The following is an 87,216-nucleotide window of genomic DNA, read 5'->3' as shown; positions in this document are numbered from 1 at the left end:
GGATCTCTCTTCTCAAAAATAATAAAAGGGAATTAGATCTCTCCAGTGTCCAATTGGATGGAAGCCATACCCGAAGTAAAACAGGTGGAGAATCGGTAGGTTATCAGGGAAGAAAATCATCCAATACGACTAATTGTATTTTTCTATGTGACAATCAGGGACAAATGCTGTCAATGGGAAAGCCAATAAGTGGAGAGCATCATGATCTTTATAATATTGAAGAAACTTTAGAAGAGATTGTCGCTCTTCTAGATGCGTCTGATATAGAGGTTAAAGGATTATTTCTCAATGCAGACTCTGGTTTTGACAGTAAAAAACTTAGAGATATTCTCTATAAAAAAGAAATTATCGGAAATATCAAAGAAAATCCTCGTAACGGGGATACAAAAAATGAAAAGTACTTTGATAATGAGTTATATAAAAGAAGATTCAAGATAGAGAAAGCCAATGCTTGGTTGGATAGTTTCAAAGCGCTGTTAATAAGGTTTGAAAAATTGAATATCACTTGGATAAATCTACATTATTTAGCTTTCTCTATCTTATTTCTAAGAAAAATAAAAGTTTAAACAGGTTTTATTTTAAGTTACATTTCATAATGAATCAATAACAAAAATATTTCTTCATCGAAACTCTGAAAGGATTTATGCTAATTTTACATTAACTGCGTTCAATCCTCTCTCTCCTTTTTGAATATCGAAAATTACTTTATCGTTTTCACGGATTATTCCTGAGCCTAAACCAGAAGAGTGTACAAAAATATCTTTACTTCCGTCTTCCGGAGAGATAAATCCGAAGCCTTTTGCTTCGTTAAAAAATTTTACGGTGCCTTGTTGCATTGTAATTAGTATTAAAAATTGTATATTATTATCTGTAGACTTTACAGATTAATTTTTGAAAAAAGACTTACAGGCATTGTAAATCCTATAAGATTCTGAATATTTATCAAATCTGTACGTTCATCTGCCGTACAAAAAGAAACAGCTGATCCCGAACTTCCAATCCGTTCAATTCTTCTGAGGTAGGTTTCAGGAACATCGGGTAGCTCATAATTTACTACATGTAAAAGCTCATCAATATCAAAAGCTTTTGCGGCAATGTCTGTTGTGATCAGTGCTTTTATTTTATCATTTTTAAAATCCTCCAAAGCATTTTGTCTTGCAGCCTGTGATGTACTTCCATGAAAGGGTTCTGCAAAAATACCCACATTCTTTAGGCGTCTCACCAATTCATTGGCGGTATATTTTGAATGAAGAAAAACAAGTGATCGCTGTGTATTATTATTTTGAAGTAAATCTATCAAAAGTTCTGTTTTATCTCTCTTTTCCACAAAATATACAGACTGCTGAATACTTTTTGGAGTATACGTTTTTTTTCTGGTGATAATTTCAACAGGATTAGAGAGTATTTCTGACAGAAACCTTTGAAGCTTATCCGAGATTGTCTCATAAAATACCAATGTCTGTTTTTTTTGCGGTATGAGTTTGAGAATTTTTTTAAGATTATCAATTATCCCTGAATTGCACATAGCATCTGCATCGTCCAAAACAAGTATTTCTATCTTAGACAGGTCTATATTTCTTCTTTGGCTAACATCCAAAAGCCTTTCCGGGGTAGCAATAAGAAGATCCGTTCTGTTTCTGAGTGCCGCAAGCTGGCTTTCAGCTGAAAATTCTTCTGTGATCGTTAGTTTTAGTAACGGTAAATATTTGCTGTAAATATCAATACAATCTTCTATATTCTTCGCTGACTCTATGGAAGAAGTAAGTATCAAGGTACGGATTTTAGTATGTTCAGGGGTGTTTTTTTTCAGTAATTGCAAAATAGGAAATACAAATGCTTCTGTTTTACCTTCATTATTTCCCACAAAAGCTAAAATATCTCTACCCTCCAAAATTTTAGGAATTGCAACACACTGTATTTCACAAGGTTTAGAACAACCTGCTTCTGAAATAGCACGAATGAGCGGATTGATTAATTTTAAATTTTTGAAACTTATCATACAATTTACGAATAAGTCTGTATTTGTAGACAAATTCATTTACCAGAATAGAAAATGGCTGTTCAGGATATTTGACCTCACCTTCTCTAACATTGATGGATAGCAATCATATTATATCTATGGCTCAATGAAACTTTTACAGATATTCTTATTCTTAAAAAATTTTGATAATAAATGGCAGCTGAAAAGCAATACTGAAATAAAAAACAATGATTTAAACTATAACAGAACAGCGAAGGCAGAAACCTGTTTGGATGAATGCTTTTGCAAATGTATAATAAAAGAATTATAAAACACTCAATATAATTAGCTGATTATCAAAATTTTATTCGTAGCTTTCGCACATACTAATTGTTTGCATAAAGCGGATGATTTTAAATTCACTCCTATGCAGACTTCAGCCATCACTTCTCCACAGGCGCAATTGTTTCCGTCACATTCTTCAACACAGGTAAGAATTGCCTATTTTATTATGATTCATCACAAGCCGGATGTTTTTAAGGAAATGTTTCGGCAGATTTATACAAGAGATCAGTTTTATCTTATTCACATAGACCGTAAAGCGAAGGCTGAAATCACTGAAGAAATACAATTATTTCTGGTACAATTCCCGAATGTATATCTTCTGGAAAGTATGAATATTGTTTCCGGAGGTTTCAGTATGATTCAGGCAGAGCTTAATGCCATGGAATTTTTGCTCAATGTAAATCAGGATTGGGACTATTTCATCAATCTGAGCGGCGAAGATTTTCCTTTAAAATCACAAAACATCATCCGTAAATTTTTAACTCTAAACAATGGTAGAAATTATCTGTTTTATTATGACCAAAAATTCTACAGACCCGATACCTTGAAAAGAGTACAAAATCATTTTACCGAACTTACCCATAAAATTTCGTCATTGATCTACAAAAGATCATTTATGAAAGGTGTAATACCTTATATTGGAGGCAAATGGTTTATATTCACCAGAGAAACATGCTCTTTTATGACCAACAATAAGCGGGTGATGGATTTTGAAGATTATTATCTTCATACTTTTTTGCCGGCAGAATCTTTTTTTCAGACAGTACTTATGAATACTGCTTTCAAAGATATCATTGTAAATGATGATAAAAGAGCAGTCATTGAAAAAGTATTTTTCAACAAAAAACAATTCACAAAAGATTTCATAGATTCTCTGAGAACAGGGAATCAGCTTTTTATCAGAAAAATTAATATAGATGCAAACGAAAATATCATTAATTATATAAAAGACAGCTATCATGATCCGCTTCCGGAAATTGATGAGATTGAAAGGGAGCTAAGAAGAACTAACCAACAAAACAATTAACAATTTTAAGTTTTTACAACAAAATAAAAAGACAGTTTTTCTGTAAAAAAACTGCCTAAATATAATTGTTTAAAACTAATTAAATTTTGTACTGAATTTTTTAAGTCCAGGGATCCAGAACAACCTTCACACAACCATCTTCTTTTTTATCAAAAAGTTTATAACCTTTAGCGACATCATTCAATGATAATCGATGAGTTATGATGTCATCTAATTTCACTTCTCCGTTTTCCACATGCTTCATCAGTTTATCAATGATAGCATGAACAGGAGCCTGTCCTGCTCTCAGAATAATACCTTTATCAAAAATTTGTCCGAGTCTGAAATTATCATAATTGACGGCATAAACCCCTAAAACAGAAACTGTTCCGCCTCTTCTTACGGCACTCATACAGGCTTCGAGAACTTTCATCGAACCTTTTTCAAAATTGATAACGGCTTTTGCTCTGTCAAGAAAAGAACGTTCCGGCTCAAATCCCACTGCGTCAATACAAAGATCGGCACCTCTGCCTTTCGTTAAATCACGTATTTTTTGAACTGTAGAATCTGCATCTTCCCAAAGAATGGTTTCACATCCGGTGAGAGCTTTAATCTGGTCTAATCGGTATTGTAAAGTATCAATCACTATTACTTTTCCTGCATTGTGAAGAATGGCACTTTTAACCGCCATTGAACCAACCGGTCCTGCTCCGAAAATCGCAACCGATTCACCACCTTTCAAGTCACCCCACATGACGCCGGTATATCCCGTTGGAAAAATATCGGTAAGAAATAAAGCCTGTTCATCAGTAAGAAGATCAGGAACTTTTCTCGGTCCGAAATTCGCATAAGGAACTCTCACATATTGCGCCTGACCGCCATTGTAACCTCCGTAAAGATCTGTATATCCAAACATTCCGCCTCCTTTTTCCGTCATAATTCCTCCCTCGGGACCATAATTTTCCGGATTTGAATTTTCGCATCCACTTGGTAAATCGTTCTGACAAAAGTAACAACATCCACATGCAATTGGAAAAGGAACCACTACCCGATCACCTTGGTGTAAATGCGTAATATTTCTTCCCTTTTCTACCACTTCTCCCATAAATTCGTGTCCCATCACCATTGGTCTTGGTTGCGGAATTCCTCCGGAATACATATGCAGATCGCTTCCGCAAATGGCTGTAGAGGTTACTTTAAGGATAATATCGTTTTCGTCCTGAATAACAGGATCATCTACTGTATCGCAGGTAATTTTACCTGGTGCGTGAAAAACAGCTGCTTTCATAATTTAAATATTTTGTGATTTGGTGTGTTCTTATTTTATTCCGTTTCTTTCTTTCTCGAATTCCCAGGCTCTATGTGAAGCAACTGCACGGATGAATTTTTCATCACCGCCGTTATTTTCTTCCAGAATAACCGCATAATCTTTATGATCCTGTTTATAGATATCAGTTTGTTCATAGATCAGCTCAGTATTTTTGTCAAAGAACAACGCTTTGCAATGTCTGTATGCTTCGTTTATGAAATCAACCACACTGTTTTTGTAATCCGGCTGAAGCCAGTTTTGCGAAGAAGTTTCTCCCGGTGCCACATAAACGGCATCGAAGCAAACACTCATTGTACTTGAGATAGAATGTTGCGGCCCGATAAGAGATCCATCATCCGCTTTTACGGGAGCCATTTCCGGAGCGACAAACTGAATGACACCACCTTCTTTTTCTATTTTATCAAGAAAGTCGGTCACTCTTTTCCCATCACATCCGTCTGCTACCAAAACCGCAATAATTCTTGATTCTATGGAATCTTTAACCGTATTTTTCATGCTTAACGCATCAGATACAGCGATTTTAGGCTCACGCTCTTCACTCTGCAATATTGAAGGATCTGCATCAGCAGGAATACTTCCGTTCGGTTGTGTTAGAGGTTTTACTTCAACCCCTAATTTCTGTGCAACAATTTGCGCTAAATCTTTATTAATAAAATTCAGCTGACCCACCATTCTTTCTCTGATGGCGTGAATCGTCACTTTAGACAATTCGAATATCAAAGCTTTCTGAAGATGAGTTTTTTCCGGTTCTGACTGGCTGTTGTAGAATAATTTAGCCTGAGAATAATGATCAACAAATGATTGGCTTCTGGCTCTGATCTTTGTTCCGCTGATTTTTTCACCATAAGAGGTAAATCCACCCTCTTTCATCATTGCCTGAAACGGACAACCGCCACCAATGGAATTTGGCTCGTAGCTTACTTTTCCTTTTGCAATCTGCTGTCTCATGTGTCCGTCACGCTGGTTATTATGCACCGTCGGAACTGATCTGTTAATTGGAATCTCATGAAAGTTTGGTGAGCCCAATCTTGATAACTGAGTATCTGTATATGAAAATAATCTGCCTTGCAACAAAGGATCATTCGTAAAATCTATTCCCGGAACAATATGTCCTGGGTGAAATGCGATCTGTTCTGTTTCAGCGAAAAAATTATCTGGATTTCTGTTTAAAGTTAACGTACCGAAAATTTCTACCGGAACCAGTTCTTCTGGAATAATTTTCGTAGGATCTAAAAGGTCAAAATCAAAATCGTGCTCGTTTTCTTCAGGAACAATCTGTACGCCCAAATCCCATTCTGGAAAAGCTCCGTTTTCGATAGCTTCCCAAAGATCTCTTCTGTGAAAATCAGGATCTGCACCCGAAATTTTCTGAGCTTCCGGCCATGCTACGGAATGAACTCCTAATTTTGGCTTTAAATGAAATTTAACAAAGAATGCTTCGTTCTGCTCATTGATAAATCTAAAAGAATGCACTCCGAAACCTTCCATCATTCTGTAGCTTCTCGGGATGGCTCTGTCGCTCATTAACCACATGATCATGTGCATACTTTCGGGCATTAAAGAAATAAAATCCCAAAAAGTATCGTGCGCAGATGCAGCCTGCGGAATTTCGTTGTCAGGTTCAGGCTTTACTGCGTGCACAAGATCGGGAAATTTCATGGCATCCTGAATAAAAAATACAGGCATATTGTTCGCAACAAGATCATAATTGCCTTCTTCGGTATAAAATTTTATGGCAAAACCTCTTACGTCCCTTGCCAGATCGGTACTTCCTCTGCTTCCTGCAACAGTAGAAAACCGTACAAATACAGGTGTTTCTTTTCCCGCTTCAGACAAAAATTTTGCACGGGTGTATTTCTCCATGCTTTTGTGAAGTTTAAAAACACCATGTGCTCCTGAACCTCTTGCATGAACAATTCTCTCAGGAATTCTTTCGTGGTCAAAATGTGTAATCTTTTCTCTTAAAATAAAATCTTCTAAAAGTGTAGCTCCACGATCTCCGTCTTTCAGAGAATCCTGGTTGTTATTTATTTTAAGTCCCTGATTAGTGGTAAGCTTCTGATCGGAATTATCGGTTTTATAATAACTTAATTGATCCTGCTTTTCGTTTTGTGGTTTGTTCTTATCCATATTAATGATTTGTGGTTGTATTGTTGAAAAGTCATAAATAAAGGTATTGACTGATGCTGTATCAGTCAATATATGTGTATTTAATCTATAATTCTGTGCAGAACTTTGTCAATGAGACATTCTATCAGATAAACGAAATATGGAAAAGCACCCCGATTCAATTAATAATATGGGCATTAAACTAAGAAAAACCCGGGGTGCAGAATAATAAGAGTTAGAATTATAAATAATAATTTTTTTTAAACTATCTTCTCGTAGAAGTAGCAGCACTATCCCGCATCGTATTTGCAGAATCTGTTCTTCCCGGGGCAGGAGCATTCATTGCTGCTGTATCTGTTGGAGGTAATGCCATGGATGTATCAGCAGACATATCAGCAGTTGACATCGTGTCGTTGGTCGTATTTTCTTCAGTTTTTTGTTTTGAACAGCTGATCACTGTTGCACCCAGAAAAAGGGCAGTAAGCAAATAGGTTTTCATATAATAAAATTTTGTAATGTTTGGTTGATTCAAATTTAATCTAATATTTTCCCACATCTTATGACCTCAGTCATAGAAAGCATTTTTCCTTATTTTATACAGATACCACAAATATTTTTATAATCGGAAAATAATATTTTTTGGTCTTATTATTGAATGACAGCCATTACACCATTCACCTAAATATCCTGTTATGAAAAAACATATTGTCATCATAGGAGGAGGTTTTGCAGGTATCAATCTTGTTAAAAGTATTGCCCGCAATAAAAACTTCAGAATAACTCTTGTAGACAGAAATAATTATCATTTTTTTCCTCCTCTTATTTATCAGGTGGCCACTGCTTTTATTGAGCCTTCTCACATCAGCTATCCTTTCCGAAAGCTTTTTGCTAAATATGATAACGTTAACTATCATATGGGAAGTCTGAAAAATATTGATACGCAGACTCAAAAAATCGAAACGGATACCGGAGAAATTTCCTATGATTATTTAGTGGTTGCATTAGGTACAGAAACCAATTTTTTCGGCCTTGAAAATGTTGAAAAATGTGCCCTTCCGATGAAAACTATTCATGAAGCTTTATATCTAAAAAACCATCTTTTGATGAGTCTTGAAAAAGCAGCGAGAAATAAAAATTTACACCGTGCAGAACGTCTTCAAAATATTGTAATTGCAGGCGGTGGCCCGACAGGCGTAGAACTTGCAGGAATGATTGCTGAAATGGGAGCATATATTGCCGAAAAAGAATATCCGGAAATAGAGCTGAACCTTTCCCACCTTTATCTTGTTGATGCACTTCCTACACTGCTTTCACCGATGAGTGATGCTGCAAAAAAAACAGCGTATGAAAATTTAAAAAAATTAGGCGTCAATATTTTGCTGAATGTTTCGGTAAAAGATTATGCAGACGGAAACGTCATTCTTTCAGATGGTAAAAAAATAAAAACAGAAACCCTGATCTGGACTTCAGGAGTGATCGGCCGGAAAGCTCCCGGGATTCCTGAAACCGCTTTAGGAAAAGGCAGACGATTATTGGTAGATGAGTATAACCGTGTTGTGGGATTCAGTAACATTTATGCTTTGGGTGACATCTGCCTGCATTTAAGCGATAAAAATTTCCCGAAAGGTCATCCTCAGGTTGCTCAGGTTGCTATTCAGCAGGCAAAATTAGCCGCTAAAAACATTATAAGACAGGAAAATAATGAGACTCTTCAGCCATTTGTTTATAACGACAAGGGAAGCATGGCCATTATATCTAAATACAAAGCAGTGGTTGATCTTCCTAAATTTTCTTATACAGGATTTTTTGCGTGGTTAACATGGCTTTTCATCCACATTATTCCCTTAACGGGATTCAGAAATAAAATAAGGCTCGCTTTCGAATGGTTTAGGCTATTTATCACCAATAATCCTTCAATCAGGATGATTTTACAACCAAGAAAAAATACTTCTGAAGGCTAAGACAACAGCAAGTAGAGTATTGCATTATTAATTAAAATAACAATTATGAATATCAAAAACATTTCAAGAATAGCTTTAGGCGGAATGCTTATCGCAGCAGGAATATCACATTTAACGATTGCAAGAAAAGAATTTCAGGCGCAGGTTCCCGAATGGGTTCCGCTGAAAAAAGATGACACCGTGGTTTATTCTGGTATTGCAGAAATTCTTTTGGGAACTGCTGTTGCGGTTGCTCCGAAGAAACAAAGATCTCTCATTGGTGCTGTTGCCGCAGGATTTTTTGCAGCAGTATTTCCCGGAAATCTTGCACAATATCAAAACAGAAAAGACGGATTCGGTCTTGATACCGATGAAAGACGCTTTGCTAGATTGTTTATGCAGCCTCTTTTAATGGCATGGGCAATTACATCGACTAAGAAAGATAAAATTTAATTTAAAAATAAATCATTATGGTAAAAAAAATGCTCGCAGGTTTAGGGGGAGCTATTGCACTCAACCTTCTGCACGAAATTATCAGAAAAAACTTCAATAATGTACCACACATCAATGAACTTGGCGAAGAAGCTTTGCAAAAAGTCACAGAATCTACTCCGTTGGAAATTTCTGATCCGGACAAATTATATGCAGCAACTCTTGCGGGAGATATTGTAAGCAATGCTATTTACTACGGAACTACCGCTACCAATCACAATTTCACAAGCGGACTTGCCGCTGGAATCGGAGCGATTGTCTTGCCTCAAAAAATGGGCTTAAATGATCAGCCGGTTGCAGAAAACAATCAAAAGAAAATCATGACGGTAGGCTATTACCTCTTCGGGGCTCTGGTGACGAAATTTATTTACGATAAAATAAAATAGAAAAAACCCCTTGAAAAAAGGGGTTATCTAATTAAATCATAGAAAAAACTATATAGATGTTGTTCTATGTTATTCAAAGCTAATTATAATTTATAATCGAGATTATAAGTATAATCAAAGCAATCGTTTAAAAGCAGATTTTCCCGTTAGAAATCATGAGTTTTTTTTCCTGTTCAAGCTTTTTTACTGTTCTGATCACCGTTTCAACACGTAAACCCGTAAGACTTGCCAGCTGCTGTCTGGAAAACGGCACCACATATTTAAAAGGTTCCGTAATATTATTGTGGGATTTCAAAAATTCAAGCACCTTAAAAATTCGGTATGACGGGCTATTCACCGATAATGTACTTAGCATCTTATATCGATAAAACATTCTTTCTGCTGTATAACTCATAAGACTTTTCATGATGTCTGCTCTTGCATTAAGCATATTCATAAAATTGGTTTTGGCTACCTTTATAATTTCCGTATCCGTAATTGCCACTGCATTGACGCAATAAGGAATATCTCCCCATAAAAAAGTTTCGGCAAAGCAATGACCATCGGACGGCAGGCTGTAGATAAATTCGTTTCCGTCATCACGGTAAGTATTAAGCTTTACAATTCCCGACCGAATCTGGTAATAAAATTTCGGAATCGCATTTTCCATTAAAATTGTTTCTCCGGCTGCGTAGTTTTGTGTATCTGCACCATGTTCAATAAGTATCTCTTCGTCAATAATCATAGAAATTAATCAATATATAAGTATTCCAGCAAAATTTCAGGAAAGTGAATTATCTATGTCCACTTGAGCAATATTACCGCAGCAAAAGTAGAGAACGAAAGCTTTGGAGTTTATGACCTCTGACATAAACAGTAAATCTCACTCATATTCTTTAATAAATTCCCTATTTATAGTGATATACACTAATTGGCAACAACAAAGGCAATGGATAACCCGGGTTTATTCTTCGGTTCAGGAATTTTCTATTTATGCTTAAAAATTTTCACTATTATTAAACAAAAACCAGTCTTCAAGGCATGCTTCTTGTAATATTTGTTAAAAATATTATTATGGAAAATTCAAAAGCAATTGATGTGCTTAATGATCTTCTGCACATCACCAATGACAGAATAAAAGGTTTCGAAAGAGTGGAAGGAAAAGTCTGGGAAAGCTATTCAGACCTTAAAGGAGAATATGATAAAATGATTTCACAATCAAAAATCATGAAAAATGAAATTATTGATCTGATCACTCATAAAGGCGGAACCCCGGATGAAGATACGACTTCCGTTGCAGGAAATCTCCACCGTACGTGGATCGACATTAAAAATTCTTTACCTGTTACCAATAATGATCAGGAAACGCTGGAAAATGTAGTTTTTGGTGAAAAACATGCCATTCAGGCCTATGAGGAGGCACTAAAAAGTGAAAACTTATGCCCGGAAAGCTCAAAAGTAATTTCAGATCAGCTTAAAAAACTGCGTGTTTCTTATAACCAGTTCAGCAACATTGAGCGATACAGAAATAAAGAAAATTAATTTAAACAAAAGAATAATAAAATGGATTATAAAGAAGCTCTGAAACACAAAAATGAATCTCTTAAAAATGCAGATGAAACGGTACTTAAGCAATATCATCTAGTTATTGCACCCGCCAATACAGATGAAAGCAAAAAATTTATTGACGACTTTTTAGAAAACCCTGAAAAATTCGATGATGAAAGCTGTAAAAAATATTCTTCCGACGGTCTTTTTGAAGTAATAAGTTTCAAAAAAGATGAGGAAGAATAATTTTAAACCTGTTTAAATTAAAATCCAAATGCTTACAGATTCAGGATGAACGGTAAAAATTGCTTCACCGTTTTCATCACATTCTATTATTTCATTACGATGGCCAAGAAAATCTCTGAACTTTTGTTTTGCAAATCGGCTTCCCAAGCTGATTTTTTTTCTATCGACCTTACCATTTGACAAAATCACAAGACAGGAATTCTTCTCCGAATTTCCTTTTCTGAGCCAGGCAATACAGTTTTTATCATCAAAAAAATTGATTTGTTCTCCGTAGGCAAATTTTTGTCTCGCTTCCAATAATTTAGGAAGTGCTTCAACTTTAGGAATGATAATTTTCTGCTCTTTTCCATCTATAATGTCGGTATATTGAGCGCCGTACAGATCTGCATAAAAAATACACGGATAGGCTTTTTCGGACAATAAAATAATCGCATACGCCAAAGGCTTGAACCACTCTTCAATCGCAGATTCCAGCCCTTGTAAAGGTTGTGTATCATGATTTTCAACAAATGAAACTGAAAAAACAGGATTTTTTTCTAAAAATGTATTTTTTAGAATACTACGCAGATCATAGTCGCTTTTTTCTCTTGATGCATTGAAAAAATTATAATGGAGCGGTGCATCAAACAAAGAAATAAGATTCTTCATACGATCTGAAAAATTTGTAATCTTATCCGGATCATCCTTCCAGAATTCGCCCATTACATAGATGTCTTCATTAATTTCTGTTTTAATGTAATGAATAAATTCTTCCAGAAAATCGGATGAAATATGCTTCAGCGCATCCAGCCTTAAACCATCAGCCTTTGTCGTTTCAATATACCATCTGATCCAGTTTTTCATTTCCCGGACGACCTCCGGATTTCGATATTCAATATCGGCTCCCATCAGATAATCGTAATTTCCGAACTGATGGCTTACAGAATTGTTCCATCCAGTTCCATAGTCATTATGAATTTTAAATATTCCTTTTTGTTTTTTACCTTTTTTTTCAATAATATCAACTCCGCTAAAACACTGATGATCCCAAATGAAATCTGAATAGATTCCTTTCCTTCCCGGAAAAGTAAAGCGAGTCTGAACTTCAGTATGAAATGGTTCGCCGATTTTCTTAGTACGGTCTTCTTCATCAATCTGCTGAACAGATATCATTTCTTTTTCATCTGCACCCATTCTGTGATTGAGAACGATATCTGCATACACCGAAATCTGATGTTCATGAGCTTTTTTAATAGCATTCAGATACTCATTTTTTGTTCCGTAACGGGTTCTGATGGTTCCCTTCTGGTAAAATTCACCCAAATCATACGAATCATAGATATCGTAACCTCTTCCTTCCAGTCCGAGCGCACACTTATTGGCAGGCGGAAACCACACTGCAGAAATTCCAAGTTTACTTAAACTTTCTGCTTTCTCCACAAACTCATTCCAAAGATCACCTTCGTAATACCAGTGAAAAAACTGAATGATTACTCCATTTTCCTTCTTCATTCTTATGTTTTAGCCATTTACAATAATTCCTCCGTTCGGATGCAAAACCTGTCCTGTGATCTGAGCCGAAGCTTCAGTGGCAAGAAAAAGATAGCTTGGTGCGATTTCTTCCGTTGATGCATTTCTTTGTAAAGGAGGCTTGCTCTCATCTTCTTCTTCCTCGCCAAAAGTTTCTTTCGTAAGAGGTGTAGCTACAGGTCCTGGAGCCACGGCATTCACCCTTATTCCTTTCGGTTTCGACTGTAAAGCCAGAGATCTTGTAAAAGAAACAATCGCTCCTTTTGTAGCAGAATAATCTAATAGTTCTTCGTGACCCTGATAAGCCACTGCCGAAGTTGTATTGATCACACTGCTTCCTTGTCTTAAATGAGGGAAAACCGCTTTTGTAAGTAAAATCATCCCGATAATATTTGAATTAAAGGTGGTACGAATATCTTCTTCCTTCAATTTTGAAATATCATCCTGCGGAATCTGAGTTCCTGCATTATTGATCAGGATATCTATTCCTCCAAATTTTTCAACAGTTTCTTTCACCGCTTTTTCGCAGAAATCGTTTTCGTTGACATCACCTTTTATAGTAATACATTCAGTTCCGAGAGCGATGATCTCTTTTTTTGCTTTTTCAGCATCTTCATCATCACTGTAATAAATGATAGTTATATTAGCGCCTTCTTTGGCAAAAAGTAATGCTATTGCCTTCCCTATTCCACTGTCGGCTCCCGTAATAAGAGCGGTTTTGTTTTTCAACTGTAAATTGTTCATTATACTATTTTTTTAATTATTTGTCTTGAGATTGGTGTTTATGCAATTGGGTCTTGAAGCATCCTAAAATAAATTCGGAATAGTAAGCCTGTGCATTTTGAGGCTCAGTTCTGGAATGCAGGTCGAGCCGTTTGGTGTAAATCACCGAATTTTTATAGCTAAAACTAAACCATGCGAATATTTTGTAATCCGATTCTTTTACCGGAGTTGCGTAACCTGTGACTGCAATTCCCCAATCGGTGCCGAAAGATTCTGCAACATTGGTAGCCATTATCTCTGCAATGTGATCAGAAACACAATCACAGCTTTCTGCTTCTTGCTTATTTACTCTTAAGAACTTAACTTTTTCTTCCAGCGTATAGGCGGTAATTCCACCTTTATAAATTTTTGAAGCATCAATCATCTGTGAAAATGAGAACTGCAAAAAACCTGAAGTAACACTTTCGGCGACTGATACCGTTTCATCCATATCTAATAACAACTGACCGATATCGGCCAGCAGATTTTTTTCAATCTCCATAAATATTTTTTTAATAACTTAAAGAGAAAAGTATTTTCTCTTTATTCCGTTTCATGAATCCTATTGATTTTAGCAGGTGGTGCTATATAAAGTATAGCTTCTGAACGCTTATTTTTATGACGGATGACAGATTATTTTTGTTTTCATATTAAAATGTATTTGGTGTTGCATTTAGTGATAGCCGAATTTAATAATTAAAAATTCTGTGCACTATGTTTGTAATCATGTTTCCCGAAAATCATTTATGTACCACATTTTAACAATTTCCGGGTTGATGGTCTGAAAATTGTAATTTTTAAAACCACAAATCAATTAAACAAAATATTTTATGGAAACTAAAAATGCACCAGCTAAAAAAAGTACGACGAGAAAAGCTACAAAAACAGCAGCAAAATCAACTTCTAAAGCTCCAGCCAAAAAAGATGCCGCAAAAGATCTGAGTGATCTTTTTGAAGACTCATTAAAAGATATTTATTGGGCAGAAAAAGCTTTGGCAAAAGCATTACCGAAAATGCAGAAAAATGCTACTGACCCAAAACTAAAAAAAGCAATTGGTGATCATTTAGAAGAAACCAAAGATCATGTAAAAAGACTTGAAGCCTGCTTTAAAGCTTTAAAGAAAAAAGCACAGGCCAAAAAATGTGATGCGATGCAGGGACTTTTGGATGAAGGTAAAAGCATCATGGAAGAAACAAAACCAGGAGCAGTTCGTGACGCAGGAATTATTGCAGCCGCACAGAAAGTTGAGCATTACGAGATTGCTACTTATGGCACACTCGCTGCTTATGCTAAAATTTTAAAGGAAAAAGATTGTCTGAAACACCTGATCTCAACATTGGATGAAGAAAAAAACTGCAATAATCTTCTCACGAAAATTGCAGATACCAATCTCAATTCAAAAGCGATTAATGATTAATCATCAAAATAAGTAAAAAGATCCGGTTGGGTCTTTTTTTTAGCCCTTTACTTTTTTGTCTGCTTTCTTGTTAATTGTTATGACCAGGATCATAATATACGCAATGTCAATATTTTAAATATTTAAATCATTGCCGTTGGTCTTAAAATTGCAAATTATAAAGATAGAAATCATTCATCAAATTACTTCAATACAGATTACTATGCCTTTAGATGAAAATACAGAAATCCGTGGCGGACAGGGGCAGGTTTTGAACCCTGAAACCTATCGTGACTCGATCGGAACTATGGAGCAATCGGGAAAAAGAAAATGGGTTTTCCCTAAAAAGCCAAAAGGAAAATATACCAATTACCGAACGATTGTTGCCTATATTCTTTTGGCATTTTATCTGGCGGTTCCATTCATTAAAGTCAACGGCAACCCGTTTTTGCTGCTGAATGTCATTGACAGAGAATTTTTCATTGCAGGACAGCCTTTTTATCCTCAGGATTTCTTTTTATTAACTTTAGGTGCGATTGTAGGATTAGTTTGCATCATCATCTTTACTCTTGCGTTTGGAAGAATTTTTTGTGGCTGGATTTGTCCGCAAACTATTTTCCTTGAAAGCGTATTCAGAAAAATAGAATTTACGATCGAAGGTGACCGGAACAAACAGATGAAGCTCGACCGACAGGAATGGAACGCAGAAAAAATCTGGAAAAAATCATTAAAATGGTCAATCTTCTTTTTACTGTCATTAATTTTTACACATTTCATGATGATGGTGATTGTCGGCTATGAAGAAGTTTTCAGAACGGTTGCTGAAGGTCCTATTGCACATCCTACCAATTTTATTGTAATTATTCTTTTCACAGCTGCTTTTTATTTTGTTTTTGCGTGGTTCAGAGAGCAGGTGTGTACGTTAGTCTGTCCTTACGGAAGACTTCAGGGTGTTTTAATTGATAAAGAAACGATTAATGTATTTTACGATTATAAACGTGGCGAAAACCGGGCAAAATGGAGAAAAGGTGAAGACCGGAGAGCAGTAGGAAAAGGTGACTGTATCGACTGCTTCCAGTGTGTAGTAGTTTGCCCGACAGGAATTGACATCAGAGATGGTCAACAGCTTGAATGTGTAAACTGTACAGCCTGCATTGATGCCTGTGATGAAGTCATGGTAAAAGTAGGTCTTCCGAAAGGCTTGATACGATATGCATCCGAAAAAGAAATCGAAACTGAAAAACCCACCCGATTTACAGGAAGAATGAAAGCTTTCATGATCTTGCTGATTGCCTTACAGCTATTTTTAGGATTTTTGCTCTATAACCGTGGTGACCTTGAAGCTAAATTTATAAAACCCGCCGGAAGCACATTTTTTGTACGCGACGGGTTAATCACAAATACCTATAATTATACTTTTCTGAATAAGTCAAATGACAAGAAAATACTTACCATCAAAGTAATTGAGCCTGCTCATGGTGAAATTATCTACAGTGGATCAAGCAAGATCACGGTGGAAAAAGATAAGATTGCGAAGGGTACAATTAGCATTACTTTTCCTGAAAAAGAGATGAATTTGTCTAAACAGAACATTACCATCGGAGTGTATGATCTGAAAGGAAATCTTGTAGACTCTTATGACACATATTTTGAAGGGCCTTTTAAAATACAGTTCTAAGACTATTTCAAATGAGTTTATTTAAAATCTACCAATCCTTTTGTTAGACATTTCCATTGTATTTTAGAAAATCCGAGCATTCCGCCAACAGCAATCAATATATTTCTGATACAGTTCAAAAATCCTGATTTCAGATTAGGATATTCGTTTCTGCCATAAATTCCGGCTTTCAATATATTATTCTGTTTTGATACAATAAATGTGGAAGTTGCTGCACTGGAGTAAAAATGAGCAATTTTCCGAGAATGCTTTTTTTCCGGATCAGCCGAAGGTCTGCACTGAATCATCACACGGTCTGAAAAATCGGCATCTATCATTACGATCTGAACCCAGTCGAAAGATCTACCCTCACTTCCACCCGGACCGGGAATATCAATTCTGATATAATCTCCAATTTTAGGCAATCGCTCTACCATTTTTCCTTCAGAGTCACAAAGCTTAAAATCTGTTGTGCTTTCGCTGCAGTATTTTCTCCAGTTATTGATCGCAAAAAGACGCTGTTTCAGGATATTGTATTTCTGATTGGTTTCTTCAGTATTCTCAATCTCTTTGATGCTTTCCGTATCATGAAAACTTCCTTTAAAATGTAACGGAACTCCGGGAATATTTTTAGGTTTCATTCTGATTTACTTTAAATAATTAAGGCGTTTCATCATTGGGCATATCGACAGGTTTCGATTCTGGCGAACCTTTTTCTCTGAGCCAGATCGACAGAATGACCAACGAGAAAACTGCCAGAAATTCGCTCTGCCAGTTTTGTAAAGATTCAAACCAGAATCTTGACTCTGAAAGATAATCATACCATCGGGAGAGAGATTCACCTTTCATGAGCTTCTCTGTATTTTCGTCTTTAAAACTTCCGTAAAAATGCAGCAAAAAACTCATCAGGAATAATATTGCAAATGCTGCCGATAAAGAATGCTGGTAAATTTTAAGATAAATGCCACCTTTTTTTACAGGCCATGGTGCATCCGGATGAGGTTTCGGTTCTCTGTCAACATCTTCAGCTTCTGTCAAAGATTTTGATTCGCTGGAACCTTTCTGCCTTAATGAAACTGTGAGAAGTACATACAGCATCATCTGAAGAAATTCGCTTTCCCAGTTTTCGAAGGTAGCCTGTATGAAATGCCCGCTTGTAAAATATTCAGCAAAACTTAATGAAGGCTGCCCGAGTTCCGTCAGTTCTTTATTTTCGGTAGTAAAACCGGTGAAAAACTGACCGATCAGACATAATATCATTAATGCGAATAAAACAATTCCTAAACTGTTGTTATAAAAAAATCCTTTTTTAAATGTTTTCTTCTTCTCCATTTTCATTAAAACGTATTCTCTGTAAACCTTCAGTAGACGGTGCCGTAAGCAATCTCCCGGTTACCGCAAATCGTGAACCGTGACATGGGCAATCCCAGCTTTTTTCGGCACTGTTCCAATGTACATCGCAATAGGTATGCGGACAGGTACTTTTCAGAATGTGGGTTTTGCCTTCGGTTTCTTTGTAAATGGCATACGATTCACCCTCATATTTTACTACTTTTGCTTCACCATCATTTAGCTCAGAAAGGCTGTTTATTTTTTCTTTGAATAATTTATCTTTCACAAAATCGGCTGCAGAGCTTACATTTTCTTTAATAAAACTGGCAAACCCTGCCATTGGTTTAATTCTGCCCGGATCGAAAAGCTTTTCGTATTTGCTATTATTTCCCATAATTAAATCCGAAATTACTTTAGAACTAATGGTTCCGAAAATCATTCCGTTGCCACGGAAACCCGTCGCAGCGTAAATATTTCCTTTGCTTCCGGGAAGTTTTCCGATGTAGGGCATTCCGTCCACCGATTCATAATACTGACTCGACCAACTGTAAGCTGCTGCTCCAACATCAAAATATTCCCGGACATAATTTTCAAGGTTCGAAAAACAGGTTCCGGTATCTTGCTCATGACCGGTTTTGTGATCTTCACCCCCTGCAATCAGAAGTTTTTTACCGTCAACAATCTGCGTTCTGTAATATCGGTAAGGATCATAAAGATCATACATAAGATCTTCAGAATATTTATTATCTCCGATTTCAAAAGCAATGGCATAACTTCGGTAAGGAGCCGCCATCAAATGAAGAACATTTACACCGGGTGGAATATGGGTTGCATAGACAAGATTTTTCGTATTAAATAAGCCTTTTGAAGTTTCTACTGATATTTCGTTATCTTCTTCAGAATGATTTAAACAGGTACACTCTTCCAGAATAATTCCGCCTAAAGAAACGAAGGCTTCTGCCAGCTTTTTAATATATTTAATCGGATGAAACTGTGCCTGATCTGGAACCGAAGCAACACTTACAAACGGAACGGGGAAAGAAACAACATCGCAGAATTTCATTTCTATTCCGACTTTTTCTGCTCCTTCGATCATTTTTTTAAGCTTTTTATTCTGCTTTTCGTCCAAAGCAAAAATATAACCTGTCTTTTTCTGAAAATCGCAGTCTATATTATGCTCAGAAATATTATTCTGAATGATTTGAATGGCTTCTTTTCCGACCTCTGCCAAAAGTTTCGCGTTTTCTTCACCGAAATCACTGATGGCCTCATCAAAAGTAGTGTCGAAAAAAGTATTGAGATGAGCGGTGGTTCCGCCCGTTGTTCCAAAACCGATGTTGGAAGCTTCAATCAAAAGACATTTCTGACCTTGTTTTTGCAGTTCTAGGGCTGTAGAGAGCCCTGTAATTCCGCCACCAACTATAATAACATCGAATATCTTATTATTTACAATCTGATCATCTGAGGAAAATCTTCTGATTTCTTCCTGCCAGATACTTTTTCTTGCTCCGTCTCTAAACATCTTTGTATTTTTTTATTTAAATTTTAAATTAAGCTTCATCAGCAGGTTTCTGCATTTCGTTCATACGATAGGCAGCCATGCTGTCTGAGGCAAGGTTTGACATGGCGACCGTAAGTTTATTTCTCAATCCTGAAATAATTTTATCATCACCATTCATTAAAGCTCTGAAACCATCTTCGGCAACTTCTTCGGGAGTAGAAAAATTTTCTTTGTCTTCCATAATTTTACTGCGATTCATATCTGCTTTGTTGAAAAAATCGGTATCTGTAGGTCCGGGAAGAAGTGCAGTCACTGTAATTCCTGTATCTTTCAGCTCTTCACGGATGGCTTCAGACCAGGAAAGGATAAAAGCTTTTGTCCCATGATACACCGATTGCCACGGTCCGGGAGCTTTGCTTGCGATGGACGCAAGATTTAAAATCTTTCCTGAATTTTGAGGAAGACGGTCTTTCAGAAATAATTTAGTTAAAATAAGCACTGAAGCGATATTGAGATTTACCATATCGATTTCACGGTGAATTTCTGTATCCTGAAATTTCCCATATAGACCCTGTCCCGCATCATTGACGAGAATTTCGGGACTGATATTGCTTTGCTTTAAATCAGCATATAATGAATAGGCATCTTCTGTATTGAATAAATTCTTGGCCAAGGTGATGACATTAATTCCAAAATGTTTAAACTCATTTGCCCTGTCTCTTAAAGCATCATGATTCCGACCTACAATGATAAGGTTGTAACCTTCTTTGGCGAAACGTTTTGCCAGTTCGTAACCTATGCCGCTGCTTGCACCGGTAATCAGTGCATATTTGTTATTATGATCCATAGGTATCTGTTTTAAAATTAAAAAAAGAAAAAGCCACACGACAAAATTTGCCGTATGGCTGTATGAAAATTAATCTTCCTGCTCTGCTTCGAAATTGATATAGGTCTCTGCAATTTCGGTAAGATTGTAATCGGTATCCTCTTCTTCCTCCAGTGTTCTCTCCAATAGATCAGCCGCTTTATCGTGTCCCATTGTAATCGCTAACTGTACAAGACCGCCATACGTTGCAATCTCGTAGTGCTCTACTTTCTGGGCAGCAATAATTAATGCAGCATCACGGGTCATTGTGCCTTCTTCAGTCGATTTGATAACTTCCTGACCTTCTTTGATGATCCCTTCAATGGCATCACACTTTTTCTTTTCCGGTGTTTCACCGATTGACTTGAACACTTTTTCGAGTCTGCTGATGTGTTTTTTGGTCTGCAGCTGATGATCTTCGAAAGCGTCTTTCAATTCTTCCGTCGTTGCGGCTTCCTGCATATTTTCAAGAGCTTTTACGATAGCATCTTCCGCATAATAAATATCTTTTAAAGCATCCACAAAAAATTTGTGCAACGGAGCGTTTTTCATTTCGCTTTTTTCTACGTTTGCATTACCCATTTTAAGTGTTTCATCTTTTTCAGTTTTGTTTTGTGCATCTGTTGTTGATGTATCTTGTGTTGAATTGGTACCTATACCGGTTGTTGCTGTATTTGCTGATTTGGTTGGCATAATATAATATTTTAATTGGTTAAAAGACTGCCCCTTTTGTGCAAAAAAGAGACAGTCTGTATAAAAAAACTATGAATTTCTTCTTCCTCCGAAACCAGATCTTCCTGATCCCGAGTTTGAACCTCTTCCGCCGCCGTGAGAAGCCTGACCTCCCATTCTTGCAATTCTTGTTCTTTCTTCTTTACTCATTGAAGCAAAGCCTTGTCTTCCTGAACCAGAATTTCCGCCTCTTCCAGAGTTGCCGGAATTACCTGATCTTCCTCCTGAATTTCCACCTCTTGAGCCGCTTCCTGAGCTTCCGCTACCCGATCTTCCTCTTCCTGAATTTGAGTTTCCTCCTCTAGAGCTGCTTCCTGAATTACTGCTGTTTGATCTTCCTCTTCCTGAACCAGAACCTGAGCTTGAACCTCTTCCGCCGCCATGAGAAGCTTCACCTCCCATTCTTGCGATTCTTGTTCGTTCAGACTTGCTCATTGAAGCAAATCCCTGCCTTCCTGAACCAGAACTTCTTCCTGAATTACCAGAGTTTCCTGATCTTCCGCCAGAATTTCCGCCTCTCGAGCTTCCTGCTGAATTCCCTCCTGATCTTCCACGTCCTGATCCTGAGTTTGAGCCACGAGAACCTCTTCCGCCTGAAGTAAATCTTCCCTGGCTGTCTCTGTTTTGGTTTCCGTTTCCTGAACGTCCAGATCTTCCACGACCTCTGTTATCATCGTCGTCATCTTCATCATCGTAATCTTCGTCATCATCATCTTCATCATCATAGTCTTCATCGTCATCATAGCTGTCATAATCTTCGTAATCCTCATCATCATAATAATCCTCATAATCCGAGAAATCATCATCGTATTCTTCATCTTCCGATGCATCGGTATAACCGTGGTCATACCCTAATTGGTAAATTTCTTCAAGAAGTGATGAATTCTGTGAAGAGCTGCTTCCTGAACTTCTGTTGTTTGAATTTCTGTTGTTCATAACTGAATTTTTTTAAATTAATATTGAGTGATTGCGGAAATCCTAGACTAGTATTCAGATTCCCGTGATTTTTTTTTAAGATTTAGTAAAGACATAGATTGATTGCCCTGAGCCAATTTTTGCTCATGGTTACAAACATAGAATGTGAAATATTTTAATCCTGAAATCCCAACATCCACATTTATTTAAACCGTAGAATATTTGACAGAATTATTTTAATTCACATAAAGAATATTAAACTACCCTCCCGGTAATTTTATGGATGTTCTGAAATTTTTTTGAAAACCTGCTCTGTTCAGCAGCGAACAGGCAGACAGCAGAGATGCTGAAATGTTCAATGATTTCATAATATATCTTGTTTGGTGTCTACCAAAGCTACGATGAAAAAAGTGTCAATAGTTATGATTCAAGTCATACCAGCTGCTTTTTATTAAAAACTTTCTTTTAAAACTATATCTATAAACAAATACCAACCGCAAACAGTTGGCATTAAAGGGTTTAAATAATTATGTTTGAATTTTATATATATTTTTTAGTTTAAATTTTCTTTAAGAATAAAAGTAAAAGTACTCCCTTTTCCTATTTCGCTTTCGACGTCAATACTTCCGCTTTGCGACTCAATAAATTCTTTGCTGATGCTTAAACCAAGACCTGTACCTTCTGCTTTTGTTCCCGGAACACGAAAATAACGTGTGAAAATATGTTTTTGATATTGTTTTTCAATACCCGGTCCATGATCTGTTACTGAAAATTTAACGTTATTATGATCAATTTTCTCAACTTTAATATTGACCTGCGAATTATCAGAAGAGTAACGAATTGCATTTGATACAATATTATTAAGAACCCAAAGTGTTTTTTCTTCATCGGCAATCATACTTGTAAGCTGAGGATCAATTTGCGTAATGATCACTATTTGCTTTTTATCAGCAGCAGATTTATTGGTATTCACCACTTCCCGAATCATTGAATTTATTTCAAACGGATGGATGTTGAGCTGTGTAACTCCTGTTTCAAGCTGAGCCAAATTCAATAATTCTCCTGTAATTTTCAGTAATCGTATTGCGTCGTCACTGATACCTTTTATTAGCTTCTGCTGTTCTTCATTCAAACTACCAATTTTATCATTTTCCAGCAGCTGTAATCCCATCTGTATGGAAGAAATGGGTGTCTTGAATTCGTGGGAAACCGTTCCTATAAAATGAGTTTTTGCCAGATCAAGTTCCTTGAAAGGCGTAATATTTCTTAACATAATAACCTGACCGATAAAATGGCTTTCTGTTTCGCCTGTAGGAATTACATTGATGTCTACAATCTCCTTTTCAAAATAATTTTCTTTTCCCTCTACAAATATTTTCAGGGATTCTGATGGATCTTTTTTTGATTCGGGATCTATAATTTCTCTAATAAGATTCCTGATGAGGTCATTCGTTACGGCGATATCCTGAATCTGCCTTCCAACAAAATCCATTCTTTTCAAACCCGAAATTTTTAATGCTTCATCATTTACAAAAAGTACCTTGCGGTTTTCATCAATCCCGATGACTGCATCATGCATATTGTCGATGAGTGTTTCAATCCTTTTTTTTCCTTTCAGAATTTTATCAATCCTGCTTTCGGAATATTCCTGAAGTTTTTCTGCCATCGTATTGAAAGACCTCGCCAATTCTCCGAACTCGCTGTTGCCTTCAAATCTTACTCTTTGTCGATAATTCTGCTGAGCAATCTGATGTATACTTGCGGTAAGTTCCCGGATCGGATTGGCAATATTTGCCGGTAAATTAACCATGAGAATAAAAGCGATCAGAAAACACAATATCCCTGCAACAGAAACTACGGCAATGGCATTTTGTGCAGTTGTATTGGCAATGCTGCTCTTCAGCTGAATGGCGCTCATATTAAGCTGCATGAGCTCTGTAATTTCTTTACGGATGGAAGATTGCAGATCTTTATTGGCTTTGTTTTGTTTTAAACTCAAAAAATGATTACGAATGCTTTGCGTAGTTTCTTTTTCGCCATTTTCTGTAATATTTTTAGATTGCAGCGTAAGATTTTTCTGAAATTCTGCCACTGCAAGCGAATCTGTATCGATCTCTTCAAGCGCCAAAAGCATATTTCGGGAATATTGCAGGGTGTTGTAGTTGGCAACAAGAATATTCTGTGTATCTTTTTTAAGCTGATAAATAAACCATCCTCCCAAAGTTGAAAGAATAATGATCATCAGAAACAGCAGCCCGACTCCTGCGTTAAGTTTGGTTTTTATTTTCATCACGACAAAATTACTAAATCTACGTTTTGCTTAGAAAGTCTTTTTAATAATGAATTAAAAGTGTCTGTGGCCCAAATAATTCTCCAGATGTCTAAATGAGGTTTGCCGATACAGACAGTGGTAATATTTCTTTCATCACACTGTTCCATGATGGATAAGGCGACATTTTTATTTTCAACTCTGATAATTTCAGCTCCCAATTCTGTAGCCAGTTTGAAATTATTGATCAGATGTCTCTGCTTGCTTAATGTAATTCTGTCGGAAGATTCTTTAGGAATCTGAACATAGAGAAGAAACCACTGGCTGTTATAATAATTTGCAAGTCGTGCGGTTTTCCGGATGACATTTTTTGCGGTTTTTTCATTTGAACTGATACAGGCTAAAAATCTTTCTTTTCTCAGGCTTTTTCCAACTGTAATTTCGGCTTCCACTTTTCGGGTAACCTGTGAAGCAACCTCTTTTAAAGCCAATTCACGAAGCTGCAAAATATTTTCACTTTTAAAAAAATTGCCTAAAGCAGACTGAATTTTACTGCTGTCGTAAATTTTTCCTTCTTTTAAACGATTAATCAGTTCTTCTGCAGTAAGGTCGATATTAACTACTTCATCCGCGGCTGCAAGTACAGTATCCGGAATTCTTTCCGCAACTTCAATTCCCGTGACCGATTTTACCTCATCATTCAGGCTTTCGATATGCTGAATATTTACGGCACTGATCACATTGATTCCTGCTTCTAAAATATCCATCACATCCTGCCACCGTTTTTTATTTTTGCTTCCTTCAATATTAGTATGGGCAAGTTCATCAATGATAACAATTTCGGGTCGGAGAACAAGGATCGCCGAAACATCCAGCTCTTCCAGTTCTTTTCCTTTGTAAAATAATTTTCTCCTGGGAATAACTGGGAGACCATCCAGTAAACTGTGGGTTTCTTTTCTGTTGTGGGTTTCAATGTATCCAATTTTTACATCAATACCATTTTGCAGCAAAACATGAGCTTCCTGAAGCATTCTGTAAGTTTTACCGACGCCCGCGCTCATTCCGATGTAAATCTTAAGCTTTCCTCTTTTCGACTGATTAATGAGATGTAAAAAATCTTCTGCTGATTTTCTGGGCTCTTCCATTGTAGAGTTTTTAAAAATTAAAAAATTCCCCTGCAAGATCATAGCAGGGAAATTAAGCTTTTTTCTGAATTAAAACGAGAATGCCAAAGCTGTAATTGCCGTTAAACTGTTTTTATCGAGCTTTTCACTTCGATCCATAAATATAGCGTCTTTGCTGTTCAGATTTCGGATTTCTGTTCGCCAGACAAGATTGGGTAAGATATAATAATCTGCATTCAGAGAATATCCAAAAGTTTTGAATCCGTTTTGGGTATTTGTAGAAATAATGACGCCTTTCTCATCCTGATAATATTCTCCTCTTGCTGTAAAACTAAATTTCTCATTGACATTATATTTCAGCAACAAAACCGGAGTGTACCAGATATTGTAATCATTGCTGCCTTTATTTATTTGTTCGGCACCAATATCAAATCCTGCAGTGACGCCCAATTTTTTATTGATTTGATAAATTCCGTATAAATTGTGGAAATATCTCATCTGTCGAATAGAATCAGGCTTATCATTTCCGATAAAAGAACCGCTGTTCAGCGTCAGTTTCTCATTAGGTTTAAAAGTAATCTGATGCCCAAATGCCGGAGTAGAATTACCGTCAACTCTCTGAATTCGCTGCCATCCGTTCAGAACCAATGCACTTAGAAACCATTTACCTGTCGAAGAAGTATAAGAAATTTTTGCTCCTGTTTCAAAATAGGGAGAATTGTCGGCAAAAAGACTTCGGGTGAGTGTCCAATTGTCTTTTCCTACCGCACTTTCAAAACCGAGATGTGACGGTAAAATACCTGCATCAATCCACAAATTGTGTTTTTGAGAGATTTTCAAACCTACATTTGCTTCATAAATGTTTTTCATTACTCCTGCTTCTGCCGCGTAATTTGCATTCATGTAAGTTCCCGCTGCCAATGCAAGATTTGCTCTTAGCTTGTCTGTATTATAACCTGCTTTTATGAAAGCAAGGTTGACATTCACTTCATTATTTCGATTATGGCTGTATACAAAACCCGGTCTGCTGTTGTTTTTAGGATTATTAAAATCTGCCATATAATACACTTCGGCATATCCGCTTACTGTAAGAGGTTTAACAATTGAATCGCTTTGAGCCTGCACATTTTTTAAACCAAAAACTGCAAACAAAACAAAGATTATTTTTTTCATTATTATTTTTAAATATAAGATTAAAATCAGGATTACTGATTATTTTTAAATGATGATTAGCTATTATTCTCCTAATTGATCCAAAGCAATATTCAGCTTAAGTACATTGATTTTTTCCGGTCCGAAAAGTCCTAGAAAAGGCTTCTGAATATTAGCTTCGATAAGCTGATTGATTTTCTCCTGAGAAATATTTCGGTCTTGAGCAATTCTTTTCACCTGAACTTTTGCTGCCTGTACCGAAAAATTTGGATCAAGACCGCTTCCGCTTGCGGTTACAAGGTCAACAGGAATTTCAGATTTCGCCACTCCCGGATTTTTCATTAAAAAAGTGTCGATCCTGGCTTGTACCTGTTTCAGATATTCTTCATTTGACGGGCCTTTATTGCTTCCTCCCGAACCTGCCGAATTGTAATCTACCGCTGAAGGTCGTGACCAGAAATAACGGTTTTCACTGAAAGACTGCCCGATATTGGAGTAATAGGTTTTATTGTTGTGTGTAATCAGCGCACCTTTTCCACCATTTGGTGAAACTTGCGCAATTGCCCAAATAACCGCCGGATAAGCTATTGTAAGAAGAATGACGGATAAAACGGTCAGTTTTACTGCCGGTAAAATATGTTTTTTCATGATGAAATTTTTTCAGGCTAAAGACAAGAAGAAAATAGATAAGTTAATATATGAGACATTGTAATTGGATGAAGTATTCTTCCTGCCCCGCCTGTTGATTTTAGAATAATAATGAAACAAAAAGATCTATAATTTTTATTCCGATAAAGGGAATTACTACTCCTCCTAAACCGAAAATAAATAAGTTGCGTCTTAATAGAGCTGATGCACCGATCGGTTTATAAGCAACACCTTTTAAAGCCAGCGGAATAAGGATCGGAATAATGATCGCATTAAAGATTACTGCCGATAAAATGGCACTTTCCGGACTGTGAAGATTCATAATATTTAAACCTTGCAAAGCAGGAATTGCAGTGATAAAAAGTGCCGGAATAATCGCAAAATATTTGGCTACATCATTGGCAATGCTGAATGTTGTTAACGTTCCTCTTGTCATCAAAAGCTGTTTACCAATTTCGACCACTTCAATTAATTTGGTTGGGTCATTATCGAGATCCACCATATTTCCCGCCTCTTTTGCAGCTTGTGTTCCACTGTTCATTGCTACGCCCACATCAGCCTGAGCCAAAGCCGGAGCATCATTGGTTCCGTCTCCCATCATGGCGACCAATCTTCCCTCCTGCTGTTCTTTTTTGATGTAGTTCATTTTATCTTCCGGTTTTGCTTCGGCAATAAAATCGTCTACTCCGGCTTTTTCAGCAATAAATTTAGCTGTAAGCGGATTATCACCCGTTACCATTACCGTTTTGATGCCCATTTTTCTGAGTCTTTCAAAACGCTCGCTAATCCCAGGTTTAATAATATCCTGAAGTTCTATCACTCCTAAAACTTTTTCGTTTTCCGAAACCACTAGCGGTGTTCCTCCATTTTGAGAAATGGCACGAACTGTTTCTTCCACTTCCTCAGGAAAAGGATTTCCGGCACCGGTAACAATTTTTTTAATCGCATCGGTTGCTCCTTTACGGATTCTTACATTTTCATAATCGATACCCGAACTTCTTGTTTCTGCAGTAAATTTGATGTAAACCGGATCGTTCACCTGATAACTCAACGGATTCACACCAGCCAGCTCTATGATTGATTTTCCTTCCGGAGTTTCATCCGACATTGAACTTAACACCGCAGCTTTTATCAGTTTTAATTCATCAACACCAACAGCAGCATGAAAATGAGTGGCTTTACGGTTTCCAATGGTAATTGTTCCTGTTTTATCCAAAAGAAGCACATCAATATCTCCCGCCGTTTCTACCGCCCTTCCACTCTTGGTAATGACGTTCGCTCTTAAAGCTCTATCCATTCCGGCAATCCCGATCGCAGATAAAAGTCCGCCAATTGTTGTCGGAATAAGACAGACAAACAAAGAAATAAATGACGCGATGGTAATGGTTATATTTGAATATGCAGCAAATGGTTTTAACGTAACGCAGACAATGATAAATACCAATGTAAAGCCCGCAAGTAAAATGGTTAGTGCGATTTCGTTCGGTGTTTTCTGGCGTGATGCACCTTCCACCAAAGCAATCATTTTATCTAAAAAGCTTTCTCCAGGTTGCGTTGTTACCTGTACAACAATTTTATCAGATAAAACTTTGGTTCCGCCGGTTACAGAACTTTTATCACCTCCTGATTCTCGGATGACAGGAGCTGACTCTCCGGTAATGGCACTTTCGTCAATGGTTGCCAGACCTTCAATAATTTCTCCGTCTGAAGGAATAATATCTCCCGCTTCACAGACGAAAATATCGCCCTTATTTAATTTGGCTGATGAAATTACCTCTCCGTTTCGAAGTTTTGCAGGTGTTTCTTCTCTTGTTTTACGCAAACTGTCTGCCTGAGCTTTTCCTCTTGCCTCAGCAATGGCTTCGGCAAAATTTCCAAACAATACCGTTAATAAAAGGATGATAAAAACAGTAAAGTTATAGAAGAAACTTCCTTGCGATTTTTCACCTGTTAAAGTCCAGATGCTGACAAACAGCATGACTAATGTACCAAGCCATACCAGAAACATGACCGGATTTTTGATCATCAGTTTTGGATTCAGTTTTACAAAAGATTGTTTTAAAGCTTCCTGAACCAATTCTTTCTGAAATAATGATTTATTATTCATTTTAATTTCTCTTATCTAATTTTATTTCATTGAAAAATATTCTGCGATAGGACCCAATGCCAATGCAGGGAAAAACGAAAGTGCAGCAATGATGGCAATCACAGCGAAAATCATGATTCCAAAAGTGGAAGTATCAGTTTTTAGGGTACCCTCGCCTTCCGGAATGTATTTTTTCTTTGCCAGTAAACCAGCAATCGCTACAGGCCCGATAATAGGAATGAACCGACCTAATATTAATACAATTCCTGTTGAGATGTTCCAGAACATATTATTGTCACCCAGTCCTTCAAAGCCACTACCATTATTGGCAGCAGAAGAAGTATATTCGTATAAAATCTCACTGAAGCCATGAAAACCCGGATTATTAAGCGTAGATGCTCCTACTTCCGGAAATGCCGTTGCCACAGCAGCGCCCACTAAGATGAGAAACGGATGAAATAATGCCACAATCATCGCTATTTTCATTTCTCTTGCTTCGATTTTTCTGCCCATAAATTCGGGAGTTCTTCCTACCATTAATCCACTGATAAAAACCGCAAGAATGATGTAAATAAAAATGTTCAAAATCCCGGCGCCGTCACCACCATAAAAAGCATTTACCATCATTGCCAACATCTGTGTCATTCCTGAAAGCGGTACAGCACTGTCGTGCATTGAATTGACAGAACCTGTAGAAATAACGGTTGTCACAATACTCCAGAATCCTGAAGCCGCCGCTCCGAACCGGATTTCTTTCCCTTCCATTGAACCTAAAGAATGATCAATTCCCATCTGGCTGATTGCTGGGTTACCATTCATTTCCATGGTAATGGTTGGAACAGCAAGTAATAAAAATCCAACAGTCATTACTCCAAAAATCATGTACCCGAATTTTTTTCTGCGAATAAAATGTCCGAATGCAAAAACCATTGCCATTGGAATGACAAGTTGCGCAAACATTTCTACCATATTGGTAAAATAATTGGGATTTTCTAAAGGGTGTGCACTATTTGCTCCAAAAAATCCGCCTCCATTGGTTCCGACGTGTTTGATCGGTACAAATGCAGCAACTGGACCTGTGGAAACATCCACGGTTTTGCCTTCCAGTGTAATCATTTTATCTTTCCCGTTAAAAGTCATCGGCATGCCTTCAAAAACCATCACGGCACCGATGATTAATGAAATAGGCAACAAAATTCTTGTGATCGATTTTAATAAATAATCATAAAAATTTCCGAGTTTTTCGGTTGTTTTTTCTCTAAAAGCTTTAAAAACAACGGTTGATGCTGCCATACCGGTTGCTGCCGATACAAACTGAAGAAACATCAGCCAGATCTGTCCGAAATAGCTCATCCCAGTTTCTCCCGAGTAATGCTGCAGATTACAGTTAACTAAAAATGAAATGGTTGTATTGAATGCCAAATCCGGTGACATATCTGGATTTCCGTCTGGATTAAGAGGAAGCCAGCTCATGTTCATCAAAACCAGCATACTCATAAAAAACCAAAGCAGATTGATCGTTAATAGTGCAACAAGATGCTGTTTCCAATTCATTTCATGATCCGGATCGATGCCTGAAAATTTATAGAAAAAACGTTCTATCGGATTAAAAACCGGGTCTAAAAAAGTCTTCTCGTTGGAGTAAACTTTTGCGATATATTTACCTAAAGGTATTGCGAGCAGCAATGTTATAAGAAACATTGCCACAATGCCTAAAATTTCAGTGTTCATAAGTTTTTTAATGAATTAATTCGAATTCTTTTACAGTAATAATCAGATAAAGAAATGCGACGATACAGGAGATCCAGAAAAACAGTATTCCCCAGTCTTTGAGTTTATTGATAATGTTTTGTTTCATTGCTTTACAGCATATTTAAAATTTTTCAGGTTTTACGAGTACATAGCACATATAAGCGAATACTGCTATGGCGATGATGAATAATAAGGTCATATCTAATTTTTTAATTTTTGATCTTGTGTTATTTGCAGACTGTGAATTTCACGGAAAGCAGAAGGAATTTCCTGATAAAGAAACTTCCATTGCTGAGGTTGCAGATTTTTTCTCCAGCTTTCAAAAGACCTTACAAAAAGGTTTTCTATGATGTACCTGATGTAAGAATTACCATTTTTATAAATCCAGTACATTCTGCTTATCGAGACACTCATTTTTTGAATTTTTGAATGTTGGGAAAGACTTCTCATATTCTCTATCGTGATCTGCACGATTCCCGGAAAATTGTTCTGTACAGAAAGTTCTGTGATCTCACTGCGAATGGAAGGAAAAAATACCTTCATATATTCTATGGCAGTAATTCGGTTGATCTTTTTCAAAGCTGAATGTTTTAAATTTCATCGAAATATTCAATAAGGCGGTAAAACAAAACGAAAAAAGCCAATCCCAGAATCAATAAAATAATTGTTGTCATATCGTAATTTTTTAATACTGAATAATTGCTGCAGCAACAAAAACGCCTAAGATTACAGCGATATTAATTGTTACAATCTCAAGATTATGCTTTTCACGAATAGATTTCCATTCTTTCCAGCTTCCCATTTTCCTGATTTTTGATTTCATATTTTTTTTATTTTAAATCCCTGATTTGTAAACCTGATGCAGATAATTATTCTGAAGGCTCAATGACATTTTGTCGAAAATCATTTTTTTGTAAGCGGGTTCACTCGAAAATGTAAAGCTGTCTAAAGAATAGATGAAGATATTTTCGATGGCATTTTTTAAAGCCTGATCACCTTTGTTATACAACTGATTCATCTTTCGAATAGATTTCAGCAGAATTTTTTGGTCATTATCTCTGATCAGTTTTTTGATCTGTCGGGTAAAAACATTGATGACCATGTAAGGTGACTTGGTTTTGTAAGACTCCTGAAATTCTTCTTTTGTTTCCGGGATCACTTTGATGATCTCTGCAACGGCTTCTGTATGATTCATTTTTAATTATTTGAATACATAATGCCAAGATTTATTCCGAGAAAAAACATTCAACTTTAAGTAATTCAAAATCAATCAACTACAGTTAAATCATTTAATATCAAAAAACAAAAAACCCTATCAAAATGATAGGGTCATTATCAGAATGGAAAAATATTTTATGAAATTTTGTATTCTTCTATTTTTCGATACAATGTTGCAATACCGATTTCTAGAAGACGTGCTGCCTCCGATTTATTGCCTTTTGTATGATTAAGAACTTTCTGAATCTGCATCTTTTCTGCACTTGCCATTGAAAAAGCTGACATAAGTTTATTGCTTTCGTTATCTGAATTGTTTTCTGCAATATCGGGCGGAAGACTTTCTATATCAAGAATTGAAGAATCCGTTAAGATCACACTGCGTTCTATGACGTTTCTTAGTTCACGAATATTTCCTTTCCATTGGTGTTTTTTTAATGCTTTTAAATATCCATCAGAAACAGCCGAAATATTTTTACCAATTTTTCTTGAAAACGTTTTGAGGAAAAAATCTGCAATCAGCTCAATGTCTGAAGTTCTTTCTCTTAAAGAAGGTAGATTTATTTTAAAAATATTAATCCTGTAATAGAGGTCTTCTCTGAAATTTCCATTTTCAATTTCTTTTTCAAGATCTCTGTTGGTTGCTGCGATAATGCGGACATCGGTTTTTATAGGCTTACTGTCTCCTACTTTGAGAAATTCACCGGATTCCAGCACTCTTAGTAATTTTGCCTGAAGGTCCAGTGGCATTTCGCCAATTTCATCAAGAAAAACAGTTCCCAGATTGGCTTCTTCAAAAATACCTTTGCTGTCTTTTACCGCTCCCGTGAAAGCACCGGCTTTATGACCAAAAAGTTCATTTTCCAGCAAATCTTTTCCAAACGCAGAACAGTTTACCGCAATAAAGTTTTTCTTGTTTCTCTTACTTGCATGATGAATAGCCTGTGCAAAAACTTCTTTTCCGGTTCCTGTTTCTCCTGTAAGAAGTACTGTTGCATCCGTTATTGCAACTTTTTTTGCGGAGTCTACCGATGAAAGCAATATCTCGGATTTACCGATAATATTATTAAAAGACTGTTTATTATCCAACTGTTTTTCAAGTTGAATGACACGTTTGTTTAATGCTACTTTTTCTGTGGCTTTGTAAATGAGCGGAAGAATTTTGGTATTGTCGTCACCTTTGGTAATGTAGTCGAAAGCGCCATTTTTTATCGCCATCACGCCGTCGGGAATATTGCCGAAAGCGGTTAAGAGAATAACTTCTACAACCGGAAACCTGTCTTTAATGATTTTCGAGAATTCTACGCCGTTTCCATCCGGAAGCTTCACATCGCAAATAACAATATCGATGTCTGAAACTTCAAGTCTTTTGAGTCCTGATTTCAGATTGCTTGCTTCAAAAACTTCAAATCCTTCCAGACTTATGATTCTTGATAAAAGCGATCTTATTTTCTCTTCGTCATCAATAATTAAAATAGTATTCAATGTTGTAATTTATAAAAATCAAAATTAGAATTTATATTGAATATTTTAAGTTTAAAATACGCCACTTAATCCCACCATATTAGGAGACATGCTTACGCTCCATGCGATTTTGTTTTTTCCTTCTTTTTTGTTGTCGTTTTTATTCATGTATTTATACGTTCCTTCCACCACAAAATAGCTGATTGCAGCACTCAGAAAGACATCCGAAAAGAAATGAGCTCCGTCCCAGACTCTTGATAAAGGTGTAATGGCACCAACGGTATAAATTCCTGCTTTTACCCAAGGGTTTGAAAACTGTTTTGCCAGAGAAAACATCGTTGTTGCAACCAATACCGTATGGCCTGAAGGAAATGACCTGTATGCCGGTTCACCGCTGAAAGGTTTAAAATAAAACTTGCCTTCTCCTGTTCCGGGTCTTGCTCTTCCCACTAAGGTTTTTGCTAAAGTCTGAATCACTCCTGCTGTTGTGGCCGAAGAAATCATCAGTACACCCGTGTTTCTAATCTTGTCATTTTTAGTAAAAAGCCCGGTTAAATAGACCACACTGGTAATACCATAATTATTTTGAGGACCTCCGAAATAGTCGCCAAACTTTCTTATCACACCGGGAACTTTCTCACGCCGATCCATAAAAAATTTACTGGTGTCGTGGTCTACAGAATACAGAATCACTGTACCTAAAGCTACGCCGCCCACATCGATCCAGTTGTCTTTCTTCCATGAAAATGGACTTGCATAACTGTGCACTATATTATTAAAGATTTGTTTTCCATCTGCAGCAAGCTGTTTACCCATACTTTTTTTAACATCAACAATCACCGAATCCTTTATATTTAGATTCGTTATTTCTAAACTGTCTGTTTCTTGCGAAAAAAATAAATTGGAAGTAAAGAATAATCCGAAAATTAAAGTCTGTCTCACTGTTCAAGTCTCTTTAAAACAGCAAATTTATGCATTTAGCAGTTGTAACCGGTATTTTTAATTAGTGTATAGAAAAAATAGATTGAACTCTGTATATTATTAAAACATAAAGGTATAGCTCATTCAATCAAATCAGTCAAATACTTTATTAATCAATTTAAGAATTATTAATTCAACATCACGTGGTATGTAAGTTTAAAATTGTATTTTTGATCGTATAAAATGATAAGTGTAAATCTTTGTTAAATTCCAGAAAAACAATATTTCTATGACAAAATTTTTATTCTCTTTTCTTTTCCTTATTTCTTTTTATAATGTTTTTGCACAATCTAATTCTGTTTCTTCATCAAAAACAAGATCTTCCATAGATAAGAGATTGGATGAAATAGCAGAAGTAAGCAAAGCTTTTATAGATCCCAAACATGAAACTGCATTATTAAAAATAAAAGAAGAATCTGAAAAAATAGGTTATAAAGGAGGAATTTTACGAAGTGGTGACTATTTAAGTGGTCTTTATTTAGGACAAAGAAATAATAAAGCCGTTGTAGACTTAGGCAGCAATTTAAAAAAAGTAGCTAAAGATCAAAAAGATACGTACGGACATATAGCGAGTATATATCGAAGGAATGCTTTGGCTTTAGGGTATATAGGTTTAGATGAAGCAAGCTTAAAAGACTTTAAGAAAGCAATCAGCTACGCAAAAACTATTGAAAATGAAGATAAGAGAAATTACGTAATAGCAACCTCTTATGAGAATATGAGTGTGTATTATGAGAATAAAAAGTTTGATGAAACGAAGCTGAAAGATTCAATGGAATATTACTATTTGAAATCTCTCGAAATGGCAGAGAAAATTAGTGATCATGGTAAACCTGTACCCATTGAACAGAAATACGGTTTACTTTCTTACGTAAATATGTCTCTTGGTACTTATCACATGAAAATTGCCAGGGAAATAAACCTTCCATTGGCTGAAAAGTATCTTTTGGAAGGATATAAAATTCAGAACAACAAAAGATATACAGTTGATCCTTACGATAAAATCTATATGTATAATCAATTGGGCTATTTATATCTTAAAACAAAAGATTATAAAAAGTCAACTGAATATCTGAACGCCGCAATGGTACTTGAAAAACAACATAGTTACCCTGCATCCCGAATAGATTCGTTTGAAACACTCGCTCAAGTTTATGTAGCAATGGGTGATAAAGAAAAATCAGAATTTTTTATGAATAAATATGCACTATTGGTTGACAGTTTAGACTATGTTGATAAAAAGGAAGCTGATTTAGTTATAAAGAAGATGGTTGCAGAAGTAGACAAAAAGCACAAGGAAAGTTCAAAAAAACAACTATTAATAATCGGGCTTTTGATTTTATCTGCAGGGATTATAACGACAATTCTGTGGAAAAGAAGAAACAGGGTTTTACGCCAGAAATATGAGAAAATTATTGAAAATCTTAATAATAACACGACTCCATACATTGATGACTCAAACATGGATACCACTACTGATCCGGATCAGCAACCGGAAGAAAATCTAAATCCTGAAATCACGACAGTTTCTCAAAAAAATACAATATCTTCAGAGACAGAAGCAAGAATTCTTAAAAAGCTGGCAGCCTTTGAAAAATCTGCAAAGTTTTTAAAAAAGGATCTTACTATTAGCCTTCTTGCAGCTCAGCTAAATACCAACTCGAAATATCTTTCTGAAATTATTAAGCATCACAGGTCACAGAATTTCAGTAATTATATCAATCATCTTAAGATTAATTTCATCGTTCATAAGCTTTATAACGAACCAAACTACAGAGAATACAAGATCAGCTATTTAGCAGAAGTTTGCGGATACGCTTCGCCACAGGTTTTTGTAATTGCATTTAAAAAAATATATGGAGTAACTCCCTCATATTTCATAGAGAGTCTTCAGGAAGATCATATTAACAATACAAACCTCAGCTCTTAAGCCGATCTATATAATGTGATGGTGTAACTCCGGTTTCCTTCTTAAAGGCGATTACAAAAACCTGCGTTGATGAATATCCGCATTCTTCAGAAAGGTAGCTAATCTTGTATTCACGGTATACAGGATCATTCATCAGTTTATTTGTTATATACTGAATCCTTAAACCGTTGATGTAGCTATTGAAGTTTTTATTACGGTGAATTTTGATGACCTCTGATATATATCTTGTATTGGTATTGAGATGATTAGAAAGCCAGGTAAGATTAATATCTTTACGTAAATATTTGCCTGATTCTTCGAATTTGGTGAGTTTTCTCAGAATAACATCTATCATTTCCTGTGAAATACCAAGTGTGGGTTTTGAAAAAGAATTAAAATCATCTGTATTTTCAGAATCCTTATCAGAATCCGCAACTATATTTTGAATTGAATTATTTTTAGACGGTCGATTGTTTTTTATCGAAGTAGTGCTATTGTGCTTACGAAAAATGATAAAACCGAGCAGAATAACAAATATAATTCCTAAGCCAATCAGAATCGTTTTATTAAATGTATGGGTACTGCTTTTTCTTGTTTCTGCAGTAACCTGACGGATAGATTTTTTTACTGTTTGTTTTTCAACAGAAACAATACTGTCATTAATTTTAGAATAAAGATCAAGGTAACTTTTAGATTTCTCATTTATACCTAAACTGAGATATGATTTTGCCAAAATCATGTAAGCCTGCCTTCTGTTATAGGGTCTTTTGCTTGATTTTTCAATCATCAGCATGCGTTCTCCATATCCAATAGCCTTTGCGTAATCTTTACTTACATGATAAAATTCCTGCAAAGCCTGATACATATCCATTTTGGCATCAGAGTGATAATTAGTGGTATCTTGCTCGATCATCTCCAAAGCTTCTGTAAAATAACGTTCTGACACATCTAGATCTCCTATCTTGGAAGATAAACGTATTAGATTTTCAGTCGCCATCAACAATCCTTTACCACAGCTTTCGGTTTTTGCAATACGAATTGTTTCTTTTAAAATTTTCTGTGCCTCTTTTAGTTTACCATTCTGTTCAAGGCCAGTGGCATTGTTAATAAATTGGTCAATTTTATTTTGTTGATGACATGGTAATCTTTGAGCATCAATTTTACAATGACCTACATAAAACATCAGGAAAAAAAATAAGAAAGACCTGACTAACAATCTTTTGTAGTGGATACTCTTTACAGAAAATAAATATTCAGACTGATTTGGTAAATCTCGAAGCATAAATTTTTGTCATAACCATTGCAAAATGGTATTAGTCCAAAAATAATGTACGAAAGAGCTATACAGGTAAAAGTATATAGAATATATTCAGATATTATTCCAACAAAAAATCAGTTAATTCTCTTATTTACATAATATTTTAATTGTAAAATACTAATTATAAAACTTAAAAAACAGAATAACAAAACACATATATTTTTCTGTTATTATTCTATATAAAGCTTGTTTTTAAAACTAAGGGCAAAATAAAATTACTTCATTATAGATGAGAAATAATCGGTAATACATAAAAAATCGATAAAGCTTAAAAACATATAAACCAAAATTAATAAATATTGATATTTTAAACCTATATCGTAATAATTCTTAAAAATAAGGTAAAAACAACCTCATGTAAAACAGGGTGAAATTCCAATTGATTTAAAAATGATAAAAAAATGTTAAAAAATCATAATCAATTGATAATCATGATAATTAATTTGTAAAACTTAAAAAAAATTAAGAACAATTTCAGAAATAATGCCATGAAATTATTTTTTTATGCCGAATATCAGTGTAATATTGCTGCGTATTCTTTGCTAAATATCCCTCAATTTAAAAAGAAAACAATAAAAACCATCCATGATAAAAAAATACCACAACACCATTTCCCTCACCATGAAACCAAAAGGTATCATTAGGAAATCTGTTTTTTTTCTATCATTGATATTTACATTACTGCCAAATTTTTTATGGGCAGATTTACCTGATGAAAGCCCTGCAGATTCAGATTCTACTTATACAATTACCGTACCCAAATCTGAGGAAAACATTTTACATATATCGGAAGGAACTGTTGTTTACGGAATGGAAAACATTTCCCAAGGACCTTCTGAAATAAACACTGATCCTCAGGAGAAAAAAGTAAAGCTAAAACACAAAGAACATAATTATTTAGCAAAGACCGAAGAAAAAAAACCGGTTGCTAAAAAAACAATTCCAAAAATAATCGTAAAAACCTGTATATCAAAAAATTCAACCGATTTTTTCGATATTTCAAAAAAACATTTCAGCGAAGGAACTGTAAATACCAACCTTCAGTACAAGGTTGCAATTATTTACAGAGCTTTTCACTTAAATAGCTATTATCATGGCAACACAAATTCATCATATACCTATTCAAATTTTCTAAAAGGAGGAATGGTGAGGGCATTTTATTACACCCGGCCACCTCCTTTTGTTTAATTCAATTTCAGAATATAAGTCCGGTAAATTTTTTCTTTACTATACCGGTTTGTTTAGACTGTAAATTTCAGTGAGCAATGCAACATTACATTAAACAGGTTCTTCAGAGTACTTGTTTAAATTGCAAATTATCATGAATATACTACTGTATGATATCATCAGTTCACATCTTGCATGAAGGATTTAGATAACAAAAAACATTAGTGTGTTACTGTTTTCTTGACCACTGAAATCAGATTATTACAGCTTTATTATTCTTAGTTCTATAGCAAAACATCTCTGTAGAATCTCTACCGTAACATTTTGTTGTAACCGAATAAGCTTTGGCAACCATAATCAAACTGAACAAAAATGATTGAAAAAATCTCATTCTTTTTAAAGAATCATTAAAGAGGTGTTTTCATTAAATCCTGATAATTGTAATTAATTAAAACAGATGAAAAAACAAATTATTCTTTTAGGAACCCTATTATTCTCCGTATCAATATTCTCTCAAGTAGGAATCAATACAGAAACTCCAAAATCAACGTTGGATGTTGTAGGAAAAGCAGCCGATACCAACTCATTAGATGGTATAACCGCTCCCAGACTTACAGGTAATCAACTAAGAGCCAAAACATATACCACAGACCAGACCGGTACATTGGTATATATAACAGCTGCAGATTCAGCACCGGCAGGACAAACTGTTAATGTAACCAGTGCCGGCTATTATTATTTTGATGGAACTTTATGGCAAACTGTTAAGTCTTCTTCCGTTTCTACAAACATTTACACTGCAAACGGTTCTTTAACCAGTACTCGTACACTAACGCTAAGTGGATATCAGCTAAATTTTAACGGAACAGACAGAACTACTTATTGGGATACCGCCGGAAGAATACATCAACGGGCCACAAATACTTCAAGCGATGCTGCTATGGGATTTCATGGAGGAAATGCTAATCTATGGATGCAGCAATGGCCTAATGCAAGCTCTTCGATAACAGCAACTGGAACCTCCAGTAGTCTTGATCTAGCGACTCACTTTACTGCTGCCTCCGCACCAATAACACTGTCCACCAGTCCTGGAGGCAATACTACTAGTGTGGAAAGAGTGCGGATTACAGGAGAAGGTAATGTAGGTGTTAATAGTTCTGATCCGACAGAGAGATTTGACAACAACGGCATTACAAGATTAAGAATACTTCCATTGAATGGCACGACGAATGCAATCAATACAACCTCTACAGGCGATGCATCTGCAACACAAGATCAGACTTTTACAGCAACCAGAACTGTAGTTGCCGATGCCAACGGCGTTTTGGGAACTGTAGCAGGATTACCTGCAACTCCTGTCAATATCTACAACGCTAATGGAACCCTTACAAGTGACCGTACGTTGACTCAAAGTGGTTTTGGTCTGACTTTCTTAGGGAGCAACCAATATACATCCTTTCCAAGTTCAGGTGGAATTCGGCAATATGGAACAGCAGGATCGAAAAGAGCTGATATGGTATTGACAGCGAATGACAATAACGGAGATGCAGTAAACTCTATCATGAGTTTTTATCAGGATCCCGAGGGTACCGGACAAATTGTCGTATTAAATGATTCCCGTGGACTAACCCTTGCTTCCAGATTCACAACTCAATCAGCGCCAATAAAATTTGAAACAAGTGCAGGAGGAGGAGCTAACAGCACAGAAAAGATGCGTATAACAGGAGAAGGAAATATCGGCATGAATGTAGCGAATCCAACCGAAAAGCTTGATAACAACGGTATCACAAGACTTAGAAACCTTCCCGCAAACGGTACAGCCAATGCCATCAACACCACACCGGGAGGTGCAGCATCTGCTAGCCAAGATCAAACCTTTAACGCAACTAGAACCGTAGTGGCAGACGCCAACGGTGTCTTGGGAACCGTAGCAGGTATTCCTTCAGATGCAGGAACCTCAAGAGTGCTTGTGATCGCAAACGCACCGGGTACGCAGAATGTAAAAGCTCAATCAGGTTCTTCTTCTGCCATCGGGCAATTTACAAATGAAAGTCTTGACGTATATAATGCATGGACCAATAATATTTTTACGGTTCCTGCAAATATGGGAGGAGTTTATATTATAGTCATGCAAAATTCCAGTACCCATACAAGTACGGGATCGCCAACCCCTACATGGCATACTATGGCATTCTATGAAAAAAGCACAGATGGAGGTACAAACTGGGTTACGATGCTTAAAGATACCTACTCTAATCTTGCGGGTACGATCGTAGACAATGGCAACACCTTATACTGGACAGGTTTTCTAAACGCAGGTGATCAGATAAGAGTTCGCTTCGGCTGTAATGCAGACACAGACAATATTGTGAATTACGGAGGGCTTTCTATAACAAAGCTCGCACAGTAACTTATTATAGTATAAATAAATTTTTAAAACAACAATGCTTAAATACAAACCCATTATAGAATAATGGATATTGAATGATGAAAATGAAAACAATTAAACGAACAAAAATGATTCTAAAAACAAAATGATGAAAAAACGAAATCTTTTTTTACTCTTATTGCTCTTTATGGGGAATATGATTCTTTACGCACAATGCAGCGTAAATGCAGGAGGAAATACCACGATATGCGGTACTTCCTATACATTACAGGGAAGCTCTTCGGGTACGACCGGATCCCCCGTGTGGACCGTGGTCTCCAAACCGCCAGGTGCACCCGATCCGGTGTTCAGTAATGTAAATTCCCTGACGCCCAATGTAACAGGAATGACATTCCCCGGAAATTATGTATTCCAGATTACTCAAAATTGCAGCCCGTCTGGTTCGGTTACTTCTCAGGTAACCATTACCGCACCTGGAGAGATTTCTACTTTTACAGCAGGTCCGGATATTACCAATGTTAATGCTACTGATGGTACTGTAACTCTTAATGGTGTAGTACCTAACGGATATACTGCATCATGGCGTGCCTATAATATTTACAGATGGGAACGAAGTTCAACAGAGGTGGACACTAACTCTCAGTTTAGTTCCCCATTATCGGCAACAACAACCTTTAGCCTTATTAAAAAAGCAGATCATGATATTGATCCGGCGTATGTAGTAACATTGAGGATAACCTCTATTAACAATCCTAACTGTTATTATGAGGATACGGCTATCGTACGTTTTATTCCGAATCCTCAGATACTTCCAGCGGTGTCAACTTCTAAATGTGTTTCCAGCGGTGGAAGTCATTTTATTTCACTTCAAGGTTTATCTCCTAAGTTTTCAAAAGGATATCCTTCTTCACCCGGTTCCTCAGGAAACTTTGGTACAACTATTACCATGAACGTTACCAGCCAGCCGGCAGGGGGGAATATTGCCTATTCTAATATGTATGATAATAATATACATTTTACCGGTGTGAATGTTACAGGAGTTTACAAATTTACTTTGACCATTTCGAATGCCAGCGGGACGTATACAACACCGGAACTCACGTATACCTATAATGGAATACAACCTAACCCGGTAAACTTTCTGACCTCTTCCCGACCTGAGCAGATGATGATTTATGATGGTGGAAGCTCTGGGGGCGAAGTTCATTGCGGGTATGCAGGACTTTCTACTCCGATTACATTTTACTATACCATTGATCCGGCGGATAATCCGGCTACCATCAATACGACTGCAGTTCAGTCAGGTACTCCGCCTCCAGGTGGGGCGGTTGTCGTGGTAAACGGAGGAGCAGGTACGGCAACAAGAAGTGCTACCGTAACACCACCTGCAGGAGGTTGGCGTGTAGGAACATATAGATTTACGATTACCAGAAATAATGCCGGAGCCTGTTCAGCTATACAATATTATTATATCCATATCTCAGATGGCAACCGCCCGAATGTCGCAGTACCTACTACAACCGTATGTTATCCGGGGTCCGGCGTTGTAACAGCAACAATTCCATTGCCTGCAGTATACAAAGGTGTAGTAAACAGCAGCTATTTTCAGGATTTTGACGGCCGTTACAGATTAACCTTAGTATCAAAACCTGCAGGAGCTGCAAATCCTGTTTTTGAGCCTTACGCTAATACAGTATTCACAAATACCTCTACCACCATTTCCAATCTTAATATGGAGGGAGAATATGTATTTAAAATAAAAGCAGATACCTATACCTCAACTGTTGGGGCATTCTTAGATAAAGAATATGCTTGTTCGGGAACTTCATTGGAAGGAACATTTTCAGTATTCGTATCTGCACAAGTGGGTGCAAATGCAGGATCCAATCAGAATGTAACAGGAACTACAACTATATTAAACGGAAACAATCCGGGGGTTGCTACCGGTACATGGACGGTAATTTCCAAACCGACAGGCGCATCCGATCCGGTAATTGTTGACCCGTCCTTATATAATTCTTCTGTGACAGGACTTACAGTAGGTGCTTATGTTTTCCGCTGGTCAGTTGCAACTGGCACTTGTATCAGTACTAGTGATGTTACTATAACTGTAATGCCGCAAAATTATTGTTTCTCAGGAGACTGTAACCCAAACACGTTCCTCAATACCGGAAATCCAAATACCATAGAATATGACAATATGGTAAGCACCTTCCATAGTACAATGATGCGAGATGCAACTACAGGCGCACTAATGGTATGGGGCGAAAGAATGGCAAGTAATGGTACCTCTCACGTATTGGCGCCTACAGAGGTTAATAGTACAAACTATCCGGCACTTACTGGCGATATCCTTAAGTTTACAGGCGGAAGTAGCAGTATAAACTTAGCTCAAAGTGTCGTTTTAACCACAACTGGGCTATTTGCTTGGGGAGGTGAAGGAGTTTTGATTTCGAATGATATTACAAGCAGTACCACTTTTCAGAAAGTAAGTATCGGAACTTTTGGCGTAAATGGTGGGGCAGTAAAAGCAGATGGTTTACCTGACGGCGTGGCTCCTACAGATGTCAAAATGTTGTTTGGTACTTATAATGCATTAGCATTGACCACCTGCTCTGGTGAAGTTTGGGTATTGGCACAGGAAGGTCGTCTATTCGGAGATAATGCATCAGATAACCTTGCAAACAGAGCATTATGGCACCGCGTACGTACCAATGCAACGACAACATTAAATAACGTAGTTGCCATACGTGGAAATGGTTGGAAAACGTTAATGGCATTAACTGCGACTGGTGAGGTATATACTTGGGGACAGGGTACAAGGTTAGGCAATGGTACTGCTGAATCAGCAAGAGTATTTGCTACACAAATGACCCTGCCGGCTGCAGGTACTGTAATCCCAAAAATGATTGGAGTAAGCGGTAGCAGTAATGTTAGGACTAGTACTTATTACATTTTGGGCACTAATGGTAATGTTTATGCCATGGGAGAAAACAGCAGAGGTCAATTAGGTGATTTTGGAACAACAAACAGTAACACTTGGGTACAGGTACAAAAATCGGTAACGGCAGGAGATTACCTAACCAATGTGGTTTGGATCAGCCCGAATGAACACGACATGAGTACTTTTGGTAGCAGCAATGCATATATGGCGGGTTCCATTAATGTACTTACGGCAGACGGCAGGCTATGGGCTTGGGGAGCCAATGACGGAATAATGTTGGGAGGTAGTACTACCACAATGAATCCAACAGAGATGCCGGGCAGTATTCCTCAAACAGATCCATATAATATCGGAAAATTGAACTGGACAGACAAAGTGATTGCTGTAGAAACCGGAGGACATACTTCAATGGTCGTTAAAGAAAACTCAAAGAAATACGGATATGTTGGGCATAGAATCAATGGAAGTATGGGTGACGGAACAAGTGTAAATGCTAATGAAAATCAATATAACTTTGCAGATACCCCGGAGATCGATCTTTGTGGAGCGCCAACTGTCAGTACTTCAGCACCTTTCACTTGTGACACTAAATTCTATTTAACACAATACGGTTCTGCAGCAACAGACAAAACCATACTGTATACCTTAGACAATACTACCAATCCGTTTACAAAAACCATAATAGGCGAATCGCCTGCAGGTATGAAAGTAAACGGAATCGGGTACAATACGGTGGATAATTTCCTTTACGGAATGAGAACAGATGCGGCTAATGCAACCCATATGGTAAAGATTGATGCTAATGGTACATTTACCGATCTTGGTGCCGTTACCAGTCTGCCTGCAGGTGGGTATAACGCAGGTGGGTTTGACAATGCAGGAAATTATTATATCATCAATTTTGATTCAAGTAATCTTTATAGAATCAATTTATCCACCAATACGGCTACGCAGATCACACTTTCCAGAAGCTTAAAAGTGAACGACATTGCGTTTGATAGTACAACCAACCTGTTCTACGGTTATGAGCAATCTACAGGACGATTAGTTTCAATCAACACTTCAGGGGTGGTAACCAACGTGGGCAGCCCAAGTGCATTAGGAAACGTTTTCTTTGGTGCGATGTATTCTGACAGCAACGGAGATATTTTTGGAAATGAAGATGACGGATCCGGTTTCTATCAGTTCAATAAAACGACAGGTCAGGCGACAAAAATATCAGAATCTATTTCTGCATTTGGTAATGACGGAGCCAACTGTTCAAATGCAGTAATCACTTTCCCTGCTGATTTAAGTATTACCAAAACAGACGGTAAAACAACTTATATTCCTGGTTCTGCCACTACGTATACAATTGTGGTGAGCAATAACAGTGGTGCTTATGGAGTGCTTGGTGCTACGGTGTCCGATCCGGTACCTGCAGGTATCCCGGCAGCCAATGTATCCTATTCGGTACCGGTACTTACGGGTGGAGCCACAACAAGCATCACGGGTCCTCAGACAGGAGCTCTGAATGATGTGGTAGGCCTTCCTATAGGTGGTACAATTACCTATACGGTAACCGTTAATGTTCCTCTTACATTTACAGGAAACCTTACAAATACCGTTACGGTAACGCCGCCGGTGAACTCTACAGATCCTAATACCAGCAACAATACTGCAACAGATACAAATACAAACGGGGTATGCTATAAGCCGGGCATTACAGCGGGAACGGCATTAGACACCAAAGTGGGGATCACTACACTTAACAGAGCAGGTGCAACAGATGCTGATAACTGGCCGATGGCAAGAAAAGGCGGATGGGTTGCTTTAGAATCCAAAACAAAAGGATTTGTGCCAAACCGTGTAGCCTTTACAGATGCAGATACCAATCCTGCAACACCGGATACCCCGGTAGGAATTGCTGCGGCAAACTTTAGAGAAGGAATGATGGTATATGATACCACCAACAAATGTCTGAAAGTATACACGATGAAAGACGGTGATACTTCAATGGCATGGCACTGTGTAACCACACAGACCTGCCCGGACTAAATAACAAAATGCTTCGCTACTCCCGGAATGGTATTTTACTGTTCCGGGCAGAAGCAAAGCTAAACAGTCAAGAGTTAAAAAAACAAATGAGCGCTCCATAATAGAGCATCCATAAAAATACACACTATGAAAAATAACTTTCTAATACTCGCAACACTACTCATTGCAATCAGTATAAAATCACAGATTGCCATCGGAAAACAGGAGGTCTCCAATACATCAGTTTCTCTAGAGTTCAACGATACAGAAAACAGAGGATTGATACTCCCCTACCTTGAAGATAAAACTTCTGTTACAACAAACGGTACCATCATCTACGATGTTACCGATCATAAAGTAAAATACCTTAAAGACACGAATGTCTGGCAGGATCTGAGTGTAGATACATCGGGAGCTGCGAATATATCGATACAGACCGGTAAAACAGAGTCTGCTTCGGCAAAAGCAGCCATTGGTACAACCGCTGCAACAGATACAACACCTGGAGTATTGGTTTTGTCTGATACCGATAAAGCCATGATATTACCAAAAGTGGCGAGCCCACACCTGAATATCATTAATCCAGCACCGGGAATGATGGCTTACGATACCGTAAAGAAACAGATTGCAGTATACAACGGAACAGTCTGGTCTTTCTGGAAACCTTAGATAAATGAATAATAACATTAAAAAATTACACCAATGCCAATAGTACACAAAATAAAAGCTTATCTATCAAACTCTGCATTCCTGAAAGAACCGAGAACAGCAGTGCTGGACAAGATTCTGAATGTGGTATAACCCACGAAGATATTGGCCGCCCCAACAGCCTGCTGTTGGGGTTCCCAATATACCCGTATTGGGAAGGACAACATTAGGCTGTTGGTCTTCACAATATCATACTCTGTAAACCCAAAAATCTTAACATAAAACCTATTAAAAATTATGAAGAAACAGCTTCTCCCCACAGTAGCATTGCTTGCACTGATGGGTTCTGTGAAATCGCAAATTGCCATAGGGAAACCAGACGTAACCAACGCCTCGGTATCCCTGGAATTTGCCAATACAGAAAATCGCGGCCTCATTCTACCCTATGTAGAAAATTCGGCAGGAATCACTGAAAATGGTACGATCATTTATGATACGACCGACCACAAGGTAAAATATCTGAAAGATACCGGTATGTGGGCTGACCTTAGTGTCGACACTACCGGTACAGCAGATATTCTGCTACAAACCACAAAAACAGAATCCGGAACAGCAAAAGCTGCTATCGGAGCAACAGGCGCTACGGACACCACTGCAGGAGTACTGGTTTTATCGGACACCAATAAAGCCATGATATTGCCTCAGGTAGCAAGCCCTCATCTGAATATCGTTAATCCCGCACCGGGAATGATGGCGTACGATACCGTAAAGAAACAACTCGCCGTGTACAACGGATCGGTATGGAGCTTCTGGAAACCTTAGTTTACAGCAGCTGTATTATTTAAAATACTTGTAATTCAGTATTACAGGTCATCAAAAAACTATTAACGATATACTTATGAAAAAATTTTTATTAACCCTTTGTATGGCTCTGCCTACATTATTCGTACTGGGGCAATCGCCCGGAGGGGTAGCATCTCCTGCTGCCTGGTACAGAGCAGATGCATCTGTCTTTTCCGATGCAGGAACTACCTCTGCTGCAAATAATGCTACTGTTTATCAATGGAATGATTATTTAGGAACCGGAAGAAATCTTGTACAGACAACAGCGGCAAGAAGACCTGTTTATTCTAATGCCACAACGTTGGCCAATTTTAATCCTACCGTAACCTTTACACGAGCCAGTATCCACTGGATGCAATGTGACCCGGGAACCGGAAACGAAATTATAAACCGCGCATCAGGAACTTTCTATGCTTCGGGATATATGGATTCAGATTTTTTAGGAACAGGCTTGGGGGCAGGATTGATTGGATTTAACGATGATATGGACTATCCCGGTCTCCATACCTCAAATAATAGTCAGTTTAACCTGCTGATGTATGCTGAGAACGGAGGTGACTATACTCCTATTTCAACAAATGCATTTACCTACAAAAACTCATTTGTGGCAGGTTCTTCATGGCAAAACGGGGCGAGTACTACTGACCCTGCGAACTATGGAGCAACCACAATTTCACTGAATGGAGTAAATACATTTTACTCCGGTAACAACTTTAGAAATGTAAATACGGTAAATACTGCAAGGGAGTTCAGAATAGGTGGCGATTCGGACTGGGGAAGCCATAACGGCCAGCTCAATGAGATACTTATTTATCAGAACATTCTTACTGCGCAGGAAAGAAATCGTTTGGAGTCTTATTTAGCAATTAAGTACGGCACAACACTTTCCGGAAATTACCTCAACTCTACCAATGGTATTGTATGGAACTCTGATCCTTTATATCAAAACAATGTTTTTGGTATTGCACGTGACAATAATGGCGCTTTGCACCAGAAGCAATCCCGAAGTGAGAATAAAGATCAGAAATTAATTATCGGAAACGGTGCTGGTTTATTTAACACGAATGCTGCCAACACCAATAGCTTATCAGACGGGCAATTTCTGATTGTCGGAGATAACGGTTTAAAACAGGCACTAAGTACACCTTTAATTAGTACAGGAGGAGCGAACGGGGAAACTAATTACCGTTTTGAAGCAGTATGGAAAGTACAGAATACTGGTCTCACCGGGAACGTTACTATAGCGTGGCCAAAAGGGATTGCAAACCTTTATTTTGTGCAGTCACCAGATGCAGTATTCGACAATACGGATGCTTTTACACCGATGGTTACGGAAGTTACTGTAAACGGAGTAGTTTACAATACCGCAACAGTTAATTTAACAAATGGCGAATTTTTTACATTCGCAGGGTACGAATTTGCTCCGGGAGGAGTAACCGCAGCGGCATGGTACAGAGCAGACGGCTCTGGAAACCTATTCTCGGATGCAGGTACAACGACTGCTGCTGATAATGCTGCTATACAGCAATGGAATGAGTTTAATAATAAACCTTTCCCATTATCTCAATCTACGGCAACTCTTCGTCCCGTGTTTTCAAATGCTACAACATTGGTAAACTTCAACCCTACTGTAAACTATACAACATCTAGCAAATGGATGCAGTATGACGGAAATGCATTGGGAAATATTATAGACAGAAGTACAGGAGCATTGTTTTCTGCGGGTAATACTACTGGTACCACAGCATTTTTTGGATTTGGGGAATCAGGATCCAATAATACAATGGATGATCCGGGCTTATATAATTTCACAGGGAATAAATTTTTATTCTATCCAATAACTTTTGAATATGACCCTGTGAGTACCTATACTATCAACGGTCCTTACATTGGAGGAGGTACCTGGCAGAATGGTGCAGGAGTAAGTGGAAACAATGCGGTAGATATCACCTTAAATGGTTATCATCAGACGTATAATACCAGCATCAATAATGTCACTATGGCAGCAGGTAGAAATGCATTGATGGCAGGGGGAGCAGAAACATCAGTACCTTTCCAGCAAAACGAGATGATTGTTTTCCCTAGTAAGCTGACTGATCAAGAAACCAATAAAGTAGAATCTTATCTTGCCATTAAATACGGCCAAACGCTTAGTAAAGAACAAAACAGAAACTATCTGAGCTCTACAGCGACAGTAGTTTGGGACGGATCTGCTAATAACAGCTACTACAACAACGTTTTTGGTATTGCAAGAGACAACATTTCATCACTGTATCAAAAACAATCAAAAAGTGTTAATGCTAACCAGAAGTTAGTTATAGGCGCAGGAAATTCTTTAGCAAATACAAATGCTGCCAATACCAATACTTTAGCAGAAGGGCAATTCCTGATAGTAGGAGATAACGGATTAAAGCAGTCATTAAGTACTGCCTTATTGAATTCTACTGCGCCGGGAGGAGAAACCAACATTCGTTTTGAATCGATCTGGAAGGTTCAGAATACAGGTACAGTCGGTCAGGTAATCGTAGCATGGCCTAAAGGTGTTTCAAATCTTCATTTGGTACAGTCATCCAATGAAATATTTGATAATACAGACACCTTTACCTCAATGGCTGCTGAAGTTACAATAAACGGTGTGGTTTACAATACCGCAACAGTTAATTTAACAAATGGCGAATTTTTTACATTTGCAGGGTACGAATTTGCCCCGGGTGGAGTAACCGCAGCTGCATGGTACAGAGCAGACGGCTCTGGAAATCTATTCTCGGATGCAGGTACAACAGTTGCTGCTGATAATGCTACAATACAGCAATGGAATGAGTTTAATAATAGACCTTTCCCATTATCACAATCTACGGCAACATACCGTCCCCAGTTTTCAAGCACTACAACTTTAGTGAATTTCAACCCGACGGTAAGCTATGATGGAACTCAAAAGTGGCTGCAGTATGCTCCGGCAGATGCCACAGGATATATCCTTGACAGAAGTAAGGGAGCCTTGTTTTCTGCAGGTAACACTACAAGTGCATCTTCGTCCTTATTCGGATTTGGAGTTGCCGGATCAGGAAACGCAATGGATGATCCAGGACTATATTCTTTTACAGGAAATAAATTCCTTTTTTATCCTGTAATTAATGAATATGATCCTCAAAGTACCTATACAATCAATGGACCTTACATTGGAGGAGGTACTTGGGAAAATGCAGCAGGAACAGCAGGAAATAATGCGGTTAATATCACTTTAGACGGTTTTCATCAGACGTATAATACTAATATTTTAAATGTAAATACAGCCGTAGCACGTAATGCACTGATGGTTGGGAAAGCAGATGCTGGAGCACAGTTAACCGGTCAGCAAAACGAAATGATTATTTTTGCTAATAAATTAACTGATGAAGAAGTAAATAAAGTAGAATCTTATCTTGCCATCAAATATGGTAAAACCTTAAGCAAGGAGCAAAACAGAAACTATCTGAGTTCTACAGCGACAGTAGTTTGGGACGGATCTGCTAATAACAGCTACTACAACAACGTTTTTGGTATTGCAAGAGACAACATTTCATCACTGTATCAAAAACAATCAAAAAGTGTTAATGCTAACCAGAAGTTAGTTATAGGCGCAGGAAATTCTTTTGCAAATACAAATGCCGCCAATACCAATACTTTAGCAGAAGGGCAATTCCTGATGGTAGGAGATAACGGCTTAAAACAGTCATTAAGCACTGCCTTATTGAATCCTACTGCTCCGGGAGGAGAAACCAACATTCGTTTTGAATCGATCTGGAAGGTTCAGAATACAGGTACAGTCGGTCAGGTAATCGTAGCATGGCCTAAAGGTGTTTCAAATCTTCATTTGGTACAATCATCCAACGAAATATTTGATAATACAGACACCTTTACCTCAATGGCTGCTGAAGTTACAATAAACGGTGTGGTTTATAACACAGCAACCGTTAATTTAAGTAATGGGCAGTTCTTCACATTTGCAGGATTTGCGCATGCTCCGGGTGGAGTCGCAGGACCGGATTTCTGGGTAAAATCGGATGATGCCGGAGATCTTTCTACGGCATGGAAAGATCATTCTCTTAATGAAGATAACATACCTGCCGTGGGTACTTGGACACTTTCACCGGCAGACAAGTTACATAACTTTCATCCTTATACGACAGGTTATACTGGTAGTAGATATTTTAATAATCTTACTTCGGTATTAAATCCGACTAATGGGCAACTGGATAATATATCTCATTCTATTTTTTCAGCTGTTAGACCTACATCTGCGGGAACAGGACGTATTGTCGGTATTGATAATGACTCCAATGGAGCAGAGCCAGGGTTTTCTATTCAAACTGGAAAACTAAGGCTATATAAATTTAGCGGTGAAGACAATGCAGATCAATTTGAAGAGCAGCCTTTCAATATTGGTGCTGCAAATATAGTGTCAGGGATAGGAAATAACCCTGTTGTTGCCGGAGGAACCTCAACTTCAGTCGGAGGGGAAAGAGTGTTAGGAGTAAATGGTATTTACAAAACATACCCGAGTACTGTAAGCACCAACAGATTCCATATTCAAGGACAACGTCTAAGAATAGGTGATGGCGATTGGACTGCTCCTGGTCCTTTCCCTGGTGACATTATGGAGGTCGTATGGTACAAGCGTCCACTAACTGCTAATGAGCAATCAAGGGTTAACTCTTATCTTGCTCTGAAAAACGGAGCTACTTTAGCAGAGGATTACCTTGCATCAAACAGTAATGTTGTATGGAATAGAGCTAATAATAACAATTACAATAACAATATATTTGGTATTGCAAGAGATAACATTTCAGCATTGCACCAGAAACAATCAGCAAGTACTAATGTAAATCAGAAGCTGATAATTGGTAATAACAGTACTCTATTTAGTACCAATGCTGACAATACCAATGATTTAACAGAAGGACAATTCTTAATCGTCGGAGATAACGGATTAAAACAAGGATTAAGCACTCCGCTTGCTTATACAGGAACAAACGGAGAAGTTAACTTTAGATTCGAATCAATCTGGAAAACTCAGAAAACTTCTGGTGTAGGAACTGTAACCGTAGCATGGCCAAAGGGCATTCAGAATTTCTATCTGGTACAGTCTACTGATGAGTTATTTACCGGAGGAGATACCTTCACGCCAATGACGACTGAAGTTACCGTAAACGGTGTTGTTTATAACACCGCAACAGTTACATTAGGCAACGGAGAATTCTTCACCTTTGCAGGTTTCGGACATGCACCGGGTGGTGTAATTAATTCCCTAAGCTACTGGTACAGAGCCGACAAAGACGCAGCAAATACCGGAGCAGGTACTGATGTAACTTCCTGGACGGATTATTTCTCAGGAACGGTAGTCTCTCAAATTTCTACAGCCGGGCTACCTAAATATGTTGAAGGGGCTGCAAATTATTTTAATTTCAATTCGGGTCTTAACTTTACTGGCGGAACCCAAAAATTAGGTAATATAAACGTTCAGACATTATCTGCTTTAAACTATGATATCTTTACCTTTACAAAAGAAGGTATGGCTTCTGGAGGAACGAGATCTAGATTCTTCAATGTAGGAAGAAATAACACTACAATGGGATCAGACAACTGGGATAGTCCTGGATTCTTAATTAATGGTAACATTGTAAGAAGAACCAATGCCGGTGGGGATATAACTGAATTTGATGTAAACCCTAAATTCTCAATTACAATCCCTAGTATTTCCTATCACACTTTTACTGACCTGAATTTCAGCAGAGGATTAAATGGAAACTTAAATGGAGCTGCATTATCGCATTCCAGTAGAGGTATAATGACAGGTGGACATATTTTTGGAGCAAATAGTGGAGTCGTTACAAGCGGTGATGATGATGGGTTTATCGGTCACTTAGGAGAAACGATTATCTATGGAGCGGGTAATTTATCTGCAGTAGAACGTAGAAGAGTAGATTCTTATATGGCTATTAAATACGGTATTACATTAGGGCGTGTGGGTACTGATCACTACCTTGGTTCTACGGCTTCAGCTACTTCAATTGTTTGGAGCGGAACACTTAATGCAGCTTATAACAACAATATTTTCGGTATTGCAAGAGCTGATATCGGTGGTTTTGAGCAGAAAGTATCGAAGAGTGTGAACAGCGGTACAATTCTTACCATCGCTAAAAACAATGATTTCGTATCAAGTAATTTAGCAGCTTCAAGAACAGGACTGCCTGTAGACGAAGGCTATTTATTACTTGGAGATAACAATAACACTTCTACCGTACCTTATACCCCAACAGAAATTGGAAATTGTGGTGAAATTATAGGGGCAACAGAACAAATTAAGCTGATCCCAAGAAAATGGCTTGTACAGAGAACGAGTTCTGTGGGAGGCACTTATCTTCAGGCTAACCTGGCTGCTTATACTGCCGATCTTAATACAGAGATCAAAATGTACGTTGCCGATGACGAAAACTTCACACAGAATGTTGTCGCTATTGCCGGAACTCAGAGTGGAAACAACTGGGTGTTCCCGTATAATTTCGATAATGATAATACGGCAAGATACATTACTTTCGGTGGTAAATTTGTAGCAGCTCCTTGTGAGCAGTGTAAAGGAGGTACTTATACCCTGAGAACAGGATACCAATGGAATCAGGGAGCCTGGACTAACCAGACAGTCAATAATAAGGAAAACATTCTGTTAGGTAATGACGCAGACGGTAACCCGTTATACGCAAGCATGTATGCGGATTACAGTGCTAACCCAAGCATTGAATATGTACCGACAAGATATCCTCGCCAATATGCAGGCAGATGGACAATTGCCAGAAGATACGATAATACCAATGCGCAGGTACAGCACAGAATTGAACTAACGAAGGCAATGAAGGCCAGCTTCCAGATTTCAAATATCAACACTTACAGAAATAATAAGAACAATTTCCAGGTGATCGGATATTGTAACGGAGTTGCTGTAATGCCTAAGATTACGTATGCATACAATACATCTTACCATACATTTGATATCACAGGAAACAATGCTGTTGGTACCATGTCATGGAGAGGTTTTGTACCGAATGTATCGACTGCAAATGTAAGATTTGACCGTCCGGTAGAACGAATTGTTATTATTTCTACTGTGGATCGTGCAAATACGGCCAAAACGCTTAGAAGCGAACTTTATAGCGATATTACTTTAGAGTGCGCTGAAGTTGTTCCGCCAACTCCTGATAATGTATATGTCTCTCACAGCTATACTCAGGAAACTTTAGCTACTTGTGGCGGAAATACCACAATGCGTATTAAAGTAACCAACAATAATATTTGTGATAATAAGACAATTAGTCTGCATCAAACATTACCTTCAGGATTGGTATATGTTCCGGGATCATTCAACGGAAACGATCTTCCTGCCGGAGCAATGACCGGAGCAACTTTGACTTATACAGGAGGAAATCTTAACTTATCAGGACTTTCTCTACCAAGCGGAGAGCACTGGATGTATGTAGACGTAGCCAATCCTGGTGTGGCAGGTACATATCCTACACAGTTTACCTATGAAGTAACGAACGGTATAAACCCGACAAATACTTTATCATCACCAGTCGTTAATCTGAATTATTATCAATCTGCTGCACCTGTACAAAGTGCACCTGCACTTACATTATCGATTAAGAATAATGTGACTTGTGGTACGAATAATATGGTAATGACTTATCGTATGAAAATCGACAATCCTAATACAACAAGTATTACCGGAGCAGAGATTCTTCACATGTTTGATCATGATCAGATTATTCAGAGTGTAACGTATGTAACTGGTGAAGATGAAGACGGTGTTATTACAGGAACCTATCCTGTAGACGGTGCCGGTGCTACAATCGACCCTATCAATAACAACCTGTTTAATCTTATTGATGCAGAAATACCTGTAGGAGTAAGTTATATTGACATCACTGTAAATACAGGAAACTCTTATAGCACTCCTGATGTACAGGCACAGGGAATCTCTTCTACATTCCTGGTAGGGATCGGAAGTGGAGAATGTGCAGAAAGCGGAGAGACTGTTTCAAACGAAGTAGTATTACCAATGTGTACAACTTCAACAGTCTGCTATAAACCCGGAATCGCTGCCACAGCAGGTAATCCTGCATTACCTACAAAAGCGGGTATCACTTCTCTCAACAGAGCAGGAGCACAGGATGCAGACAACTGGCCAATGGTAAGAAACGGTGGATGGCTGGCTTTAGAGTCAAAAACCAAAGGATTTGTACCGAATAGAGTTGCATTCTCAGGAGGTAATCCTGTAGGAATTCCTGCAGCAGATTTTAGAGAAGGGATGATGGTGTATGATACCACCAACAAATGTCTTAAAATTTTTACAAGTGTAAATAACGGATCAACCTTTGAGTGGCACTGTGTGACCACACAAACGTGTCCTGATTAACATTTAAAAAATCTGTTTTCATGTCAAAGTTGAAATATACTTTGACATGATAAAACAGATGAAATGAATAATTTAAATATTGAGTATGATAAAACCTCTACAATGACAACAGTCTGCTACAATCAGAGAAATCACCCCTTTCGCTCGAAATGCACTGCAGACTTAGAAAACAATGAATGAAAAAAAATAACTTCTAAAAAACATCACAATGATTGATTTTAAAAATATCCATATCGGTCAACTTATAGAAAACCGGGTGAAAGAAACCAATACCGATATAAACCGTATCTGCAGCTTTTTGAAATGTACCGAAAATGATGTGGAACAGATGTACACATCGAAAAGTATTGAATCCTATACTCTTCTGAGATGGAGTAAATTGCTGGAATATGATTTTTTCAGAGTGTATTCACAGCACATACTGCTGTTTTCTTCCGTACACAAAGAAAAGTGGTCAGAAAAAAAGAAGCAAACCAACCCTTCACCTCTTCCTCAGTTTCGCAAAAATATTTATACCAAAGAAATTATTGAATTTATTCTCAATATTATTAACTCGGGTGAAATGACAAAACAGCAGGTGATCGACAGATACAGAATCCCGAAAACAACTTTGTACAAATGGGTAAATAAATACAATACCAGCAACAACTAAATTATACATCATGAAACTTACCGGTAAGACCAAAGAAGAAATTATCGTCCTCATGGCAGACCGGCCTCTTGAAGAATCCGGTACCGGATATCTTATTTATTCTATGAAAATATTCTTTTTCATCAGGAGAAAAATATACATAGGCTTTAATGAAAACGGAATTGCTGATACCGTATTTTATACTCAATAATTTTTACTTGTCACAAAAAACAACAGAAAAGTGGAAAACAACAGACCGGACTATATAAAAATCTTTGAAGATATAATCATTAAAAAATGTCCAGAACGCAGACATGAATTCGATTATTATTTCAACAAGAAAAATCTCAGCATCATAGATATTGTTGATCTTAATAACAGAATATTCGGGTTAAAAGATAAAAATGCCATAAACTTTAATCAGAAGCATAAATCGTATGATCACGAAACAATTATCCATATACTCACCTATCAGCAAAAAGAAAAATTGAATAATACACAGTTGGCCAGCTATTTTAATCTGAGCAGAAATACGGTCACTAAATGGCGGAAACTATATCTAAAATATTGATCGGACTATTTATAAATCCACATCAAAACAGGTTTTTGAGAGTTTTGAATCATGGGATCTATTTCCCTCAAAGTATTGTTTGAAACTGTAGGACAGCCCCACCCTTCCGGCGATCCTTTGGGGAAGGTTTCTTCATCACTCATCAGATTCCAGGAATGGAAAACTATAAACCTCTTCAACGCATTCGAATTTGATTTTTCAAGTCCGTGCATAAGATATTTTACGTGAATTCCCCAGTCACTGTACCCTCTTCCCGACAATTTATATTTCCCTAACGAAGAAAGATGACTACCATCTTCATTGCTGAATGAAGGATTGTCTTTTGATTCGTCGCTGCTCCATGAATTAGTTCCGCAACCGTGACCCACCAAATATTTTTTTAATATTTTCTGCTCTTTAAAATCCCAGACTACAAAACGGTTTACTCCCGAATGCAGACTCATATCAATTAAAATGCAGAAATCTGGATTCAGCTTTTTGTCTTTACAAAACTGCAAAGCTTCCGTTGCTTTATTTTTTGTTTTAATTAAATCTAAAACAGGTTTTTCTTCCTTAGCAACGTCATTTTTTACCGCAGATCGACTTTCTTGAACAGAGAATTCTTTCCCCTTCTGACAGGAAAGAAAAAACAGTATTACAAAAAATGCTGAAAACAATTTCACAATAGACTATTTATAGTGTAGAAAAATTCCGTAATCGGAAGGCGTCCAGAAAGCAGCTTTTTGTCCGGCAGCTTTTAATGCGTCATTTGCCCAGGTGTTGCAGGTATTCAGGAAACTGTATTTTCCCTTTGCATCATAAAATGCATCATTATCATCATAAACTGCATTGGTAGGAATCAAAATATAATTTCCGGCGGCATCTTTATCAAATTTTTCATCTACAAATTTCACCAAATCTCTGTACTGGCTTTTACTGATCATGATCATTTTACAATCCTCTGCCACCGTCATTTTGGTATAATATGAACAATGCATTGCAGACTCACTTAGCCAAAATGCAGCATTGAAAGCTGTTGAAAACTTCAGATCAGCCCAGGTCGGTGTATCGAGATAAAAACCTTTGTCGCCCCACCCGATTCCCACAAACTTATAATCGGTTCTTTTTGATTTTGTATTGCTAAATGGAATTTTTGCACTCCAGTCGTGCAATTCGTTCTTCACAGGCATTACAATATCGGTATGAACGCCATTGGTATAAATGTAAATCGGAATTTCTTTATTCTCACCGTCATCTTTTGCCGAAATTTCTATAAATGGAAGCAAGTACCCTAAAAGAGCATATACAACAACAATCCCAAGAATAATTCCCAACGTTTTCAGGAAATAAAATAATATGATTTTCACCTTCATGTTTTTTGAATATTGAGGTTAATAAAAATTAATTTTAAATTTTTCGCTAAAAGTATTTATTTTAATTGAAAAATTAGTTAAATTTAGATATCAAACACATGAAAATATGCACAAAAGTAACAAATCCCAAAAGAGATTTAAAATAAGAGTAAAAACAGCCCCAAAAAGAGTACAGAAAAAACGTTGATTTTCTAAGAGATTTTATCTTTTTGAAAGTCAATTTTTCTTTTATAGAAAGGGCTTTTTAGATTTTTATTGCTAAAATTCTGTCACTTCTTTAAAACCATTTGTTTTAAGGATGAAGAACTAACCCCCTTTATTTTCCGGGACTAAAATTCCGGACCGTGATCTTATCCTACAATATTTCAGAATTCTTATCTGAAGATTGGTTCAAAAATTCAATATTTCTTTTCAAACCTGCAAACTTGGTACGCTTTACAGGAGATTTTCTGAAAATTTCCGAGAACATTTCCTGAGTAAGCTCTTTCCACTCTCCTTTTTTGAAATTTTTTAAAGAATCATTTGGTTTAAATTTACTTTGAAGATTCGGTGCAGAAAATCGGTTCCACGGGCAAACGTCCTGACAAATATCGCAGCCAAACATCCAATCCTCCATTCGATCTTTAAAATAATCCGGAATTTCATTTTTCAGTTCAATAGTTGCGTATGAAATACATTTGCTTCCATCTACAATTTTTTCAGAGACAATGGCATCGGTCGGACAGGCATCGATACATTTTCTGCAGCTTCCGCAATGGTCAGTTGTCTCATGATCTGAAACTAAATCTAAATCACAAATAATTTCAGCTAAAAAATAGAACGAACCACTTTGTTTGGTAATCAGATTTGCATTTTTCCCGACCCAGCCAATTCCTGATTTTTTTGCCCAGCTTCTCTCCATTACCGGTGCAGAATCTACAAAAACACGAAAATTGAACTCTCCAATTTCGGTCTGAAGCTCAGCAACCAGTTCACGTAAAATTTCTTTTACCACTTCATGATAATCTTCAGCATAAGCATATTTTGAAATTTTATAATTCTCTAAAGCCGATATTTTTTCTTCGGGAAAGTAGTTATAAGAAAGCGAAATCACAGATTTTGAACCTTCCACCAAAAGCCTAGGATCAAGTCTTTTATCGAAATGATTTTCCATGTATTTCATTTCGCCGTGATAGTTGTTTTTCAGCCATTTTTCGAGATGACGTGCATCTTCTTCCAGAAAATCGGCTTTTGAAATTCCACAATTCTGAAACCCAAAACTTTTAGCTTTGGCTTTAATTAATTGTGAATATTTTTCGGCTGTTGAATTCATAGATTTCGCATTGCAAAATTAGGATTATTTTATAAATTTGTTGGAATTTGGATGTCTGAAAAACTTCATTCATCAATTACCATTTAACTATAAATTATACTATTATGTCATTAGCAGATGTTTTACAATCAGGAAATTATGAATTAATCGACGTTCGTGAGCCGATGGAGCTCGAAATGGACGGAAATATAGAAGGGGCTAAAAATATTCCTTTGGGAGAAGTAGAAGATAGAAAAGACGAAATTTTATCTATCGAAAAGCCTGTGATTTTGTTCTGCAGAAGCGGAAACAGAAGCGGAAAAGCTTTGGAATATCTAAATGCTCAAGGTTTAAAAGACGGCTACAACGGGGGCGGTTGGGCCGAATTGAAAGCCAGCTTATAAGAAAACAGAGGAACTTTTTTTAAGTTCCTTTTTTATTTAATTAAAACCTGACTGCATGATTTTAAAAGAAAAATTCAAAACACTTTGCATGAATTATACAGATAATAAAAATCTGATTGACAATTTTTGGAAGGAGATTGAGAAAAAATACTCCTCAAAAAGCAGGCATTATCATAATCTTCAGCACTTAGAAAATATGTTTGAAGAAATTGATGCGGTTAAAAATCAGATTGAAAATTTCAACAATATTTCTTTTTCAGTTTTTTATCATGATGTGATTTATGATTCGACTTCAAAATTAAATGAAGAAAAAAGCGCAGAATTTGCAAAAGAAAGACTTGCAGGTTTAGGTTTAAATGATGAAGATATTCAGAGCGTTTATGCACAAATTTTAGCAACAAAATCTCACAAGAAATCTGATGATGAAGACACCAATTTACTTTTGGATGCTGATTTATCAATTCTTGGAAAAGACAATGGGACTTATTTGGAATACACAACACAGATCAGAAAAGAATATTCTATTTATCCTGATTTTCTTTATAAACCGGGAAGGAAAAAAGTTTTGGAACATTTTTTACAGCTGGAAAGTATTTTTAAAACAAATTATTTTAAACGGAAATATGAAGTTCAGGCAAAGAGAAATATAGAATCTGAATGGATAAATTTGTAAGTTTTGGCTAAAGCCATTCTTTCTTACTCAAAAATTAAGGTGGGCTAAAGCCCACCTCTATTCAATTAATCTTATGAATATTTTTCTATAAATTCCACTGATTTTTGTAAAACTATTTCCAGCGCTTCCTTGTGTGGTGTGTGACCAATATTCGGAATAATGAATTTTTCAGAACTTCCACCAACTTGAGAAACTGTTCTTTCAACTTGGTCTAAAGTTCCGTATTCATCATTTTCTCCTTGAATAAACAGCAACGGGCTTGTAATATTTTTCAAAAGACATTCAATATTCCAGCTTCTGAATTTTTCGCTGAGCCAGATTTCCGTCCATGCTTTTACAATGGTTTCCACCTTATCTCCGTGATACTTTTGCAAACGTTCAGGGAGATTTGTTGTGCTGTAGGCATTTAAAGCTTCTTCAACTCCTTTCACGGTAAGGTCTTCCACAAAAATATGACCTGCTTCACAAATGACTGCTTTTACTTTTTTAGGATATTTTGATGCTGTAATGAGGGCAATTGTTCCGCCATCACTATGCCCGAATAGAAATGCATCATTAATATTTAACTCTGAAAGCAAATCGTTCAGGACATCTGCTTCGAGTTCCATATAATTATTTTCCCTTTCATAAGTCGCCATCGGAAAAGATTTTCCATATCCTAAACGATCATACATTAAAACATTACATTGAGTAACTTTAGCCAGCTTTTCAGGAAAATCCCTCCAAAGCTGAACGGAACCTAAAGAATCATGCAGAAAAACGATTGTCGGCCTCTTTTCAAACGAATTTTCAAATTTTACAAATAATTTTTTACCTTTTACATCAACTACCTCTTCAGCCATTATTTATAAAGTTGGATTACCTGCTTCATTAAACTCTTTCAACAAATTTTCGAAAACTGTTTTCACAGGAAGGATTTTGTCAATCAAAGCAGAAACCTGCCCGATTTCCAGTTCGCCTTCTTCCATATCGCCTTCAAACATCCCTTTTTTTGCTCGTGCTCTTCCTAAAGAAGCGACCAAAGCTTCGGTATTTCTTCCGACATTATAGATTTCCTCCAGTTCGTTAAAGAATTTGTTTTTAACCATTCTTACAGGCGCCAATTCTTTTAACGTAAGATGCGTATCGCCTTCATTGAGTTCGGTAATTTTATTTTTCCAGTTTTCGTGAGCACTCGCTTCAATGGTTGCAGCAAATCGGCTTCCGATCTGAACTCCGTCTGCACCTAAAATCATGGCTGCTTTCATTTGCGACCCCAAAGCAATTCCACCTGCAGCAATAAGAGGCTTAGAAACATGCTTTTTAACGTTTGGAATTAAGCAAAATGTCGTCGTTTCATCTCTACCGTTGTGACCACCTGCTTCGAAACCTTCTGCAACAATCGCATCCACTCCTGCATCTTCACATTTAGTGGCAAACTTCGTTGAGGAAACGACATGAGCTACTTTGATGCCTTCTTTCTGAAGCGTTTCTGTATAGGTTTTAGGATTCCCGGCAGAAGTAAAAACGATTTTCACTCCCTCTTCCAAAATAATCTGAATAATTTCATCTAAATTAGGATAAAGCAAGGCGACATTTACTCCAAAAGGTTTATCAGTAGCTTTCTTACATTTCTGAATATTTTCCCGCAGAATATCGGGATACATGCTTGCCGAGCCAATTAGTCCCAACCCGCCACAGTTTGAAGCAGCAGAAGCCAGCCTCCATCCTGAATGCCAGATCATCCCGGCCTGGATAATGGGGTATTTAATATTAAAAAGTTCTGTTATTCTATTTTTGCTTTCGTTCATTGTGTGAAGTTTTTTAGCGGAGTTGAAATCTATAAAATTACTCATTGGGTAAAAATAATAAAAACGTGGGTTTTAAAGTAATTTCAAGCATCCTTTTTCATAAAAAAACCTTCAGAAAATCTGAAGGTTTATGTTTTATTTCGTAAGCGATTCTTTTTTCCAATTGCCTTTGAAGTTACAACTGTCATATCGGCCATCGATAGAAATAAATGTTGTCGGAAGTTTTGAATTGACAAACTTTTCCACCATTTCATTTCTTCGCTTATTAAGAGCCATTTGTTTGATTCTGTCATAATCCGTTTCAAGAGTAATCTGATGCGATGGGATTACATCATCAATCTTAATGATTTTTACCACCTTCCTATCTCTTTCATCTTTATCATCAAATGCGGTCGTAATATCGTTCTTATTCAGACCGGCAAGTTCATAACTGATAACTCCCGGAATGCTCACTCTTTCAATTTTATTTGAACCGTCTGCACCTGGAATTACACCGGCATTGAATTTAGTTCTTTTATCATCAGAAAATTTAAAAGCGGCATCTTTAAAAGTTATTTTTTCAGCTAAAATCAAACCTCTTATACTGTCTAATTTCTTTTTAGCAGTTGCAACCTCTTCGTCAGTCGGCGTAGCCATCAAAAGAATATGTCTCGCGTCATATGCTTTACCTGATTTTTTAACCAACTGAATAATGTGATAACCAAATTCAGACTCAACAGGATCTGAAATTTCTCCTTCCTGAAGGTTTAATGCTGCGGCTTCAAAAGGCTTCACCATCTGTCCTTTAAAGATATTTTTCATCAGACCTCCATTCGCAGCAGTTCCTTTATCTTCAGAGTAAATTCTTGCCTGGCTGTCGAAACTTTCTCCCCCCTGAATATCAGCTTTGATTTTTTTAAGCTTACCAATGAGTTCATCTTTATGAGCTTCCGTAAGTTTTGGAAACATCATAATTTGCGAAAGAGAAACCTCGTCTTTGATTTCCGGAAGCTGAGATTTATACATATTGTAAAAATCGGTTACTTCATTTGGAGTAACGTCTGCTTTTTCAGTAATTCTCTGGAATTTTGCCTGCCCGTAATAGGTATCTGTATCAATCTTCTCAATGGCATTCTTCATCTCATACTGATTTCTGAATTTATAGGCAGCAAGCATTGTTTTTTCATCAGGAAACTGTGAAAGCATCTGATTATACTTTGCATTTGCCTGATCTTTAATCATAGCAGAACGGTTTTCAATTAAAGTATCTCTTTTCGCTTCATAAACCAGAAGTTTATTGTTGATCAGGTTTTCCAAAAACTCACATCTGTCGGTAGTTGAAGCTCCCTGCTGCTTTCCGTAATTTATCTGCTCTTCAACATCAGATTCCAAAACGATCTCATCACCAATTACTGCTGCAATACCGTCTACCAACTGTCCTTTCTTTAGCTGAGCATTCATATTCCCTGAGAACAATATCGTGAAAACCCCAAGAAGAAAAGTGATTTTTAGTTTATTTATCATTATACTATTTTAAACAAGTTGCAAATTTAGAATTCTTAATGAATTGCACTCAATTTTTTATTATAAATATTTCTTAAAAAGAGATTATTTATTGCAGTTCTACATCAAAAGTCGTCAATTCTTTAAATTGTCTCAATCTGCTGTGAATATCTTCCTGGTTTACTTCTTCCAACCTCTCTGTTCCGAATTTTTCAACAGTAAAAGATGCCATTGCAGAGCCCATAATTAACGCAGATTTCATCGTTTCAAAATCAAATTTCCCTTTTTTAGCAAGATAAGCTGCAAAACCACCAGCAAAAGTATCTCCCGCTCCGGTCGGATCGAAAACTTCTTCCAAAGGAAGCGCAGGAATTGCAAAAACTTTGTTGTCGTGGAATAACAATGCTCCGTGTTCCCCTTTTTTAATGATTACATAAGCAGGGCCCATCGTATGGATTTTTTTAGCTGCTTTTACCAAAGAATATTCTCCTGAAAGCTGTCTCGCTTCCTCGTCATTGATAGAAATAACGTCAGTTTTCGCAATCATATCTTTTAAAATATCCATTGCAGAATCCATCCAGAAATTCATCGTATCCAAGATCACCAATTTTGGACGCTGATTCATTTTTTCAAGTACAGAAAGCTGAACTCCGGGATGAAGGTTTCCTAACAGTAAAATCTCTGCATCCTGCATAGAATCTGGGATTTTAGGATCAAAATTCTCCAAAACATTCACTTCAGTCGCTAAAGTATCTCGTGTATTTAAATCATTATGATATTTTCCTGCCCAGAAAAACGTTTTGCCTTCTTTTACAATTTCTATTCCTTCGATATTCACCTCTCTATTGGTAAACATATCAAGATATTCCTGCGGGAAATCTCCACCAACTACAGATACAATCCCTGATTTCACCCCTAAAATAGAAGAGGTAATCCCGATATATGTAGCTGCACCACCCAAAATTTTATCTGTTTTTCCAAACGGCGTCTCAATAGCGTCGAATGCCACGCTTCCTACAACTAAAAGTTTCATATTTAATGCTTATTTTTCCTGTGTAATCTGAGATTACATTCTTTATTAATTTAAAAATTTATTTTTTCCATTCAAAAGTATCCAGTAAATGCATCAGATCTTTTTTGATATAATCTACTGCCGGAGCTAAAGAATCTGGTTTTGGTCTGGAATTGAAGTATAAATATCCTGTTACAAAATGCTTCGTACTGTCAGTTGCATAAAACTGCAGATTGGATGCCGCCTGTCCTTTAAGCTCGTAGAAATTTCCGTAAACTTTTCTTTCGGGATATTCGAAAGATTTTGTATCGATTGAACTTGCTTTGATGGTATGTTTATACACCATTTTTTCCGTCTCCTGAATCTGTTGCGCAAAATCATTGTTGATCGGATAATACGTGAGGAAAATCTTGGCTTTCATTTTCGGATAGTTCAGATAATACCAGCAAGGCCTTTTGGCATCATAAATTTTGGCAAAATCTGAAACTTCAAAAGAGTACATACAGTTCGGCTCAAATTTCTGATACTTTGGTGCAGGATATTCTAATCTTAGTTCCCCGTAAGGTTTGGGAGTAGCTTCTTTTGCACACGAAATAATCAGCATCGAAACAAAAATAAAAATGACTTTTTTAATCATTCGGCAAAAATACAAATTACATTTCAGATTTTAAGATACAAATTTCAGCATTTCAATGCGTTTTGAAATTGAAATTACTAAAATGGAGTTTTCCATAAAATTTTATTTTAAACGCAAGGTGCGCAAAGTTTTTTTATCTTATTCTGCATATTTTCGTCCGCAAAGGCGTTCCACTTAGCAAAGACAATTTCGCCCAATTTTTGATTAATAAAATAATCACATAGAATCATTATCTTCAATATTGTAAACTTCCAGCATCCATCTTCCAACATCCATCCTTTTAAAGAATTTTGTACGCTGTTTCGTAATTTTGAATATAATTCTCCAAAGGTTTTGGAAAAGATCTTTCATGAGAACCTTCGACATCTGTGATAATGTAATTGTTTTCAGCAATAAAATCTTCCCAAACTTTTTCAGAATCAACTTCTACATTAAAAATCTCTATGCTCAGATTTTTATGGGTAAGCTTATGATTTATCATTTTTACACTTCTTATAGATGGCTTTAAATCATCAGAGATCTCAGTTGGAAATTCAAATAGTTTCTTCCAGATAAAATCATCTTTTCTTTGCTGAATTAAAAACTGACCGTTTCTGTGAACAAAATAATATTGTAATTGTAAATCCTGTGCCTTCGTTTTTTTTGTTTTAACCGGAAATTCCGAAACTTTATTTAATGAAAAAGCAAGGCAATCATCATTTACAGGGCATTCTCTGCATAAAGGATTTTTAGGTTTACAGATTTCTGAACCCAGATCCATCATCGCCTGATTAAAATCGCCGACATTTTCCGGCATTATCATAGTTGATAATTGTGAAAAATAATTGAAAGCTTTTGAATTTGAAATATCAAAATTATCGGCAAAAATCCGGCTCAAAACACGATAAAAATTTCCGTCAACGGCAGGCATTTTTCCACCAAAACAGATGCTGGAAACTGCTGCAGCTGTATATTTCCCAATACCCTTCAGTTTTAAAATTTCTTCGTAATCTGAGGGAAAAACTCCATGATAATCATTAATAATTTGCTGTGCAGCTTTATGAATGTTGATGGCACGGGAATAATATCCTAAACCTTTCCAATACAATAAAACCTCATCTTCCGGAGCTTCGGCTAAAGTTTTGACATCGGGAAATCTTTCGATAAAATTGTTGTAGTGGTTCAATCCCTGCGCGATTCTGGTCTGCTGAAAAACAATCTCACAAATCCAGATTTTATAAGGATCTTTGGTTTTTCTGAACGGTAAATCTCTCGCATTTTTATTATACCATTTCAACAGCTTATTGCCGATGTGAAGAAAGTCTGAAGTTTTTTTATTCTTTTCCAAAAAACCAACTCGTTTTAGTAGAGCAAAGATAAATTATTTTTCTGCGTTATCAAGAAGATAAACCGGAGCACCTCTAAGCCATTGATATTTAATTTTTTTCATTTCAGAGATCGATTTGTAGCCTTTTAGTGTTTCTAAAAACACATAGACTGAATCATTTTTCTCTTTTTTGAAATCTAATCTTTTATCTGAAAGAAACTGAAACGGATATGAAATCACAGAGTCTCTCTTGCTGAACAAAAGATCTCCCGAATTGATTCTGTAAATATAAATTGCTTTTCCACGCCCCGAAGAACTGTCTGAAACAGAAATATCTGAGCTTGCAACCACCATATCGCTGACTCCGTAAGCTTCATCTTCAGACATTACATATCCTGTTACCGTATCTTTCTTCTCATTGGCAAAAAGGTCGATCTCATATTTTTGGGGTCTTTGATATTCTTTTTTACAACCAATTATCGGGAATAGAATAATGAATCCGAAAATGCAAAACGAATGATTTTTCATTAAACGATTTTAAAATTAATTAAAAAATAAAACCGATGTTTTGACGCATCGGTTTGTATATTAAATATTGTAAAAATTTAATCCTGAACATATTCTGCATCCCACTCATTACCATCGTCACCTTTGTGACCGTCTAGTTTGATAACAAAACTTTTTGTCGGGAAATAAGGAGTAAGTCTGATGTCTAGCCAAACTCTGTCTTTGTTCACTTTATCCTGTTCAAAACGAACAATTTTGAATTTCTCGATCAGTTTATCAGCACCTTTAATGCCATCTAAGAAGCTTACGATCTGTCTTCTCAAATCGTCTTCGTTTCTTGCATTCCAGTTTTCGAAAGCTCTTCTGTTTAGGAAATCCAACAAAACTTTCGTTACATAATCGAATACGCGAACTACAGAGTATGTCTGTAAACCAATGTTGTCTCCTGTAAATAATGTTTTCGCAGAGAATGCCATGATTTTTCCATACTCATTAACCATAGGAACCAATCCCATTTTTTCCAGTTGAGAAATTTCACTTTTCTTCAGTTCAAATTTAACAGCATCTACTTCATTGATATTACCGTGCTTTTTACCGGCTGCAACCTGTGACATTAGTGTTTTGTGGATTTTCCCTGCCAATGAAGTTGATGGTGGAAGTTCTACATTTTCTTCTTCTCCCACTTCTTCAGCTCTTCCCCGGCCAACCAACCAATTACAGGTCATAATAACATTACTTCTGTGCAATTCGCCACCTGTAAGATTCGCTGAATGGAATAAGTCTACAACATCATCCGGTTTATCAAGATTGGCAAAATCGGTAACCATCATTACTTTGTTTTCATTACAGATTTTCGCCCATTTTTCAACGACTTTATTCGATCCAAGATAACCGGGAATCGCCAAAATTGAATAATTGTCTCTTAAATCCAAACGGTCGTAATAGTTTTTGAATTCTTCAGCAATTGCATCAATAAAAAGAGGATTATCCAAATCTGAAACCTGATCTAAGCTTGCATTTACAATGCTTACATTATCTACTTTATCAAGTTCTGTATTTTTATAAAACTGGGCAACTGTTCTATAAGACGTTTCAAGCTGACGAGCTGAATCTAACACATTTTTAAGATTCTGTTTAAGATTCTGTTCAGCATTTTGTGCTTTTGTCTTGCACGTATCTGCCATTTTTTCGGCAGGATCATTTGAGCTTAAAAGATCTACCCAAAGATTGATTTTCTGAAGAAGCTCTTTTCTTTCGTCTGCTTTATTACCGTCATTCAGGAAAATTTCTTTTCTTGCCTTTCTGGTCGGGTTCATATTGGCAATTCCGTCTACAACAGATTCTATAAAGCCAAATCCACCGATTTTATTTAACTCTTCAAGCGGATTTCCTTTTGGTCTTCCGGCTTGTTGTTGCTGATTATGCTGTTGACTTTCTGCAGCCTGTAACTTACTATCCATGATTTTAGTGTAATTTCGTTTAATTATTTTTCAAGTTCCTGTGCCACATCCTTTAATGCTTCAATAAAAGCAGTTCTTGTCTGCTCATTTTCCAGCATATTTCTTAGAATTTTATTATTTTTCAGCTGACGAACAATCTTATTATACTGTTCCTGCTCCATGCTGAGCTGCTGTAGATAATTCGATTTCTGAGTAAGGTTTTTGGGAGTGAAATCTGCAAGATTCTGAAAACGAAATTCTTCTTCCACCATGTTTCCGTCCTGCGTTTCGTGTTGCACAGATACTGAAGGCTGAAAATGTCTGAAGACATCATCAATTGTTTTTAAACCTGTAACAATTTCGGGAACATAAGATTCATCTGTAGTCAGCTGACTTACAATAAGGGATTTGTTTTCCTGGATTTCCTGGATTGCTTCATTAGCATCAACTTTTACCTCGTTTCCGCCAACACCATAATTGAACATTGCCATATTATTATTTTTTTTGTGATTCCTGATTTTGGTTGAATTAGCAAATATTTGACCAATCCAATGTTTAAATTTATAAAAAAAGTCTAACATAAAAAATTTTGTAGGGATTTTTTTAAAACAATTCAGCTTCAGGGATGCAATTACATGATTAACAACCTCTTTTAGTATCACCAATCTATGAAAAATAAATAAAAAAACGCACCGTAAAGATGCGTTTTAATAATAATTTCATATTGAAAATTACCAGATTTTTATTCTGTCTGCCGGAGCTTTGTACAATTTGTCTCCAGGTTTAATATCAAATGCTTTCATGAAAGAATCCTGATTTACCAAAGGACCAAATGCTCTGAAATATCCCGGAGAATGCGGATCTGTTTTCACCTGATTAATCATATACTGGTCGGTAGACTTGGTTCGCCAAACCGTCGCCCAGCTCATAAAAAATCGCTGATCCTGAGTAAAACCACTGATCAGTCCCGGATTCCCTTTATCTTTTAAATACATCTGCAATGCATCGTAAGCAACCGCTACTCCACCTAAATCACCGATATTTTCTCCGCTTGTAAACTTACCGTTGACAAAACTTCCTTTTACCGGTTCGTAAGCATTGTATTGTGCAGCCAACTGCCCCACTTTTGCATCAAAGTTTTTACGATCTTGATCCGTCCACCAATTATTAAGGTTTCCGTCGCCATCGAATCGTGAACCGCTGTCGTCAAATCCGTGAGAAATTTCGTGACCGATAACAGCTCCGATTCCACCAAAATTTACGGCTGCGTCCGCTTTCGGATTGTAAAAAGGCGGCTGAAGAATGGCTGCAGGGAAAACAATTTCGTTATTTGAGCCGCTGTAATAAGCGTTTACAGTTTGTGGAGACATTCCCCATTCTGTTTTATCAACAGGTTTCCCAACTTTTTCCAAGCTTTTCTGATATTGCCAAGCTGAAACGTTCTGAAGGTTTGAATACAAAGTTGCCCCTTGAGCAGGAGATTCCACTTTTAATTTAGAATAATCTTTCCATTGATCCGGGTAGGCAATTTTTACTGTGAACTTAGAAAGTTTTTCCTGGGCTTTCACTTTCGTTTCAGGCGACATCCAATCCATATCATTGATATGCTGTTTGAAAGATTTCAACAGATAGTCGATGTACATTTCCATTTGCTGCTTAGATTCCGGACTGAAGTATTTATCAACATATAATTTCCCGAAAGCTTCCCCCAAAACACTGTTTACAAGAGCTAAACCTCTTTTATTCATCGCTCGCTGCTCTTTTTGGCCCTGAAGATATTTAGAGTAAAAATCAAAACGGATATTATCTAAGTTTTCACCCAAATTACTTGCATTTCCGTTGATAACATGATATTTTAAATAATCTTTTAATAAAGGAAGATTTTTTTGGTTGAAAAACTGATCCATATTCTGGTAATATTTCAGCTCGCCCACGATTACTTTATCGGTATCTACTCCGGCATCTTTGAGGTATTTTGCTAAATTGACATTCTTTACCAAACCTGAAAGTTCGGAAACGTTTTTAGGATTGTACCGTAAATTAGCATCCCTATTTTGCTCTAAGGTCAACAAATAATTAGCCAATTGCTTTTCAAAATCAACTACATTTTTAGCTGTTGTCGCAGAATTTTTATAACCTAAAACTCCGAATAATTTTGCTACATAGTTCTGATATTCTGCTAAAGTTTTCGTGTTGGCTTCATTTACTTTCTGGTAATAATCTCTCCCTAAACCAAGGTCGGGACCCCCTAAATAAACTGCATTCATTTTGGAGTTTTTCATATCTGCACCGACCCTCCATCCGTAGAATGAATTGTCGCCCAGCTTTGTGGCTTCTAAAAGATATTTCTGAAGGTCATTTATATTTTTAATCGCATCGATTTTAGCTAAATCAGATTTGATCGGAGCTATTCCTTCTTTATTTCTCTTTTCAACATCCATGAACGATGCATACAGATTCTGAATTTTCTGACCTTCTGAACCTTCTGCATATTTCTCGGTCAAAATTTTATTTAAAATATCAAGCGAAGCGTCATCTACATTTTCTCTCAACGCATTGAAAGAACCCCAACTCGCTTTATCAGAAGGAATCTGCGTTTCTTTTACCCAGTTTCCGTTGACATAACTGAAGAAATCATCCTGTGGGCGAACCGTTTTATCCATATACGATAAATTAAGTCCGTTTTCAGGAAGGATTACCAATTCAGAATTTACAGCAACGATATTTGTGGGTGCTTTTTCTGTTGTTTCAACAGGTTTTTTAGCAGTTCCGCAAGAATTTAAAAATACAACACCTGAAAATGCAAGTGCTGCGATATTTAGTTTTTTCATTAAAATAATTTTGATGTGTAAAACAGTTTGATCAAATATAGGAATTTATGTTAAATCTGAATTATTGGAATCATGTTAATTGTTGTTGGTATCTGGTTAGTTGTTGGCTTTTAAACAATTAAATTTCATAAAAAAACCGCTCATTTCTGAACGGTTTTGAATATTTTCGATATTGATTACCAGATTTTGATTCTTTCTTCCGGTTTTTTGTAAAGTTTGTCACCAGGTTTTACATCGAATGCTTTGTAGAATGCATCAACATTCGTAAGAGGTCCGAAACTTCTGAAGTATCCAGGAGAATGCGGATCTGTTTTTACTTGGTTCACCATATATTTCTCGCTTGATAAAGTTCTCCAAACGGTTGCCCAGCTTAAAAAGAATCTTTGGTCTTGCGTATAACCGCTGATTGAACCAGGGTTTCCTTTATCTTTCAAATACATTTGAAGTGCGTCGTAAGCAATGTTTACACCTCCTAAATCGGCGATATTTTCACCATTTGTGAAAGTTCCGTTCACAAAAGTTCCTTTTACCGGCTCATACTTATCGTATTGAGCAGCCAAAGCTTTAGTCGCTTTTTCGAAGTTTGCTTTATCTTCCGGAGTCCACCAGTCAACAAGATTACCTTCAGCGTCAAACTGTGCTCCCGAATCATCAAATCCGTGGCTCATTTCGTGACCGATAACCGCACCGATTCCGCCAAAATTCACCGCAGCATCCGCTTGAGGATTGAAGAAAGGAGGCTGAAGAATTGCAGCAGGGAAAACAATTTCGTTGTACACCGGATTGTAATATGCATTTACCGTTTGGGGAGTCATACCCCATTCTGTTTTATCAACTGGTTTTCCGATTTTTGCCAACTCTTTCGTATACTGCCATTCGCCAATATTCTGAAGGTTCTGGTATAAGTTTCCACCTTTAGATTCCGGAGTGATTACCAATTTAGAATAGTCTTTCCATTTATCAGGATAAGCAACTTTTACGGTAAATTTATTCAATTTAGCCATTGCTTTTTCTTTTGTTGTAGCAGACATCCAAGTTAAACCATTGATGTGAACGGCAAAGCTTTTCTTTAGATAATCAATCAATTCAACCATCTGAGCTTTTGCTGAAGCCGGGAAATATTTTTCTACATATAATTTACCGAAAGCTTCTCCCAAAGAACCATTAATCAGCTCATATCCTCTTTTATTTAAAGCTCTCTGCTCTTGCTGACCTCTTAAATATTTGCCGTAGAAAGCAAACTTCATGTCACCCAATTTTTCACTTAGGTAAGAAGCACTTCCGCTGATCATATGGAATTTCAGATAATCCTTAATTACAGGAAGATTTTTTTCATTCACCAACTGATCAAAATTTTTGTAATATCCTAATTCACCAATGATTACTTTATCAGTATTTACACCAACTTTTTTAAGATAAGCAGGAAGGTCTACGTTTTTAACCAGAGCTTTCAATTCGGCCATTGTCTGCGGATTATACTGAAGCGTATTGTCACGACTTTGCTCATTTGTCAACAAATGTTTAGCAATACTTCTTTCGTAATCTACAATTCCTTTTGCAGCTGCATCAGCGTTTTTATAGCCTAATTCTTTTAACATAGAAGCCACATATTTTTCGTATTCAGCAAGGGCTTCCGTATTTTTAGCATCAACTTTTTGGTAATAATCTCTTCCCATTCCCAATGAAGCGTCACCTAAGTAAACCGCATTCATATTAGAATCTTTAAGATCTGCATAAACGCCCCATCCGTAGAAATTGTTTTCGCCTTCTTTTGTTACAGAAGCTAAATAATTCTGTAAATCTGTAAGGTTTTTGATCGCATCAATTTTATTGATGTTTTCCTGAATTGGTTTGATTCCGTCTGCATTTCTCTTCGCCATATTCATGTAAGAAGCATACAGATCCTGTATTTTTTTACCTTCACTTCCATCTGCGAATTTATCTTTCAGAAGCGAATTTAGGATCGTCATAGAATTGTTATCGGTATCATCTGCCAATTTATTGAAACTTCCCCAAGTTGGCTTATCAGAAGGAATTTTAGCAGTTTTCATCCAGGTTCCGCTCACATAATTATAAAAATCATCCTGTGGTCGAACCGATTTATCCATCAGACTGATGTCTAAACCCTTATCTGCTGTAGTTGTTGTTTTAGTCTGAGCGTTCAGCGTATTTTGTGAACAAATCCCAGCCAGTAAAAATAAAGAAAGACTTAGCTTTTTCATTGCAATAGTAATTTATACAATAAGTATATTTAATTTAAATTTTGTTACGGGAAAGTTAATTTATTTTGAATAAAGAATCTCGATTTCCAAACTGTGAATGTAGTTGATTTTAAGAATTATTTCCAATTAAAATTCCAACAAGATCCTGAATTATCTTCTGTGAAACAAAAGAAACAAAATCCGGCCTGTCGAGATGCGGAAGATATAATTTGAAAGTTTCCGACTTATTGTTGACCCTGATCGTATAGTAAACTGTTCCTACGTCTTTTCCGTCCTCACCTTTTCCAGGACCTGCAACTCCTGTTGTAGAAAGTGAAATATCTGTTTTAAAAAGATTTTGGCAGCCTTCTGCCATTTCTCTCGCCACTTCTTCACTCACCACTGTAAACCGCTCGATCGTTCCTTCCGAAACGTTTAAAATATCAACCTTCTTTTCCGTTGCATATGCTACAATTCCGCCGATAAAATATTTTGAGCTTCCCGAATTTGAAGTCAGCAATTTTGCCAGTTCACCGCCTGTACAACTTTCTGCCGTGGAAATCGTCATTTCTTTTTCATTAAGAATTTCTGCTAAAATTTTTTCAATTTTATCTTCAGAAGTTGCAATTATATTCTCGCCAATAATCGGAAATAATTTATGAATCTGATTTTCAAGCTGAATTTGTAAAAACTGTTCGTTTTCCCCTGTTGCAGTCAATCTCAACTTCACTCTGGTTCCCACTGGAAGATAAGACAATGCCATATTTTCAGGCAATGCCAATTCCCATTCTTCAATTTTATCCGCTAAAATACTTTCGGGAATTCCGACCACAGAAACGATTCTCGTGGAAATATAATTCAGATTAAATTTTTCTTTTAAATAAGGAACAATCTGGTCTTTAATCAGCGGTTTCACCTCATAAGGAACGCCCGGTAAACTGAAAGAAAGTTTGTTTCCGTTCTGCATCATCATACAGGGTGCAGTTCCAAAATGGTTTTGAAAAACTGTAGATTTCGTAGGAACAAAAGCCTGTTCGCGGTTTCTTTCTAAAATTTCAATTCTTCCACGCTTTTCCATATACGCTTTAAGATGCTCAAAAGTAACCTCATCCAAAGCGATTTCATCATCAAAAAATTCGGCTAACGCCTTTTTGGTTTTGTCGTCTCTTGTCGGACCTAAACCACCTGTTGTAATGACCAAATCTCCAATCTCAAAAGCTGAATTCAATGTGTTTTTAATGATGTCAATTTCATCTGAGATAGTAAAAATCTGAGAAACTTTGATGCCTATATTTTTAAGTTCGGTAGCAATAAAATTTGAATTGGTATCGACTGTATTTCCTGAAAGTATTTCGTCACCAATGGTAATAAGAACTGCATTTTCCATATATAATTTTCGAAAAAAATTTCTTTACAAAAGACGGAAAATTCTGTGTAGTGAACAAAAGAAAACCATTTTTTATATCTTTGAACTTTACTGTTTAAAACTATAATTAAACTATTTTTATGTCTAAATATGATGATGCTTCATGGCATTACGGAGGCGATTTTCCTGAAGGATTACCTGAAAAAAACGGAGCCACCCATACCGGTATGTTTCTGAACTGGTGTATCGAAAGAAATTTTGTTTCCCAAGAATTTAAAGAAGATAGCGAAGAGCAAATTGAAAAATTAAAAAGAAGAGAAATCACCGGCGCAGAGTTTATCATTGATTCTATGGACGGAAAATTTTCAGAATTTGATTTGAATGATTTAGGAAATGCTTTTGCCAAAGATTATTACGTGGATGAAACCGATTTTGGGAATAAATTCAGTTCTTTTGCTACCGATTACATTAATCTTTTTGACAGTATTGCCGAAGAAAGTGATTTTGAATATGAAACTTTCTATCATATTGAAGACAGCTACGAAAACTATGACCTGATGAAACAGATTATTAATCATCGATTTGAGGAATGGAAAGAGTATAAAAGTCTGACCATGAATTAAACGCAAAATTTGTCATTCTGACGAAGGAAGAATCTCTATAAAATAGATTCTTCACTCCATTTCTGAACTTCGTTCGTAGACTTTCTGTCTATGTTCAGAATGACAAACCTTATTAAAAGTATTCACTAATCATGTTTTACCCAAATTAAATCATCGGTATTATAGCCAATTTTCTGAGCTTTTGCTAAAAATCTTTCTTTTATACTGTTAGGAATTTCTTTGTTTCGGGATAAAATCCAGATGTATTTTGTGCTGTTTCCCACGACCAAAGCATATTGATAATCGTCATCAATATCAATTACATTATAACCTGCCCAAATTGGTTTAAAAAATGAAACTTTTAGTCGTGCTTCAGACTTATCATTTACAAATCTCGCTTCACCAACTGACTCTTTCCATTCTTTTTTTACGTAATTATAACCTCTATTCTGGACTTTAATCGTTCCGTCGGAATTTAATGAATAATTTGCCGTTACGTTATCCATGTTTTTTTCGAATTTATAATCGAAACGTGCAATTTCATACCATTTTCCGAGATACTTGTCTGAATTAAAATTTGAGATAGCACTTGCTCCTTTCGGAATTCCGACCGAGCAAGAATTGAGAATAATGAGTCCTAAAATTCCTAAAGAAACCGGAATGGCAATTTTATGTAAGGTTTTCATAATACTATAATTTGTGTATGATGAAAATTCAAAAATGATGCCCTTTAATTTTGAACCATTCAGAATTATTAAGAAGTTCAGAATAATTAAGTTAAGCTTCGCTTTAAGCAAAATCTTTATAAAAATCTATTAGATTTATACTTAATAAAACTTAACAACTTAAATGTTCTTAATGGTTAAATAAATTTTTAGTTAAAAATCTTCAGAAATTGATCTTTAAAACTTCCTGAAACTTCAATTTCAGTATCGTCGGAAAGTGTTGCGGTTCCGCTTTTATGGTAAGATTTTACAAAAGTCGTGTTGATAATATGAGAACGATGAACACGGACGAATGGTTTTTCCAATAAGTCATCAAAATGCTTCAAAAACCGGCAAACCATTTTCTTGGAGCCATCTGTGAGATAAACCTGCGTAAAATTTCCATCCGCCTGAAGTCTGACAATATCTTCTGTTTTTACCACATCAAAACCCTGTAAAGTTGGAAGAATCAATTGTTGTTTCTCGGGTTTTAGCTTTAAATTTTCAAGCAGAATCTTATTTCGGTTGAGTTCTTCCTTCTTTTCAATGCTTTCTGCAACTTTATTAACCGCTAAAATCAATTCCTGAATATCAATAGGTTTTAAAATGTAGTAACTCGCCGATTTATTTAAAGCCTGAAGCGAATATTGTGAAAATGCCGTGATAAAAATGGTCTCGTAAGAAAATTCCTTGGTCGCTTCCAAAACATCGAAAGCATTTCCGAAAGGCATTTCAACATCCAGAAAAACGAGTTGTGGCTGTTTTTCAGCAATTAAGGGAACTGCCTCTTTGATATTTTCCGCTTCACCTAAAATCTCAATTTGCGGACAGTATTTAGTGAGATAGCTGCTTAGAACTTCTCTGGCAATTTTTTCGTCATCTATGATTACGGATTTTATTTTCATGCTTGAAAATTTAAGATTTAAAATTCAATATCTAAAATTGAAAACTAATGAATCAGTTTGTAAGTGATTTCGACAAAAACTCCCTGAGAAGTTGGTTTATCAGTGATTTTGCATTCAATATTCTGTTTGTAAAGATCATTTAGCAAAGCAATTCTCTCCAAAGTATTTTTCATTCCGCGACCTTTTCGGGTTTTTTGGTGTTCGGTTTTTTGTTTTTTGCTTTCTTCGATGCCGATTCCATTGTCTTCGATTGTGATTTTTAGATTTTCATACGATTTTTCGAATTTTAATTTTAAAAAACCTTTTGTTGTTCGATATCTTAAGCCGTGCCAAACTGCATTTTCGAGAAAAGGCTGTACCAACATTCCGGGAACTTTGAGGCTTTGGGTGTTTAAACTTTCATCCACTTCGATTTCATAGTCAAACTTATCAGCGAAACGTGTTTTTTCTAAAGCCAAATAATTCTGAAGCAAATCTAATTCCTGCTGAAACGGAATAAAATCTTCCGTAGAATTTTCCATCACACCACGCATGAGTTTCGAAAATTTGGTTAAATATTGATTGGCTTCCAGCTCGTTATTTGTGGCAATAAAATGATTGACAGAATTTAAGCTGTTAAAAATAAAATGTGGGTTCATCTCACGACGAAGCGACTGTAAGGCAATTTTTTTGTTTTTAATCTGAACTTTTTTGAGTGTTCTGAAAATGAAGAAAATTAAACCAATTAAAATAATTAAAGCCCCAATCAAACTGTAATTGAAAAGATTTTTCTTGCGAATGAGTTCATCTTTCAGCTTTTTTTCCTGCTCGAGCTGTTGAATTTTCTGCTCAGTATCTTCCAGAATTTTTTCATCAACGAGACTTTTATCTTTGGAAACCAAATCGGGTAATTTTCCAAGAAAATCTCTGTACAAACTGATGGATTCATTAATATTTTCGGAAACCTGATATAAGCTATCAAGTTTTCTTACGCTTTTCTGAGCTTCCAGAGTATGACCTTTCTCAAGTGCAATTCCGTAAGATTTTTTCAATAAATTAATCGCCTCTTTCGGATCATCTTTTTTGATATAAATATCTGCCAATTCCTGAATTTGTTCTACTTCTTTTTTTGAATTTTCTTTTACGAAATCCTCTTTCAGAACTTTCTTTTTTACTTCAATGGCTTTGTCGAAATTTTTATTTTCAACATACAAATCCGTCAGTTTTTGGTTGATGGCTAAAGCCTGTTGTGGAGCTTCTTCTTTTGAAATTTTATATGCTGTGTTCAGGTTTTCTTCAGCTTTCGGAATATTTTTATTTTCGATATTTACATCCGCCATTTGGCTGTAACCGGCCGCAAGATCTTCCTTATTATTTTCCTTTTCACTGATGGCAATATTACTTTGAATTGCTTCTGCTTTTTGGTTTACAGAAGGTGCTGTAACTCTTGAAGCATCATTAGAATTCATCTTTTTGCTTGCTTTCGAATAACCGATTTTCGAAGCACTTTCATAATTTGAAACGGCATCTTTTAGCTTATTCTGACTTTCCTGAGACTGAGCAAGCTTTCGGGTAACCTTCTCAAGATTCTTTTTGTCATTAAGCTTTTCGTAAATATTTTTTGATTTGATGAAATATTCTTCACTTTTCGGAAAATTTCCGATGTTGAAATAAGTTTCGCCAATATTATAATAAGAGTCGGCTTCGGCGGATTCGTTTTTAGTGTCAACTGCTTTTCTAAGTTTTGAAGATTCGGCTACAATTTCCTTTGTATCTCTGCTCTGCGAATGCAAAATATTCGCAGAAAACAAGAAAAGAATAAACGTAAAAAGCCCAATGAATTTCATAAAACAAAGATATACATATAATTGAAGTAGTAAAAACGATTCACCAAGTGAAAATTAACATTTACCAAGTTACCGAAGCCCAATCATTGACTAACTTTGAAAAAATTAAACTTATGAAATCAAAAATTTATCTCTTTATTATCTTAGTTTCCAGCATTCATCATTTTAATGCTCAGGAAAAGTCCATAGCCGAGAAACTTGTTCAGGAACAGGTTGAAGGTTATAACGCCAGAAATATTGAAGCTTTCGTAAAACCTTATGCAGAAGATGTTGAGTTGTATATGTTTCCTGATAAACTGATCAGCAAAGGCAAAGAAGCGATGAGAAAAGATTATTCTGAAATGTTTAAAAAACTCCCAGAACTTCACTGTGAAATTAAAAACAGAATTGTAAACGGCAACTTTATTATTGATCAGGAAAGCATTTCCGGAATGAGAAAAGGTGAAAAAGTCGTGGCTTCAGCAATCTATGAGATAAAGGATGGTAAAATTTCAAAGGTTTACTTTATTCCATAGTGTTTTTGAGGATAAAAACATCTAGCTGATTTTGGAGATTTTACAGATTCAATCTTTGGAAACAATCTGCCTTATCAATAAAAATCTGAGTGATTAATTTGAATAAAATTATAATGATAGGTAAGGCAATTCTTTTTAGAGTTGTCTTTTTTTTGTGCTTACCAAGTGAAGATTGATCTTCACCAAGTTTCCCGGATTTTACCTCCATGATAAAATTAAGTTTGCAGTCTAATTTAAACTTAATTCTCATGAAAAATTTATCTTTTTTAGCGGCTGCTGTGTTATTATTTTCTGCTTCTCAGATTAGTGCTCAAACCAAATTGATCTCCTATAAAAGTCATAGCGGAGATATGAAATACTTTGAAAAAAGTATTGTAGAAAATTCTTATAATACCAATTATTCTAATCTTGGGATGAAACCAGAAAGGTATGTAACCAACTCAAAATTGGACAGTGTGATTATCATTGACGATGAGAAAAGTGTGATTGTAACTTCGAATGTTTGTAAAAACACAATTCTTAATATTACTGAAAAATGGAAACCCGGAAGAGATACCGTTTATAATCATCAGGTTTTTTCTGATAAAAACATAGAAAGTATGAAAAAAACGCTTAAAGAAACGTACAATTTTCAAAACGACATCGACAGTACCGTTTTTCTAAAATATGACAAAAAAACCAAAGCATATAAACCTATTTCCACAAAAAGAAAAATCAAAACTGCTGAAGTGAAAAGTTCTACATCAATAGAAGAACTGATGTATCTTTTTGTACTGACAATTGCTGTTTTTGCTTCTCTATTTATTTACAGAAAAAATCGCTAAAAAAATTTCCGTGGAATCTAAATCAATGTTTTTCAGAAGGATTGCTGTTTTTTTCGGTGTCTTTTTTATTCAGTTATTCTGTTTTTTCCTTTGAGTTTCCTGAATGATTTTCAACTGAAAATTACGCATTTCCTATTTGGAGATTTCACTCAATGTATTTTGGAAAATCTATTTAATAAAAAAAACACCAGATTAGATTATAGTTCGGATAGTTATTCGATGTTGGTTTTAATCATCATCTTATTATTTTCTTCGTTAATTTTCTGTTTCATCATTAATCAAAAATGGACTAAAAATTTTTTAACAGTAACAGAATATGTTTGTGTCTCTTATATTTTTATTATTCTGATTAAATACGGTTTGGATAAAATTTTTCAAGCTCAGTTTCCCGCACCTGAACCGAATATTCTTTTTACAAGATTTGGAAATTTAGATAAGGATATTTTATTTTGGAGTACAATTGGAACTTCTAAAATGTACAACATTATTAAAGGTTCAATTGAGATTTTTTCAGGAGTTCTGTTGCTATTTAAACGGTCTCGGTTTTTAGGATTATTAATAGCAATGATTTGTTTTAGTCAAATATTAATCATCAATATCAGTTTTGATATTTCTGTGAAATTCTTTTCAGTGATTTTACTTTTGATGAATATTTTTCTGCTAAGAAAAAACGGATGGGAATTCATTTTGAAAATTTTAAGTATTCCAAACAAAAACTATTTTGACAAAAAATCATTTCTGCCTTATAAAACTTTCTTTAAAATTTTAATTATCGGAATTGTATTGGTGAAAATAGGAACACCGTATTTAAATAATGAAAAAGAAAATAATCAAATAAAATTTACAGGTGTTTATGAAGTGACTTCCTCAAAAAATCCGTATCAATATGTATTTTTTCACAAAGATCAATATTTGATTTTCATGGAAAAATCTTCGGAAAAGATGACTGCATTTCATTATGATGTTTCTTTTGATAACCTAATCATCCTCGAAGATTACAAAAGTCATATCTCAAAGCATTTATTAATAAAAAATGAAGACAATTCTATTGCTCTTACTTTTAAGAATCAGACCATTCATGCAAAACCCATTCAATATCAAAAAATGAATGCATTGCAGGATACGTTTCATTTTTTTGTTGATTGAACTTTATTTACCAAGTGAAAACCCTTTTTTACCAAGTTTTCAAAAACCCAGTTTCTAAGTGCAGTAATTTTACTTTAGAAATTTAAAATAAACAATTATGAAACTGAAACACCTTTTATTAGTAGGAATTTTTGCAGCAGCGAGCGTAGTGAATGCGCAGGAAATTAAAAAAAATGCAATTGAAGTAACGGGAGTTGCCGAAATGGAAGTAGAACCGGACGAAATCATTTTCAACATCGGAATAAAAGCCGACAATAAAAATCAATTGGCAGACAGCGAAAAACTTTTATTTGAAACCCTGAAAAATAACGGCGTAAAAAATGAAGACATCAAATTCAAATCGATGTATCAGAATTTGTATTCTAAAACAACAAAGTTTACCAAGAGTTTTCAGTTTAAAGTCAATGCAAAAACCAATGTGAGTAAGCTTTTTGAAGAACTCAATCAGAAGTGGGTAAGCAATCTGAATATCGCTGAAATTAAAAACACAAAAATTGCAGATTTCAGAAAAACGGTAAAAATAAATGCACTAAAAGCAGCGAAAGAAAAAGCAGATTATCTTTTGGGAAGCATCAACAAAAAAACAGGAGATGCGATGGAAATCACAGAAATTGAAGATTATATGAGTGATTCTGTTCTTCCCGTTGCGTACAGAAGCAAAATGGCCAATGTACAACTGGAAGCAGCCGATCAAAGCATCGATTATTCTTTCGATAATATCGAAAATATCAAGCTGAAATACAGCATCAAAACAAAATACGAGATTCTTTAATGCTGCCTAAATTTTTACCGCAAAAGAGTCAAAAGAAATTATTGAAAAAGAGATTTCAAAAGTTGACAAAATGTAGAAACTCCATTTGCAAATGATTTTGTAAACTTTTGAACAGCTAAAACCGAATTAATCTTTTGTAACTTTTGCGGTAAAACCACATACATCGACAGTCAGAAATGGCTGTCTTTTTTTTATTTCAAAAACTTCCACCAAGTGAAAACCTCAGTTTACCAAGTCTTCAAAATCCCGTTTTAAAATCAGGGTAATTTTACTGTAGAACTTTAAATAATAAACAATGCGACACTACATTTTAATCCTTATTTTTTCGCTTTCGTTTTTTAAATCTCAGGAAATTAAAAAAGAAATCGATGTGAAACAGGCCACTGTATTTCTGCAGGGAGCCAAAGTTTTCGGAAGCACGAATGTAAATCTCCAAAAAGGAAGAAACACTGTAAAAATCATCAATCTTCCGAATGATGTGGATGAAAATACCTATAAAATCAATCTTGAAAAAAATACAACGCTTTTATCCATCACCCCACAAAACAATTTTTTGAAAAATGATGAAATGACCGATGGAGAAAAGAAACTGGATGATGAAAGAAAAAAATTTCAGAGACAGGTGAATTTATTAAATATTCAGATTAAAAATCTGACGGGCGAACAAAATATCATTAATGATAATCTTAAAGTTTCAACCAACGATAAATCGACTCCGCAGGAACAGCTTATTAAATTGACAGAATTTTACAGAAAAAGAATGCTTGAAATCGACAATCAGGTTTTTCTTCTCAACGAACAAAAATCTGTTCTAGATGAAAGTATTACTAAAATCAACAAACAATTCTCTGAAGAACAAACCAACAAAAACAACAACAGAAAAGAGCTGATTCTTGAAATTCTTGCCGATAACGAAATGAATCTGAATCTTGGAGTGAGCTATATTGTTTCCAATGCAGGCTGGGTTCCTTCTTATGATTTGAGAGCACAGTCGACGAAAAAACCTTTAGAAATTGTTTATAAAGGAAAAATCTACCAAAAAACCGGACAAGACTGGAACAATATCAAACTTTTTGTTTCCACTTACAGACCTTCTTATAATCAAAACCGTCCGATTTTATCACCACTTTACGTTGCAGAATATACCGCTTACAATAATGAAGATGTGAAAGTTGGATATATGCAAAAAGCAAAAGCTGAAATATCTAATTCTTATCAGATGAGAGCAGAAGTTGCAGCACAAAGTCAGATTCCTGTGGCAACGGTTTCGGATAATCAGATGAATGTTTTGTATGAACTGAATTATAATCAAACCATTGTGAGCCAGGAAAAAGAGCAATATGTGATTTTAGATAAGAAAAATGTAGAATCTACTTATAAATATCACACGGTTCCGAAGCTTAACAATCAGGTTTTCTTAATGGCTATTGTGAAAAACTGGCAAAATTTAAATCTAATTTCAGGCGAAGCGAATATTTATTTTGAAGATAATTATATCGGAAAAACCAATATTACAAGCAATTATGTAAAAGACGAATTCCCGATTTCACTTGGCATTGATGAAAGAATTGTGGTAAAACGCATTAAAATAGAAGATAAAACCGCTCAAAAATCACTCAGTTCCAATAAACTGGAAACAGAATCTTACGAAATATCCATCAGAAATAATACGAAAGAAAATATCGAACTGGAAATTTTAGACCAGATTCCGTTAAGTGAAAACCAGAAAATCACAGTTAAAACATTAAATATTGGTAACGGAGAATACGATGATAAAACCGGAAGCATTCTTTGGAACAGAAAAATTTCCAGCGGAGCATCAGAAAAAATCAACTTCTCTTATGAACTGAAATATCCGAAAGAAATGCAGATTCAGTATTACAGTAGGTAGTTTCGGGATTCGGGATGCGAGGTTCGGGTTTTCAAGATTCAAGATTCAAGATTAAAGATTAAAGATTAAAGATTCAATATTTAAAATTAAGTGATAACACGAATCTCGCAACACGTAACTCGTAACTCGTAACTCGTAACTCGTAACTCATAACAAAAAATAAAATCATTAAAACAAAACAATATGAACACTTTAAAATTAATTACAGTTAGCTTAAGTATCGCAGCATTTTTAAGCGCAGAAAAAACATCAGGAATTAGTTGCAGTAAAAGTCCGGATGATAGACGGGTTCTTGAAAGCAATGTTTCTGAAAAACCGATGGAAGTTTCAAAAGATAATAAAATCCAAGTTGCGTTGCTTTTGGATACTTCCAACAGTATGGACGGATTGATCGATCAGGCAAAATCAAGACTCTGGAATATCGTTAATACCTTGACCACTTTAAAGTATAACGGGAAAGCACCACAAGTGGAAATTGCACTTTACGAATACGGAAATGACGGATTGCAGGACGAAAATTATATCAGACAGGTTACTCCACTTACGCAGGATCTCGATTTGGTTTCGGAAAAATTATTCGCTTTAAAAACCAATGGCGGAAATGAATATTGCGGAGCAGCCATTCGTGATGCATCAACAAACCTGAAATGGGATGGAAACGAAAAAAGCATGAAGCTGATTTATATTGCGGGAAACGAACCGTTTGATCAGGGAAGAATCAGCTATAAAGATGTGATTTCTAAGGCTAAAACCAAAAATATTTACACCAACACCATTTTCTGCGGAAGCCGTGAAGAAGGTATTCAGTCACATTGGCAAAACGGAGCGACCTTAGGAGACGGAAAATTCTTTAATATCGACAGCGACCAAAAAGTAATTTATATTGAAACGCCTTATGATATCAAGATTTCACAGTACAATTCTCAATTAAATGACACTTACATTTCTTATGGAAGTCGTGGTTCTGAAATGAAAAACAAACAAACCGTTCAGGATATTAATGCAGAATCTTTATCAGCGTCAAATGCTGTGGAAAGAGCAGTGAGCAAATCAAAGAAAAATGCTTACAAAAATGATCATTGGGATTTGGTTGACCGTGCTGAAAAAGATAAAGCCTACATTTCATCAATGAAAGAGGAAGAATTGCCTTCAGAATTAAAAGGAAAAAGCAAAGCCGAAATCACCAAAATTGTGGCTCAAAAATCTGCAGTCCGGGAAAAAATTCAGAAAGAAATTGAAGTTTTAGCCAAAAAACGTCAGGAATTCATTGATGCTGAAACCAAAAAACGTGGAAATTCTGATGCCGATGATTTAGGAAAAGCCATTGAAAAATCGATTGCGGAGATTGCGAAGAAAAATGGATACGGGTTTTAATTTGAAATTTGAAATTTGAAGTTTGAGATTTGAAATTCAAGATTTAAGATTTATGATTCAAAATTTTTAGTCCTGAAAGGACGGTCTTTTACAGGATAGGATGAAGTCCTATCAATAATAAATAAAGGAATTGGTCTCAAACATCAATTCCATACATGATTAAAATCTTCGGATTGATGTGGATGTTAGTATTGTTTATTTTGTTTCGGGCTCGTCTTCGCCGACCCCGAAACTTTTCAATTTGTATTTTTAAAAAATAAAATTCAAATCATCTACCAAATTTAAAATATTCCGAAAGTTTATGTTCTTCATTTTTCATAAATGCTGAAGCCATCTCCATTCCGGTAACCGAAAAAGTTATTCCATTTCCGCCAAAACCTAAAACAAAATAAGAGTTTTTAAAATTCTCGTGAGTTCCGATGTACGGAAGTCCGTCTTTTGTTTCCCCGAAAGTTCCTGCCCAGACAAAATCGGTGTAAAAATGATAATCGGGCTGTATTCGTTTTAAATGTCGGCGAATTTCTTTTTCCTTTTTATCTAAAATAGCATCACGTTGTTCAGCATCGTAAAAATCTTCATCTCCACCGCCGATCAAAAGTCTTTCATCATCGGTAGAACGCATATAAATATAAGGTTTATCAGTATTCCAGACGAGTGTATGTTCTATATTTTTAAACTTTTCTTTATCGATTTCAGACACAATTGCATAGGTACTTTTAAGGTTGACAAAATTTTCTTTGATCATCATTTTACTTTCGTATCCTACACAGTAAATAATT

75 protein-coding genes (1 of these 75 only partly in view) are annotated in these 87,216 nt (G+C 36.3%); 28 read left to right on the top strand and 47 right to left on the bottom strand.

Features of this window, described 5'->3' with window-relative positions:
• On the top strand, window positions 1–566 hold a 566-nt coding region (locus ACR1PN_RS06475), incomplete at its 5' end, for a transposase (protein WP_433979339.1).
• A 75-nt stretch (window positions 567–641) separates the two neighbouring features.
• Here the strand turns inward: ACR1PN_RS06475 and ACR1PN_RS06470 are convergent.
• A complete protein-coding gene (locus ACR1PN_RS06470; RefSeq protein WP_378174580.1) occupies window positions 642–836 on the bottom strand; it encodes a cold-shock protein in 195 nt (64 codons plus the stop codon).
• Window positions 837–877: 41 nt separating this feature from the next.
• Window positions 878–1,999 (bottom strand): DEAD/DEAH box helicase, encoded by a 1,122-nt coding sequence (locus ACR1PN_RS06465; protein WP_433979338.1) that lies wholly within the window; start codon window positions 1,997–1,999, stop codon window positions 878–880.
• Between the two features lie 388 nt (window positions 2,000–2,387).
• Between ACR1PN_RS06465 and ACR1PN_RS06460 the strand changes: the two genes are divergently transcribed.
• Window positions 2,388–3,332, top strand: coding sequence for a beta-1,6-N-acetylglucosaminyltransferase (locus ACR1PN_RS06460; RefSeq protein ID WP_433979337.1), 945 nt, complete (start codon window positions 2,388–2,390; stop codon window positions 3,330–3,332).
• A 100-nt stretch (window positions 3,333–3,432) separates the two neighbouring features.
• Here ACR1PN_RS06460 and ACR1PN_RS06455 read toward each other — a convergent pair whose 3' ends face one another.
• The 3 genes from ACR1PN_RS06455 to ACR1PN_RS06445 form a co-directional block, all read right to left on the bottom strand.
• A complete protein-coding gene (locus tag ACR1PN_RS06455) occupies window positions 3,433–4,599 on the bottom strand; it encodes a zinc-dependent alcohol dehydrogenase (RefSeq protein ID WP_433979336.1) in 1,167 nt (388 codons plus the stop codon).
• Window positions 4,600–4,629: 30 nt separating this feature from the next.
• Window positions 4,630–6,771 carry a catalase gene (locus ACR1PN_RS06450; protein WP_433979335.1) on the bottom strand — a complete coding sequence of 714 codons (2,142 nt, stop codon included), beginning with the start codon at window positions 6,769–6,771 and terminating at the stop codon, window positions 4,630–4,632.
• Between the two features lie 244 nt (window positions 6,772–7,015).
• Window positions 7,016–7,249 carry a hypothetical protein gene (locus tag ACR1PN_RS06445; protein ID WP_378174596.1) on the bottom strand — a complete coding sequence of 78 codons (234 nt, stop codon included), beginning with the start codon at window positions 7,247–7,249 and terminating at the stop codon, window positions 7,016–7,018.
• A gap of 193 nt (window positions 7,250–7,442) precedes the next feature.
• Here ACR1PN_RS06445 and ACR1PN_RS06440 point away from each other — a divergent pair, with 193 nt between their 5' ends.
• From ACR1PN_RS06440 to ACR1PN_RS06430, 3 genes are read left to right on the top strand one after another with little or no spacing between them, the layout of a single operon-like run.
• On the top strand, window positions 7,443–8,711 hold the full coding sequence (locus ACR1PN_RS06440) for an NAD(P)/FAD-dependent oxidoreductase (RefSeq protein WP_433979334.1): 1,269 nt from the start codon (window positions 7,443–7,445) through the stop codon (window positions 8,709–8,711).
• 45 nt (window positions 8,712–8,756) lie between these two features.
• Complete coding sequence (locus ACR1PN_RS06435) at window positions 8,757–9,143, top strand: DoxX family protein (RefSeq protein WP_433979333.1); 387 nt, start codon at window positions 8,757–8,759, stop codon at window positions 9,141–9,143.
• A gap of 17 nt (window positions 9,144–9,160) precedes the next feature.
• A complete protein-coding gene (locus ACR1PN_RS06430) occupies window positions 9,161–9,568 on the top strand; it encodes a hypothetical protein (protein WP_433979332.1) in 408 nt (135 codons plus the stop codon).
• A gap of 127 nt (window positions 9,569–9,695) precedes the next feature.
• Here the strand turns inward: ACR1PN_RS06430 and ACR1PN_RS06425 are convergent, their stop codons facing one another.
• Complete coding sequence (locus ACR1PN_RS06425; RefSeq protein WP_433979331.1) at window positions 9,696–10,292, bottom strand: Crp/Fnr family transcriptional regulator; 597 nt, start codon at window positions 10,290–10,292, stop codon at window positions 9,696–9,698.
• Between the two features lie 329 nt (window positions 10,293–10,621).
• Here ACR1PN_RS06425 and ACR1PN_RS06420 point away from each other — a divergent pair, with 329 nt between their 5' ends.
• Both ACR1PN_RS06420 and ACR1PN_RS06415 read left to right on the top strand, forming a co-directional pair.
• A complete protein-coding gene (locus ACR1PN_RS06420) occupies window positions 10,622–11,089 on the top strand; it encodes a PA2169 family four-helix-bundle protein (protein ID WP_433979330.1) in 468 nt (155 codons plus the stop codon).
• Between the two features lie 21 nt (window positions 11,090–11,110).
• The gene (locus ACR1PN_RS06415) at window positions 11,111–11,341 is read left to right on the top strand and encodes a hypothetical protein (RefSeq protein ID WP_378174614.1); all 231 of its coding nucleotides are present in this window, start codon (window positions 11,111–11,113) and stop codon (window positions 11,339–11,341) included.
• 12 nt (window positions 11,342–11,353) lie between these two features.
• Here ACR1PN_RS06415 and ACR1PN_RS06410 read toward each other — a convergent pair whose 3' ends face one another.
• The 3 genes from ACR1PN_RS06410 to ACR1PN_RS06400 are packed head-to-tail and all read right to left on the bottom strand — an operon-like array spanning window position 11,354 to window position 14,114.
• The gene (locus ACR1PN_RS06410) at window positions 11,354–12,832 is read right to left on the bottom strand and encodes an alpha-amylase (RefSeq protein ID WP_433979329.1); all 1,479 of its coding nucleotides are present in this window, start codon (window positions 12,830–12,832) and stop codon (window positions 11,354–11,356) included.
• Window positions 12,833–12,841: 9 nt separating this feature from the next.
• Window positions 12,842–13,594: an SDR family oxidoreductase gene (locus ACR1PN_RS06405; protein WP_378174620.1), complete on the bottom strand. Its 753-nt coding sequence runs from the start codon at window positions 13,592–13,594 to the stop codon at window positions 12,842–12,844.
• 16 nt (window positions 13,595–13,610) lie between these two features.
• Window positions 13,611–14,114, bottom strand: coding sequence for a CinA family protein (locus ACR1PN_RS06400; protein WP_433979328.1), 504 nt, complete (start codon window positions 14,112–14,114; stop codon window positions 13,611–13,613).
• A 328-nt stretch (window positions 14,115–14,442) separates the two neighbouring features.
• Between ACR1PN_RS06400 and ACR1PN_RS06395 the strand changes: the two genes are divergently transcribed.
• Both ACR1PN_RS06395 and ccoG read left to right on the top strand, forming a co-directional pair.
• Window positions 14,443–15,030, top strand: coding sequence for a ferritin-like domain-containing protein (locus ACR1PN_RS06395; RefSeq protein ID WP_378174626.1), 588 nt, complete (start codon window positions 14,443–14,445; stop codon window positions 15,028–15,030).
• A 202-nt stretch (window positions 15,031–15,232) separates the two neighbouring features.
• A complete protein-coding gene (ccoG, locus tag ACR1PN_RS06390; protein WP_433979342.1) occupies window positions 15,233–16,687 on the top strand; it encodes a cytochrome c oxidase accessory protein CcoG in 1,455 nt (484 codons plus the stop codon).
• 17 nt (window positions 16,688–16,704) lie between these two features.
• Here ccoG and ACR1PN_RS06385 read toward each other — a convergent pair whose 3' ends face one another.
• The 18 genes from ACR1PN_RS06385 to ACR1PN_RS06300 all read right to left on the bottom strand — a co-directional run bounded on the left by ACR1PN_RS06385 (window position 16,705) and on the right by ACR1PN_RS06300 (window position 34,663).
• A complete protein-coding gene (locus ACR1PN_RS06385) occupies window positions 16,705–17,307 on the bottom strand; it encodes a hypothetical protein (RefSeq protein ID WP_433979327.1) in 603 nt (200 codons plus the stop codon).
• Window positions 17,308–17,326: 19 nt separating this feature from the next.
• On the bottom strand, window positions 17,327–17,998 hold the full coding sequence (locus ACR1PN_RS06380; protein ID WP_433979326.1) for a DUF6766 family protein: 672 nt from the start codon (window positions 17,996–17,998) through the stop codon (window positions 17,327–17,329).
• Window positions 17,976–19,520, bottom strand: coding sequence for an FAD-dependent oxidoreductase (locus ACR1PN_RS06375; protein ID WP_433979325.1), 1,545 nt, complete (start codon window positions 19,518–19,520; stop codon window positions 17,976–17,978). The genes ACR1PN_RS06380 and ACR1PN_RS06375 overlap by 23 nt, the downstream gene beginning before the upstream one ends.
• Before the next feature lie 28 nt (window positions 19,521–19,548).
• A complete protein-coding gene (locus ACR1PN_RS06370; RefSeq protein WP_378174641.1) occupies window positions 19,549–20,346 on the bottom strand; it encodes an SDR family NAD(P)-dependent oxidoreductase in 798 nt (265 codons plus the stop codon).
• Between the two features lie 69 nt (window positions 20,347–20,415).
• Complete coding sequence (locus ACR1PN_RS06365) at window positions 20,416–21,057, bottom strand: ferritin-like domain-containing protein (protein ID WP_433979324.1); 642 nt, start codon at window positions 21,055–21,057, stop codon at window positions 20,416–20,418.
• Window positions 21,058–21,126: 69 nt separating this feature from the next.
• Window positions 21,127–22,032: a KGG domain-containing protein gene (locus ACR1PN_RS06360; RefSeq protein WP_433979323.1), complete on the bottom strand. Its 906-nt coding sequence runs from the start codon at window positions 22,030–22,032 to the stop codon at window positions 21,127–21,129.
• Window positions 22,033–22,564: 532 nt separating this feature from the next.
• Window positions 22,565–24,301 (bottom strand): ATP-binding protein, encoded by a 1,737-nt coding sequence (locus tag ACR1PN_RS06355; RefSeq protein ID WP_433979322.1) that lies wholly within the window; start codon window positions 24,299–24,301, stop codon window positions 22,565–22,567.
• Window positions 24,301–25,425: a sensor protein KdpD gene (locus tag ACR1PN_RS06350; RefSeq protein ID WP_433979321.1), complete on the bottom strand. Its 1,125-nt coding sequence runs from the start codon at window positions 25,423–25,425 to the stop codon at window positions 24,301–24,303. Before ACR1PN_RS06350 ends, ACR1PN_RS06355 begins: the two co-directional genes overlap by 1 nt.
• 69 nt (window positions 25,426–25,494) lie before the next feature.
• Window positions 25,495–26,577, bottom strand: a complete 1,083-nt coding sequence (locus ACR1PN_RS06345) for a porin (RefSeq protein ID WP_433979320.1) — start codon at window positions 26,575–26,577, stop codon at window positions 25,495–25,497.
• A 63-nt stretch (window positions 26,578–26,640) separates the two neighbouring features.
• Entirely contained in the window at window positions 26,641–27,204 is a 564-nt protein-coding gene (locus ACR1PN_RS06340; protein ID WP_433979319.1) for a K(+)-transporting ATPase subunit C, read from the bottom strand.
• 100 nt (window positions 27,205–27,304) lie between these two features.
• The gene (gene kdpB / locus ACR1PN_RS06335; protein ID WP_433979318.1) at window positions 27,305–29,311 is read right to left on the bottom strand and encodes a potassium-transporting ATPase subunit KdpB; all 2,007 of its coding nucleotides are present in this window, start codon (window positions 29,309–29,311) and stop codon (window positions 27,305–27,307) included.
• Window positions 29,312–29,332: 21 nt separating this feature from the next.
• A complete protein-coding gene (kdpA, locus tag ACR1PN_RS06330) occupies window positions 29,333–31,021 on the bottom strand; it encodes a potassium-transporting ATPase subunit KdpA (protein WP_433979317.1) in 1,689 nt (562 codons plus the stop codon).
• Window positions 31,022–31,163: 142 nt separating this feature from the next.
• Window positions 31,164–31,241 carry a potassium-transporting ATPase subunit F gene (locus ACR1PN_RS06325; protein ID WP_074958710.1) on the bottom strand — a complete coding sequence of 26 codons (78 nt, stop codon included), beginning with the start codon at window positions 31,239–31,241 and terminating at the stop codon, window positions 31,164–31,166.
• A gap of 2 nt (window positions 31,242–31,243) precedes the next feature.
• On the bottom strand, window positions 31,244–31,621 hold the full coding sequence (locus ACR1PN_RS06320) for a DUF7674 family protein (RefSeq protein WP_433979316.1): 378 nt from the start codon (window positions 31,619–31,621) through the stop codon (window positions 31,244–31,246).
• A 106-nt stretch (window positions 31,622–31,727) separates the two neighbouring features.
• Window positions 31,728–31,865: a hypothetical protein gene (locus ACR1PN_RS06315; RefSeq protein WP_426605044.1), complete on the bottom strand. Its 138-nt coding sequence runs from the start codon at window positions 31,863–31,865 to the stop codon at window positions 31,728–31,730.
• A 12-nt stretch (window positions 31,866–31,877) separates the two neighbouring features.
• A complete protein-coding gene (locus ACR1PN_RS06310; RefSeq protein ID WP_034679841.1) occupies window positions 31,878–32,237 on the bottom strand; it encodes a DUF7674 family protein in 360 nt (119 codons plus the stop codon).
• Window positions 32,238–32,395: 158 nt separating this feature from the next.
• Entirely contained in the window at window positions 32,396–33,742 is a 1,347-nt protein-coding gene (locus ACR1PN_RS06305) for a sigma-54-dependent transcriptional regulator (RefSeq protein ID WP_433979315.1), read from the bottom strand.
• Window positions 33,743–33,793: 51 nt separating this feature from the next.
• Window positions 33,794–34,663: a phosphatase PAP2 family protein gene (locus tag ACR1PN_RS06300; RefSeq protein ID WP_433979314.1), complete on the bottom strand. Its 870-nt coding sequence runs from the start codon at window positions 34,661–34,663 to the stop codon at window positions 33,794–33,796.
• A gap of 268 nt (window positions 34,664–34,931) precedes the next feature.
• On the opposite strand from ACR1PN_RS06300, the gene ACR1PN_RS06295 reads away from it, so the two are divergent.
• Window positions 34,932–36,632: a helix-turn-helix domain-containing protein gene (locus ACR1PN_RS06295; protein ID WP_433979313.1), complete on the top strand. Its 1,701-nt coding sequence runs from the start codon at window positions 34,932–34,934 to the stop codon at window positions 36,630–36,632.
• Here ACR1PN_RS06295 and ACR1PN_RS06290 read toward each other — a convergent pair.
• The gene (locus tag ACR1PN_RS06290; protein WP_433979312.1) at window positions 36,622–37,893 is read right to left on the bottom strand and encodes a helix-turn-helix domain-containing protein; all 1,272 of its coding nucleotides are present in this window, start codon (window positions 37,891–37,893) and stop codon (window positions 36,622–36,624) included. The genes ACR1PN_RS06295 and ACR1PN_RS06290 overlap by 11 nt on opposite strands.
• 621 nt (window positions 37,894–38,514) lie before the next feature.
• Between ACR1PN_RS06290 and ACR1PN_RS06285 the strand changes: the two genes are divergently transcribed.
• The 9 genes from ACR1PN_RS06285 (at window position 38,515) to ACR1PN_RS06245 (ending at window position 57,587) form a co-directional block, all read left to right on the top strand.
• Window positions 38,515–39,117: a hypothetical protein gene (locus ACR1PN_RS06285; protein WP_433979311.1), complete on the top strand. Its 603-nt coding sequence runs from the start codon at window positions 38,515–38,517 to the stop codon at window positions 39,115–39,117.
• Window positions 39,118–39,553: 436 nt separating this feature from the next.
• Complete coding sequence (locus ACR1PN_RS06280; protein WP_433979310.1) at window positions 39,554–41,506, top strand: hypothetical protein; 1,953 nt, start codon at window positions 39,554–39,556, stop codon at window positions 41,504–41,506.
• A 127-nt stretch (window positions 41,507–41,633) separates the two neighbouring features.
• Window positions 41,634–46,466: a DUF6923 family protein gene (locus ACR1PN_RS06275; RefSeq protein WP_433979309.1), complete on the top strand. Its 4,833-nt coding sequence runs from the start codon at window positions 41,634–41,636 to the stop codon at window positions 46,464–46,466.
• Between the two features lie 126 nt (window positions 46,467–46,592).
• Complete coding sequence (locus ACR1PN_RS06270; protein ID WP_378174696.1) at window positions 46,593–47,114, top strand: hypothetical protein; 522 nt, start codon at window positions 46,593–46,595, stop codon at window positions 47,112–47,114.
• A 513-nt stretch (window positions 47,115–47,627) separates the two neighbouring features.
• Window positions 47,628–47,915 carry a hypothetical protein gene (locus ACR1PN_RS06265; RefSeq protein ID WP_378174699.1) on the top strand — a complete coding sequence of 96 codons (288 nt, stop codon included), beginning with the start codon at window positions 47,628–47,630 and terminating at the stop codon, window positions 47,913–47,915.
• Between the two features lie 76 nt (window positions 47,916–47,991).
• Complete coding sequence (locus tag ACR1PN_RS06260; protein WP_433979308.1) at window positions 47,992–56,385, top strand: hypothetical protein; 8,394 nt, start codon at window positions 47,992–47,994, stop codon at window positions 56,383–56,385.
• A 208-nt stretch (window positions 56,386–56,593) separates the two neighbouring features.
• The gene (locus ACR1PN_RS06255; RefSeq protein ID WP_378174705.1) at window positions 56,594–57,037 is read left to right on the top strand and encodes a transposase; all 444 of its coding nucleotides are present in this window, start codon (window positions 56,594–56,596) and stop codon (window positions 57,035–57,037) included.
• Window positions 57,038–57,047: 10 nt separating this feature from the next.
• Window positions 57,048–57,227 (top strand): hypothetical protein, encoded by a 180-nt coding sequence (locus ACR1PN_RS06250; RefSeq protein WP_433979307.1) that lies wholly within the window; start codon window positions 57,048–57,050, stop codon window positions 57,225–57,227.
• Between the two features lie 30 nt (window positions 57,228–57,257).
• Entirely contained in the window at window positions 57,258–57,587 is a 330-nt protein-coding gene (locus ACR1PN_RS06245) for a helix-turn-helix domain-containing protein (protein ID WP_433979306.1), read from the top strand.
• Window positions 57,588–57,592: 5 nt separating this feature from the next.
• On the opposite strand, the gene ACR1PN_RS06240 is transcribed toward ACR1PN_RS06245, so the two are convergent.
• The 3 genes from ACR1PN_RS06240 to queG all read right to left on the bottom strand — a co-directional run bounded on the left by ACR1PN_RS06240 (window position 57,593) and on the right by queG (window position 60,251).
• Entirely contained in the window at window positions 57,593–58,249 is a 657-nt protein-coding gene (locus ACR1PN_RS06240; RefSeq protein WP_433979305.1) for a murein L,D-transpeptidase catalytic domain-containing protein, read from the bottom strand.
• 6 nt (window positions 58,250–58,255) lie between these two features.
• Entirely contained in the window at window positions 58,256–58,939 is a 684-nt protein-coding gene (locus tag ACR1PN_RS06235) for a TIGR02117 family protein (protein ID WP_433979304.1), read from the bottom strand.
• A 355-nt stretch (window positions 58,940–59,294) separates the two neighbouring features.
• Window positions 59,295–60,251, bottom strand: coding sequence for a tRNA epoxyqueuosine(34) reductase QueG (queG, locus tag ACR1PN_RS06230; RefSeq protein ID WP_433979303.1), 957 nt, complete (start codon window positions 60,249–60,251; stop codon window positions 59,295–59,297).
• A 104-nt stretch (window positions 60,252–60,355) separates the two neighbouring features.
• Between queG and ACR1PN_RS06225 the strand changes: the two genes are divergently transcribed.
• Both ACR1PN_RS06225 and ACR1PN_RS06220 read left to right on the top strand, forming a co-directional pair.
• Window positions 60,356–60,634 carry a rhodanese-like domain-containing protein gene (locus tag ACR1PN_RS06225; RefSeq protein WP_433979302.1) on the top strand — a complete coding sequence of 93 codons (279 nt, stop codon included), beginning with the start codon at window positions 60,356–60,358 and terminating at the stop codon, window positions 60,632–60,634.
• An 88-nt stretch (window positions 60,635–60,722) separates the two neighbouring features.
• Window positions 60,723–61,307 (top strand): HD domain-containing protein, encoded by a 585-nt coding sequence (locus ACR1PN_RS06220; RefSeq protein WP_433979301.1) that lies wholly within the window; start codon window positions 60,723–60,725, stop codon window positions 61,305–61,307.
• Window positions 61,308–61,378: 71 nt separating this feature from the next.
• On the opposite strand, the gene ACR1PN_RS06215 is transcribed toward ACR1PN_RS06220, so the two are convergent.
• The 12 genes from ACR1PN_RS06215 to ACR1PN_RS06160 form a co-directional block, all read right to left on the bottom strand.
• Window positions 61,379–62,149 carry an alpha/beta fold hydrolase gene (locus ACR1PN_RS06215; RefSeq protein WP_433979300.1) on the bottom strand — a complete coding sequence of 257 codons (771 nt, stop codon included), beginning with the start codon at window positions 62,147–62,149 and terminating at the stop codon, window positions 61,379–61,381.
• 3 nt (window positions 62,150–62,152) lie between these two features.
• A complete protein-coding gene (locus tag ACR1PN_RS06210) occupies window positions 62,153–63,097 on the bottom strand; it encodes an NAD(P)H-dependent flavin oxidoreductase (RefSeq protein ID WP_433979299.1) in 945 nt (314 codons plus the stop codon).
• Window positions 63,098–63,232: 135 nt separating this feature from the next.
• A complete protein-coding gene (locus tag ACR1PN_RS06205) occupies window positions 63,233–64,600 on the bottom strand; it encodes a peptidylprolyl isomerase (protein ID WP_433979298.1) in 1,368 nt (455 codons plus the stop codon).
• An 88-nt stretch (window positions 64,601–64,688) separates the two neighbouring features.
• Complete coding sequence (locus ACR1PN_RS06200; protein WP_433979297.1) at window positions 64,689–65,612, bottom strand: PfkB family carbohydrate kinase; 924 nt, start codon at window positions 65,610–65,612, stop codon at window positions 64,689–64,691.
• 58 nt (window positions 65,613–65,670) lie between these two features.
• The gene (gene gldD / locus ACR1PN_RS06195; RefSeq protein WP_378174745.1) at window positions 65,671–66,228 is read right to left on the bottom strand and encodes a gliding motility lipoprotein GldD; all 558 of its coding nucleotides are present in this window, start codon (window positions 66,226–66,228) and stop codon (window positions 65,671–65,673) included.
• A gap of 280 nt (window positions 66,229–66,508) precedes the next feature.
• The gene (gene mutY / locus ACR1PN_RS06190; protein ID WP_433979296.1) at window positions 66,509–67,555 is read right to left on the bottom strand and encodes an A/G-specific adenine glycosylase; all 1,047 of its coding nucleotides are present in this window, start codon (window positions 67,553–67,555) and stop codon (window positions 66,509–66,511) included.
• Between the two features lie 33 nt (window positions 67,556–67,588).
• Complete coding sequence (locus ACR1PN_RS06185) at window positions 67,589–68,062, bottom strand: hypothetical protein (RefSeq protein WP_433979295.1); 474 nt, start codon at window positions 68,060–68,062, stop codon at window positions 67,589–67,591.
• A gap of 77 nt (window positions 68,063–68,139) precedes the next feature.
• Window positions 68,140–69,501 (bottom strand): DUF5458 family protein, encoded by a 1,362-nt coding sequence (locus ACR1PN_RS06180; protein ID WP_378174754.1) that lies wholly within the window; start codon window positions 69,499–69,501, stop codon window positions 68,140–68,142.
• A 23-nt stretch (window positions 69,502–69,524) separates the two neighbouring features.
• Window positions 69,525–70,061: a type VI secretion system contractile sheath small subunit gene (locus ACR1PN_RS06175; RefSeq protein ID WP_378174757.1), complete on the bottom strand. Its 537-nt coding sequence runs from the start codon at window positions 70,059–70,061 to the stop codon at window positions 69,525–69,527.
• A 150-nt stretch (window positions 70,062–70,211) separates the two neighbouring features.
• Window positions 70,212–72,311 carry a M13 family metallopeptidase gene (locus ACR1PN_RS06170; RefSeq protein ID WP_433979294.1) on the bottom strand — a complete coding sequence of 700 codons (2,100 nt, stop codon included), beginning with the start codon at window positions 72,309–72,311 and terminating at the stop codon, window positions 70,212–70,214.
• Window positions 72,312–72,487: 176 nt separating this feature from the next.
• Entirely contained in the window at window positions 72,488–74,533 is a 2,046-nt protein-coding gene (locus ACR1PN_RS06165) for a M13 family metallopeptidase (protein ID WP_378174763.1), read from the bottom strand.
• Between the two features lie 109 nt (window positions 74,534–74,642).
• Entirely contained in the window at window positions 74,643–75,899 is a 1,257-nt protein-coding gene (locus tag ACR1PN_RS06160; protein WP_433979293.1) for a CinA family nicotinamide mononucleotide deamidase-related protein, read from the bottom strand.
• 119 nt (window positions 75,900–76,018) lie between these two features.
• Here ACR1PN_RS06160 and ACR1PN_RS06155 point away from each other — a divergent pair, with 119 nt between their 5' ends.
• On the top strand, window positions 76,019–76,501 hold the full coding sequence (locus ACR1PN_RS06155) for a hypothetical protein (protein WP_433979292.1): 483 nt from the start codon (window positions 76,019–76,021) through the stop codon (window positions 76,499–76,501).
• A gap of 125 nt (window positions 76,502–76,626) precedes the next feature.
• Here the strand turns inward: ACR1PN_RS06155 and ACR1PN_RS06150 are convergent, their stop codons facing one another.
• The 3 genes from ACR1PN_RS06150 to ACR1PN_RS06140 form a co-directional block, all read right to left on the bottom strand.
• The gene (locus ACR1PN_RS06150; RefSeq protein ID WP_433979291.1) at window positions 76,627–77,166 is read right to left on the bottom strand and encodes a lipocalin family protein; all 540 of its coding nucleotides are present in this window, start codon (window positions 77,164–77,166) and stop codon (window positions 76,627–76,629) included.
• Window positions 77,167–77,354: 188 nt separating this feature from the next.
• Window positions 77,355–78,089 carry a LytR/AlgR family response regulator transcription factor gene (locus ACR1PN_RS06145; RefSeq protein ID WP_433979290.1) on the bottom strand — a complete coding sequence of 245 codons (735 nt, stop codon included), beginning with the start codon at window positions 78,087–78,089 and terminating at the stop codon, window positions 77,355–77,357.
• A 44-nt stretch (window positions 78,090–78,133) separates the two neighbouring features.
• The gene (locus ACR1PN_RS06140; RefSeq protein WP_433979289.1) at window positions 78,134–79,915 is read right to left on the bottom strand and encodes a histidine kinase; all 1,782 of its coding nucleotides are present in this window, start codon (window positions 79,913–79,915) and stop codon (window positions 78,134–78,136) included.
• A gap of 113 nt (window positions 79,916–80,028) precedes the next feature.
• Between ACR1PN_RS06140 and ACR1PN_RS06135 the strand changes: the two genes are divergently transcribed.
• From ACR1PN_RS06135 to ACR1PN_RS06110, 6 genes are all read left to right on the top strand, one after another.
• Window positions 80,029–80,430: a nuclear transport factor 2 family protein gene (locus ACR1PN_RS06135; protein ID WP_433979288.1), complete on the top strand. Its 402-nt coding sequence runs from the start codon at window positions 80,029–80,031 to the stop codon at window positions 80,428–80,430.
• 248 nt (window positions 80,431–80,678) lie between these two features.
• Entirely contained in the window at window positions 80,679–81,254 is a 576-nt protein-coding gene (locus tag ACR1PN_RS06130; protein ID WP_433979287.1) for a hypothetical protein, read from the top strand.
• A gap of 159 nt (window positions 81,255–81,413) precedes the next feature.
• Window positions 81,414–82,400: a hypothetical protein gene (locus tag ACR1PN_RS06125; RefSeq protein ID WP_433979286.1), complete on the top strand. Its 987-nt coding sequence runs from the start codon at window positions 81,414–81,416 to the stop codon at window positions 82,398–82,400.
• A gap of 97 nt (window positions 82,401–82,497) precedes the next feature.
• Window positions 82,498–83,172, top strand: a complete 675-nt coding sequence (locus tag ACR1PN_RS06120) for an SIMPL domain-containing protein (protein WP_433979285.1) — start codon at window positions 82,498–82,500, stop codon at window positions 83,170–83,172.
• A gap of 295 nt (window positions 83,173–83,467) precedes the next feature.
• Window positions 83,468–85,063, top strand: coding sequence for a DUF4139 domain-containing protein (locus ACR1PN_RS06115; RefSeq protein WP_433979284.1), 1,596 nt, complete (start codon window positions 83,468–83,470; stop codon window positions 85,061–85,063).
• Window positions 85,064–85,246: 183 nt separating this feature from the next.
• Entirely contained in the window at window positions 85,247–86,437 is a 1,191-nt protein-coding gene (locus ACR1PN_RS06110) for a VWA domain-containing protein (protein ID WP_433979283.1), read from the top strand.
• Window positions 86,438–86,705: 268 nt separating this feature from the next.
• On the opposite strand, the gene ACR1PN_RS06105 is transcribed toward ACR1PN_RS06110, so the two are convergent.
• A protein-coding gene (locus ACR1PN_RS06105) for an NAD(P)/FAD-dependent oxidoreductase (protein ID WP_433979282.1) crosses the window boundary here: on the bottom strand, window positions 86,706–87,216 show its 3' portion. 695 nt of this gene lie beyond the right edge of the window; the window shows 511 of its 1,206 coding nt (coding positions 696–1,206); its start codon lies off the right edge, out of view; the stop codon is at window positions 86,706–86,708.

The sequence above is a fragment of the Chryseobacterium sp. RLHN22 genome (genome assembly GCF_051011795.1).
Classification (GTDB): domain Bacteria; phylum Bacteroidota; class Bacteroidia; order Flavobacteriales; family Weeksellaceae; genus Chryseobacterium; species Chryseobacterium zhengzhouense.
The sequence above is the reverse complement of the archived record's forward strand: the minus strand, read 5'-3'. Positions and strand labels throughout refer to the sequence as shown.

Bases quoted from the DNA above. Each gene is read 5' to 3' on its own strand.
- ACR1PN_RS06350 (WP_433979321.1), bottom strand. From the start codon at position 25,425: ATGGAAGAGCCCAGAAAATCAGCAGAAGATTTTTTACATCTCATTAAT.
- ACR1PN_RS06220 (WP_433979301.1), top strand. From the start codon at position 60,723: ATGAATTATACAGATAATAAAAATCTGATTGACAATTTTTGGAAGGAG.
- ACR1PN_RS06115 (WP_433979284.1), top strand. From the start codon at position 83,468: ATGCGACACTACATTTTAATCCTTATTTTTTCGCTTTCGTTTTTTAAA.
- ACR1PN_RS06275 (WP_433979309.1), top strand. From the start codon at position 41,634: ATGAAAAAACGAAATCTTTTTTTACTCTTATTGCTCTTTATGGGGAAT.
- ACR1PN_RS06400 (WP_433979328.1), bottom strand. From the start codon at position 14,114: ATGGAGATTGAAAAAAATCTGCTGGCCGATATCGGTCAGTTGTTATTA.
- ACR1PN_RS06430 (WP_433979332.1), top strand. From the start codon at position 9,161: ATGGTAAAAAAAATGCTCGCAGGTTTAGGGGGAGCTATTGCACTCAAC.
- ACR1PN_RS06420 (WP_433979330.1), top strand. From the start codon at position 10,622: ATGGAAAATTCAAAAGCAATTGATGTGCTTAATGATCTTCTGCACATC.
- ACR1PN_RS06360 (WP_433979323.1), bottom strand. From the start codon at position 22,032: ATGAACAACAGAAATTCAAACAACAGAAGTTCAGGAAGCAGCTCTTCA.
- ACR1PN_RS06285 (WP_433979311.1), top strand. From the start codon at position 38,515: ATGATAAAAAAATACCACAACACCATTTCCCTCACCATGAAACCAAAA.
- ACR1PN_RS06225 (WP_433979302.1), top strand. From the start codon at position 60,356: ATGTCATTAGCAGATGTTTTACAATCAGGAAATTATGAATTAATCGAC.
- ACR1PN_RS06315 (WP_426605044.1), bottom strand. From the start codon at position 31,865: ATGAAATCAAAAATCAGGAAAATGGGAAGCTGGAAAGAATGGAAATCT.
- ACR1PN_RS06205 (WP_433979298.1), bottom strand. From the start codon at position 64,600: ATGATAAATAAACTAAAAATCACTTTTCTTCTTGGGGTTTTCACGATA.
- ACR1PN_RS06460 (WP_433979337.1), top strand. From the start codon at position 2,388: ATGCAGACTTCAGCCATCACTTCTCCACAGGCGCAATTGTTTCCGTCA.
- ACR1PN_RS06145 (WP_433979290.1), bottom strand. From the start codon at position 78,089: ATGAAAATAAAATCCGTAATCATAGATGACGAAAAAATTGCCAGAGAA.
- ACR1PN_RS06470 (WP_378174580.1), bottom strand. From the start codon at position 836: ATGCAACAAGGCACCGTAAAATTTTTTAACGAAGCAAAAGGCTTCGGA.
- ACR1PN_RS06200 (WP_433979297.1), bottom strand. From the start codon at position 65,612: ATGAAACTTTTAGTTGTAGGAAGCGTGGCATTCGACGCTATTGAGACG.
- ACR1PN_RS06370 (WP_378174641.1), bottom strand. From the start codon at position 20,346: ATGGATCATAATAACAAATATGCACTGATTACCGGTGCAAGCAGCGGC.
- ACR1PN_RS06325 (WP_074958710.1), bottom strand. From the start codon at position 31,241: ATGACCTTATTATTCATCATCGCCATAGCAGTATTCGCTTATATGTGC.
- kdpA (WP_433979317.1), bottom strand. From the start codon at position 31,021: ATGAACACTGAAATTTTAGGCATTGTGGCAATGTTTCTTATAACATTG.
- ACR1PN_RS06295 (WP_433979313.1), top strand. From the start codon at position 34,932: ATGACAAAATTTTTATTCTCTTTTCTTTTCCTTATTTCTTTTTATAAT.
- ACR1PN_RS06110 (WP_433979283.1), top strand. From the start codon at position 85,247: ATGAACACTTTAAAATTAATTACAGTTAGCTTAAGTATCGCAGCATTT.
- ACR1PN_RS06435 (WP_433979333.1), top strand. From the start codon at position 8,757: ATGAATATCAAAAACATTTCAAGAATAGCTTTAGGCGGAATGCTTATC.
- ACR1PN_RS06310 (WP_034679841.1), bottom strand. From the start codon at position 32,237: ATGAATCATACAGAAGCCGTTGCAGAGATCATCAAAGTGATCCCGGAA.
- ACR1PN_RS06410 (WP_433979329.1), bottom strand. From the start codon at position 12,832: ATGAAGAAGGAAAATGGAGTAATCATTCAGTTTTTTCACTGGTATTAC.
- gldD (WP_378174745.1), bottom strand. From the start codon at position 66,228: ATGATTAAAAAAGTCATTTTTATTTTTGTTTCGATGCTGATTATTTCG.
- ccoG (WP_433979342.1), top strand. From the start codon at position 15,233: ATGCCTTTAGATGAAAATACAGAAATCCGTGGCGGACAGGGGCAGGTT.
- ACR1PN_RS06165 (WP_378174763.1), bottom strand. From the start codon at position 74,533: ATGAAAAAGCTAAGTCTTTCTTTATTTTTACTGGCTGGGATTTGTTCA.
- queG (WP_433979303.1), bottom strand. From the start codon at position 60,251: ATGAATTCAACAGCCGAAAAATATTCACAATTAATTAAAGCCAAAGCT.
- ACR1PN_RS06380 (WP_433979326.1), bottom strand. From the start codon at position 17,998: ATGGAGAAGAAGAAAACATTTAAAAAAGGATTTTTTTATAACAACAGT.
- ACR1PN_RS06210 (WP_433979299.1), bottom strand. From the start codon at position 63,097: ATGAACGAAAGCAAAAATAGAATAACAGAACTTTTTAATATTAAATAC.
- ACR1PN_RS06120 (WP_433979285.1), top strand. From the start codon at position 82,498: ATGAAACTGAAACACCTTTTATTAGTAGGAATTTTTGCAGCAGCGAGC.
- ACR1PN_RS06290 (WP_433979312.1), bottom strand. From the start codon at position 37,893: ATGCTTCGAGATTTACCAAATCAGTCTGAATATTTATTTTCTGTAAAG.
- ACR1PN_RS06265 (WP_378174699.1), top strand. From the start codon at position 47,628: ATGTGGGCTGACCTTAGTGTCGACACTACCGGTACAGCAGATATTCTG.
- ACR1PN_RS06175 (WP_378174757.1), bottom strand. From the start codon at position 70,061: ATGTTAGACTTTTTTTATAAATTTAAACATTGGATTGGTCAAATATTT.
- ACR1PN_RS06180 (WP_378174754.1), bottom strand. From the start codon at position 69,501: ATGGATAGTAAGTTACAGGCTGCAGAAAGTCAACAGCATAATCAGCAA.
- ACR1PN_RS06140 (WP_433979289.1), bottom strand. From the start codon at position 79,915: ATGAAATTCATTGGGCTTTTTACGTTTATTCTTTTCTTGTTTTCTGCG.
- ACR1PN_RS06355 (WP_433979322.1), bottom strand. From the start codon at position 24,301: ATGAAAATAAAAACCAAACTTAACGCAGGAGTCGGGCTGCTGTTTCTG.
- ACR1PN_RS06215 (WP_433979300.1), bottom strand. From the start codon at position 62,149: ATGGCTGAAGAGGTAGTTGATGTAAAAGGTAAAAAATTATTTGTAAAA.
- ACR1PN_RS06365 (WP_433979324.1), bottom strand. From the start codon at position 21,057: ATGCCAACCAAATCAGCAAATACAGCAACAACCGGTATAGGTACCAAT.
- ACR1PN_RS06160 (WP_433979293.1), bottom strand. From the start codon at position 75,899: ATGGAAAATGCAGTTCTTATTACCATTGGTGACGAAATACTTTCAGGA.
- ACR1PN_RS06130 (WP_433979287.1), top strand. From the start codon at position 80,679: ATGAAAAATTTATCTTTTTTAGCGGCTGCTGTGTTATTATTTTCTGCT.
- ACR1PN_RS06135 (WP_433979288.1), top strand. From the start codon at position 80,029: ATGAAATCAAAAATTTATCTCTTTATTATCTTAGTTTCCAGCATTCAT.
- ACR1PN_RS06385 (WP_433979327.1), bottom strand. From the start codon at position 17,307: ATGAAACCTAAAAATATTCCCGGAGTTCCGTTACATTTTAAAGGAAGT.
- kdpB (WP_433979318.1), bottom strand. From the start codon at position 29,311: ATGAATAATAAATCATTATTTCAGAAAGAATTGGTTCAGGAAGCTTTA.
- ACR1PN_RS06280 (WP_433979310.1), top strand. From the start codon at position 39,554: ATGAAAAAACAAATTATTCTTTTAGGAACCCTATTATTCTCCGTATCA.
- ACR1PN_RS06395 (WP_378174626.1), top strand. From the start codon at position 14,443: ATGGAAACTAAAAATGCACCAGCTAAAAAAAGTACGACGAGAAAAGCT.
- ACR1PN_RS06440 (WP_433979334.1), top strand. From the start codon at position 7,443: ATGAAAAAACATATTGTCATCATAGGAGGAGGTTTTGCAGGTATCAAT.
- ACR1PN_RS06250 (WP_433979307.1), top strand. From the start codon at position 57,048: ATGAAACTTACCGGTAAGACCAAAGAAGAAATTATCGTCCTCATGGCA.
- ACR1PN_RS06235 (WP_433979304.1), bottom strand. From the start codon at position 58,939: ATGAAGGTGAAAATCATATTATTTTATTTCCTGAAAACGTTGGGAATT.
- ACR1PN_RS06405 (WP_378174620.1), bottom strand. From the start codon at position 13,594: ATGAACAATTTACAGTTGAAAAACAAAACCGCTCTTATTACGGGAGCC.
- ACR1PN_RS06185 (WP_433979295.1), bottom strand. From the start codon at position 68,062: ATGAAAAATCATTCGTTTTGCATTTTCGGATTCATTATTCTATTCCCG.
- ACR1PN_RS06465 (WP_433979338.1), bottom strand. From the start codon at position 1,999: ATGATAAGTTTCAAAAATTTAAAATTAATCAATCCGCTCATTCGTGCT.
- ACR1PN_RS06270 (WP_378174696.1), top strand. From the start codon at position 46,593: ATGAAAAATAACTTTCTAATACTCGCAACACTACTCATTGCAATCAGT.
- ACR1PN_RS06150 (WP_433979291.1), bottom strand. From the start codon at position 77,166: ATGAAAACCTTACATAAAATTGCCATTCCGGTTTCTTTAGGAATTTTA.
- ACR1PN_RS06425 (WP_433979331.1), bottom strand. From the start codon at position 10,292: ATGATTATTGACGAAGAGATACTTATTGAACATGGTGCAGATACACAA.
- ACR1PN_RS06170 (WP_433979294.1), bottom strand. From the start codon at position 72,311: ATGAAAAAACTAAATATCGCAGCACTTGCATTTTCAGGTGTTGTATTT.
- ACR1PN_RS06345 (WP_433979320.1), bottom strand. From the start codon at position 26,577: ATGAAAAAAATAATCTTTGTTTTGTTTGCAGTTTTTGGTTTAAAAAAT.
- ACR1PN_RS06450 (WP_433979335.1), bottom strand. From the start codon at position 6,771: ATGGATAAGAACAAACCACAAAACGAAAAGCAGGATCAATTAAGTTAT.
- ACR1PN_RS06445 (WP_378174596.1), bottom strand. From the start codon at position 7,249: ATGAAAACCTATTTGCTTACTGCCCTTTTTCTGGGTGCAACAGTGATC.
- ACR1PN_RS06340 (WP_433979319.1), bottom strand. From the start codon at position 27,204: ATGAAAAAACATATTTTACCGGCAGTAAAACTGACCGTTTTATCCGTC.
- ACR1PN_RS06415 (WP_378174614.1), top strand. From the start codon at position 11,111: ATGGATTATAAAGAAGCTCTGAAACACAAAAATGAATCTCTTAAAAAT.
- ACR1PN_RS06375 (WP_433979325.1), bottom strand. From the start codon at position 19,520: ATGTTTAGAGACGGAGCAAGAAAAAGTATCTGGCAGGAAGAAATCAGA.
- ACR1PN_RS06455 (WP_433979336.1), bottom strand. From the start codon at position 4,599: ATGAAAGCAGCTGTTTTTCACGCACCAGGTAAAATTACCTGCGATACA.
- ACR1PN_RS06155 (WP_433979292.1), top strand. From the start codon at position 76,019: ATGTCTAAATATGATGATGCTTCATGGCATTACGGAGGCGATTTTCCT.
- ACR1PN_RS06260 (WP_433979308.1), top strand. From the start codon at position 47,992: ATGAAAAAATTTTTATTAACCCTTTGTATGGCTCTGCCTACATTATTC.
- ACR1PN_RS06255 (WP_378174705.1), top strand. From the start codon at position 56,594: ATGATTGATTTTAAAAATATCCATATCGGTCAACTTATAGAAAACCGG.